This window comes from Acerihabitans arboris, assembly GCF_010131535.1.
In the GTDB taxonomy this organism is placed as follows: Bacteria; Pseudomonadota; Gammaproteobacteria; order Enterobacterales; family Enterobacteriaceae; genus Acerihabitans; species Acerihabitans arboris.
This window is the reverse complement of the sequence record NZ_WUBS01000006.1, coordinates 113,632-228,974: the sequence shown is the minus strand read 5'-3', so window position 1 is coordinate 228,974 and position 115,343 is coordinate 113,632. Positions and strand designations below refer to the sequence as shown.

General features: G+C 55.3%; 100 protein-coding genes, 2 tRNA genes, 1 other RNA gene, 1 pseudogene and 1 other annotated feature (2 of these 105 only partly in view). Of the genes and pseudogenes, 44 read left to right on the top strand and 60 right to left on the bottom strand.

Annotated features, from left to right (window positions below; genetic code table 11):
- On the bottom strand, positions 1–49 hold the 5' end (the start) of the coding sequence (locus GRH90_RS10370) for an NAD(P)-dependent alcohol dehydrogenase (RefSeq protein WP_162365861.1). It extends 992 nt beyond the left edge of the window; 49 of the gene's 1,041 nt are visible here — the first part of the coding sequence; it begins with the start codon at positions 47–49; its stop codon lies off the left edge, out of view.
- A 573-nt stretch (positions 50–622) separates the two neighbouring features.
- Between GRH90_RS10370 and GRH90_RS10365 the strand changes: the two genes are divergently transcribed.
- Positions 623–3,337 carry an autotransporter outer membrane beta-barrel domain-containing protein gene (locus tag GRH90_RS10365; RefSeq protein ID WP_162365860.1) on the top strand — a complete coding sequence of 905 codons (2,715 nt, stop codon included), beginning with the start codon at positions 623–625 and terminating at the stop codon, positions 3,335–3,337.
- 93 nt (positions 3,338–3,430) lie between these two features.
- Here GRH90_RS10365 and xdhC read toward each other — a convergent pair whose 3' ends face one another.
- The 4 genes from xdhC to guaD are packed head-to-tail and all read right to left on the bottom strand — an operon-like array spanning position 3,431 to position 9,515.
- On the bottom strand, positions 3,431–4,249 hold the full coding sequence (gene xdhC, locus GRH90_RS10360; protein ID WP_162365859.1) for a xanthine dehydrogenase accessory protein XdhC: 819 nt from the start codon (positions 4,247–4,249) through the stop codon (positions 3,431–3,433).
- Positions 4,242–6,707 carry a xanthine dehydrogenase molybdopterin binding subunit gene (xdhB, locus tag GRH90_RS10355; protein WP_162365858.1) on the bottom strand — a complete coding sequence of 822 codons (2,466 nt, stop codon included), beginning with the start codon at positions 6,705–6,707 and terminating at the stop codon, positions 4,242–4,244. Before xdhB ends, xdhC begins: the two co-directional genes overlap by 8 nt.
- On the bottom strand, positions 6,700–8,184 hold the full coding sequence (xdhA, locus tag GRH90_RS10350) for a xanthine dehydrogenase small subunit (RefSeq protein ID WP_162365857.1): 1,485 nt from the start codon (positions 8,182–8,184) through the stop codon (positions 6,700–6,702). The genes xdhB and xdhA overlap by 8 nt, the downstream gene beginning before the upstream one ends.
- Entirely contained in the window at positions 8,181–9,515 is a 1,335-nt protein-coding gene (guaD, locus tag GRH90_RS10345; RefSeq protein WP_162365856.1) for a guanine deaminase, read from the bottom strand. The genes xdhA and guaD overlap by 4 nt, the downstream gene beginning before the upstream one ends.
- Before the next feature lie 525 nt (positions 9,516–10,040).
- Between guaD and GRH90_RS10340 the strand changes: the two genes are divergently transcribed.
- On the top strand, positions 10,041–11,099 hold the full coding sequence (locus GRH90_RS10340) for an aldo/keto reductase (protein ID WP_162365855.1): 1,059 nt from the start codon (positions 10,041–10,043) through the stop codon (positions 11,097–11,099).
- A gap of 75 nt (positions 11,100–11,174) precedes the next feature.
- Positions 11,175–11,924: a bifunctional NADP-dependent 3-hydroxy acid dehydrogenase/3-hydroxypropionate dehydrogenase YdfG gene (gene ydfG, locus GRH90_RS10335; protein WP_162365854.1), complete on the top strand. Its 750-nt coding sequence runs from the start codon at positions 11,175–11,177 to the stop codon at positions 11,922–11,924.
- Positions 11,925–11,991: 67 nt separating this feature from the next.
- Here ydfG and GRH90_RS10330 read toward each other — a convergent pair whose 3' ends face one another.
- Positions 11,992–12,321, bottom strand: a complete 330-nt coding sequence (locus GRH90_RS10330) for a YnfA family protein (RefSeq protein ID WP_162365853.1) — start codon at positions 12,319–12,321, stop codon at positions 11,992–11,994.
- A gap of 133 nt (positions 12,322–12,454) precedes the next feature.
- On the opposite strand from GRH90_RS10330, the gene GRH90_RS10325 reads away from it, so the two are divergent.
- Together GRH90_RS10325 and GRH90_RS10320 are read left to right on the top strand one after the other, a co-directional pair.
- Positions 12,455–12,802 (top strand): DUF1283 family protein, encoded by a 348-nt coding sequence (locus tag GRH90_RS10325; RefSeq protein ID WP_162365852.1) that lies wholly within the window; start codon positions 12,455–12,457, stop codon positions 12,800–12,802.
- 74 nt (positions 12,803–12,876) lie between these two features.
- Positions 12,877–13,212 carry a DUF1161 domain-containing protein gene (locus tag GRH90_RS10320; RefSeq protein WP_446678249.1) on the top strand — a complete coding sequence of 112 codons (336 nt, stop codon included), beginning with the start codon at positions 12,877–12,879 and terminating at the stop codon, positions 13,210–13,212.
- A gap of 46 nt (positions 13,213–13,258) precedes the next feature.
- On the opposite strand, the gene GRH90_RS10315 is transcribed toward GRH90_RS10320, so the two are convergent.
- From GRH90_RS10315 to GRH90_RS10275, 9 genes are all read right to left on the bottom strand, one after another.
- Entirely contained in the window at positions 13,259–15,178 is a 1,920-nt protein-coding gene (locus GRH90_RS10315; protein ID WP_162365851.1) for a hypothetical protein, read from the bottom strand.
- The gene (locus GRH90_RS10310; protein ID WP_246235970.1) at positions 15,175–16,062 is read right to left on the bottom strand and encodes a glycosyltransferase family 2 protein; all 888 of its coding nucleotides are present in this window, start codon (positions 16,060–16,062) and stop codon (positions 15,175–15,177) included. Before GRH90_RS10310 ends, GRH90_RS10315 begins: the two co-directional genes overlap by 4 nt.
- Positions 16,016–16,858 (bottom strand): sugar phosphate isomerase/epimerase family protein, encoded by an 843-nt coding sequence (locus GRH90_RS10305; protein WP_162365850.1) that lies wholly within the window; start codon positions 16,856–16,858, stop codon positions 16,016–16,018. Before GRH90_RS10305 ends, GRH90_RS10310 begins: the two co-directional genes overlap by 47 nt.
- The gene (locus tag GRH90_RS10300) at positions 16,855–17,649 is read right to left on the bottom strand and encodes an NAD-dependent epimerase/dehydratase family protein (RefSeq protein WP_162365849.1); all 795 of its coding nucleotides are present in this window, start codon (positions 17,647–17,649) and stop codon (positions 16,855–16,857) included. The genes GRH90_RS10305 and GRH90_RS10300 overlap by 4 nt, the downstream gene beginning before the upstream one ends.
- A 29-nt stretch (positions 17,650–17,678) precedes the next feature.
- Entirely contained in the window at positions 17,679–18,689 is a 1,011-nt protein-coding gene (locus GRH90_RS10295) for a glycosyltransferase family protein (RefSeq protein WP_162365848.1), read from the bottom strand.
- A 19-nt stretch (positions 18,690–18,708) separates the two neighbouring features.
- Positions 18,709–19,827, bottom strand: a complete 1,119-nt coding sequence (locus tag GRH90_RS10290; RefSeq protein WP_162365847.1) for an NAD(P)/FAD-dependent oxidoreductase — start codon at positions 19,825–19,827, stop codon at positions 18,709–18,711.
- A 680-nt stretch (positions 19,828–20,507) separates the two neighbouring features.
- Positions 20,508–21,203, bottom strand: coding sequence for a dethiobiotin synthase (gene bioD, locus GRH90_RS10285; protein ID WP_162365846.1), 696 nt, complete (start codon positions 21,201–21,203; stop codon positions 20,508–20,510).
- Positions 21,204–21,318: 115 nt separating this feature from the next.
- The gene (gene mlc / locus GRH90_RS10280; RefSeq protein WP_162365845.1) at positions 21,319–22,536 is read right to left on the bottom strand and encodes a sugar metabolism global transcriptional regulator Mlc; all 1,218 of its coding nucleotides are present in this window, start codon (positions 22,534–22,536) and stop codon (positions 21,319–21,321) included.
- A gap of 203 nt (positions 22,537–22,739) precedes the next feature.
- Positions 22,740–23,630, bottom strand: coding sequence for a LysR family transcriptional regulator (locus GRH90_RS10275; RefSeq protein ID WP_162365844.1), 891 nt, complete (start codon positions 23,628–23,630; stop codon positions 22,740–22,742).
- Between the two features lie 128 nt (positions 23,631–23,758).
- On the opposite strand from GRH90_RS10275, the gene GRH90_RS10270 reads away from it, so the two are divergent.
- Positions 23,759–25,036 carry an MFS transporter gene (locus GRH90_RS10270; RefSeq protein WP_162365843.1) on the top strand — a complete coding sequence of 426 codons (1,278 nt, stop codon included), beginning with the start codon at positions 23,759–23,761 and terminating at the stop codon, positions 25,034–25,036.
- A gap of 116 nt (positions 25,037–25,152) precedes the next feature.
- Here GRH90_RS10270 and GRH90_RS10265 read toward each other — a convergent pair whose 3' ends face one another.
- Positions 25,153–25,947: an N-acetylmuramoyl-L-alanine amidase gene (locus GRH90_RS10265; protein WP_162365842.1), complete on the bottom strand. Its 795-nt coding sequence runs from the start codon at positions 25,945–25,947 to the stop codon at positions 25,153–25,155.
- Positions 25,948–26,240: 293 nt separating this feature from the next.
- Between GRH90_RS10265 and tus the strand changes: the two genes are divergently transcribed.
- Positions 26,241–27,170: a DNA replication terminus site-binding protein gene (gene tus, locus GRH90_RS10260; RefSeq protein WP_162365841.1), complete on the top strand. Its 930-nt coding sequence runs from the start codon at positions 26,241–26,243 to the stop codon at positions 27,168–27,170.
- A 74-nt stretch (positions 27,171–27,244) separates the two neighbouring features.
- On the opposite strand, the gene fumC is transcribed toward tus, so the two are convergent.
- Complete coding sequence (gene fumC, locus GRH90_RS10255; RefSeq protein WP_162365840.1) at positions 27,245–28,642, bottom strand: class II fumarate hydratase; 1,398 nt, start codon at positions 28,640–28,642, stop codon at positions 27,245–27,247.
- A 241-nt stretch (positions 28,643–28,883) separates the two neighbouring features.
- Here fumC and manA point away from each other — a divergent pair, with 241 nt between their 5' ends.
- From manA to add, 3 genes are all read left to right on the top strand, one after another.
- Complete coding sequence (gene manA, locus GRH90_RS10250) at positions 28,884–30,059, top strand: mannose-6-phosphate isomerase (protein ID WP_162365839.1); 1,176 nt, start codon at positions 28,884–28,886, stop codon at positions 30,057–30,059.
- A 144-nt stretch (positions 30,060–30,203) separates the two neighbouring features.
- Positions 30,204–31,721, top strand: a complete 1,518-nt coding sequence (locus GRH90_RS10245) for a YdgA family protein (protein WP_162365838.1) — start codon at positions 30,204–30,206, stop codon at positions 31,719–31,721.
- Between the two features lie 242 nt (positions 31,722–31,963).
- Positions 31,964–32,971: an adenosine deaminase gene (add, locus tag GRH90_RS10240; RefSeq protein ID WP_162365837.1), complete on the top strand. Its 1,008-nt coding sequence runs from the start codon at positions 31,964–31,966 to the stop codon at positions 32,969–32,971.
- Between the two features lie 32 nt (positions 32,972–33,003).
- On the opposite strand, the gene GRH90_RS10235 is transcribed toward add, so the two are convergent.
- The 6 genes from GRH90_RS10235 to GRH90_RS10210 form a co-directional block, all read right to left on the bottom strand.
- On the bottom strand, positions 33,004–34,017 hold the full coding sequence (locus GRH90_RS10235; protein WP_162365836.1) for a bile acid:sodium symporter family protein: 1,014 nt from the start codon (positions 34,015–34,017) through the stop codon (positions 33,004–33,006).
- A 68-nt stretch (positions 34,018–34,085) separates the two neighbouring features.
- Positions 34,086–35,132 (bottom strand): oxidoreductase, encoded by a 1,047-nt coding sequence (locus tag GRH90_RS10230; RefSeq protein WP_162365835.1) that lies wholly within the window; start codon positions 35,130–35,132, stop codon positions 34,086–34,088.
- A gap of 104 nt (positions 35,133–35,236) precedes the next feature.
- Complete coding sequence (gene araC / locus GRH90_RS10225; RefSeq protein ID WP_162365834.1) at positions 35,237–36,172, bottom strand: arabinose operon transcriptional regulator AraC; 936 nt, start codon at positions 36,170–36,172, stop codon at positions 35,237–35,239.
- A 116-nt stretch (positions 36,173–36,288) separates the two neighbouring features.
- On the bottom strand, positions 36,289–37,284 hold the full coding sequence (gene araH, locus GRH90_RS10220) for an L-arabinose ABC transporter permease AraH (RefSeq protein WP_162365833.1): 996 nt from the start codon (positions 37,282–37,284) through the stop codon (positions 36,289–36,291).
- A 17-nt stretch (positions 37,285–37,301) separates the two neighbouring features.
- A complete protein-coding gene (gene araG / locus GRH90_RS10215; RefSeq protein ID WP_162365832.1) occupies positions 37,302–38,831 on the bottom strand; it encodes an L-arabinose ABC transporter ATP-binding protein AraG in 1,530 nt (509 codons plus the stop codon).
- 156 nt (positions 38,832–38,987) lie between these two features.
- Positions 38,988–39,977, bottom strand: a complete 990-nt coding sequence (locus tag GRH90_RS10210; RefSeq protein ID WP_162365831.1) for an arabinose ABC transporter substrate-binding protein — start codon at positions 39,975–39,977, stop codon at positions 38,988–38,990.
- 377 nt (positions 39,978–40,354) lie between these two features.
- Between GRH90_RS10210 and GRH90_RS10205 the strand changes: the two genes are divergently transcribed.
- From GRH90_RS10205 to gstA, 12 genes and pseudogenes are all read left to right on the top strand, one after another.
- The gene (locus GRH90_RS10205; RefSeq protein WP_162365830.1) at positions 40,355–42,040 is read left to right on the top strand and encodes a ribulokinase; all 1,686 of its coding nucleotides are present in this window, start codon (positions 40,355–40,357) and stop codon (positions 42,038–42,040) included.
- 73 nt (positions 42,041–42,113) lie between these two features.
- The gene (gene araA / locus GRH90_RS10200; protein ID WP_162365829.1) at positions 42,114–43,619 is read left to right on the top strand and encodes an L-arabinose isomerase; all 1,506 of its coding nucleotides are present in this window, start codon (positions 42,114–42,116) and stop codon (positions 43,617–43,619) included.
- Between the two features lie 190 nt (positions 43,620–43,809).
- Positions 43,810–44,025 (top strand): transcription modulator YdgT, encoded by a 216-nt coding sequence (ydgT, locus tag GRH90_RS10195; RefSeq protein WP_162365828.1) that lies wholly within the window; start codon positions 43,810–43,812, stop codon positions 44,023–44,025.
- A 5-nt stretch (positions 44,026–44,030) separates the two neighbouring features.
- Positions 44,031–44,474, top strand: a complete 444-nt coding sequence (locus GRH90_RS10190) for a DUF2569 domain-containing protein (protein ID WP_162365934.1) — start codon at positions 44,031–44,033, stop codon at positions 44,472–44,474.
- 112 nt (positions 44,475–44,586) lie between these two features.
- The gene (gene rsxA, locus GRH90_RS10185; protein WP_162365827.1) at positions 44,587–45,168 is read left to right on the top strand and encodes an electron transport complex subunit RsxA; all 582 of its coding nucleotides are present in this window, start codon (positions 44,587–44,589) and stop codon (positions 45,166–45,168) included.
- Positions 45,168–45,746 carry an electron transport complex subunit RsxB gene (gene rsxB, locus GRH90_RS10180; RefSeq protein ID WP_162365826.1) on the top strand — a complete coding sequence of 193 codons (579 nt, stop codon included), beginning with the start codon at positions 45,168–45,170 and terminating at the stop codon, positions 45,744–45,746. Before rsxA ends, rsxB begins: the two co-directional genes overlap by 1 nt.
- Positions 45,739–47,457, top strand: a pseudogene (gene rsxC, locus GRH90_RS10175) (electron transport complex subunit RsxC); the annotation flags it as partial. The gene rsxB and the pseudogene rsxC, both read left to right, overlap by 8 nt.
- Positions 47,458–47,472: 15 nt before the next feature.
- On the top strand, positions 47,473–48,525 hold the full coding sequence (gene rsxD / locus GRH90_RS10170; RefSeq protein WP_162365824.1) for an electron transport complex subunit RsxD: 1,053 nt from the start codon (positions 47,473–47,475) through the stop codon (positions 48,523–48,525).
- A 10-nt stretch (positions 48,526–48,535) separates the two neighbouring features.
- A complete protein-coding gene (gene rsxG, locus GRH90_RS10165) occupies positions 48,536–49,171 on the top strand; it encodes an electron transport complex subunit RsxG (protein ID WP_162365823.1) in 636 nt (211 codons plus the stop codon).
- On the top strand, positions 49,164–49,856 hold the full coding sequence (locus GRH90_RS10160) for an electron transport complex subunit E (protein ID WP_162365822.1): 693 nt from the start codon (positions 49,164–49,166) through the stop codon (positions 49,854–49,856). The genes rsxG and GRH90_RS10160 overlap by 8 nt, the downstream gene beginning before the upstream one ends.
- Before the next feature lie 4 nt (positions 49,857–49,860).
- Positions 49,861–50,496, top strand: a complete 636-nt coding sequence (nth, locus tag GRH90_RS10155) for an endonuclease III (protein ID WP_162365821.1) — start codon at positions 49,861–49,863, stop codon at positions 50,494–50,496.
- A gap of 108 nt (positions 50,497–50,604) precedes the next feature.
- Complete coding sequence (gstA, locus tag GRH90_RS10150) at positions 50,605–51,210, top strand: glutathione transferase GstA (RefSeq protein WP_162365820.1); 606 nt, start codon at positions 50,605–50,607, stop codon at positions 51,208–51,210.
- Between the two features lie 30 nt (positions 51,211–51,240).
- On the opposite strand, the gene pdxY is transcribed toward gstA, so the two are convergent.
- The 5 genes from pdxY to anmK form a co-directional block, all read right to left on the bottom strand.
- Entirely contained in the window at positions 51,241–52,104 is an 864-nt protein-coding gene (pdxY, locus tag GRH90_RS10145) for a pyridoxal kinase PdxY (RefSeq protein ID WP_162365819.1), read from the bottom strand.
- A gap of 81 nt (positions 52,105–52,185) precedes the next feature.
- On the bottom strand, positions 52,186–53,460 hold the full coding sequence (tyrS, locus tag GRH90_RS10140) for a tyrosine--tRNA ligase (RefSeq protein ID WP_162365818.1): 1,275 nt from the start codon (positions 53,458–53,460) through the stop codon (positions 52,186–52,188).
- Between the two features lie 65 nt (positions 53,461–53,525).
- Positions 53,526–54,176 carry a pyridoxamine 5'-phosphate oxidase gene (pdxH, locus tag GRH90_RS10135; protein WP_162365817.1) on the bottom strand — a complete coding sequence of 217 codons (651 nt, stop codon included), beginning with the start codon at positions 54,174–54,176 and terminating at the stop codon, positions 53,526–53,528.
- A 72-nt stretch (positions 54,177–54,248) separates the two neighbouring features.
- Complete coding sequence (locus GRH90_RS10130) at positions 54,249–54,554, bottom strand: MliC family protein (RefSeq protein WP_162365933.1); 306 nt, start codon at positions 54,552–54,554, stop codon at positions 54,249–54,251.
- 100 nt (positions 54,555–54,654) lie between these two features.
- The gene (anmK, locus tag GRH90_RS10125) at positions 54,655–55,758 is read right to left on the bottom strand and encodes an anhydro-N-acetylmuramic acid kinase (protein WP_162365816.1); all 1,104 of its coding nucleotides are present in this window, start codon (positions 55,756–55,758) and stop codon (positions 54,655–54,657) included.
- A gap of 342 nt (positions 55,759–56,100) precedes the next feature.
- On the opposite strand from anmK, the gene slyB reads away from it, so the two are divergent.
- A complete protein-coding gene (gene slyB / locus GRH90_RS10120) occupies positions 56,101–56,571 on the top strand; it encodes an outer membrane lipoprotein SlyB (RefSeq protein ID WP_162365815.1) in 471 nt (156 codons plus the stop codon).
- Between the two features lie 116 nt (positions 56,572–56,687).
- Here slyB and slyA read toward each other — a convergent pair whose 3' ends face one another.
- Together slyA and GRH90_RS10110 are read right to left on the bottom strand one after the other, a co-directional pair.
- Complete coding sequence (gene slyA, locus GRH90_RS10115) at positions 56,688–57,122, bottom strand: transcriptional regulator SlyA (RefSeq protein ID WP_162365814.1); 435 nt, start codon at positions 57,120–57,122, stop codon at positions 56,688–56,690.
- Between the two features lie 724 nt (positions 57,123–57,846).
- On the bottom strand, positions 57,847–58,092 hold the full coding sequence (locus tag GRH90_RS10110; RefSeq protein WP_162365813.1) for a DUF1289 domain-containing protein: 246 nt from the start codon (positions 58,090–58,092) through the stop codon (positions 57,847–57,849).
- Between the two features lie 248 nt (positions 58,093–58,340).
- Between GRH90_RS10110 and gloA the strand changes: the two genes are divergently transcribed.
- Together gloA and rnt are read left to right on the top strand one after the other, a co-directional pair.
- Positions 58,341–58,748: a lactoylglutathione lyase gene (gloA, locus tag GRH90_RS10105; RefSeq protein WP_162365812.1), complete on the top strand. Its 408-nt coding sequence runs from the start codon at positions 58,341–58,343 to the stop codon at positions 58,746–58,748.
- Positions 58,749–58,883: 135 nt separating this feature from the next.
- On the top strand, positions 58,884–59,549 hold the full coding sequence (rnt, locus tag GRH90_RS10100) for a ribonuclease T (protein WP_162365811.1): 666 nt from the start codon (positions 58,884–58,886) through the stop codon (positions 59,547–59,549).
- 77 nt (positions 59,550–59,626) lie between these two features.
- On the opposite strand, the gene GRH90_RS10095 is transcribed toward rnt, so the two are convergent.
- Positions 59,627–59,974, bottom strand: coding sequence for a Grx4 family monothiol glutaredoxin (locus tag GRH90_RS10095; protein ID WP_162365810.1), 348 nt, complete (start codon positions 59,972–59,974; stop codon positions 59,627–59,629).
- 421 nt (positions 59,975–60,395) lie between these two features.
- On the opposite strand from GRH90_RS10095, the gene GRH90_RS10090 reads away from it, so the two are divergent.
- Positions 60,396–61,262 carry a C40 family peptidase gene (locus GRH90_RS10090; RefSeq protein WP_162365809.1) on the top strand — a complete coding sequence of 289 codons (867 nt, stop codon included), beginning with the start codon at positions 60,396–60,398 and terminating at the stop codon, positions 61,260–61,262.
- Between the two features lie 83 nt (positions 61,263–61,345).
- On the opposite strand, the gene cydH is transcribed toward GRH90_RS10090, so the two are convergent.
- Entirely contained in the window at positions 61,346–61,435 is a 90-nt protein-coding gene (gene cydH, locus GRH90_RS10085; protein WP_162365808.1) for a cytochrome bd-I oxidase subunit CydH, read from the bottom strand.
- Between the two features lie 236 nt (positions 61,436–61,671).
- Between cydH and purR the strand changes: the two genes are divergently transcribed.
- Both purR and cfa read left to right on the top strand, forming a co-directional pair.
- Positions 61,672–62,688, top strand: a complete 1,017-nt coding sequence (gene purR, locus GRH90_RS10080; protein ID WP_162365807.1) for an HTH-type transcriptional repressor PurR — start codon at positions 61,672–61,674, stop codon at positions 62,686–62,688.
- A gap of 443 nt (positions 62,689–63,131) precedes the next feature.
- Complete coding sequence (gene cfa / locus GRH90_RS10075; RefSeq protein WP_162365806.1) at positions 63,132–64,283, top strand: cyclopropane fatty acyl phospholipid synthase; 1,152 nt, start codon at positions 63,132–63,134, stop codon at positions 64,281–64,283.
- Positions 64,284–64,413: 130 nt separating this feature from the next.
- Here cfa and GRH90_RS10070 read toward each other — a convergent pair whose 3' ends face one another.
- Complete coding sequence (locus tag GRH90_RS10070; protein WP_162365805.1) at positions 64,414–65,055, bottom strand: riboflavin synthase subunit alpha; 642 nt, start codon at positions 65,053–65,055, stop codon at positions 64,414–64,416.
- A 204-nt stretch (positions 65,056–65,259) separates the two neighbouring features.
- Between GRH90_RS10070 and GRH90_RS10065 the strand changes: the two genes are divergently transcribed.
- The 5 genes from GRH90_RS10065 (at position 65,260) to GRH90_RS10045 (ending at position 69,510) form a co-directional block, all read left to right on the top strand.
- The gene (locus GRH90_RS10065) at positions 65,260–66,633 is read left to right on the top strand and encodes an MATE family efflux transporter (protein ID WP_162365804.1); all 1,374 of its coding nucleotides are present in this window, start codon (positions 65,260–65,262) and stop codon (positions 66,631–66,633) included.
- A gap of 188 nt (positions 66,634–66,821) precedes the next feature.
- Positions 66,822–66,898: transfer RNA gene (locus tag GRH90_RS10060), tRNA-Val, on the top strand.
- An 8-nt stretch (positions 66,899–66,906) separates the two neighbouring features.
- A tRNA-Val gene (locus GRH90_RS10055) sits at positions 66,907–66,983 on the top strand.
- Between the two features lie 535 nt (positions 66,984–67,518).
- Positions 67,519–68,931, top strand: a complete 1,413-nt coding sequence (gene pykF, locus GRH90_RS10050; RefSeq protein ID WP_162365803.1) for a pyruvate kinase PykF — start codon at positions 67,519–67,521, stop codon at positions 68,929–68,931.
- A gap of 342 nt (positions 68,932–69,273) precedes the next feature.
- A complete protein-coding gene (locus tag GRH90_RS10045) occupies positions 69,274–69,510 on the top strand; it encodes a major outer membrane lipoprotein (protein ID WP_162365802.1) in 237 nt (78 codons plus the stop codon).
- Positions 69,511–69,739: 229 nt separating this feature from the next.
- On the opposite strand, the gene GRH90_RS10040 is transcribed toward GRH90_RS10045, so the two are convergent.
- The 7 genes from GRH90_RS10040 to sufA all read right to left on the bottom strand — a co-directional run bounded on the left by GRH90_RS10040 (position 69,740) and on the right by sufA (position 76,750).
- The gene (locus GRH90_RS10040; protein WP_162365801.1) at positions 69,740–70,798 is read right to left on the bottom strand and encodes a L,D-transpeptidase family protein; all 1,059 of its coding nucleotides are present in this window, start codon (positions 70,796–70,798) and stop codon (positions 69,740–69,742) included.
- A 315-nt stretch (positions 70,799–71,113) separates the two neighbouring features.
- A complete protein-coding gene (gene sufE, locus GRH90_RS10035; RefSeq protein WP_162365800.1) occupies positions 71,114–71,527 on the bottom strand; it encodes a cysteine desulfuration protein SufE in 414 nt (137 codons plus the stop codon).
- 24 nt (positions 71,528–71,551) lie between these two features.
- The gene (gene sufS, locus GRH90_RS10030; RefSeq protein ID WP_162365799.1) at positions 71,552–72,775 is read right to left on the bottom strand and encodes a cysteine desulfurase SufS; all 1,224 of its coding nucleotides are present in this window, start codon (positions 72,773–72,775) and stop codon (positions 71,552–71,554) included.
- Positions 72,759–74,060, bottom strand: a complete 1,302-nt coding sequence (gene sufD / locus GRH90_RS10025) for a Fe-S cluster assembly protein SufD (RefSeq protein ID WP_162365798.1) — start codon at positions 74,058–74,060, stop codon at positions 72,759–72,761. Before sufD ends, sufS begins: the two co-directional genes overlap by 17 nt.
- Complete coding sequence (gene sufC / locus GRH90_RS10020; protein ID WP_162365797.1) at positions 74,035–74,781, bottom strand: Fe-S cluster assembly ATPase SufC; 747 nt, start codon at positions 74,779–74,781, stop codon at positions 74,035–74,037. Before sufC ends, sufD begins: the two co-directional genes overlap by 26 nt.
- A 78-nt stretch (positions 74,782–74,859) precedes the next feature.
- Positions 74,860–76,365 carry a Fe-S cluster assembly protein SufB gene (sufB, locus tag GRH90_RS10015; RefSeq protein WP_162365796.1) on the bottom strand — a complete coding sequence of 502 codons (1,506 nt, stop codon included), beginning with the start codon at positions 76,363–76,365 and terminating at the stop codon, positions 74,860–74,862.
- 13 nt (positions 76,366–76,378) lie between these two features.
- Entirely contained in the window at positions 76,379–76,750 is a 372-nt protein-coding gene (gene sufA / locus GRH90_RS10010; RefSeq protein WP_162365795.1) for a Fe-S cluster assembly scaffold SufA, read from the bottom strand.
- 766 nt (positions 76,751–77,516) lie between these two features.
- Here sufA and GRH90_RS10005 point away from each other — a divergent pair.
- A complete protein-coding gene (locus GRH90_RS10005) occupies positions 77,517–78,722 on the top strand; it encodes an MFS transporter (protein ID WP_162365794.1) in 1,206 nt (401 codons plus the stop codon).
- Positions 78,723–78,725: 3 nt separating this feature from the next.
- Here the strand turns inward: GRH90_RS10005 and GRH90_RS10000 are convergent, their stop codons facing one another.
- Positions 78,726–79,148 (bottom strand): hotdog fold thioesterase, encoded by a 423-nt coding sequence (locus tag GRH90_RS10000; RefSeq protein WP_162365793.1) that lies wholly within the window; start codon positions 79,146–79,148, stop codon positions 78,726–78,728.
- Positions 79,148–82,342: a D-2-hydroxyglutarate dehydrogenase YdiJ gene (ydiJ, locus tag GRH90_RS09990; protein WP_246235968.1), complete on the bottom strand. Its 3,195-nt coding sequence runs from the start codon at positions 82,340–82,342 to the stop codon at positions 79,148–79,150. Before ydiJ ends, GRH90_RS10000 begins: the two co-directional genes overlap by 1 nt.
- Positions 82,343–82,653: 311 nt before the next feature.
- Between ydiJ and ydiK the strand changes: the two genes are divergently transcribed.
- Both ydiK and rprA read left to right on the top strand, forming a co-directional pair.
- On the top strand, positions 82,654–83,760 hold the full coding sequence (ydiK, locus tag GRH90_RS09985) for an AI-2E family transporter YdiK (RefSeq protein ID WP_162365792.1): 1,107 nt from the start codon (positions 82,654–82,656) through the stop codon (positions 83,758–83,760).
- 156 nt (positions 83,761–83,916) lie between these two features.
- Positions 83,917–84,020: antisense sRNA RprA (rprA, locus tag GRH90_RS09980), an RNA gene on the top strand.
- Positions 84,021–84,141: 121 nt separating this feature from the next.
- Here the strand turns inward: rprA and ppsA are convergent.
- Positions 84,142–86,517 carry a phosphoenolpyruvate synthase gene (gene ppsA / locus GRH90_RS09975; RefSeq protein ID WP_162365791.1) on the bottom strand — a complete coding sequence of 792 codons (2,376 nt, stop codon included), beginning with the start codon at positions 86,515–86,517 and terminating at the stop codon, positions 84,142–84,144.
- 169 nt (positions 86,518–86,686) lie between these two features.
- Here ppsA and ppsR point away from each other — a divergent pair, with 169 nt between their 5' ends.
- The 3 genes from ppsR to GRH90_RS09960 all read left to right on the top strand — a co-directional run bounded on the left by ppsR (position 86,687) and on the right by GRH90_RS09960 (position 95,223).
- Positions 86,687–87,508, top strand: coding sequence for a posphoenolpyruvate synthetase regulatory kinase/phosphorylase PpsR (ppsR, locus tag GRH90_RS09970; RefSeq protein ID WP_162365790.1), 822 nt, complete (start codon positions 86,687–86,689; stop codon positions 87,506–87,508).
- A 107-nt stretch (positions 87,509–87,615) separates the two neighbouring features.
- Positions 87,616–88,662 carry a 3-deoxy-7-phosphoheptulonate synthase gene (locus GRH90_RS09965; protein ID WP_162365789.1) on the top strand — a complete coding sequence of 349 codons (1,047 nt, stop codon included), beginning with the start codon at positions 87,616–87,618 and terminating at the stop codon, positions 88,660–88,662.
- 687 nt (positions 88,663–89,349) lie between these two features.
- Entirely contained in the window at positions 89,350–95,223 is a 5,874-nt protein-coding gene (locus GRH90_RS09960) for a hypothetical protein (RefSeq protein WP_162365788.1), read from the top strand.
- Here GRH90_RS09960 and GRH90_RS09955 read toward each other — a convergent pair.
- The 16 genes from GRH90_RS09955 to thrS form a co-directional block, all read right to left on the bottom strand.
- A complete protein-coding gene (locus GRH90_RS09955; RefSeq protein WP_162365787.1) occupies positions 95,215–96,666 on the bottom strand; it encodes a protein adenylyltransferase SelO in 1,452 nt (483 codons plus the stop codon). The two genes, GRH90_RS09960 and GRH90_RS09955, sit on opposite strands and share 9 nt — an antisense overlap.
- 132 nt (positions 96,667–96,798) lie before the next feature.
- The gene (gene lplA / locus GRH90_RS09950; protein WP_162365786.1) at positions 96,799–97,815 is read right to left on the bottom strand and encodes a lipoate--protein ligase; all 1,017 of its coding nucleotides are present in this window, start codon (positions 97,813–97,815) and stop codon (positions 96,799–96,801) included.
- Positions 97,816–97,851: 36 nt separating this feature from the next.
- Positions 97,852–98,310: an NlpC/P60 family protein gene (locus tag GRH90_RS09945; protein ID WP_162365932.1), complete on the bottom strand. Its 459-nt coding sequence runs from the start codon at positions 98,308–98,310 to the stop codon at positions 97,852–97,854.
- Positions 98,311–98,351: 41 nt separating this feature from the next.
- Positions 98,352–99,152: a vitamin B12 ABC transporter ATP-binding protein BtuD gene (btuD, locus tag GRH90_RS09940; protein WP_162365785.1), complete on the bottom strand. Its 801-nt coding sequence runs from the start codon at positions 99,150–99,152 to the stop codon at positions 98,352–98,354.
- Positions 99,153–99,166: 14 nt separating this feature from the next.
- Positions 99,167–99,718 (bottom strand): glutathione peroxidase, encoded by a 552-nt coding sequence (locus GRH90_RS09935; RefSeq protein WP_162365784.1) that lies wholly within the window; start codon positions 99,716–99,718, stop codon positions 99,167–99,169.
- Between the two features lie 56 nt (positions 99,719–99,774).
- Positions 99,775–100,779: a vitamin B12 ABC transporter permease BtuC gene (gene btuC / locus GRH90_RS09930; protein ID WP_162365783.1), complete on the bottom strand. Its 1,005-nt coding sequence runs from the start codon at positions 100,777–100,779 to the stop codon at positions 99,775–99,777.
- Between the two features lie 260 nt (positions 100,780–101,039).
- Complete coding sequence (locus GRH90_RS09925; protein WP_162365782.1) at positions 101,040–101,531, bottom strand: DUF2502 domain-containing protein; 492 nt, start codon at positions 101,529–101,531, stop codon at positions 101,040–101,042.
- A gap of 181 nt (positions 101,532–101,712) precedes the next feature.
- Positions 101,713–102,486 (bottom strand): DUF2502 domain-containing protein, encoded by a 774-nt coding sequence (locus GRH90_RS09920; protein ID WP_162365781.1) that lies wholly within the window; start codon positions 102,484–102,486, stop codon positions 101,713–101,715.
- A 180-nt stretch (positions 102,487–102,666) separates the two neighbouring features.
- The gene (gene ihfA, locus GRH90_RS09915) at positions 102,667–102,963 is read right to left on the bottom strand and encodes an integration host factor subunit alpha (RefSeq protein WP_011411244.1); all 297 of its coding nucleotides are present in this window, start codon (positions 102,961–102,963) and stop codon (positions 102,667–102,669) included.
- 4 nt (positions 102,964–102,967) lie between these two features.
- Complete coding sequence (pheT, locus tag GRH90_RS09910) at positions 102,968–105,355, bottom strand: phenylalanine--tRNA ligase subunit beta (RefSeq protein WP_162365780.1); 2,388 nt, start codon at positions 105,353–105,355, stop codon at positions 102,968–102,970.
- A gap of 14 nt (positions 105,356–105,369) precedes the next feature.
- Entirely contained in the window at positions 105,370–106,353 is a 984-nt protein-coding gene (gene pheS, locus GRH90_RS09905; RefSeq protein WP_162365779.1) for a phenylalanine--tRNA ligase subunit alpha, read from the bottom strand.
- A 47-nt stretch (positions 106,354–106,400) separates the two neighbouring features.
- Positions 106,401–106,523: a sequence feature (Phe leader region), on the bottom strand.
- Positions 106,474–106,518 carry a pheST operon leader peptide PheM gene (gene pheM, locus GRH90_RS09900; RefSeq protein ID WP_001386830.1) on the bottom strand — a complete coding sequence of 15 codons (45 nt, stop codon included), beginning with the start codon at positions 106,516–106,518 and terminating at the stop codon, positions 106,474–106,476. It overlaps the preceding feature by 45 nt.
- Before the next feature lie 108 nt (positions 106,524–106,631).
- Positions 106,632–106,988, bottom strand: a complete 357-nt coding sequence (gene rplT / locus GRH90_RS09895) for a 50S ribosomal protein L20 (RefSeq protein WP_162365778.1) — start codon at positions 106,986–106,988, stop codon at positions 106,632–106,634.
- A gap of 43 nt (positions 106,989–107,031) precedes the next feature.
- Complete coding sequence (rpmI, locus tag GRH90_RS09890; RefSeq protein WP_162365777.1) at positions 107,032–107,229, bottom strand: 50S ribosomal protein L35; 198 nt, start codon at positions 107,227–107,229, stop codon at positions 107,032–107,034.
- 96 nt (positions 107,230–107,325) lie between these two features.
- Positions 107,326–107,868: a translation initiation factor IF-3 gene (gene infC, locus GRH90_RS09885; RefSeq protein ID WP_162365931.1), complete on the bottom strand. Its 543-nt coding sequence runs from the start codon at positions 107,866–107,868 to the stop codon at positions 107,326–107,328.
- A gap of 3 nt (positions 107,869–107,871) precedes the next feature.
- Positions 107,872–109,800 (bottom strand): threonine--tRNA ligase, encoded by a 1,929-nt coding sequence (gene thrS, locus GRH90_RS09880; protein ID WP_162365776.1) that lies wholly within the window; start codon positions 109,798–109,800, stop codon positions 107,872–107,874.
- Between the two features lie 516 nt (positions 109,801–110,316).
- Between thrS and GRH90_RS09875 the strand changes: the two genes are divergently transcribed.
- The 4 genes from GRH90_RS09875 to GRH90_RS09860 all read left to right on the top strand — a co-directional run bounded on the left by GRH90_RS09875 (position 110,317) and on the right by GRH90_RS09860 (position 114,250).
- Positions 110,317–111,234 carry a glycosyltransferase family 2 protein gene (locus tag GRH90_RS09875; RefSeq protein WP_162365775.1) on the top strand — a complete coding sequence of 306 codons (918 nt, stop codon included), beginning with the start codon at positions 110,317–110,319 and terminating at the stop codon, positions 111,232–111,234.
- 68 nt (positions 111,235–111,302) lie between these two features.
- Positions 111,303–111,530: a hypothetical protein gene (locus tag GRH90_RS09870; protein ID WP_162365774.1), complete on the top strand. Its 228-nt coding sequence runs from the start codon at positions 111,303–111,305 to the stop codon at positions 111,528–111,530.
- A gap of 449 nt (positions 111,531–111,979) precedes the next feature.
- Entirely contained in the window at positions 111,980–112,921 is a 942-nt protein-coding gene (gene pfkB / locus GRH90_RS09865) for a 6-phosphofructokinase II (protein WP_162365773.1), read from the top strand.
- 465 nt (positions 112,922–113,386) lie between these two features.
- Positions 113,387–114,250, top strand: a complete 864-nt coding sequence (locus GRH90_RS09860) for a fructosamine kinase family protein (protein ID WP_162365772.1) — start codon at positions 113,387–113,389, stop codon at positions 114,248–114,250.
- Positions 114,251–114,289: 39 nt separating this feature from the next.
- On the opposite strand, the gene GRH90_RS09855 is transcribed toward GRH90_RS09860, so the two are convergent.
- The gene (locus tag GRH90_RS09855; protein WP_162365771.1) at positions 114,290–114,835 is read right to left on the bottom strand and encodes a YniB family protein; all 546 of its coding nucleotides are present in this window, start codon (positions 114,833–114,835) and stop codon (positions 114,290–114,292) included.
- Positions 114,836–115,016: 181 nt separating this feature from the next.
- Here GRH90_RS09855 and hxpB point away from each other — a divergent pair, with 181 nt between their 5' ends.
- Positions 115,017–115,343: the 5' portion of a hexitol phosphatase HxpB gene (hxpB, locus tag GRH90_RS09850; protein ID WP_162365770.1), read on the top strand. The gene runs 339 nt beyond the window's last position; 327 of the gene's 666 nt are visible here — the first part of the coding sequence; its start codon is at positions 115,017–115,019; its stop codon lies beyond the right edge, outside the window.

Genomic DNA, 115,343 nt, shown 5'->3' with positions numbered 1-115,343 from the left:
TTAGGGGGGCCTTGGCGCTGAGCGCGGCGTAACCTTTTGCTTTAGACATATGACAAACTCCGTGTTGCTTGGATAAAGGAGATGGCTCATGTCGCCATGCATCCGACAGATGCCCTATTCTGACAGCAACGCCTTCGCAACGGGTAGACCATTATTCTTGCGTTATTGCCTGATCCTGCAAGCGGAAGCATATATTCGTTAAATGAAAGGCTAAAAGCGCCCTGCGCCTGTCTATCCACGGTGCCAGGCGCCCGGTAAAAACGCCCATTCTTGATGGTCCCCGCCATCCCATCCATTATTGTCCGGTGTAAAAAAATTATCCAGATAGCGGCGGTTTGATAATCAAAACCGGTTGCGATAAACGTTGCCTATTTTAATATTTCTTGGCTTATCGTTTTTATTTTTAATTAAATCTCTCTCCATTAATTATATTTAACTATATTATGCAGCGTTATGCAATATTATGCAATATTATGCAATACAGAGTAAACGAGTCTTTGCTTTTGGCTGTATTTTATTTTTGTCTGGCTAGAATACGCAGCGTTATCTGATCCTTTCATGGATGACGATCAATAAATGCACAGGTATTCTTTCTGAATAAATATTTAAAGTATAGGCGATCATGAAAAAATTTAATAAAACTTTCGTCGGAGTTATGACATTGTTGGGTGGAATAGCCCAAACTTATGCTGGTGCCGGTGACGAGACAGTAGTTCCTCAATCACCGAAAATATCGCCAGTAGCAAGGCTTATGAGCGATGAATTACATCCACCCCAGGTTGAAAAAAATAATTGGACAGATAATGAACAATCTGCCAATAACTACTATGATTTTCAAACAGTAAACGAAAGGCCGGCTATTGTGGCGGGCTATTCAAAAAATAATCCTTTCAAAATTCCCGTTAGGAAGAAGATTTTAGAAATCAGCAAAGCCAAGTCTCACAACTTAAAAGAGTTGGGTGAATGCATCAAAAAAGATAAAATTGATAAATTAAGGATGGCTGAGCCAGGTATATCCGTATTCAAAAAGGAAATGAAAAAAAATCATATAGTTAAAGAAGTTTCTATTGAAAGCGGCAGCCATATGAAACTTGAAAAAGACGCTGTGATACGTGGCAATACCTTCCACATCGCCAAGGATGCGCTCTGTGGTGGTAATGGATGTATCGCGGGTAACGTGCAAAATAAAGGCTCTGTGTATGTCGGTAAAAGTTATGATAAGGTTTTTAGGCCCGCAGACGGCATACTTAAAAAAGAGGCGCTGACACAAACCGAGAAAACAAAAAATTGCCTTTTGATACAGGGTGATTATGAAGGAAAAACAGGCTCTAAACTGTATCTGAACACCAAGCTGGGCGATGATCTATCGAAAACCGATAGCCTCATCATCATGGGTCATGTGGCTGGCGAGACTGAGCTGGTGATCAATAATGTCAGCGGCGTCGGCGCTAGGACAGCCAGCGGCATACCTATTATAACCACCTTAAGCGCTAATGCAGGCTCAGTTTTTAAGCTGTCGCAGAACCTTGTGGTAAATGGATATCAATATTCGTTACTGCCTGACAATAATAACCTGTTGCTGGTCAGCCGGCCGATATCCGTCTTGGGTGACGACGCTTTTAACAACTCGGTAGATTGGTCCTTTGATGAGCCTTCCGACTTTACTGACAGTGAATTTCAACACGTCCTTCTCCCGCGTAAAGACCCTGGCGTTACCCCGATGCCATCATCCCAAGAGATTGACGATATTATTGACGGTATTAATAAACTAGATGCTTCCGCAGAGTTCGCTTCGTTGTTCATGGATGACCCAGGTTCTGCCGATAGCTTAACGAATGCAGAATTAAACAACATGCGCCAAAGACTCGCCCAGATTAAAGACGATAATACGCCTTATACCAATATTATTCCGGATGCGAGCGTCACGGCAACCGAGCCGAAAAGTTCAGCCACTGAAGACTCTGACCACTCGGTCTTGGGCGATGGGGGCCGCCCGCCCATTCCCGATCTGGTTAGTGCGGATTTTAGCGGCGGGCCTAGTTCTGTCTCCGGTGATGTGATGGTGTTGGCCAATGACGATGAGGGCGGATCTGGTGGCGCCATACGGAATCCCGACCTTCAGGATAACTCTGGATCCAGCGGCGGGGCTGAGGACCTATCTGATACAAGTTCTTTGTTTGATGAAGAAAGAGACGAAGAGAATGAAGCCTTAAACGACATAGGGCATTTGTTTGAGGAAAGGCCTGAGGACGGGGAAGCGCTTGAGGATGGCGATGAAGATCGGGGCGATCCCAATCCCTGGCCCGTCATTCCATCGGCAGACCATAGTCCCGCGCCGGCACCCATTGAATTACGCCCCGAAGCCGGCATTTATGCCGCCAATATGGCTACCGCCAATACCCTGTTCGCCACCCGCGTGCACGACCGTATCGGCGCGCCAATGTTCCCTTCCGCCTTTGACGACGCTGACGGCGCGGGCTACCACCCTTCCCTGTGGCTGCGCATCGCCGGTGGCCAAAACAGCGCGCGCATGCTGGACGGCGCCTTGTCTACCCGCACCAATACCCAGAAGGTACAGCTGGGCGGTGAGATGTTTAGCGGCAGTCACAACGGCATCGACGGACTGCATGCGGGAATCATGTTCGGCGCAGGCAAGAGCCGCAGCCACAGCCATGTTGCCAACGGCCAGAGCGTTAAAGGCGGGCTTGAAGGGTACGCCGCCGGGATATACGGCACCTGGTACACCAACGACGGCAGCCACGAAGGACTTTACCTGGACGGCTGGCTGAACTACAACTGGTTCGGCAATCATGTCAACACCGGCCCATCGGACAAAAAATCGGCGGAAACGGAAACCTACCGTTCACACGGATTTGTCGGCGCGATCGAGGCCGGTTACACCTTGAAGCTGTTTACCGGGACGGCCTTTGACGCCTATTTGCAACCGCAGATGCAAGTAACCTGGATGGGGGTCAAGGCGCAGGACCATATGGACCGCAACGGCGGCCGGGTGATCATGCTGGGTAATGACAATATCCAGACCCGTCTTGGCTCGCGCCTGTATCTGCAGGGATACGCCAGCGTTGATGAAGGTAAGCAACGCATGTTCCGGCCCTATATGGAGATGAACTGGATCCATAATACCAAGGACTTCGGGGTACGTGTGGACCAGACGGCCTATGCCCAGCAGGGCGGTAAGGATATCGGCGAGATAAAAATCGGCAACGAAGGGCAGCTAAACGAGCATTTGGCGCTTTGGGGCAGCGTCGGCCAGCAGGTGGGCGGCAAGGGATATCACGATACCGTCGGCACGCTAGGCGTTAAGGTCAATTTCTAAGCGTCCGATCCCATTAACCAGCGGTGAAAAGAGCTAAACCCTACGGGTAAAAGAGGGCGCAATCCCATTTACCCCTCGGGGCCGGGGGCCGGCTTAGCCGGCCCTCTTTTCAAGACAGGCCGCGGTATTATCCGTGGCTAACGCCGCCAGGCGGTTATAACGGCTGATAATCTCCCCCGCTATCGCCACCGCGATTTCCGCCGGCATTTTACCTTTGACCTCCTCCAGGCCGATCGGACAGCGTAACCGCGCCAAAGCGTCCGGGCCTATTCCCCGTTCGCCCAGGCGATAACAAAAGCGCCGGCGTTTGGTGGCCGATCCAATCAAGCCGCAATAGCGATACTCGCCGCGTTTAAGAATTTGTTCAATCAGCTTAAAATCGAGCTGGTGATCGTGGGTCATCACAATAAAATAGCTGTCGGCCGGCACGGCGTCCAGCGCGTCAAGCGGGTCGTCGATTATCACCTTGATGTGCTCGTCAACCTGGGGCGGAAACTGATCGCCACGGCTGTCAACCCAACTGACATCACAAGGCAACCCGGCCAGGATCCTGACCAGCGCCTTGCCTACGTGCCCGGCGCCAAACAGCGCAATGTGCGGTAGCGCAACGATGACCGGCTCAAATAATACCGTGGTCACGCCGCCGCAGCACTGCCCCAGGCGCGCGCCCAGGGAAAACCGCTCGGTACGGCAGCCAGGGCGTGTTTCGCCCAGCATTTCCCGGGCAATTCGCGCGCATTGAAATTCCAAATGGCCGCCGCCGACGGTGCAAAATTGCCGATCGGCGGTAACCACCATTTTGGTGCCGCTGTCGCGCGGCGTCGACCCCCGATCGTCGATAACCGTAGCCAGCACGGATGGGGTTCTGTTCGCCTGCAGCTGTGCCAGCACGAAGATCCAGTTGTCACTCATAAGGCCGCTCCTTTTTGGGGCGCGCCCGGGTTCCGGCGCCGGCCAGCATGGGTTGCGGCTGCGGTGCCGGCGTGCAGGTCCCGAAATGAGTGACGACGTCACCTTCTGCGGCGGCCAGCAGCGCATCCACCGCCGTCAGTACCCGCTCCGGCGTCGCGGGAGCATCAATGGCGGGCAGGCGACGATAGTCCGCTAAGCTGGCCACCGCGTCCCGGATGGCGCACCACACCGAAATCGCCAGCATAAACGGCGGCTCGCCCACCGCCTTGGAATGGAACACCGTTTGTTTGGGGTTGGCGCGGTTAGCCAATAACCGCACATCCAGCCGCGCCGGCGTATCGCCGATGGTTGGAATCTTGTAGGTGGCGGGTCCGTCGGTCAGCAGGCGGCCTTGCGCGTTCCATACCAGCTCCTCGCTGGTCAGCCATCCCATCCCCTGGATAAACCCCCCTTCCACCTGGCCGATGTCAATGGCCGGATTAAGCGAATCGCCAACGTCATGCAGGATATCGGCGCGCAGCAACCGGTACTCGCCGGTTAACGTGTCCACCACCACTTCGGCGCAGGCTACGCCGTAGGCGAAGTAATAAAACGGTTGCCCGGCGGCCTGCGTGCGGTCATAAAACAGGGTCGGCGTGGCGTAATACCCTTGGCTTGCCAGCGATACCTGCTGGAGATGGGCCAGCTCCGCCACCTCGGCCAGGGTAAATATCCGGCCGGCAACCTTTACCATGCCGTTGCGAAAGGAAATCCGCCCGGCCTCGGTATGATAGACCCGGCATAACATCTCCACCAGGCGCTGTTTAAGCGTTTCGGCGGCATGCTGCGCCGCCTTGCCGTTCAGGTCGGCGCCGGAGGACGCGGCGGTAGGCGACGTATTGGGAATTTTGCCGGTATCGGTGGCGGTGATGCGGATCTGCGCGCTGTCGACGCCCAGCACTTGCGCCACCACCTGCAATACCTTGGTATGCAGGCCCTGTCCCATTTCAGTGCCGCCGTGGTTCAGCTGCAGCGTGCCGTCGGTATACATCAGCAGCATGGCGCCGGCCTGGTTAAGGAAGCTGGCGGTAAAGGATATGCCGAACTTAACCGGGGTCAGCGCCAGCCCGCGCTTTAATATCGGACTGGCGGCGTTATAGGCGATGATTTCCCGGCGACGTTGCCGGTAACCGGCGCTTAGTGCCAGCTCATCGGTAAGTTCGTCCAGCGGATTGTCTTCCACCGGCTGCTGGTAATGGGTGATATTGCGGGTGGTCTTGCCATAATAGTTCAGCCGGCGGACCGACAGCGGATCCAGCCCTGTCTCGCGGGCGATATGCTCGATGATGTGTTCGATGGCCAGCATGCCCTGCGGCCCGCCGAAGCCGCGGAACGCGGTATTGGAGGCGGTATTGGTGCGGCAGCGGTAGCCGGTTATCAGCACATCGGCCAGGTAATACGCGTTATCGGCATGGAACATGGCCCGATCGACAATCGAGGCCGACAGATCGGCGGAATAACCGCAGTTGGCCGCCAAATCCAGTTTCAGGCCGAGCATCAGCCCGCGCGCGTCAAAACCGACGTCGTAGCGCACCAGGAACGGATGGCGTTTGCCGGTCATCAGCATATCGTCACGGCGGCTGAGGCGCATTTTGGCCGGTTTGCCGGTAAGCCGTGCGGCCAGGGCGCATAAACAGGCGGGACCCGCCGCCTGGGTCTCCTTGCCGCCGAACCCGCCGCCCATCCTGCGCATATCGACGGTAATATCCTTCATGTCCACGCCCAGCACCGAGGCCACCAGTTTTTGCACCTCGGTCGGATGCTGGGTAGACGAGAATACCTGCATGGCGCCGTCCTCCCCGGGGACCACCGACGCCACCTGGGACTCCAGGTAAAAATGCTCCTGCCCGCCCATCCGCATGCTGCCCTGGACACGAAGCGGCGCGGCGGCCAGCGCCATGTCCGGATCGCCGCGCCGATGATGATGAGGGACGTCCACATACAGCGCCTTTTCCAGGGCTTCCTCAAGGTCCAGCACCGACGGCAAGGGCCGGTATTCGATTATGGCCGCGGCCGCCGCGCGATGCGCGGTAACGGGATCCCGCGCCGCCACCACTAAAATCACCTGTCCCAGGTAGTCAACCCGCTCTTTGGCCAGCAGCGGATCGCCGGCGACCAGCGGACCGATATCCAGTTCGCCGGGCACATCCTGCCAGGTCATGACGCGCTCGACGCCCGGCAGCCGATAACAGGGCGACACGTCGACGCGGGTTATCAGGGCATGGGCATGTTCACTTAAACGCGGCGCCAGATGCAGCTGGTTAGGCGCTTCCGGGCGATCGTCAATATACAGCGCTTCACCGCTGACGTGTTTGGCCGCGCTTTCATGCGGCAAGGGCCGGCCTACGCCGGCGGCTGTGGACTGGTCGAAGCGCTGTTCGCGCTCACCGGCGGTAAAATTTTTTGCCCGATCAGACATAATGGTCAACCTCCAGGCGATGGCGTGGCAACGAAACGGACAGATAAAAACGCCGCAGCAGATTTTGCGCCACCCGCAGCCGGTAAGCGCCGCCGGCGCGCAAATCGCTTAATGGCGTAAAGTCATCGTTAAGCCTCAGGCAGGCGTTTTCTATCGTTTGCCGATCCCAGGATTTACCCAGTAGCTCGGCTTCGGCGCCGGCGGCACGGCGGGGTGTTTCCGCCATGCCGCCGTACGCCAGGCAAGCTTTATGGATAACGCCATGGCGAATCTCGCAGCAAAAAGCGCCAAACACTGCTGAAATATCGTCCTCACGCCGTTTGGCGACTTTATAGATCCGGTATATATGTGACGCTGTCACCTTTGGCACTATTATCCGTTCGATAAACTCGCCCGCCGCCAGCGCGGTTTTGCGATAAGACAGGAAAAATTGATCCAGCGGCAGTTCCCTGGTGTCGTTTCCCCGCCGCAGTATCAGACTGGCGCCCAGCGCCAGGAGCATCGGCGCCCCATCTCCCACGGGCGAGGCGTTGGCGAGATTACCGCCGAGGGTGGCCTGGTTGCGTACCTGGCGTGAGGCAAAGCGCGCCAGCGCCGCGCTGAATTCCGGCAGGTGCCGCGCCAAAAAGGATTCGCAGGCGCTGAGCGAGGCGCCCGCGCCGATCTCCATCTGCCTTTCGGTCACCGCTAAGGTTTTAAGCTCCGGAACATGATTGATATCAATCAGTAACGGCAACGCTTCCCGGCGCAGGGTAATCGCCAGCGCCAGATCGGTGCCGCCCGCCAGCAGCCGCGCGCCCGGATAGCGTAAAAACGCCTCGCCCAATTGTTCCAGGGTGCGGGGACGCAGGCACAAATGCCGCGTCTGGACGCCGGTTTCGCCATTGGTCCAATCGCCCTGCCCGGGCGTTGACGCGGCTAATTCCAGGTCATCCTGCTCACGCAAGCCGGCCAGGCGCGCCAGCGTCAGGTTTTCCTGCGCGGAGAATTGATCGTTGGCCGCCCCGCAGATCTGCCGCGCGGCGTCGATTATCGGGCGGTAGCCGGTACAGCGGCAGAGATTGCCGCCCAGCGATTGCCGGATCAGTTCATCGGTGCCTGTGCTGCCGGACTTCTGCAGGGCAAACAGCGACATCACTATACCCGGCGTGCAAAACCCGCACTGCGAGGCGTGGTTATCCACCATCGCCTGCTGCACCGGATGTAATCGACCCTGCTGGCGTAAATCCTCCACCGTCAGCACCTGTTTGCCGTGCAGCGCGCCGATCAGGGTGATACAGGCGTTAATGCTGTCATAGCGCAGTTTACCCTCTACGGCCTGGGCCAGAACCACGGTGCAGGCGCCGCAGTCGCCGGACGCGCAGCCCTCCTTGGCGCCCTGGCGTCCCTGGTGACGGCGCAGATATTCCAGCACCGTGGTGTTGGCATCCAGCCCGGCCTCGCTGACCAGCGTCTGGTTAAGTAAAAAACGGATCATGCGGCCCCCTGTTTTATCTCATCGTCATCGCGCCGGTAGACCGGTTTGCCCTGGATCCAGGTTTGGTAGATAGTGCGGTCGTCACCCAGGATCATCAGCAGGAACAGGCGCTCGCGCAGCGTGGCGCTGTTGGCCTGGCGCAGCCGCTGCAGTGGGGTCGCACGGGGATCGAGCACCACAAAATCCGCTTCCTTGCCGGGCGCAAAGTTACCTAAAACGCCGTCAAGGGATAACGCATGGGCGGCACCCAGCGTGGCATGGTAAAGCCCCTCGTAAACCGACAGGCGATAGCCTCGCAACTGGCCGACCTTATAGGCTTCCGCCAGGGTTTGCAGCAGGTTGAAGGTGGTGCCGGCCCCCACATCGGTGCCGATGCCCAGTGGAATACGCCAATCCCATTTTTTTTGCAGGTCAAACAGTCCGCTGCCGAGAAACAGATTGGAGGTGGGACAAAACGCAATGGCGGAACGGGAGTGGGCCAGATCGCGCCACTCCTGCTCGTCCAGGTGCAGACAGTGGGCAAAAACGCTTTTGCGGCCCGTGAGGCCATGGTGCCGGTAGACATCAAAATAGTTAACGCGCTCGGGGAACAGCGCCTTTACCCAGGCGACCTCTTGGGTATTTTCGCTCAGGTGGGTTTGCAGATAAAGATCGGGGAACTCCCGGCGCAGCCGCCCCACCACCGCCAATAGCTCGGGCGAGGAAGTCGGCGCGAAACGCGGCGTAAGCGCATAGCTCAGCCGTCCTTTATTGTGCCAGCGCGCTATCAGCCCCCGGGTGGCCTCTTCGCTTTGCCCGGGCGTTTCCAGCAGCGCGTCGGGCGCGTGGCGGTCCATCATTACCTTACCGGCGATAAGACGCATATGGCGTTCAAACGCGGCGGCAAACAGCGCGTCGACCGACTGGGCGTGCACCGTGCCGTACACCATGGCCGTGGTGGTGCCGTTACGTAACAGCTGGTCCAAAAAGAACGACGCCATGCCGGCGGAACGATCCGGGCAATGGTATTGGCTTTCGGTGGGAAAGGTGTAGTGGTCCAGCCAGTCCAGCAATTGCTCGCCGTCGGCGCCAATCATTTCTGTTTGCGGATAATGTATATGGCTGTCGATAAAGCCCGGCATGATGATATTATCCGGCAGATGGAGTATTTCCAGCCGGGGATCCAGGCGCGCTTGCGCTTCGTTCCAGGACTGTAGGGAAATAATTTTCCCCGCCTTCAGTAATAGCAGGCCGTCTTCAATAAAACGCGCGCTCCCCTCCAGTTCGCTGGGATCGGCAACGCTGCGCGTGAAATCAAAAAAACTGCTGCGAATAGCTTTGATATCGTTCATGACGCTGGCCTTAATAACGCATTCGCCCGCCTGATATGCTGGGCCGAAGGATAAATGATCTTTCTTCCCGGGACGTATTGGCTCGTTACCGCCCATTTATATATCTTCCCTTTCTTATTATTTTATTGGCAAGATTTATGCCAATATCCCATGCGGATAAAAATTTAAATAATTACTTATATATCAACATATTATTGCATTTTTTATGCGACATGAACCTATGATTGGGCGGAGGAAACCTAATATGAGTATAAGCAAACGTTTGCTTTGAATCGCAACCGTTTGCCTATACTATTTGAGGTCGAAATAATGCCAGGTCGACCTGGATTTCAGCCTTTTTTTAACCTTAAAGCTCCGGCGAATGTTAACAGTTCGCACAATATTAATCCTTACGCACTAAAATGACGCGCAGGGTCCGCATAACGGGCTGTTGATGGCCAAGACATTAGTTTATGCTCAAAGGTCCGCAGGCTCGCCTGCGGGCGCTTGATATTTCCGACATGTACTACTGCGAGGAGAATTCTTATGGAATATCGTCTACTGGGCCGTTCCGGCCTGAAAGTATCGGTATTGAGTCTCGGCACCATGACCTTCGGCGGCAAGGGGAAATTTGCCAAAGTCGGCGACACCGGCGTGGCGGAAGCGCGCCGCCAGCTGGCCATTTGTATCGACGCGGGCATTAACCTGTTCGACACCGCGGACGTTTACTCCCAGGGGGTTTCGGAAGAGATTTTGGGCGAGGTGCTGAAAGATAAGCGCGATAGCGTCCTGATTGCTTCCAAAGCCCGATTTCCCATGGGGAACGGGCCTAACGATCGCGGATCGTCGCGCCACCATCTGATCCGCGCCTGTGAAGCCAGTTTAAAACGGCTGAATACCGACCATATCGATTTATATCAACTGCACGAATGGGATGGACAGACCCCGCTGGAGGAGACGCTGTACGCCCTCGAACAGCTGGTCGACAGCGGCAAGGTGCGTTACGTCGGCGTGTCGAATTTCTCCGGTTGGCATTTAATGAAAACCCTTGGCGTTGCAGAGCGCCTGAACCTGATCCGCCCGGTGAGCCAGCAAATCCATTATTCCCTGCAAAGCCGTGAAGCGGAGTATGAACTGCTGCCGATCACCCAGGATCAGGGATTGGGCGTGATGGTCTGGAGCCCGCTGGCCGGGGGATTGTTATCCGGCAAATACCGTCGGGACCGCCAGCCTGAAGGCAGCACCCGCCATCTGGAAGAATGGAATGAACCGCCGATTTACAACCAGGACGCCTTGTACAATATCGTTGACGTGCTGGTGGAGATTGCCGGGGAACGGGACGTATCCGCCGCCCAGGTGGCGTTGGCGTGGTTAATCAGCCGGCCGGCCGTCACCTCGGTCATCATCGGCGCGCGCACCGAAGTGCAGTTAAAAGATAACCTGCGCGCGGCGGATCTGGCGCTTAACGCCCAGGAGCTTGCCCGTCTATCCGACGTCAGCCGTCCGCCGCTGATTTATCCTTATTGGCATCAGGCGCAGACGGCCTCCGACAGGCTATCGCCCGCCGACCTGTCTTTGATTGCGCCTTATCTGCGCAAACCCTAGTCTGTTGTTAAGGTAGTCAACATCTGAGTTTATTTTATAAAGTTATATAAATTCAGTCATATAAGGAACCGCTGCATGATTATTTTTGTTACCGGCGCCACCGCCGGCTTTGGCGAAACCATCGCCCGTAAATTTCTCAAGCAGGGCCATAAGGTGATTGCCACCGGTCGCCGCCAGGAGCGTCTTGATCAACTGAAAGCCGAACTGGGGGATGACCTTTATCCCCTGAAGCTTGATGTACGCGATCGCGAAGGCATTACCAGCGCCGTTGCCTCCCTGCCGCCGCAATGGCTGGAAGTGGATGTGCTGGTCAATAACGCCGGCCTGGCGTTGGGCATGGAGCCGGCGCATAAGGCTAACCTTGATGATTGGGAAACCATGATCGATACCAACAACAAGGGACTGGTCTATATGACCCGCGCCCTGTTGCCGGGCATGGTGGAACGCCGGCGCGGCCATGTGGTCAACCTGGGTTCCACCGCCGGGCGCTGGCCTTACGCGGGCGGCAATGTCTATGGCGCCACCAAGGCCTTCACCCGCCAGTTCAGCCTTAACCTGCGCACCGACCTGGTGGGCACCAAGGTGCGGGTCACGGACATCGAGCCAGGACTGGTGGGCGGTACCGAGTTTTCGGCGGTGCGTTTCAAAGGCGATGACAACAAGGTGGAAAATACCTATAAGAACGCCGACCCGTTAATGCCGGAAGATATTGCCGAAGCCGTCTATTGGGTAACCACCCTGCCGGCCCACGTCAATATCAACGTGCTGGAAATGATGCCGGTCAATCAGTCATTCGCCGGTCTTAGCGTGCATCGCGACGAGTAAATCCACCCCGCGCGCGGGCCGCAATCCCCGGCCCGCCATTGTTGACCCTGGGATAAACCGCGCTCGATTACGCCGGTCTAGACCAGCCTGACAACATAATCATCACCCCGGCGAAGATCACCGCCGAACCCACCCAATCCTGCGAGGTTAATTTGACGCCGTCGATGAACCTAAGCCATAACAGCGCGGTCAATATGTACACCCCGCCGTAGGAGGCATAAACGCGCCCGCTGGCGGCGGGATGCAGCATCAGCAGGCTGACAAAGGCGATAAGGCTTGCCGCCGCGGGGATCAGCAGTATTATGCCGCCCTCTTTTTTCACCCAGAGATATGGCAGGTAGCACCCGAGGATTTCCGCCACGGCGGTGGCGATGAAAAGCAGTGTTGTCTTGAACATTCCTGCAACAGTCCTTAATTATCCGTAACGATAACGAGTGGTTTTTAACCATAAGGCAATGTTATTATGCCGGTGCATGGGACGTTGATTTTACCTGCGTTATTATCCACGTAAAGATTAAAAGGAAGACGTTATGAACACCACCTCTTATCAACGGCTGCTGGGCGGGATGCTTTCGGTCGCCCTGCTGGCATTTTCCACCACGGGTTATGCCGCCAGCAATACGCAGCGCCTGATCATCGATTCCGGTGATAACGCCCAATCCCGTGAAGATGCGCGCCAAAGCCAGGAGCAATGGAATGCCACCCATAACCTTCGCAGCAAGGTGAATCAGCGGGATGAAAAGGACTTTGATAAATACGATAAAACTGTCGATTTGCGGGAAAGATGCAACAGCAGCGACAACGTCAACGCCTATTGGGAGGACAATACCGCCCGTTGCCTGGATCGCCGCACCGGCCGCTCGCTGATGGCGCCGTGATCCGAGCTATTACTCCTTTTTGCCAGTCCTGCTATCCTTGTATCGGTACTTCATTCTTAAATAAGGACGGTAATATGAATGATCTGAGCGAGATGAAGCGGCTAAGCCATCAGCAAAGCGGGAAGCCAGGGAAACGCTTTTTTATCCTGGGCGCGGCGCTGGCCGCGATGCTGCCGCTGGCGGCGCAGGCGTCCTGCGAAAGCGTTAAGGCGGATATCACCCAAAAAATCGTCGGCAACGGGGTACCGGAGTCCGGTTTCCGTTTGGATATCGTGCCCAACGATAGCGCCGACCAGGCGGGCGGCCAGGTGGTAGGCCACTGCGAAAACGACACGCAGAAAATTGTCTATATCCGTTCCGCTGAAGGCACGGACGCTGGTGTGGCGGCTAGCGACGCGCCAAGCCCATAATAAGGCCGGGGCGGGGAATGTCTTTCCCGCCCGCTTTAGTATTAAATTAATTGGGTTTTCTTGCGGTGATATTGGGAATATTGATCTTAATTAATTTAGCTGTGAAATGATCTTCAAAATAATTTGTTGTATCTGTTTCAAACATAAATGCAATTACCTCTCTTCCCTCAAAACCGGACGTATTGAACTTGTCCAATAATGGTGAAATCACAATACCGCTCCCAGCATTAAGAATATTTACTCGGTAAAGCTTCTCTTCGCCATCAGAAAATTTATATCTTATTTTTAAGATACTACCTCGGAATAGCATATTTTTTGCATGGCCGAGTAATGTAAATTCAAACGATGGCTTTATTTTTAATAATCCGTCATCTGATTTAGGCACCGAATACCACTGGCCAAATCTCATTTCCTTCTCGAGAATCAGAGCCTCACTGAAATTTTCATCATGCGAATTTTCTTCAAGCAGCATCACCGGTATGCCATTTTTTCCAGCAGAGACGACTACGGGATGATAGTTGGATAAGATTGATGTAGACGTCAAAGGATCCTCATTCAATGAATATTTCATATCAAAGCCATCAAAAGGATTACAATCAGACGACGTGCATCCTATCCCTGCGGTCCACAGGATGAATTTTGGCCGCATTGGTGAATTAAGGAAGTCTTGATTCATCCTATCTAAAGTCGGTGTTAACGTCATATAATTTTGGAATGATGGGCGCTGTAAATAATTAAGTTTATTGGAGAAAATGTATTCATTGTTGTAAGGGTATACATCGACTGTTGAGTTGGCCAACTTATCAAGCACTTCGTTTTTAAGTTTGAAATCAGGGTATATACGGGCCATTCTTTCTTGGAAGCTTTCATCTAAACCAGCAGGTTTGTTAATTAATGTTAACGTTACTGCCCCCGGGTAAGTAGGGATGTGTGCTAATGAATAGAGGTTTATCATAGAAATAACAAACAAGACTCTGCTAAACAAACTCTTATCGAATATCATCACCATGGATAAAACTGTCGCTGGCGCGACAAAAAAACCCAAATAATGATCGGTGCGACTGAAGCCTAATTTAAATAATAATAACCATAAAATATTAATCGTAAGAAACAGTGCTAGTCTTTTTTTTGCTATAAGAAATAAATTCAAAAAAACCAAAACCAATAACACAGACACAAAACTTCGGATGCTATTGTTTACATCATAAGTCATATCAACTGAATTGCCGAAACTTAACTCCATATTTATTATTATATAATTTATTATATTTTGATGGTTGTGAAACACCAGTAAACCCAATAAAACATAAGTTATAGAAAGTGACAATGTAAAATATGACAGAAGCGAAAGTTTTTTATCGCGCAAAAAAAGACTAAACAGATAGGAAAAAATTGTCAGGAAACCAAACAGGCCGTAAAAGAAACGAATAAAAAATGATAAAGCAACTAGCGCTCCGATGAATATAATGAAGTATTTATTAATGATTTTGTTTTTTTGTTCAGAAAAACCCAGATATGCCACTAGTGCAAATGGCCACATAAAAAATGCGGCGTAGAATGATAAATTTCTAAAAAATATAGCGAATATCAGAGCAAAAAATAAATAATTCCTAGCCTTGTGAATTGGAATAAAAAGCAGGGTCCAGAAAAATGAATTAGTTATGCTAATGAATGTCACTGAAAGCCAATAGGTAACGTCGCTGTATTGTGTCGCTGCCCCGCCCGTTAACCAAAAAAGCGGACCATAGCTAAAGAGAAAGTCTTGGTTGCCATAAAACATTTGATTTGTAATATTCAGCCATTGCTCAACACTATTGTGCGTCCCTCTATTACCCAACGTGGTTGACATGAACAGCAGGATGAATATCACCAGGAAAACTAAAATCTCATTTTTGTAATTTTCTAAACGGCGGCATACTAGCGTTCTATTCTTTTCCAGATTACTAAAAAAAAGCGCTAAATTCATTTTTTTTCTCCTGACGGATTGTAGAGTCCCAGACATGTTTTCAGTAGCACTGTTAACACGGATATATTGCCTCTGAAACTGCTGATTTTGGTTGGTACTTCGCCTTTGGGATATCGACGTATTGTCGGTAATTCAAGGCAGCGGAAACCCAATTTAGGTGCTCGGTAAGAAAGATACACCAGCAGTTCATACGTCATGAACACATCGCGAAATAGTGCAATACGGGCATCTAAAAGCATCTTACGGCTGTAAGCGCGGAAGCCCTGAGTGGTGTCGGTCCATTTAAAACCGGATACTAAACTCAGCAACGGCGCATGGATAAAACGGATGGCGACATCGCGCAATTTTGGAGTATTTTCGGCTATGCCACCGTCAAGAAAACGCGAGGCTTGGACAAAATCAACCCCTTGTTTCAATGCGTCAATAAACCGTGGGATTGCTTCAGGATCGTCTTTATCGTTGCCGTCGATGGTGACTACCCCCTGATAACCTTGCTCAAGCACAAACGCGTAAGCGCAGCGCAATTGCGCGCTGAGTTTCCCTGCGCCGGTCTTAAGTATCATCCCCCGCACGCCCAGCTTTTTCAAACCTGGTAACTCAAGCGAACCATCCCTACTCCCTCCATCGACGACGATGATGTCCGCCATGGACGCGATAGACAACGCGGCCATACGTGTAAGCAGGCTTTTAATTCGCTCACCCTCGTTAATGACCGGGATCACCACACAATAATCATGTTGACGCGATTGCCAAAGAGGCACGTCAAATGTCGGAATTTGCCGATCAATGTGCCTTGGGCCGGAAGTTTTCATGATATCGGGTTCTTCACTAAATATGTCATTGGTTTGATTGCGCCGACGACCGGTTACGTCGATAGTAATCAATAGCGATTTCCAGCGCGCGCCGAATAGAAATTTGATGTGGTTCACGTTCAGTCGCGAGCATTTCAATGGTAGCAGTATGGTCCGGTAGCCAATTCTCCAAAATATCGGCAATGTCTGCATGGGGAGTGTTACCATCCCCGATGGGTAGTAAATCAGGCTCGCTGATATGGATATGCCCGATAAGATGGGCGATTTTAGGCAGTATTTCTTTAATATCTTCTTTATGAATAGTTAGCGCGCCTGTATCGAGTTGCATCTTTATCGCCGGATGTCGCACTAACCCGACTATATTTGCTGTTTCAATGGCGGTGGTCATGAAATTAGCGCCGTAACAGGCCGGATTAGGTTCAAGACAGATGATAATCCTGTGGCTTAGCGCAATATCGCCCAGCCGTCCAAAAAATGGGATCGCAATGTCAAGAATTTCCTTATTACTCAACCCGGTACAATCTCTATTGCGGGGTGAACCAAACACTAAGCGGCGGGCGTCCAGTCCGTCCCCAATCCAGCAAAGCGCGTCAAAGTGGGCTAACATCGCGTCTTGAGTATCGGAACAGCCAAACATGTTTAAGTTATTAGTGCCGAACAACAGGGCTTGCATACCGATAATTTCAACCCCATGTTTCCCCCACCATGCTTTGACTCGTGAAATATCCCCGGCTGTCGCCTTGGCTGGGACAGGGAAATATTTTCCTGGGGCAATATCAATTGCGTCAATTGAATAATGTTTTAGAAGCGCGGCAATACTGTCATCTTCCGCAATATCCCAGGCAATGTTCGATATGGCTAACCTCATTTTTGCTTCCTGGAATCAGATGCCAAAGTATGGGGCTCAGACTGCGCATAAGCCCTTATGGCCTGGATAGTCTCGCTAAAGCTATATTGATAATTGCCGCTGGCGCCAAAAAGTGCAGCGTACTGGGTGCGCATATCATATGTCGCAGGCGGCCCGGACAATTCCCGCTCAAAAGCCATGCCGAAGGCCTTCTTGGCGACATCGGCTACGCTAATGGGCGCACCGGCCAGATGTATCAGCTTCAAGCCGGCTTGCTGGGCGGTTTGCAGGTCAAACCAAAGGTTAACCATGGGGTAGAATTGATAAACGCCCCTGCTATCAATTGCCTGAAGGTTATTGTTGTTGAGTAAGTCAAAAATAATATTTTTACGCAGCCCAGGGCCAACCAGGCCGGGCAGACGGACAATTAAATAGTGGGCGAAATGACCTGAGACAAATTTCTCCAGCCGACGGCGATTAAGGCCGTAGGCATGAAGCCCGCATTCATCTACAGCGGTAGACTCATCGACACCTATCGGGTTTTTGAATACATCAATGGTGCTGATTAGAATGCATTTTTCGCATTGCATTGCCTTAAGGTGATTTATTAAATTATCGATATTTCTGCGATCGGCCTCAGGATCATTATTGGCAATCCATTTTTTCGCGGGCGCGCCTGCACATACCACTTCATTGAATACCCTCCCTTCAATATCCGCTATATTGGAAGAACGGTATAATTCATTGAAGACGGCTTGTTTGAGTAACGTACTTCCGACAAAACCTGAAAAACCTATAAGTGCATTATTCATAAGTTATCCGTATCGTTTAAAGTGTGTAGTTAACTGTCTTGCCCTGTATGTTCCGGATTGGTAGTTTTATTCATTGGCTCGCTGAGTACGTTTACCCGATCCTGGTTGACCATCACCGCACTCCTCTTCTCATAGGCAATTGAATAATCTGCCTGTTCACTTCGATCGTCTAGTAAACGGCCCAGGTATTCGCCAAAGAAGGCAAGCATGATAAATTGCAGCATAAATAAAAATGCCATAAAAAGTATTGTTGTTGTCCATCCTTCAACGGTATGACCGCGGATTATATTTACCGCCACGCTATAGACGGTAAAAATAAATGCGGCAAGGCTTCCGGTCATGCCGATACCCGACATCCAGCGAAGCGGACGAGATGAGTTAAAAACCATCAGGCGGACAAGATAACGGAACCCACCCCAAAATGTTTTTTTTGTCGCGGAATTTGCGCGCTGTTGATAAGAGTAGATACCAATAGGGTAACCTGTTTTTTGAATTCTTAAATAAAACTGATGATGAAAACGCCCCGTACTTGTTACCGAGTTCACCGCGCGACGGCTTATACAACGCAGTGTCGTCGCATGTTGCGGTAGATGATAATCTATCGCTTGCAGAACTCTGTCAGAAATCAATCTCAGCAGTTTGTAGGCCGGGGTGGCGGGCTGTTTAGCCACGCCAACGACAACATCCGTGCCTGATCTGCACATATCCACAATGCCTGATATTGCCGATATTGGATCGGCCGCAGGGTCAAATAATACGACAAAATCACCAATCGCATTTTCTAATCCAGCGGCCCAGGCGACATCATGGTGGACGCTGCCTGATAGCTGGATAAAACGTACGCTTGGTATTTGTTGCAATATCGCTTCCGCGCCATTGCTAAACTTCGATATCTTAAAGGGGCCATGGGCCACGATAACAATTTCGTAATCAGAATAGTGCGTATCCAGGGTACGTTGGATCTGGAGCAGTGTTTCATCAAGGCCGGTTATCTGCTGGTCTACATTCAATATGACCGAGACGAATGAATCGTTTTTCATATGGTTGTGCTCCCGGTTATCATTCTACAAGATGCTGGGCGATTATGGCTTCCCGGGCATCGTAGATGTTGTCGATCTTCCCTCCCATAACGCAGTGGAATCCACGTAGGCCATGGTGCGGCCGGAAAAGAATTGGGCGCGAATCATCTGATTCACTGCGCGGGAGCACGGTCTTTACCTCCCATAAAGAACGCTGATATCGACATTCACCTAAAATAGGTAAATAACGCATGGCGTCTTTTCGCATGTAGTTCCAGGCACTGTTTTTTTGGTCCGCATTGAGTTTCACGTAAGGATCGGTATAAGGTGATTCATTTTTGTCAAACCATTCGTAATGGGGGGTGTAGAGCACATGGCTGAAGGAATGCAGTCCAGCGGAAGGAAATGGCATAACAGAGAAAAATGGCCCGCACATCACGGTTAAGCCGATTTTTTTCAGTTCATCGGGCACATCGACCAAGCACATTTCCGTCAGTTCATGCTTTAAAGAAATTAATTCAATATTAGATTTTTTTAACATGTAATTGATATGCGAGTATGTACAATTGAATACATGATCTGCGTAAACTTCTTCCTGTCCTTCCGAAACGACATCTCTGAGCGTAATCAACAGTCCATTTTGATGCTGGCGTACTTTATCGACGGATATACCGGTATGGTAGTCCGCTGATGAGGCATCTAACCGTCCTAGCATCTCATCGCGTAATTTGTGCGCGTCAAAAGCATGTTCGGTGACAGAGAAGCACGCCTCTATCAATGAAGGATTGGTAAGTTTTTGCACGTAAGTAGGCGCGGGCTCGCACGCAGCGCCGATACGGTCACAAAATTTGAGGAATTGATTCGCTGTTACTTTACCTAACTGGTTGCTTATAAGATAATATTGTTCGAATTCGTCATCTATGCAGTTCCTGAATTCGTCAACAAATCGTGGAAACGACATTCGCGACCTCAATGCTGTAAGGATGCTCCGCGGGTAATGATACCCATTGTGGATACGTGCCTGATTATTATACGAAGCCCGCGACATGAAGGTTTTCTCTCTCTCATACACATCAACCGTATGGCCTGACCTTGAAAAAAATTCGGCAATATACATACCGAAAAATCCTCCGCCGACAATTGCTATCTTTTTTTTCATGACGTCATTCCATTATGTTCTCTAATCATGAATGATTAGTCTGTGCGATAGAATTATATGTGTAGATACTCAATCATTCATTTATGGGTGAAAATAAAAAACGTAGCGCGTGTGGCTTGCACCCTGCGCGAAATGCCTTGCATATAAATTTGACTCAATAAAATAATGTATGTTAATTACATTTTTTTAAATTTAATGCAACGAGTATACATGCCAAGTAATGGGATGCAAATCCTTATTATTAATCTACTTAATACTGTTACATAATTTTTACTGATATTATTAAATTAATTTTATTATTAGTTACTATGGTAATATTTATATAAGCATGGTTATTTAGTTTGTTCTGTAATGTGGTAAATGATGCCAGACCCGTGGCGCAGCACGGATACAAGCCTCCCACCGGCTGGGGAAACCAAAACCACATTTCCGCGCCCGGCTATCGTCGCCCGGCCAAGGCCTGGTTAGGCTTTCATAAGAAACACTTTATCTACGGCTAAAATCCAATGCCCGGCGGCTTGCGCATCGCGAATTATTTATCAATCAGGCGTCCGGCGGACACCAGTGAAATACGCGATACGCAGGGGAATAACATCAAGGACGGTTCAGTAAGATTAGAGCGATGCGGTACAGCGGCATGGAAACATGAGAAGATAGCGCCTGGCGCTTCCTCTGCGCTGTTAGATCTCATGTGCAGCAATGGCGTCTTTGGTCAAGATTTTGCTTAAATCTATATACCCGGAAAGATCGCGTTGCTCAGGCCTGGGCAAATAAGGCAGCTCACCCAACTGCGGCGCGGGGATCTTATTGCGTAGTATATCCATGATTTCGGCATAATGCGCCAGTCCCGGATTAATGCGATTTGCCACCCAGCCTAATAATGGTAATCCATCATTGATAATGGCCTCGGCGGTTAACAACGCGTGGTTAATACAGCCGAGCTTGATGCCGATAACCAGCACCACCGGCAACTGCTCCTGCACCACCCAATTGGAATACGGCCGGTAGTCGCTCATAATGGTGCGCCAGCCGCCGCTGCCCTCCACCACCACCATATCCGCTAGGGCGGCCAGGTGCTGTAGCCCCCCCGACATCAGGCCGTAATCAATTTCCTCACCGGAGTAGGCGCTGATTTCCTCTTCACGCAGTGTAATGGGATTTATTTGCTCATAAGGGAGTTGCAGCGTGGAAGAGGCGCTTAACACCAGGGCGTCTTTGTTGCGTAAGCCTTCGGCCGTTTCCTGGCTGCCGCGCGCGATAGGTTTGTATCCGGCAACGCTAAGCTTACGCGCCGCCAGATTTTGCAAAATGGCGCGGGAGACAATAGTCTTGCCGACTGCGGTGTCCGTACCGGCTACGAAAATACGTTTCAACATGACGACTCCAGCCTGGCGTTCATCCATTGGACATGTTTGGATAAGGTGATTGATTAACGTAAAATGTACCCGATATGGCGCCGGCCCGGCTTGCGTTAGCTCAATATTTTCGGCCTTAGCCCTGGACCAGCTTCAATAACAGCGAGCCGTCATAAAGCGCATCCTTAACCAGCGCGGCCCCGGGCATGGTGCCTTGGTTTTTAAACCGGGTCGCCTGCACGGTGATATCCTTACTGTAATCAGGCAGCGATTGTTGCCGTATGTTGGCCAGGATCACCGGGAACAGAATATCGGATGCCGGGTTTAACGGGGAACCCACCAGGATTTTTTCCGGATTAAATAGATTGACCATGATGGCCAGGATCCGCCCTACGCTATTGCCGATGCCGACGATAATATCGCGCGCCAGGGTGTCGCCCGCCATGGCCGCGGTGCAAAGTGATTCTACGCTGACCGCTGAATCATTCATGGTGGAATGGGTATTCAGCGCCAGCCGCTGGCGGGTAAGGTCCAGTATGCTTTCAATGCCCGCAACCGTCTCCAGGCAGCCCCGATTGCCGCAGTAACAGCGTTTGCCATAGGGTTCCACCTGGGTATGGCCAATCTCCACCAGGCTGCGGCTGCTGCCGTGCAGCAAGGTGCCGCCGGTGATAACCCCTGCCCCCACGTTATGATCGATGACGATCTGAATCACGTCATTGCAGCCGCGGGCCGCGCCATAGAGCGCTTCAGCCATGGTCCAGGCGCAGATATCGTGCTGCAGGTAGGCCGGCACGCCGATATGCTCGCTCAGCGCCTGGCCCAGGGCCATGTTATTGACGTTATACCACGGCATGCGATGCACCATGCCCGCGGCGGCGTCGATAATGCCCGGCAGCGTAACGGCGACCGCCGTCAGGCGTTCCAACTGGTGCTGGTGACGGATAAAAAACCGATCGATGGTTTGTATCAGGCGAACCAGCAGCGGCTCCTGAGCTTCAGCTAGCAGGGGCACGGTATCCTCGACGATGAGTTTGCTGCTAAGCTCGCGCAGCGCCAACGTCATGGTGCCGTGGCCGATGCGCACCGAGAGGAAATGCCAGGCCTGGGTGTCGACCACCAGGCCGATGGCCGGCCTGCCGCGCAGTCCGTTTTCCTGATATTCGGTTTCGGTAACCAAATGGGCTTCGACCAGCTCGCGCACAATTTTCGTAATGCTGGCGGGCGCGAGCCTGGCGAGTTTTGACAAGGCGATACGCGAAATGGGGCCGAACGAATCAATCAGGCGATACACCACCCCCGCGTTAGTCTGCTTGATTTGATCGATATGTCCTGGTTGACCATGGCCAATCACTCACCTTGCTCCTGATATTTTCACGCTATGAAATAATATATTGGGGCTATGGTGGAACTTTTAATTTTAGCCGTCAAATATTTGATTAGTTATGTGATTTACCGCACATAATGGTCCGGCTAACCACTTTTCCGCCGCCGCGCTGCCCGTCTAATCCTGATCCACGCAGGCCGGTCTTATCAACTTTGGTTGGGATACTACCATTATTGTTTTAACATTAAATTGATCAGCATCCGTGCAGCGGCGGAAAGCTCCTTTTGTCGATGGGTTACCAACCATACCTCAGTTTTTGCCTGGGGTTCCTCCAGCCCCAGATAGCGCACGCTATCGACCTTGATGCGCGCAAAAGAGGCCGGCAGGATGGAAACGCCCAGCCCGGCCGACACCAGGCCGATAATTGTCATCGCCTCGCCCACCTCCTGGGTGATATAGGGCGTGATGCCGAATTCCTTCAATAACAGCAGCGTTTCGTCATACAGCGCCGTGCCCACCTTGCGATCAAAAAACACAAAGGGTTCGTTGGCCAACTGCCGCACGCTGATACGGCCACCGGCGGCGGCCAGGGGATGATCCTGATGAACCACCGCCACCAGCGATTCCTTGAGCAGTAATTGATACGTTAATGCGTCCGGCAGCGGCGTATTACGCATCACCCCCATATCGAATTTACCGTTTAACAGCGGCTCAATCTGCTGTTTGGTGTTGGTTTCGACCATTTGTATGTGCACGGCGGGATGCTGCTGGCGAAAGGCCAGCAGGCTGGCCGAGATGCGTTGGTTAAACGGCGTCGAGGAGGTAAAGCCGATGGTGATTTCACCGGATTCGCCGCGATGGATCCTGGCGGCCCGGTCGGCCGCCTGGTTAACCTGCTCGATAATTAGCCAGGCCTGCTCCAGAAACTGTTTGCCGGCGGGCGTCAGCCTGACGTTGCGATTATTTCGCTCCAGCAGCCTGGCGCCCACCAATTGCTCCAGCATCTGGATCTGCTGGCTGAGCGGCGGCTGTGAAATATGTAATTTCTCCGCCGCTCTGCCAAAATGCAGCGTTTCCGCCACGGCAATGAAATAACGCAAATGACGCAATTCAATATTCATACTTTAAACATATCAATTGAGATTATTAATATATTAGACAACAAACTGCTTTGTTCCTATTATTTTCATATTGTTATCGAGGACAGCGCCACGCCTGTATCTTTTTTAAGCATTTCCGAGGATTTATTGTGAACACCCTTTCGCGTTCCGGGGCATCCGCCCATGAGACGCCTGCTGTTAAAACGCCCGGCTATTCCGTACCCGCCAGGCAACCCTTTATCAAACGCGGCACCCCGCAGTTTATCCGAGTTACCCTGGCGCTGTTCTCCGCCGGCCTGGCGACATTCGCCCTGTTGTACTGCGTCCAGCCGATACTGCCGGTGCTATCACAGGAATTCGGCGTGTCGCCGGCGACCAGCAGCTTATCCTTATCGGCGGCCACCGGCCTGATGGCCCTGGGTCTGTTGGCAACCGGCCCCCTGTCCGATGCCGTGGGTCGGAAGGCGGTAATGGTGGTGGCCCTGCTGTTGGCGTCGGTATTCACTATTGTCAGCGCTTTTATGACCGGCTGGCAGGGCATATTGATTTTCCGCGCTTTGGTCGGCCTATCGCTGAGCGGGGTGGCCGCCGTGGCCATGACCTACCTCAGCGAGGAGATCCACCCCAGCGTCGTGGCATTTTCCATGGGGCTGTACATCAGCGGTAATTCCATTGGCGGGATGAGCGGCAGGCTTATCAGCGGCGTGCTGACGGATATTTTTAACTGGCGTGTCGCCGTCGGCGCCATCGGCGTGGTGGCGCTGGGCGCGGCGTTGATGTTCTGGCGTATTCTGCCGGCTTCGCGCCATTTCCGCGCCGGGTCGCTCAAACCGCGCACGCTGGCGATCAATTTCCGCCTGCATTTTCGCGATGCCGGTCTGCCGATGCTGTTTATTGAAGGCTTTTTGCTGATGGGGTCATTTATTACCCTGTTTAACTATATTGGCTATCGCCTGCTCGCCGGGCCGTGGTATTTGAGTCAGTCCACGGTCGGACTGCTCTCAGTGGTTTACCTGACAGGCACCTACAGCTCACCCAAAGCCGGCAGCCTGTCAGGCCGCTTTGGTCGTGGCCCGGTGCTGATGGCCTCGATGGCCCTGATGCTGGCCGGGCTTCTGCTGACCTGGTTTTCGTCCCTGATATTAATTCTGGGCGGCATGATGTTGTTTACCGCCGGTTTTTTCGCATCCCACTCCACCGCCAGCGCCTGGATTGGTCGCCGCGCCCGGCGCGCCAAGGGCCAGGCCTCCTCGCTCTATTTATTCTGCTATTACGTCGGTTCAAGCGTGGCCGGTACCGTCGGCGGGTTTTTCTGGCACAGCTTTGCCTGGACCGGTGTCGTGATATTTATTGCCACCATGCTGCTGCTGGGGATTTTTGTTGCCCAGCGCCTGCGCAAACTGCCTGAACTAAGCGCCGTCCGATAACCGAATGCGGCCCTGGATTCACCAGGGCTCTGGTGCCGCCGGATGTTAACCGGCGTTCGTGTCAGGCAGGCCGCGCGTCAGCCTGTCGTAACAACGCTGGAAGGTAGTTTCCACCATCAGCCTTTTGATTCTGAGTTGAGTGACTTCGATGGGAAATATTTTTCTACCAATGCATAGAGTACCGCTGCTGTTTCAGCATCCAGAATGCCATCATAATTTTGTTGACGGAAATGAAGCTGAAATGCCCGGATCAAACCCTGGTATCCGCTTTCGGTGCCTGCAGCTGAGGTGTCGTATCCGTATTGATTCAGTTTAGCCACGACGTCTGCTTTGGCAGGAAGCGTTTTACAGAACCGCGCCTGATATTGCTCCCTTAATGCATCGTCATACCATGCCCCTATACCCGCGGTATAAAGCTCTTTCCACGGGAAAGCGGCACCAGGATCACTTTTTCTTCCAGGGGCAATATCACTGTGGCCGACGACATTGGTTGGCGTAATATCCGGATAACGTTGAAGTATATTCGCTGAGAGTGCTTTAATCGCATCAATTTGAGCTGGGTTATAGGGGGGGAAGGTAAATTTCCCATTATTATCGGTGGCTAAATTGACTGCCTCGATCCCAATGGATGTGTCATTCAGGTTACTGCGTCCAGCCCATGAGCTGATTCCTGCATGCCATGCACGTTCATTTTCATCAACCAGATTAAAAATACGCAGAACCTTGAACCCCGCTTCAATATAGGTTTTCTCCGAAGGATCGGGGACAACGTAGTGGGCACTGACCGTGGGTCCCGTCAGAGCTGTCATCGACGCTCTAAAGTTAGCTGCGGTGTAATGCATTACCAGAAAGCGAACCCGGTTATCAAAACCTTTTACCGAACGATAACTATTATAATCAATTGGCTGCATAGAGAACTCCCTCCTTTTGGCTGAAGCCATTAGTACCACTACGCATCACTACAGAACCTATACAAAACAAGCATCAGTACTATTTTTCCGAGGGTTCCGGCTTATAATCCCGGGTACGAGAGCGGATGGCCGTTCACACGGTAATAGGGCCGACCGTTCGGTTAAGGACATCGAAGCGGTGGGACATTAAGCCCTGGCCGTTGATTGGCTGCGAAGCGAACATAATGTGGTGGTAAAGTTGAGGTTGTGTGGTTATATTAATATGTATGTTGTAACTAATATGGTATGGCCTAATGCCCGCACTTGACCTGATTGAGCGATTGAATCAGCGCTTTAACCAATTACAAAGCCAACTTATCGAATGGCAGCAGTTGCTGGGCGGCTTTCGCCTACTCGCCGGCAGGGTGTTTGAACTGCCTGAAGTGGAAAAAGGCAAGGAGCATGCGGAGATTGCGCTGATCAAGGTGTCCCAGCACGCGGGACCTAAGGCGTTGGCGCTGGGACTGGCGCATTTTCAGCGCATGTTTATCTACCATCAAAAACAGGATACCAGCGCCAAGGCGGCCATACGCCTGCCCGGCGCCCTGTGCTTTGCCGTGGACGACGCGCAATGTCATGCCGCGCAGGCGTTGACCGCCGCGATAAACCAATTGAAGACCGAACTCTCCCATATGATTACGGTGGAGTCGCAACTGCCTCCCGAGCTTCGTTTCGAATTTGTCCATACCCACCTGCGCGGTTTAAAGACCCTCAGCGCCTATCGCGCGCTGCACATCGTTACCGATCCGGCAAGCGTGCGGTTTGGCTGGGCTAATAAACAGATTATCAAGAACCTGACGCGCAAGGAGGTATTGACGATGCTGCAAAAAAGCCTGCGGGCCGGCCGTGCGGTGCCGCCTTTTGATAAAATTCAATGGGCCGAACGGGTACGGCAGGAAATTGACGACGTCAGCAAACTGCCACCCGACGTTAAGCTCAAAATCAAACGGCCGGTAAAAGTCCAGCCCATAGCCAGGGTGTGGTATCGGGAAAATCAGCAGCAGGTCCAATACGCCTGCCCTTCCCCGTTGATAGTACTTTGCCGTCGGTCTACAGGGGCGGTGGCGCCGCAGTTGGGGGAGTTGCTGGATTATGATCGCGAGGCCGTCCGCCATAAATTTATACCGCCCGGGCTGCCAACGCGTTTATTGATCCGGCGGTTGCATCTGTATGTTGCTCGATGAGCCGGCCACCGGCCGTACGCCGCGCCAAAGGTTCAGGCGCGGCGTACGTTTTCGGGATGGGCTAATCATCGGGATTAACTTTTTAGCGAACCCACCATATCTTCCGGCCGTACCCATTGATCAAATTCGTCGGCGGTCAGATAGCCCAGCTTGAGCGCCGACGCCTTCAGCGTCAGCCCCTCTTTGTGCGCTTTCTTGGCGATTTCCGCCGCCTTGTCGTAACCGATATGGGTATTGAGCGCGGTAACCAGCATCAGCGATTCGTTAAGCAGCCGATCGATGCGTTCCCGGTTGGGCTCGATGCCCAAGGCGCAATGATGATTAAAGCTATCCATGCCGTCGGCCAGCAGCCGCACCGACTGCAGGAAGTTATGGATGATCATCGGCCGGTAGACATTTAATTCAAAATTCCCCGACGCGCCGCCGATATTAATCGCCGCGTCATTGCCCAGCACCTGGCAACATAGCATGGTCACGGCTTCACATTGGGTCGGGTTAACCTTGCCCGGCATAATGGAGCTGCCCGGCTCGTTCTCGGGGATGCTGATTTCACCGATGCCGCAGCGCGGGCCGGACGCCAGCCAGCGCACATCGTTGGCGATTTTCATCAGCGACGCGGCCAATCCCTTCAGCGCGCCGTGTCCATGGACCAGCGCGTCGCAGGTTGCCAGCGCTTCAAATTTATTGGGCGCGGTGACAAAAGGCTGGCCGGTCAGTTCCGCCAGCGCCCTGGCGACCCGCACCGCATATTCGGGATGGGTATTGAGGCCGGTGCCCACCGCCGTGCCTCCCAGCGCCAGTTCGCTCAGATGCGGCACGCTGTGCTCGATATGCGTCAGGTTATGTTCCAGCATCGCCGCCCAGCCGGAAATTTCCTGTCCCAACGTCAGGGGCGTGGCGTCCTGCAAATGGGTACGGCCGATTTTAACGATATCGGCAAAGGCGGCGGATTTTTTCGCCAGGGTATCGCGCAGGATGTTCAACCGGGGGATAAGATGCTCGCGCAGCGCGATGACCGCGGCCACATGCATCGCGGTGGGGAACACGTCATTGGAGCTTTGGCTTTTATTCACATCGTCGTTGGGATGCACCAGGCGCTTTTCCCCACGCTGTCCGCCCAGCAGCTCGCTGGCGCGATTCGCCAGCACCTCGTTCATATTCATATTGCTCTGCGTGCCGGATCCGGTCTGCCAGATAGCCAGGGGAAACTCCTCGGGATGGCTGCCGGCCAGCACCTCGTCCGCCGCGCGGATAATCGCGTCGGCGCGCTCTGCGGGCAACAGGCCTAGATCTTTATTCACCTCGGCGGCGGCGCGTTTGGTCTGCGCCAGCGCGTTGATTAACGCGGGCGGCATTTTTTCGCTGGAAATACGGAAATGTTCGAGGGAACGCTGCGTTTGCGCACCCCATAAGCGTTCCGACGGAACATCAACCGGGCCCATGGAATCTTTTTCTACGCGGGTAGCTGCCATTTTTTCCTCCTGGTATTCTTCCTAAAGATCAATGTGCTGCCCGGCTAGCGGTTCCACTCGCGCGCCGGGCATTGATAGTATGACGGTGATAGACTGACGTGGGTAGTATGACGTTGATAGTATTACGTTGGTAGTATTTCGTTGAGGGGATTTCGCTGATGGCATAGCCTTGTAGAAAAGCTTAACATTATGCCAACGGCGCGCGTTATCACATTCAGGACTCAGTAAGGGCAGTAACTTCATGAAAAAAATGATCAATTCCGTTCAGCACTATGCCTGGGGCAGTAAAGACGCCCTCACCCGCCTCTATGGCATCGCCAACCCGGGCGACCAGCCGATGGCCGAACTGTGGATGGGCGCGCACCCAAAAAGCAGTTCACGCATCAGCGACGATCGGGGCAACGATATTTCATTACGCGATTATATTGCCCAACAGCCTGGGGCGACGCTGGGCAAGGCGGTCGCCCGGCGTTTTGGCGAACTGCCGTTTCTGTTTAAGGTGCTGTGCGCGCAAGCGCCGTTGTCGATTCAGGTTCATCCCAGCAAATCCGCCGCTGAACGCGGTTTCGCCCTGGAGAACGACCGTGGCGTGCCCATTGATGCCGCTAATCGTAATTACAAGGATCCCAACCATAAACCCGAACTGGTCTTTGCCCTGACCCCGTTCCAGGCGATGAACGGATTTCGTGAAATTACCGGCATAGTGTCGTTGTTGCAGCCGGTGGCGGGAGCCCATCCCGCCATTGCGCGCTTTTTACAGCATCCGGATCGGACGCATCTGGCGCAGCTGTTCGGTGATTTACTCGGCATGACCGGCGAGGAGAAATCGCTGGCCCTGGATGTGCTGAAAAGCACGCTGGGACATCAGCACGGCGAGCCGTGGGAAACCATTGGCAGAATAGCGGAAGATTATCCGGACGACAGCGGTTTGTTTTCGCCGCTGCTGTTAAACGTGATCACCCTGCAGCCGGGACAGGCGATGTTCCTGTACGCCGAAACGCCCCACGCCTATTTGCGCGGCGAGGCGCTGGAAGTGATGGCCAACTCCGATAATGTCCTGCGCGCCGGCCTTACCCCTAAGTATATCGACGTACCCGAACTGCTGGCCAACGTACAGTTTGTCGCCAAGCCCGAGCATCAGCTGCTGGCGCGTCCGGTGGAGAAAAACGGCGCCCTGCGCTTCGCCATCCCGGTGGAAGACTTCGCCTTTTCACTGCATAACCTGTCTTCCGCCCCCCAGCGGCTGGCCCAGGACAGCGCGGCGATTCTGTTTTGCGTCGACGGACAGGCGGTAATGGAAAAAGACGGGGAACGGCTGACGCTCAAGCCCGGCGAATCCGCGTTTCTCGCGGCCGGCGATTCGCCGGTCAATGTTAGCGGCAACGGCCGGCTGGCCCGTGTATTCAACGAACTGTGATAATCTATGCCACGGATTGGCCGGCAGTTGCTATTATTGGACCAGATATGGGTTCTCGCGGCGATAGTGATACGTTTATTTTGCCTGCGCCTGCGGGCGGTCAGTCAATGTGGATCAGGAATTTATAATAAGGATGAGCAGACAATGAAAAAAACACTCGTAGCGGTTGGCGTGATTATCGTCCTCGGCGCGGCCTGGACCGGAGCCGCCTGGTATACCGGCAAACAGTTTGAACAGCGACTGCCCTCGGTGGTGGACGACGCCAACGCCCGTATCAAGACGGCATTCCCTGAAGCCGGCGTTACGCTGGCTATCGAAGACTACCATCGCCGCCTGTTCTCCAGCCGGGTTAATCTGGTGCTGATGTCGGACGGTTCCACCGGAGACAATAAGCCGCTTAAACCAGGCGACCGCCTGATTGTCAACGAATCCATCGATCACGGCCCGTTTCCATTTACCCAATTGAAAAAAGGCGTGCTGATCCCCAGCATGGCCTCGGTGCACAGCCAATTGGCGTCCACGCCGCTGGTTAAACCGCTGCTTGACGCCGGCAAGGGACAATCGCCGGTCAAGGCCCTGACCCGCGTGGCATACAATGGCGATACGGTATCGGTTATCGATCTCCTGGCCCTCGACCTTAACAGCGGCGCTACCCTGTTTCGCACCAGCGGCGGGACATTTAACGCCGCCATCGACCATGACATGAACAACATGTCGGTTGACGGCAGCATCGCCAGCCTGTTAATCGGCGGCCTGAACCAGTGGCAACAGCACGAACAGGTCACCGTGCAGGACTTCAGCCTTGAAAGCAACACCCATAAAGGCAAGCTCGACTACAGCATCGGCGACAATACCATAAAGGCCAAGACGCTGGTTTACAATTTCGACGGCAAGGATATGCTCAGCGCCGATAACCTGACCCAGGTCACCAAGATCAGCGAAGATGGCGACCGGCTCAACGCGCAGGTGGACTATAATCTGGATGCGCTGCACGTGCAGGGACAAAACTTTGGTTCAGGCAGGCTGGTCATCAAGCTTTCTAATCTCGATCCTAAGGCCATTGCGGATTTCAGCGAAAAATACCATGCCCAGGTGCAGCAGGTTATGCAGCAGACCGGGCAGGCCGATCCGGTTGTCCAGCAGCAGTTGATCAGCCAGGCGCTGTTCCAGAACCTGCCGCTGGCGTTAAAAGGCAACCCGTACCTGACCATCGCGCCGTTTAGCTGGAAAAACAGCAAAGGCGAAAGCGCCTTTAACCTGACGCTTAACCTTAACGACCCGTCCCAGGTCCCCGCAACCCCGGCCACGCCCGATCGGCAGTGGGCGCGGTGGGTTAACAAGCTGGATGCCAAGCTGACCGTGCCGCTGGACATGGCCACCGAAACCACCACCCAATTTGCCCGGATCCAGGGCTACAACGACGAGGATGCACAGAAACTGGCCAAGCAGCAAGTGCAGGGACTGGCGGCCATGGGGCAGATGTTCAAACTGACCACCCTCACCGACAATACCCTGAGCAGCAGTTTTCAGTATGCCGATAACCAGGTTATCCTGAACGGTCAGAAAATGTCCCTGCAGAACTTTATGGGCCTGTTCGGCCTGTTCGGTTTACCGGAAGGTGAAACACAGCCGGCCCAGCCGCAGGCGACGCCCCAGCCTTAATACCCATTATTGAGGCCTGACGCGACGGCTCCGGACATCTTGCCGGGGCTGTCATCAGCACCTCCAGCAGCAAAATCCCCCTGCCGTCTCCCTTCAATAAGGGTGCCGGTCGGCGCCATCCGGCGCACGGGCGTATCCTTTGCCGCGTTCGTCGGCCGGTCCATGGCGCCATTACCTGCAAACAAACCACAAAACACGTTATAATCAAACGATATTCCGTCCTACCCTATGAGTTATTGCCGATGATTGATAAACACCTCCCCCTGACCGACATCCATCGTCATCTTGACGGTAATATCCGCGCGCAAACCATTCTCGAACTGGGACGTGAGTTCGGCATGGCGTTGCCGGCCGACAATCTCGCGGATTTGCGTGAGCACGTGCAGGTCACCCGAACCGAGCCGGATCTGGTCAGTTTCCTGCAAAAGCTGGACTGGGGCGTGGCGGTGCTGGGTTCGCTGGAGTCCTGCCGCCGCGTGGCCTATGAAAACGTTGAGGATGCGGCCACGGTGGGTTTGGATTATACCGAGCTGCGTTTCTCCCCTTATTATATGGCCATGAAACATCAGCTGCCGTTACAGGGCGTGGTGGAAGCGGTTATCGCGGGAGTCAGCGACGGCTGCCGTGATTTCGGCACCCAGGCCAAACTTATCGGCATCATGAGCCGCACGTTTGGCGAGGACGCCTGCCTGCAGGAGCTGGAGGCCATCCTGGCCTGCCGCGACGGCATCATCGCGCTGGATTTGGCGGGGGATGAGCTGGGTTTTCCCGGCAGCCTGTTCCTAAACCATTTTACCCGCGCCCGCGACGCCGGACTGCATATCACCGTACATGCCGGCGAGGCCGCCGGCCCGGAGAGCATTTGGCAGGCGATCCATGAGCTGGGCGCGGAACGTATCGGCCACGGCGTCAAGGCCATTGAGGATCGGGCATTGATGGATTTCCTGGCGCTGCATCGCATCGGCGTTGAAAGTTGCCTGACCTCCAATGTGCAGACCAGCACCGTGCGCTCGCTAGGGGAACATCCGTTAAAACGGTTCCTTGAGCATGGCATCCCGGCCTCGATTAATTCGGACGATCCGGCGGTCCAGGGCATTGATATCGATTATGAATATAGGGTGGCCGCGCCGCAGGCCGGGCTGACCGCCCAGCACATGCGGGACGCGCAGCGCAACGGGCTGGAAACCGCATTCCTGAGCGCGGCGGAAAAACAGGCTATCCGGGAAAAACGATCCTCCGGCGCCGGCTAATAGAGATGCCGTGGGCGATGACGCCGTCCCTGTTATGGGTTTGGTTTTACGCCCGTGGGGGCAGACGCGTTCTGTTGCGCCTGCCGGCGGGCATAACGCGCCGCCAGCACCGCGCACACCATCAGCTGCACCTGGTGGAAGATCATCAGCGGCAGCACCATGGTGCCCACCATGGCGGCGGGAAACAGCACGTTGGCCATCGGAATGCCGTTGGCCAGGCTCTTTTTGGAGCCGCAGAAAACGATGGTCACCTCGTCGGCGGTGTTGAAACCCAGCCAGCGGGCGGTCCAGGTATTAATTACCAGGACGATGGCCAGCAGCAGCAGCGAAAACACCAGGATGGAGACCAGCGACCACCCGGTGATCTGATGCCATATCCCGCCCACCACCGCCTCGCTGAAGGCGGTGTAGACCACCAGCAATATTGATGACCGGTCAGTAATATTCACCAGCTTTTTATGCCGCGCCACCCATTTGCCGATCAGCGGCCGCGCCAGGTGGCCCAGTACGAAGGGTACCATCAGTTGCAGGATAATGGACCCGATGGCATGCAGCGTATTGGACGCGCCGCCCTCCTGGGTATGCATCAGCACGCCCACCAGCACCGGCGACAGGAATACGCCCAGGATACTGGAGGCCGACGCGCTGCAAATGGCGGCGGCCACGTTGCCGCCGGCAACCGACGTAAAGGCGATGGCCGACTGGACCGTGGCCGGCAGCGCGCACAGATACAGAAAACCCATATACACCGGCGATGAAAGCAGTGAGGGCACAAACACCTTCATGGCGATGCCCAGCAGCGGAAACAGCGCAAAAGTGCTGAGGAATACCACCAGGTGCAGCCGCCAGTGGCTCATGCCGCCCACTATCGCCTCGCGCGACAACTTGGCGCCGTGCATAAAAAACAGCAGCGCTATCGCCGCGGTGGTGAGATATTCAAAGAAAACCTTGATGATTCCCCGGCAGGGAAAGAACGACGCCAGAACCACTACGGTGACCAAAACCAGCAGAAATTTGTCAATTCTTAAACGTTGCAACCACGACATGTCACTACCCTTACCACTGTCAAAACCAAAGGCGCCACGCCGGGCGCCCGTAAAATCCCACCTTGGCATTATCCGTTCTTGACCGCCAACGTTTTTTTCTGCTCCGACGACAGCACGCCCAGCTCGATCAGCTCCATCACCTGGATGGCCGCAGCCGCCGTCACCGGGTTTTCACCCACGCCCAGAATGGCGTCACGGATCGCGGCGTAATAGGCGGGGTAATTGCCCGGTTGGGTGCGCACCTGGTGTTCAGTCATTTCATCGCCCTTGGCCAGCGTCAGGATACCGTCAAGGGTATCGATGCCCCAGTCCGGCTGCGGCGGGTAAACGCCGGCTTTCAACCGGGCTTCCTGCGGGTCCAGCCCGAACTTGACAAAGCTGCCCTTGGTGCCGTGCACGGTAAAACGCGGCGTGGCCGCCGCCGCCAGCATGCCGCCGTGCAGCACCACGCGCCGCTGCGGGTAGATAAGCGTGGCGTGGAAATAATCATCGGTGAGCGCGCCGGGGCGCAGCAGCGCCAGATCGACGTTAACGGCCACCGGCATGCCGAACAGCTGGATTGCCTGATCGATCAGGTGCGGCGCCAGATCATACCAGATGCCGCTGCCGGCGCCGGGCTGCTCGCGCCAGCGCGGCATCACCTGGGGGCGGAACCGGTCGTATTGCGAGGACATATAGACCACATCGCCCAGGATGCCGTCGTTGATCAATTGACGCACGGTGAGGAAATCGCTGTCCCAGCGGCGGTTATGGAACACCGACAGCAGCAGCCCACGGTTCTCGGCCAGCTGTTTCAGCTCATGCGCCTGTGACAGCGTCACGGTGAAAGGTTTATCGACGACGACATGCTTGCCCGCCGCCAGCGCCTGTTTGGCCAGGGGATAGTGGGTTTCATTCGGCGTGGGGATAATCACCACATCAACGGAGGGATCGTTAATCACCGCGCCCGGATCGGCGGTGACCTTGACGCCAGGCAAGTCCGCATGGACTTTGCCCGCATCGCTTGAGGATACCGCAGCCAGCGTCAGGCCGGCGGTGGCGTTAATCAACGGCGCGTGCAGCGTTTTGCCCGCGAAACCGTAACCAATTAGTCCGATACCGATATTTTCAGCCATTGTGGTTCCTCTTTTCTCTTTTATTGGCTAACACATCGATGCCCCCCGCGTCCTGGTCACAGGCACGGGGGCATCTTCACCGGACTCACCTTAGCAATAAATTATTAGCCTCCGATAGCCTTTTCGCTTTGCAGTTGCCAATTATGGGAGGCCTGGATGCTGCGGCCGGGGTAGTTAATCTCGCTGCTGCGGCGGCGGAAGTCGCTGGGGCTAACCCCGACGCGTTTGCGGAATACCCGTGAAAAATAGAGCTGATCGTCATATCCCACCACCCGGCCGATGGTGGCGATGGATTCCTGGGTGGTCTGGAGCAGCAGTTTGGCGCGGATCACCCGCTGGTCCTCGCGCCAGCGCAGGATATTGATGCCCACCTGCTCGCGGAACAAATGCGCCAGCCTGGAGGGGGATAAACAGACGTGGCGCGCCACCTCGTCGATACGCAGTTCACCGGACAGGTTGCCGGTAATAAACTGGCAGGCTTCAATAATGCGCGGATCCATGATTTTGCTGGGGCTTTGCGGATCCTCCTCCATGGCGCGCAGCAGCATCCGCTCCAGCAGGTTCATGCCGAGCTCCTCGGAGAACCGGCGTCCGGAGCGCTGGGTTTGTTCGATATTCGCCAACAGCCGGTCGAATTCGGTCAGCAGGTTATCGTTGCCAAGCCGCAGGCGGCCGACGTCATGGATTTTGCTGTGCCACTCCAGCCAATCGGCCCAGTAGGCGCGCGGCCGAAAATAGACCCAGCGATGATACCAGCAGTCGCTGTCCGGCGAACGGCCGTAATAATGGGCGGATTTGGGTGGAAACAACAGCAGATCGCCCGGGTTGCACACGAAGGATTTATCCCCTTCAAAAACCTTGCCCTGGCCCTTGATGGTCAGGTTGAGGATATATCCTTTCATCCCGTCGGGCCGGTCGATAAAAAAGTCCAGCGGACCGCCGGCGATAATCGGCGTCAGGCCGGCAACCAGGTAGGCATTAAACATATAGCCCGGCAATAAGGGATTGGATTGTGTCTCATGAGTCATTCGATGATACATCTCACCTCCGGACAGGTTGTCGTCTGATTGAGAATATCCTATAGCGCGGACAATAGCGTGCCATGGTCCTGAAACTGTGAGCGGACCGACCGGTCTCGGGGCGGCCCGCCGGTTTTTTACACCGTCCGTTTGGCTTTTTGTTTGTAGCGGTCGAATATCACCGCCGCCAGCAGGATCACGCCGCGCACCACGTATTGCGAGAACGGGGAAATATTCAGCAGGTTCATCGCGTTTTCCACCGTGCCCAGTATCAGTACCCCGGCCACCACATAGGAAATTTTACCGATGCCGCCCTTCATCGATACCCCGCCCAGCACGCAGGCGGAGATGACGATCAGCTCATAGCCGAGCGAGGTCATCGGCTGGCCGCTGGTCATGCGCGAGGCCAATATAATCCCCGCTACGGCCGATACCAGGCCGGACAGGATAAAGATAATGATTTTGGTGCGCACCACGGGAACACCCGCCAGGCGGGCGGCTTCCTCGTTACCGCCGATGGCCAGCGTATTGCGCCCGAAGGTGGTTTTGTTGAGCAGGAACCCGAAGATCAGCATGCACAGGGCCATGATCCAAATCGGCGCCGGCAGGCCCAGCCAGTTGGCATACCCCAACACAAAAAAGCGTTCGTCCTCGATACCGACCGCTTTACCGTCGGAAATAATATAGGCCAGTCCGCGCACGATCTGCATGGTGGCAAGCGTGGTGATCAGGGCGTTAATCTTCAGCTTGGCGATAACAAACCCATTGACCAGGCCGCACAGCACGCCGAGCACCAACCCCGCCGCCACGCCCAGCCACAGGCTCTCGGTCGAGTTGATCACCACCGCGGTGGTCACGCCTGCGCAGGCGATAACCGAGGCGACCGATAAATCGAAATCGCCGGAAGCCAGGCAGAACAGCATGCCGCAGGCGACGATGCCGGACATGGAAATGGCCAGTCCCAGGCCTTTCATATTGATAAAGCTGGCAAAGTTAGGCACAAAAATCGAGCAGGCGATAAACAGCACGACAAAAACCACCAGCATGCCGAAATTATCCCAGACGCGGCCTAAGCCCAGCGTTTTATTCGCTTTCGGGGAGGGTGCAGTAGAGCGTGTAGAAACTGTCGACATCGTAGACTCCTTCACAATCAGGCAACCGCGTCAGCGGGGCTGGTATCGGTTGTATGCAACATTGCCAGGCTTAACGCTTTCTGTTCAGTGGCATCGTTATGGGCGAGCTCGCCGGAAATAGCGCCTTCGCGCATCACCACGATCCTGTCGGCCAGACCCAATACTTCCGGCAGATCGCTTGAGGCGAACAGAACGGCGATACCGCGTTTGGCCAACTCATAAATCACATGGTAAATCTCATGCTTGGCGCCGACGTCGATACCGCGCGTCGGTTCGTCGAGCATGATGACTTTCATGTCTTCGGACAGCCAGCGGCCGAGAATGGCTTTTTGCTGGTTGCCGCCGGAAAGATTCATGATCAGCTGTTCGGCGGAAGGTGTCTTGATATTCAGGGCGCGAATATGCTCCTCGGCGTTGTTTTTTTCCCAACGGTCGTTAATCAGGAAACCGGCCTTGATGGTTTTGCGCCGGGCGCTGATATTGATATTTTCCCGCACCGAATGCACCGGGATCAGGCCGTCGGCCTTGCGATCTTCCGGACACAGCAGCAGGCCCTCGCGTATGGCGTCGATAGGCGAGCGGATATTCAGCTGCTTGCCGTCAAGCAGCAGTTGTCCGCCGGTAATCAGGGTGCCGCCGAACAAACCCTTCATCAGTTCGCTGCGCCCCGCGCCCACCAGGCCGAACAGCCCGACGATTTCGCCGGCGTGAACCGACAGCGTAATCGGCGTTTTCACGCCAATCGCCTTGATGTTGTCAAGCCGCAGCCTGACCTCGCCGTGATCGCGTGGCTGATAGCCGTAGATATCGCCGAGATTGCGGCCCACCATCGCCTGTACCAGCTTGGTGTGGTCGACCTGGGCCATATCGTCGAAGGTGCGGACGAATTTACCGTCCTTGAATACCGTAATGGCGTCGCCGAGGGTGAAAATTTCCTCCATGCGATGCGAAACGTATAAAATCACCCTTCCCTCGGCCCGCAGTTCGCGGATCACCCGGAAAAGCTGCTCGATTTCACGCGCCGACAGCGAACTGGTCGGCTCGTCAAAGGCAATAATCTTGGCATTGCGGGTCAATGCCTTGGCAATCTCCACCATCTGCCATTGGGCGATGGACAAATATTTCAGCGGCGTATCCGGCGCGATGTCCAGCCCCAGATGCTCCAGCTGGAGTTTGGTTTCATAATGCAAAATGGCACGGTTAACCATGCCGAACTTATTGGGCAACTGGCCGAGGTAGATATTTTCCGCCACGGTCATTTCCGGCACCAAATGCAATTCCTGGTAGATAATGGCTACCCCGGCATCCAGCGCGTCGGCGGTGGCGTTAAAATGAACCGGCCGGCCTTTGATTAGAATCTCACCCTGGGTCGGCGTATAGCTGCCGCTGAGGATTTTCAGCAAGGTGGACTTACCGGCGCCGTTCTCGCCCATCAGGGCGTGGATCTGGCCCTGGTAGCAATCGAAACTGATATCATCCAGCGCCTTGACGCCGGGGAACGTTTTACCGATGCCGCGAAACGATAGATAGGGTGTCTGAATCGTCATGAACACATCCTCGCGTTAACTGATACGAACGGTGCGCCGGCAATCCCGCCACGGTAACCATCAGGGGTTTTGGCTGACACGTACACATCCTCTTGATGAATGACATCGTCATGGACAGGGACGGCGCCTGGCCGTCCCGGGAAACAGGCGCCGCGGTTATTTACCGCCCAGCCCTTTTTTCGCCAATTCTTCTTTAAAGTTGTCGCGGGTAATGACCACCACGTCGGTCACTTCGGTGAACTTAGGCGGTTCCACGCCTTTGGTTACCCAGTCATTCAGCATCTGGATGCTTTTGTAGCCGTGCACATCGGGGCTTGGCAGCAGCGAACCGTAGAAACCGGTGGCATTGGCTTTGGAGAGTTCGCTTACCGCGTCCACGCCGTTGATGCCGATACCGATAACGTTAGGCGCCTTGAAGCCCTGGCCTTCGGTGGCGCGCACGCCGCCGAGCACGGTATTGTCGTTCATGCCGATGATCAGCCAGTTTTTCACGCCGGAATGCTGTACCAGCAACGAGTTGGCGGCGTCAAAGGCGCCGGGGATATCATTGGATTTGGTCGGTACTTTATAGATTTGTTTTTCCGGGAAGCCGGCGGCCTTCAAGGCGTCCATCGAGCCGGTGGTACGACGGCGCGCGGTATCGAGTTCATCGGCGGTGATGGCCATGACGCCGGTGTCGGCGACATTCCAGCCGCGTTTGTTCATTTCCTTCCACAGTTCCTGGCCCTGGCGTTCGCCTATTTTCGTGGCCGCCATCATCACCAGGGGAACGGTGTCCATAGGTTTGCCTTTGGCGGTGACGAACTGGTCGTCCACGGCGATGACCTTCATATCATAGCTACGGGCTTTGGCGACAATGGCCGAGCCCAGTTTCGGATCCGGGGTACAGATAACAAAGCCTTTGGCGCCGCTTGCCGCCAGGCTGTCGATGGCGTTAAGGGTTTTTTCGCCATCGGGCACGGCAATTTTAATCACATCAAATCCCAGGTCCTTGCCGGCTTTATCGGCAAAACGCCATTCGGTCTGGAACCAGGGTTCCTCCGGCTGTTTGACCAGAAAACCCAGTTTCAGGTTTTCCGCCATAGCCGATTGAGACATAACGGCAGCCAATCCGATTGCCGCCAGTGCCTTAGTGAATTTATGCATGTAACTCTCCGGTATTTTTTATCGCCCCGCCTCGAAATGCTGAAGCGTGTAAGCGTTATCAGTCGGGAAGATGATTCCGCTCTGTTCGGCTAAGCGGCGGATTTATCGCCGTTCATTCGACCAGGCCCTTTGGACGGGAGTAGTTTTAGCGTTAATGTGTTACTAAAATGTAGAGCGTTATCACAGTTCTCAATTACAGCTGTTTTGTGCATAGATACAGCAAATTTCACCTCCCTGTAACTTTTTGAGCACCATCACATTTCAGTCATCCGCGACAGGAATGTGCATACTTCCAGCCAACCGCTCCTCACGGCCCGCCGAAATCCACCTTATGGTTGTGCTCATCATCCGTTTTCGGGTTAACAGGAGAGAACAGCATGACTGAAGAGGCCATCAGCCTCGGGCTTGATTTCGGCAGCGACTCGGTACGCGCCCTGGCGGTTGGATGCCAAAGCGGTAAAGAGCTGGCGACCGAGGTGGTCTGGTACCCGCGGTGGCGCGAGGGCCAGTACTGCAAACCCGCGCACAATCAATTCCGCCATCATCCCAATGATTATCTCGAATCCATGGAACAGGCGATCCGCGCCGTGGTTGCCGCGCTGTCCCCGGCCCAGCGCCGGCAAATCGCCGGCATCGGCGTCGACACCACGGGCAGCACCCCCGCCCCTATCGATGATGAAGGCCGGGTGCTGGCGCTGCGGCCGGAATTTGCCGATAATCCGAACGCCATGTTTATCCTGTGGAAAGACCATACCTCCATAGAGGAAGCCGAGGCCATCAACCAACTGTGCCATGACGGCGCCCACCCGGATTACACGCGCTATATCGGCGGCGTCTATTCATCGGAATGGTTCTGGGCCAAAATCCTGCATATAACCCGCCAGGATGTCCAGGTGCGGCAACAGGCGGTTTCCTGGATAGAGCTTTGCGACTGGATCCCCGCCGTGATGTCCGGCACGACCCGACCACGGGATATCAAACGGGGGCGCTGCGCCGCCGGCCACAAGTCCCTGTGGCATCCCGACTGGGGCGGCGTACCGCCAAAAGACTTTCTCCACGCCCTCGATCCGGTGCTGACCGAGCATTTACAATACCCGTTATTTACCGATACCTATACCGCCGAAGTACCGGTCGGCCGCATCACGGCCGAATGGGCGCGCAAGCTCGGCCTGCCGGAGACCGTCACCATCGCCGGCGGCGCCTTTGACTGCCATATCGGCGCGGTGGGCGCCGGCGCGCAGCCCTATACCTTGGTGAAAGTCATCGGCACCTCCACCTGCGACATCCTGATTGCCGACGAACAGCGGGTGGGCGCACGCACCATTGCCGGCATTTGCGGCCAGGTGGACGGCAGCGTGGTGCCGGGCTTTACCGGCCTGGAAGCCGGCCAATCCGCCTTTGGCGATATCTACGCCTGGTTCGGCCGCCTGCTGGGCTGGCCGCTGAAACAGGCGGTGCAACAAAACCCGGCGCTGAAACCCGCGCTTGACGCTATCCAGGACCAGATGCTCACCGCGCTGGCGCAAGCCTGGGTCAAAGAACCGTCGCTTGAGCACCTGCCGGTGGTGCTGGACTGGTTCAACGGCAGACGTACCCCCTATGCCAATCAGCGGCTGCAGGGCGTGATCTCCGGCCTCAATTTGGGCACCGACGCGCCCGCGCTGTTCGGCGGCCTGATAGCGGCCACCGCCTTCGGCGCGCGCGCCATTATGGAATGTTTTGAAACGCAGGGCATCCCGGTGGAAAACGTACTGGTGCTCGGCGGCATCGCCCGCAAATCGCCGGTGATCATGCAGGTCTGCGCGGACGTGATGAATCGTCCGCTGCAGTTGGTGGCATCCGATCAGTGCTGTGCGCTGGGCGCGGCCATTTTCGGCGCCGTGGCCGCCGGGGTTCATGCGGATATTGCCGGCGCGCAACGGTCCATGGCCAGCCGGATCGAACGCACCCTGCAGCCGGACCCGGCCAGGGTGGAACAGTTCCAGCGGCTTTATCAACGCTACCAACAGTGGGGCACGCTTGCCGAACCGGCCTACGCCGCGGCAACGCCCGCCGGCTTATAGTCAACAAACCGCCGGGCGGCGCGTCCAGCGCCTGCCCGGCACCTCCCTTTGACGGAGACGCACAGGAGTCATCATGGATAATTTTCAGCAGCACGAAGTCTGGTTTGTCATCGGCAGTCAGCATCTCTACGGCCCGGAAACCCTGCGCCAGGTAGCCGACCATGCCCAAACGGTGGTCAATGGCCTGAACGGCGAAGCCGGCCTGCCGGTAAAACTGGTGCTTAAACCTTTGGTCAAATCTCCCGATGAGATTCTCGCGCTGTGTCGTGAAGCCAATTACAACACCCGCTGTATCGGCCTGTTGACCTGGCTGCATACGTTTTCACCCGCCAAGATGTGGATTGGCGGCCTGAGCATCCTTAACAAGCCCCTGCTGCAGTTCCATACCCAATATAATGCGCAAATCCCATGGGAAACCATGGATATGGACTTTATGAACCTTAACCAGACCGCCCACGGCGGCCGTGAGTTCGGTTTCATCGGCGCGCGCATGCACCTGAATCACCAGGTGGTGGTCGGCCACTGGCAGGACAAGAAGGCGCACCACACCATCGCCAAATGGATGCGCGCCGCGGCCGCTAAACAGGAAAGCCAGCAGCTGATCGTCGCTCGTTTCGGCGACAACATGCGTGAAGTGGCGGTCACCGAAGGCAACAAGGTCGGCGCCCAGATCCAGTTTGGTTACTCAGTGGCGGCTTACGGCCTGGGCGATCTGGTCAGCGTGGTGAACGAGGTGTCCAAAGGGGATATCGATACCCTGGTGGAAGAATATGAAGCCTCCTATATCCTGACCGATAAAATCAAGGTCAACGGCGAAAAGCGCGAAAACCTACTGGACGCCGCGCGCATAGAACTGGGGCTGAAACGTTTCCTTGAACAGGTCGGCGCCAAGGCCTTTACCTCCAATTTTGAAAATCTGCACGGACTGAAACAGCTGCCGGGCCTGGCGGTACAGCGCCTGATGCAGCAGGGTTATGGATTTGGCGGCGAAGGCGACTGGAAAACCGCCGCGCTGCTGCGCATCCTGAAGGTCATGGCCAGCGGCCTGCCGGGCGGCACCTCTTTTATGGAAGATTACACCTACAACTTCCAGCCGGATAACAACCTGGCCCTCGGCTCGCATATGCTGGAAGTGTGCCCGAGCATCGCCAGGGAAGAAAAACCGACGCTGGACGTGCAATTCCTGGGCATCGGCGGCAAGGCCGATCCGGCCCGCCTGCTGTTCTCCACCCCGGCCGGCCAGGCGGTAAACGCGTCGGTTATCGATATGGGCGATCGTTTCCGCATGCTGGTCAACGTCGTGGACACCATCGAACAACCGCAGCCGTTGCCTAAACTGCCGGTCGCCCGCGCGGTGTGGAAAGCGCAGCCTTCGCTTGAAGTGGCGGCCGAAGCCTGGATCCTGGCGGGCGGCGCGCACCACACGGTGTTTAGCCAGGCGCTGGATCTCGACCATATCCGGCTGTATGCCGAAATGCATAATATCGAACTGCTGGTGATCGACAACGACACCCGCATCCCGGCATTCAAGGAGGCATTGCGCTGGAACGAACTGTATTACAAGCTCTGCGCTAAATAACCCGCATGCGGGCAAGGCGCGCATTAAAAGCGCGCCAGCGCTGAAGCAAAAGCCGGCCGAGGTTTAACAAAAAACGTAACAATGGCGCCTTCCCGTTACGTTTTTTCGTTTTTAACCAAGGAATATCTAGACACCCCCACGGCACTGAATATACTACTTTGCTATAATTTCATTCCCTGAACGCCCAATCATGACGACATACGAGTATTTATTAACATTTCGCCGGGTCAATACGCCGGAAAGCCTGGAAAAATTGTTCGATCACCTGAATTATTCGCTGGCCGACGACGCCGAAATCGTCAACATGTACCGCGCGGCGGATCACCGCCGGGCAGAACTGGTCTCCGGCGGACGTTTGTTTGATTTGGGCCAGGTGCCGAAGTCGGTCTGGCGGTACGTCGTTTGAGCCATATCAACGCCGCGCCCAACCCGGCCCCGCGCATCGGCGGCTGGCTATGGCTCCCGGCGGCCTACCTGATCCTGGCCCTGCTCGGCGCCAGCATGATGACCGTGATCTTCCTGCTGGCCCTGCTGCAACGCCCCTCGGCCGACAGCGCCACGATCGAATCGATCTTTACCCTGCAATGGTACGCGTCGATGGCCACCACGCTGGCGATGTGGTGCTTCACCTTCTGGACGCTGCGTTTACTGCTCAGGCGCTCGGTCCGTTTTCCCAAGGTGTTTATCCTCTGGCTGCTGGCGGGCATACTGCTGGCGCTCAAGGCCTTCGCCTTTTCGCCGGTCACCGACGAACTGGCCCTGCGCATCCTGTTTTGGCCGCTGCTGGCCGCGGCCACGATGGTGCCCTATATCAAGCGCTCGCGCCGGGTTAAAAGTACCTTTATCCAGCCCTGATATTGCCGCGATTGACGGTATCGGCCCGCCGCTAATAACCCTACAATTACTATGTTGTTGAATCGCACCCGATGCCGGATAATACGTCGCTTCTTTTTATATAGGTATGGCAATGAATGGTTACCTGTTACTGTTTATCGGCACCATGCTGGTAAATAATTTCGTCCTGGTTAAATTTCTCGGGCTTTGCCCTTTTATGGGTGTGTCCAAAAAACTGGAAACGGCGATGGGTATGGGCATGGCAACCACCTTCGTCATGACGCTCGCGTCGATTTTTTCCTGGCTGATCAACGATTTTATCCTGCTGCCGCTCGATCTTACCTATCTGCGCACCTTATCGTTTATCTTCATCATCGCGGTGGTGGTGCAGTTCACCGAAGTAGTGGTGCGTAAAACCAGCCCTTCGCTGTATCGCCTGCTGGGGATTTTCCTGCCGCTTATCACCACCAACTGCGCGGTGCTGGGCGTCGCGCTGCTTAACGTCAATCTCAACCACAATTTCCTGCAGTCCGCCGTCTACGGTTTCAGCGCGGCGGCGGGGTTTTCGCTGGTCATGGTCCTGTTTGCCGCCATCCGCGAACGCCTGGCGGTGGCCGATGTGCCGGCGCCCTTTAAAGGATCATCCATCGCCCTGGTCACCGCCGGGCTGATGTCGCTGGCTTTTATGGGCTTTACCGGACTGGTAAAATTCTGATGCTGTCTTTATGGTGGGCTATCGGTTCCCTGAGCGCCATGGCATTAGTGGCGGGCGCGCTGCTGGGTTACGCCGCGCGCCGCTTCAAGGTGGAAGGCGACCCGCTGGCCGGGCAAATCGACGCCCTGCTGCCGCAAAGCCAATGCGCCCAGTGTGGTTATCCCGGTTGCCGCCCTTACGCCGAGGCGGTGGCGGGCCAGGGCGAAAAAATCAATAAATGCGTGCCGGGCGGCGAGCAGGCCATGCTCAAGATTGCCGCCCTGATGAATATCGACCCCCAGCCCCTGGGCGACGACGGGGCCGCGGCCCAGCCGGTGGCCACGGTGGCCTGGATTGATGAAGGCAACTGCATCGGCTGCACCAAGTGTATCCAGGCCTGCCCGGTGGACGCTATTATCGGCGCGACCCGGGCGGTGCATACCGTGGTTAGCGATCTGTGCACCGGCTGCGATCTCTGCGTCGCCCCGTGCCCGACCAATTGTATCGAAATGCGGCCGGTAGCGATGTCCACCGAGAACTGGAAGTGGGATCTTAATACCATACCGGTGCGGCTGATCCCGATGGAGCAACATGTTTAAGTTATTCGCCTCCCGGCGCTCAGGCCGCATCTGGGATTTCAGCGGCGGCATCTATCCGCCTGAAATGAAAACCCGGTCAAACGGCGTGCCGCTGCGCCGTCCGCCCCTGGCGGAAAAATTCATCATCCCGCTCAAGCAGCACCTGGGCCCCGAGGGCGAACTGTGCGTCACCGCGGGCGATCGCGTGCTGCGCGGGCAACCCCTTACCGAAGGACGCGGCCGCACCCTCCCGGTACACGCGCCGACCTCGGGGACAGTACAGGCGATTGCGCCCCATATCACCGCCCATCCGTCGGCGCTGGCGGAACTGAGCGTCATACTCCTGCCCGACGGCGAGGACCGTTGGTGCCAGCGCCAGCCCGAGTCGGATTACCGGCAACGGGATGCCGGCTATTTACTTAACCGCATCCACCAGGCCGGCATTGCCGGACTGGGGGGCGCCGGTTTTCCCACCGCAGCTAAACTCCAGGGCGGACTCGGCGCGATCAACACCCTGATTATCAACGCCGCCGAATGCGAACCCTATATCACCGCCGACGATCGGCTGATGCAGGAGCAGGCGCGGCAGATAGTCGACGGCATTGATGTGCTGGTCCATATCCTGCGCCCCGACCGGGTAATCATCGGCATCGAGGACAATAAGCCGGCCGCCGCAAAGGCGCTGGCCGCGGCCATCGATGCCGGCACCGGGTACCAGCTGCGCGTGGTCCCGACCAAATACCCTTCCGGGGGCGCCAAACAGTTAACCAAAATACTGACCGGCCGGGAAGTGCCGTTCGGCCGCCATTCCGCCGCCATCGGCATTGTCATGCTCAATGTCGGCACCGTATTCGCCATCAAACGGGCCATCATCGACGGCGAGCCGCTCACCGAGCGGGTGGTGACGCTGACCGGCGACGCGCTCTCGCGACCGGGCAACGTTTGGGGTCGCCTGGGCACCCCGGTCAGCCATCTGCTGCGCGACGCCGGTTTCACCCCGGAGCCGGAGCAATTGGTGATCATGGGCGGGCCGCTGATGGGATTTACCCTGCCGGCGCTGGATGTGCCGATCGTCAAGATCAGCAACTGCGTCATGGCCCCCTCCGGCGCGGAGGTGGGCAAGCCGGCGCCGGAGCAATCCTGCATCCGCTGCAGCCTGTGCGCGGATGCCTGTCCGGCCGGCCTGCTGCCCCAGCAGCTCTATTGGTTCAGCCGGGGACAAGAACACGAAAAAGCCCGCGGCCATCATCTGGCGGACTGCATCGAATGCGGTGCCTGCGCCTACGTCTGTCCCAGCAATATTCCGCTGGTGCGTTATTACCGACAGGAAAAGGCCGAGATCCGCGCATTGGATCTGGATGCGGCGCGCGCGCAGGCGGCCAAGGCGCGCTTCGAGGCCAAGCAGGCGCGGCGCGAACGGGAAAAACTGGCCCGGGAAGCCCGTCACAGCCAGGCGGCGGTCCGGCTAGACGCGCGGGATGAGCCGATGATCAAGGCTGCGCTTGGCGCGTTGCCTGTTACCGATGCCGGTCATGCTGCTCCGGCCCCGGCGTCAGTGGCGGCGACGCCAGACCCCCTCGCCATGGCCGCCTTGCCCGCGTTGGGTTCGCCGGCGACGCCGCTGGAATCCCTTGCCGATGACAGGGAAGCGCCGGATCCGCGCAAAGCCGCCGTGGCTGCCGCCATTGCCAGGGTCAAGGCCCGCAAGGCCGTCGCCGGGGCAACCACAGAGTTACACGAGGAATAAATGGCTTTCAGGATCGCAAGTTCCCCCTTTACCCACAACCGGCAAAGCACCCGGCACATTATGCTGCAGGTGATTGCGGCCTGCCTGCCGGGGCTGCTGGCCCTGGTCTACTTCTTCGGCTATGGCACCCTGATCCAGATTGGACTTGCGGCGCTTACCGCCCTGCTTGCCGAGGCGGCAATCGTCAGACTGCGCCGCCAGCCGGTAGCGCCCAGGCTCGCCGACAACTCCGCGCTGCTCACCGCGCTGCTGCTGGGGCTGAGCCTGCCGCCGCTGGCGCCCTGGTGGATGATCGTGCTGGCGACGGCGTTTGCCATCATCATCGCCAAGCAGTTATATGGCGGGCTGGGGCAAAATCCGTTTAACCCGGCCATGGTGGGGTATGTGGTACTGCTGATTTCTTTCCCGGTGCAAATGACCAGTTGGCTGCCGGACGCGGCGCTGCGGCTGCATCCGGCCTCGTTGACGGATACCCTGTGGCTGATATTTTCCGGCCACGCCCAGGGCGGTTTGGATCCGCAGCAGCTGCGCGCCGGGTTCGACGGCCTGACCCAGGCGACGCCGCTGGATAATTTTAAAACCGGACTACGCGGCGGAATGGACGCGGATACGCTGTTTAGCCAACCGCTGTATAACGGTTTAATGGCCGGATTGGGCTGGCAGTGGGTTAACCTTGGCTTTCTGGCCGGCGGCCTCTACCTGCTGTGGCGCAAGGTGATCAACTGGCATATTCCCGTCAGTTTCCTGGCGGTGTTAATCCTGTGCGCCACCCTTGGGTGGCTGCTGGATCCGCGCACCTGCGCCCCGCCGCCACTGCACCTGTTTTCCGGGGCCACCATGCTCGGCGCTTTTTTTATCGCCACCGATCCGGTTACCGCCTCCACGACCGACAAAGGCCGGTTGATCTTCGGCGCCCTGATTGGCCTGTTAACCTGGCTTATCCGCACCTATGGCGGTTATCCTGAAGGAATGGCCTTTGCGGTATTGCTGGCCAATATCTGCGTGCCGCTGATCGATTATTTTACGCAGCCCCGCGTCTACGGCCATCATTGAGGAGCGACCGATGTTCAGGATGATGCGAAAGCACGGCATTACCTTGGCGCTGTTCGCCGCCCTCACCACCGGCCTGACGGCGCTGGTGCACGCGCTGACCGAACCTACCATCGCACGGCAGGCGGTGTTCCAGCAACAGCAGTTATTGGACCAGGTGGTACCGCCGGAGCTGCATGACAATGATATGCTGGGCGAATGCTATCTGGTGGTTGACGCGTCGCTGGGCAACGCGCATCCGCACCGCGTGTACGTGGCGCGCAAGAACGGCCGCCCGGTGGCCGCCGCCATCGAAGCCACCGCGCCCGACGGCTACTCCGGCTCCATACAACTTTTGATCGGCGCCGACTTTGCCGGCAATGTCCTGGGCACGCGCGTCACCGAACATCATGAAACGCCGGGACTGGGAGATAAAATCGAACTGCGTATTTCCGATTGGATCACCCATTTCAGCGGCAAGACGCTGGAATCGCCGGATGATAAAAACTGGGCGGTAAAAAAAGACGGCGGACAGTTTGATCAGTTTACCGGCGCCACCATTACCCCGCGCGCCGTGGTAAACGCGGTGAAACGCACCGCCGGTTACCTGAAGATGATGCCGGGTGAAATCGACAACCTGCCCCGCTGCGGAGATAACGCCGATGAGTGAAGCCAAACGATTACTGCGCCAGGGGCTGTGGACCAATAACTCCGCCCTGGTACAATTATTGGGGCTGTGCCCCCTGCTGGCGGTGTCCAATACCCTGACCAACGCGCTGGGGCTGGGACTGGCCACCACCCTGGTGCTGGCCTGCACCAACGCCTGGATTTCCGCGTTCCGCCGCTGGGTGCCGGCGGAAATCCGCATCCCAATCTATGTGATGATCATCGCCGCCGTGGTGTCCATCGTGCAGATGCTGATGAATGCCTACGCCTTCGGCCTGTACCAGTCCCTGGGGATATTTATTCCGTTAATCGTCACCAACTGTATCGTGGTCGGCCGGGCGGAAGCCTACGCCTCGCGCAATCCGGTGGTTCTGTCGGCGCTGGACGGCGCGGCCATGGGGCTGGGCGCGACCTGCGCACTGCTGGTGCTTGGCGCCGCCCGCGAGGTCCTGGGCAACGGCACATTGTTCGACGGCGCGGATCAGCTGCTGGGCGGCTGGGCCAAATCACTGCGCATCGAAGTATTCCATCCGGACAGTCCTTTTTTACTGGCGATGCTGCCGCCGGGCGCGTTTATCGGCCTGGGTTTTATGCTGGCCGGCAAGCACCTAATTGACCAGCGGATAACAACCCGACAACGGCAACGGGCAACTGACGGGTTAATCACCACCGGCGAAGGACAGGCTTAACATCATGAATAAAACCCGGCGATTGGCGATTCTCAGCCGCCTGCGCGCAAACGATCCCAATCCGACCACCGAGCTGGTTTATACCACACCGTTTGAACTGTTAATCGCGGTGCTGCTGTCGGCGCAGGCAACCGACGTCAGCGTTAACAAGGCCACGGTAAAACTGTTCCCGGTGGCCAATACCCCAGCAGCCATGCTGTCGCTCGGGGTGGAAGGCGTCAAAGGTTATATAAAATCCATCGGCTTGTTCAACAGCAAAGCGGAAAACATCATCAAGACCTGCCGGATGCTGCTGGACCATCACCACGGCGAGGTGCCGCAAGACCGGGCAGCCCTGGAAGCCTTGCCCGGCGTCGGCCGCAAAACCGCCAATGTAGTGCTCAACACCGCCTTCGGCTGGCCGACCATTGCGGTCGATACCCATATCTTCCGCGTGTGCAACCGGACCCATTTCGCCCCCGGCAAGAACGTCGAGGCGGTAGAGCAGAAATTACTGCAGGTGGTGCCGAAGGAATTTGCCGTTAACTGCCACCACTGGCTGATCCTGCACGGCAGGTATACCTGTATCGCCCGCAAACCCCGCTGCGGCTCTTGCCTGATTGAAGACCTGTGCGAATATAAAGAGAAGGTGTACGGCTAACATGCCTAAATCACCCGGAAGCTATCTTGCCGTCATGGTTAAACGTATCCTGTCATGATGAAATGTCATCGTTCATCACACCCGGCCTTTCCCGTTAAGGAGTGTCCCATGAAACTTTTTTACAAGCCCGGCGCCAGTTCGCTCACCGTGCATATCGCACTACGTGAGGCGGGACTGGACTTTACGATTGAAAAAGTAGATTTGGCGAGCCAAAAGACCGAACATGGGCAGGATTACCGCGTCATCAACCCCAAGGGACAGGTGCCGGCGCTGCTGCTCGATGACGGCACGGTGCTTACCGAAGTGGTGGCCATCGTCCAATACCTGGCGGATTTGGTGCCGGATCGCCATCTGATCCCCGCCGCGGGCACCCTTTCCCGTTACCAGGCGATGGAGTGGCTTAACTATGTCGGCAGCGAGATGCATAAGAGCCTGGGCCCGTTGCTGGAACCCGCTACGCCTGAGGATTACAAAGTCCAGCTGCGCGAACAGATGGAAACCAAATTACGCTATCTGGACCGGGAGCTGGCCGATGGGGATTACCTGCTCGGTACCCGCTTCACGGTGGCGGATGCCTACCTGTTCACCATGCTGACCTGGGCGTACGCGCTGAAGTTCGATTTACCGGCGACGCCGGCGGTAGCGCGCTATTTGAAACGGGTGGCGGCGCGCCCCACGGTGGATGCGGCGCTGGCGGCGGAAGGATTGAAATAAGCCCTGCGCCGCGCCGCCGGCCCGCATGGGCTATTTGATCTCCTTGGCCGGGAAATGATGCTGCGGCAGGGCTATCTGATCCTGCGCCGCCACCACCTGCAGTTCATATTCATCCATCTCTTTGGTCAGCTTCATGACTTCGTACACCGCGGCGGTAACGTGCTCCAGCGCCTTGGCCGGCGATAGCCCCTTGAGCAAATTAACCAACAGCAGCCCGCTGGTTAAATCACCGACGCCGACCGGCTGGCGATCGCCAAAATCCACCAGAGGACGGCTGGTGTGCCAGGCCTGGTCCTTGGTCACCAGCAGCATTTCAAAATTATTCCTATCATAACCGGCGTAGCTCAGGTATTTCACCAGCACCATTTTCGGCCCCTGGGCGCACAGCTCGCGGGCGGTGGCGATGGCTTCATCGATGGAATTGACCGCGTGGCCGCCGAGCTGCTCCAGCTCCAGCAGGTTGGGCGCAATGATATCGGCGCTGGGCAGCCCGCGCTTGCAATGGAATTCCGCCACGCCCGGGGCCACGATACAGCCCTTTTCCGGATGCCCCATTACCGGGTCGAGAAAATACCAGGCGTCGGGATTAGCCGCTTTCACCTGGCGCACAATCTCCAGGATATGCTCGCCCTGCTCGGGCGCGCCGATATAACCGCTCAGCACCGCGTCGCAATTTTTCAGCTGATCCACGGCGGCGATACCTTTTACGATCTCGGTTAAATGCGCGGCGGGCATCACGCATCCGGTCCAGTGACCGTACTGCGTATGATTGGAAAACTGGACGGTATTCAGCGGCCAGACATTGACCCCCATGCGGCGCATGGGGAAAACCGCCGCGCTATTACCCGCATGCCCGAAAACCACGTGGGATTGGATAGACAGAATATTCTTCATCAGGATTGCCTTAAAGCCCTTGGCCTGGCGGCCGCATCGACATAAAGCAGAAGGCCGGCGGCCTTCTGTAGCATTAAAAAATCATTTCCAGCAAATCAGGCAATAGTTCTTCTTGCCGCGACGCAGCAAGGTATAGCGTTCAAACAGCCGATCGGCGTCGTTGAAGACATATTCCGCCGAGGCCTGCTTTTCGCCGTTCACCGCAATGGCGTTTGAGCCGATCATGGTCCTGGCCTGTCCCCGGGACGGCACCAGACCCGCGTCCACCAGCGCCTGCTGCAGATCCGCGCCGTCGCCCAGGGCGATGCTCGGCATGCCGTCCTGCGCCAGCTGCGCCAGATCGTTGGCGGTCAGGTCCTGTAGTGAACCCGAAAACAGGCTCTCGGTAATGCGCACCGCCGCCGCCAGCCCGGCCTCGCCGTGCACCAGCCGGGTAACGGCCTGGGCCAGCACGTACTGCGCGCGCGGCGAGCCGTCGGTGTGGCGGTCTTCCTCTTCCAGCGCGTTGATGTCTTCAACGGGCATAAAGGTGAAGAACTTCAGGAAACGGTATACGTCCGCGTCGGCGGTGTTAATCCAGAACTGGTAGAATTTATACGGACTGGTCTTGGCCGGATCCAGCCATATCGCCCCGCCCTCGGTTTTGCCGAATTTGGTGCCGTCCGCCTTGGTGATCAGCGGAACCGTCAGGCCGTAGACCTGTTTCTGGTGCATGCGGCGCGTGAGGTCGATGCCGGAGGTGATGTTGCCCCACTGATCCGAACCGCCTATCTGCAGCTCGACGCCATACTGTTCGTTCAGCGACGCAAAGTCATAACCCTGCAACAGGTTATAGGAAAACTCGGTAAAGGAGATGCCGCTGTCGTCGCGATTAAGCCGCTGTTTAACCGCTTCCTTGTTAATCATCTGGTTAACGGAAAAATGCTTGCCGATATCGCGCAGGAAGGTCAGCACGTTCATATTGCCGAACCAGTCATAGTTATTGGCGGCAACGGCGCTGTTCTCGCCGCAGTCAAAATCAAGGAACGGCGATACCTGGCGCCTGATCTTATCCACCCATTCCTGCACCGTCTCGGCGGTATTCAATTTACGCTCGGTGGCCTTGAAACTCGGGTCGCCAATCAGTCCGGTGGCGCCGCCCACCAGCGCCACCGGACGGTGACCGGCCAGTTGAAAACGCTTCAGGCATAATAGCGGCACCAGATGTCCCAAGTGCAAGCTATCGGCGGTCGGATCGAAACCGCAATACAACGACAGCGGCCCCTGCGCCAGACGCTCGGCGAGCGCGGCCTCATCCGTTACCTGGGCAATAAGGCCCCGCTCTTGCAATTGTTGTATCAGGTTGCTGCTTGCCATCAAAAAAACTCCATTATTGCTGTCGGTTTCGGTGCGCGAACACCATAAATAAAACGCCGCCGGTCTCAGGGGGCCAGGCGGTCTATTGCCCATCCGCCGTCCTGGCGCTGGTAGATGAACCGGTCATGCAACCGATGCTCACCGCCCTGCCAGAACTCCATTGTATCAATAACCACACGATATCCCCCCCAGAAACTGGGTAAAGGCACTTCGCCATGCAGGAATTTTTGTTTCAGCTCGAGAAATTTGCCCTCAAGCACCCCGCGGGCGGATATGCGGCTGGATTGACGGGAGACCCAGGCGCCGATTTGGCTGTCCTTGGGCCGGCTGTGGAAATACTTCATCACCTCGACCACCGATAGCCGTTCCGCCCGTCCCAGCACCATCACCTGGCGCTCGAGGGAGTGCCAGGGAAAGTGCAGGCTGATGCGGGCGTTATGCGCCAGGTGTTCGGCCTTGCGGCTGCCCAGGTTGGTGTAGAACACCATGCCCGCGCCATCGAAGTGCTTGAGCAGCACCATGCGTTGATAGGGCTGGCCGTGCTGATCCACCGTTGCCACGCACATGGCGGTGGGATCGGCGAGCCGCGCCTCGCAGGCCTGCTCCAGCCAGCGTTCAAACAACGCCAAGGGTTCCGGCGTAAGATCTGCGCGCCGCAGGCCGCCGCGGGTATATTCGCGGCGCAGGTCGGCAATATCGATTTTTGGCTCAGTCATAGGGGTATTCTGCGTCGGGTCATGGCTTTATTGTGCGCCGCGCGGCTAAAAATCTCAATCATTTAGCGCCGTTTAACCGGCGATAATACAGTCGTTTATGATGATTTTGCCCTCACGCTCGATAAAGGCGTTGGGGCCTTTCGACCAGAAAGTATAGTGTCCGTCGCTGTAACGCACCCCGGAAGCGGACACCACCTGCGCCAGGGTCAGCTGTTTACCGTCAAGGATAAAACTGACCTGCGCCGGTTGCCGGCTTTGCGTTACCGTCAGCGGCGTGGTGCCGCACTGATAACGCAGCGTTTCTTCCTGCGGGCCGCGCTTGAACTGGCTGCACGCTGAGACGGTAAGCACGCAGGCGACGATAATAAAACGTTTCATCATGATTTCCCCTTGGTTGGCGTTCCCATACCATAATCAAGCCAGGCAAATCACTGAAGCGGACCTGTCTGAAAAGCGCGCCGGCGGGAACGCAAAAACCTCACACCGGATAAATCGCGCCCAGCAGCGTTTCCCTGCTGGCGCCGGTTACCGACGGCAGGTTGCCCGGCAGGCCGGATAACGTGCGAAACGCCAGCCAGGCAAAGGCCAGGGCTTCCATATCGTCACCGCTGACGCCGTACTTGTCGGTGGGTCCCACCTCCATGCCGGGCAGCAGCGCGGACAGCCGGGCCATCAGCAGGGGATTGCGCGCCCCGCCGCCGCACACCAGCAAATGTTCGCAGCCGCCCGACAGCTGCACCTGCTCGGCGATGCTCATGGCGGTTAATTCCAGTAGCGTCGCCTGTACATCCCGGGGCGGGATCGGCACAAAATGGGTTAGCTGATACGACAGCCAGCTGAGATTGAAATATTCCCGGCCGGTGCTCTTCGGCGCCGGCAAGGCAAAATAGCCGTCCGCCAGCATATGCTGCAGCAGCGCCGGATGAACCGTGCCGCCCAGCGCCCAGGCCGCGTCCTTATCATAGGGCTTAGCCTGGTGTCGCCAGACCCAGGCATCCATCAATATATTGCCCGGGCCGGTGTCAAAGCCGCGAATCGGCTGCCCGGGCAACAGCAGCGACAGGTTGGCGATGCCGCCGACATTAAGCACCATGCGGCGCTCGCCGGGATGCGCCAGCAGCGCGTGATGGAATCCGGGCACCAGCGGCGCGCCCTGGCCGCCGAACGCCATGTCGCGACGACGGAAATCACCCACGGTGGTAATGCCGGTCATAGCGGCGATACGATTATTATCGCCGATTTGCAGCGTACAGGGCGCCGGGCCGTCCGGCTGGTGCCAGACGGTTTGCCCATGATTGCCGATGGCGGTGACCTCATGGGCGGCGACGCCCGCGCCGCGCAGCATTTCCCGCACCGCCTCGCCGAATAAAATGCCGAGCCGGGTATCCAGTTGCCCCACCTGCGCCAGCGTCACGGCCTGTCCCTGGCACATGGATAAAATCTGCTGCTTGACCTCATGGGGTATCGGATGGCTGTAGCTGAACTGCTGCGCCACCGTATGCCCGTCAATGGCGGCCAGCACCACGTCCACGCCGTCAAGGCTGGTGCCGGACATCACGCCCACATAACGACCTGTTCTCATTGGCCCGCCTTTTTCCCTTCGCAAAAGTTTCGCTTACCCATACCGGGTCTGCATATAGGGTCTACGTTAAACAGGTTTGTTGAATGAGGCTATGAAAAGCCGCCAAATTTTGAAAGTTGTTACAATAAAAGAATCCGTCGGGTGAAACCTTAGCGGAAAAATCATTGCTATAATGATAAAAAAGCGTCTGTTGATTCACAGTTTATGTATTTTACCAAATTATCAACTACAGTATGCTGTCGTTGTCGCGCCTGGAAACAGATGCCATTGACGTTCGCAACAACATTCGCATGTGTTCTGTCTCGGTTTTCCCTGACGGACGGCGTATAACAGGAGTTCTTAATGATGAAACGTTTGCTCGTGATCACCCTTGCGGGTTTAACGCTGACTGGTTGTGCCAGCAACAACAGCTTATCCGGTGATGTCTATTCCGCCTCCGAGGCTAAACAAGTCCAAAACGTTACCTACGGTACTCTGGTGGGCGTGCGGCCGGTGCAAATCCAGGGCGGCGAAGAGGGGACAAACGTTATCGGCGCCATCGGCGGCGCGGTACTGGGCGGCTTCCTAGGGAACACCATCGGCGGTGGCTCCGGCCGTAGCCTGGCCACAGCGGCGGGCGCGGTGGCGGGCGGCGTGGCCGGCCAGGGCGTAACCAGCGCGGCCAGCCGCTCCCAGGGCGTGGAGCTGGAAGTGCGCAAGGACGACGGCAACACCATCATGGTGGTGCAGAAACAAGGCAACACCCGCTACAGCGTGGGACAGCGCGTGGTCATTGCCAGCAACGGCCGCAATGTAACGGTGTCGCCGCGTTAATCAATCCACCATTGCCCAACGCCGCCGCTGGCGGCGTTATTATCCGTTATCCATTAAAAAACCGGCGATATACGCCGGTTTTTTTATAGAAAACATGCAGTTTGAACCAAAACATGTTAGGACTTATTATAGAGTTCGAGGATATTTTTCTCTAACCGGGCGATCATATTACTGAGGAAGTGGATTTCCTGTTCTGAAATACCGGTCAGGATTTCATCCCGGGTACTATTAATGACATGGTTCACTTCTTTGATGATGGGCTCCGCGGACTCCGTCAATTTAATACGTTTCGCCCGCCGATCGTTCGCGCAAGTATGCCGGGTGATAAGTTTTTTCTCTTCGAGCTGGTCGAGCGTTCGAACCAATGAGGGCTGCTCTATGCCGATAGCCTTTGCTAGCTGGATTTGCGACTGCTCCGGAGGTAGCTGGCAAATATTATGCAACGTAATCCAATGCGTTTGTGTCAGCTCTAACGGTTTTAAGCGATGGTCAATCAAAGCGCGCCAAACACGAACAAGTCGCGCCAAATCAGATCCTAATGGCGATTCCAATTCTCTCTCCTTATAATTAAGCTGATTAAGCTTGTTCCCTGGATTCCCATCCATTCTAATGGGTGGAATGGCAAATTACAAATATATATATATGAATAAGGTTGAAGTTAAGTTGAGATAGATGTAATACGCATGTTATTCCCTTGAAATAATGGACGTTACCGAAGAGCGCATTTCTCTTTGCCATGCATCCGCCGTGGCGGATGGAACAGCCCTCCATTCCTTGAAACTTTCCGCTTAGTATAGGGTAAGCATTGGAAACGTCGTATAATCCGTTCCTGTTCTGGCTACACCGGCATTCTCACATCAGTGCCGATCGTATGCCAAGCGGATTATTCATAACTGTATCACTATTATTGCCATCCATCGTGATTTATTGTTAATTTAAGTTAAATGAAGACATAACAAATATCATTATGTCATGTATTCGAACGGATAATGTAATCATAATATATAAATAGCCAGCTATTATCATGCGAACTAATAGCCTTGAATGTTAATTAGCGCATAAAATTATTTTGATTTGTCGCTATTGAGATGAGTTACCAAGATAGGTTATCAAGATGAGCCAAGAGATCGGTTATGAAGCGCCGCAAACAATCGTCATCGTGAAATCCCGTCATGAATCGCCGTTATCTATTTTCATGATCAAATGGCGTGTCGACCAGGCCTGTCCCCGCGTGGGCCAATTCCATTCCCCTAGCCTGACGTCCGTCCCTACAGCTTAAAACAACGAGGGCTGTTCCGGGCCGGCGGAATCGGGCGCCGCACTCTTGCCGGCGCGAAGCAGACGCAGGTATCGTTGATGACACAGCCGCAGCACATCGCGCTTTTGACCATCGTTCATGTTACCCCAGTCAAACCGCTCCTGGCGGGAACGCAGGCAGCCACGGCAAAATCCGCGGTCATCGGACTGACAAACGCCCCGGCAAGGGCTGGCGATGGTGAAAAACTCTAGCTGTTCCGGCACAGGCCCCCCTTTTCCTCTAATTGAAGACGTTATTGCCGGCGCTGGCAAGCCCCGGCGCTAAAAACCCTTAACAAAGAAAATACTTTCAGGCTAAGTTTCTCCCCCCGCGCCGTTCCGTCCAGCCCCACGGGGGCGCGCGGCTGCGCCGGATGAAGGCATTGAACATGGCGATCCCACGCGGTTATACTGTGAAATCATGATTCAAAAAGGCAACGGATTATCCGTCGTCATTGTCAATAGAGGATACTATGCGCCTGCTACATACCATGCTCCGCGTCAGCGATTTGCAGCAATCCATCGATTTTTATACCCAAATCCTGGGTATGCGCCTGCTGCGCACCAGCGAGAACACAGAATATAAATATACCCTGGCGTTTGTCGGCTATACCGAGGAAACCGAAGGCGCGGTCATCGAATTGACCTACAACTGGGGCGTCGACCATTATGAACTGGGTACCGCCTATGGCCACATCGCGCTCGGGGTCGACGACGTGGCCGCCACCTGCGAACGCATCCGTCAGGCCGGCGGCAAGGTCACCCGCGAAGCCGGTCCGGTAAAGGGAGGCACGACGGTAATTGCATTTATCGACGATCCCGATGGTTATAAAATCGAGCTGATCGAACAAAAGCATGCCGGCAAGGGCCTGGGTAAATAATCCCATCCTCCCGACGCCGTCCCTACCCTTCTCCATGCATCCGATCCCACCGCCGGCGCGGGATCGGATTCGTCATGCATCATGCGGCAAAATTTGCCATAATGCGGGCTGTTTTCCTGAATATTAAGAACAGGCATGGCTGAACTTGACGATGTAAACACCCTTCGCGGCCGTTTTCGCGGTTTTTATCCGGTAGTCATTGATATAGAATCCGCCGGTTTTAACGCCGCAACCGACGCCTTGCTCGAAATTGCCGCCGTCACGGTCAATATGGACGATCAGGGCTGGCTGGTACCCGACCAATGCCTGCATTTCCATGTTGAACCCTTCCCCGGCGCGCAGCTGCAGCCCGAAGCGCTGGCGTTTAACGGCATCGATCCGACCAACCCGTTGCGCGGCGCGGTGAGCGAATACGAGGCGCTGCATGAAATTTTTAAAATGGTGCGTAAAGGAATCAAGGACCGGGGATGCAACCGGGCCATCATCGTCGCGCACAATGCCGGATTCGATCACGGCTTCTTGATGGCGGCGGCCGGACGGGCGGCGCTGAAACGCAATCCGTTCCATCCGTTTGCCACCTTTGACACCGCCGCGCTCAGCGGCCTGGTACTGGGCCAGACCGTTTTAGCCAAGGCCTGCGCCACCGGGGGGATAGAATTTGACGGCGGCCAGGCGCACTCGGCGCTATATGACACCGAACGCACCGCCGAACTGTTCTGCGAGCTGGTAAATCGCTGGAAGCGCCTGGGCGGCTGGCCGGTTCCACCGGTTGACCAACCCGCGGACGGCGGGCAAGGCTAACGCTTGGGCGGATAAAAAAAGCCCCCCCGGAGGCAAGGCCGGGGGGGCTTTTTCATCGCCAGCGATGACGAACGCCATCAGGAAGGCGTTTGATTTTCCTGGGAATTATATTTTACCGCAGTTTCTTTGATCAGCGGTTGCAGCTCGCCCTGCTGATACATCTCGATGATGATGTCGCAGCCGCCGACCAGTTCACCGTCAACCCACAGCTGTGGAAAAGTCGGCCAGTTGGCGAATTTAGGCAACTCGGCGCGAATATCCGGATTCTGCAGGACATCCACGTAAGCGAAACGCTCACCACAGGCGGAAAGCGCCTGCACCGCCTGAGCGGAAAAACCGCAGCCGGGCAACTTGGGCGAGCCTTTCATATAAAGAAGAATCGGGTTCTCAGCTATCTGCTGCTGGATTTTTTCAATCGTCGTCATTGTCTCGCTTCCTCAAGCCAGCATCTGGCCTTATCTGCTTACTCTGCACTGTGCGGGATTACACGCAGTATCTTCATTCTAGCCACTACCGGGTAAACAAATAAACGTTTTTTTTCCGGCGGGCGCGTTTCAAGAACATCATTGGCCGCTCATATTTCCCCCACATGAGGGGCGATGATATCACTTAAGCGGTAATTTACCCGTCCGGCCTGGCAAAACGAGCTTAAACATTCGTTTAAAATCCGAAAATTGTGTTGAATATTGCGCCGGTGAACGCTGAAAAATGCAGCAAAATCGAGTTTATTCACGTTTATTCACAATAAGGAGTGAATTCATGATGCAATGACCGGGTAAATAGCTTAAATTCCTGTGAGGTGTTGATAACCCCCTAATATTGGGCTACATAAGGATAGCGTTTATCATGCGTTTGTGCTTTACGCTTTTTGTGTTGCTTTTTACCCAGCTGTTTTTGAACCTGGCACACGCCGCGCCCAGCGCCGGCGTTAACGCGGAGCAGCGTAAGTCCCAGACGGCGGCGGCCAAAACCGGCGACCGGCGCAAACGCAAACCGGTCAAGATGGCCAAGAAAACCAAACCCGTGGCCGCCGAGACCGTCGTTACCGAGACCGCCACCAGGGGCGAGCGCGTCAAAAAGCCCGGCGAGCCGGCTACGGTTAAAGCCGGCGGTAAAAAAGCCAAAGAGACGCCGGTCGCCAAGGCGCCCAAGACCGCTATGGTCAAAAAAATAGCCCGATTTACCCCGCCGAAAAAAGGGTATAAAAAAGGCTACGGCAGGCATCGGATGGTCAAGGAGCAGGCGGCGGTTGAACTGGTGGCCAACGATCGGCCCATGAAAATGAGCGAGAGCCATAAAAAACGTTACCAGACCGCCAAGCTCACCGCCATGAACAAATTGTTGTCGCAGATGGGTAAACCCTACCGCTGGGGCGGTATGTCGCCCAATACCGGCTTTGACTGCAGCGGGCTGATTTATTACGCGTATAAGGACGTGGTGCGCATCCATATGCCGCGCACCGCCAATGAGATGTATCATTTGCGCGATGCCGCGCCGGTGAAAAAAGACGAGCTGGAAAGCGGGGATTTGGTTTTTTTCCATATTTCCAACCGCGGCGCGGCCGACCATGTCGGGGTCTACCTGGGCAACGGGCGTTTTATCCAGTCACCCCGCACCGGTCGCGATATTCGCATCAGCTACCTGAATGAAGATTATTGGCAAGATCACTACGTCGGCGCCCGCCGTGTGGTAACGCCTAAAAACATTCGCTGATTGCCCACACACCCGACCCCGGGCACTGTTTTACCCATAAAAAAGGGGAGCCTTGGCTCCTCTTTTTTATGGGTCGCGCGCGTTCAGTTCATTACGGCGGTAAAGCTGAAGACGATAATCACCAGCAGTGAAAACACCGTGGTGAGTAAAGACATTTTCAAATCGCTGTCCATCCTATCTCCTTATGCGCAAGCTGGGACGCCGGTGTTGGCCACCGGCCCGTGGTTTTTAATGATCCCAGTTTGTCATATCGGCGGTGAAAAAGCTTGCTGTTCACCCGGCCGCGCCACATTTAACGCTTTCACTTTGGCGCTGGATCAAGGAAAATTCACGGTTATTTCCCAAAGCGTCGTAAAGTGCTTGCGCCTTCGACAGGTAATTCATCCAGGGCGTCCAGGAGTATTAAGGCATGGCAACCATTAAAGATGTGGCGAAACGCGCTAACGTATCGACAACCACCGTGTCCCACGTCATCAACAAAACCCGTTTTGTAGCGGAAGAAACCAAAATCGCCGTGCTGGACGCCATCAAACAGCTGCATTATTCACCCAGCGCCGTGGCGCGCAGCCTGAAGGTCAATCGCACCAAATCCATCGGATTGCTGGCCAGCACCAGCGAAGCGCCCTATTTCGCCGAGATTATAGAAGCGATTGAACATCACTGCTTTGACCGCGGTTACACGCTGATACTGTGCAACTCGCACAACGACCTGGACAAACAGCGCGCCTACCTGGCAATGCTGGCGCAAAAGCGTGTCGACGGCCTGCTGGTGATGTGCGCCGAATATCCCGAAGCGCTGCTGGATATGCTGGAGGAGTATCGGCATATCCCCATGGCGGTCATGGATTGGGGCGAGGCCCGCCGCGATTTTACCGATACCATTATCGATAACGCCTTCGCCGGCGGCTACATGGCGACGCAATACCTGCTTAAACGCGGCCATCGCGCCATCGGCGCCATACCCGGCCAACTGGCCCGCAATACCGGCGGCGGCCGTCACCGCGGTTACCTGCAGGCTATGGCGGAAGCCGGTATTCCATTAAACGAGCGCTGGATTGTGCAAGGTAATTTCGAGCCTGAGTCCGGCTACCTGGCGATGAAGCAAATCCTGGCGCAGCCGCAGCGTCCCACCGCGGTATTCTGCGGCGGCGACATCATGGCCATGGGAGCCCTGTGCGCCATTAACGAAATGGGGCTGAGCGTGCCTGAGGACATTTCTATTATCGGCTACGACAATGTGCGCAATTCGTGCTTTTTCAGCCCGGCGCTGACCACAATCCACCAGCCTAAAGATGATTTGGGCGAGGCGGCGCTCACCATGCTGCTTGATAGGATCGCCAGCAAACGCCAGGATGCCAGAACCATTGAAGTGCATCCCTCGCTTATCGAGCGGCAATCGGTCGCAGACGGCCCCTTCCCCGCGTAAGTCCCGGCGCCGGACTTCCCGGGCCGGCCCGCCCATCTTTACCTTTATTGACAGCCGCCGCCGTTCGCGGACACAACATATTGCGGTCAGGCATCTCTGTGCAAACAGTTATTGTTTCGGATAGAAATCATTAAGTTATCCTATGAAATACATTAGCGCGTTAGCTATTGTCTAAATACAGATGCAGGCTTATACTCAATATCGTTAACAATTATAACGAGTTGTCTAATAAAATTGTTTAAAAGTATGTCGTGTCTTTTCACATGGCATCACCCTTTTTATAAAGCGCCCGGCTAAGTTGCAGTCACAGGTTTACTTTATATTCCTCTGTTGATGGTGTTTTTCAGACACCACGGTTAAACCGTGGATTCTTATAAAAGCCCGCAGGCATGGTCTTGGCTTTTCCTGACGGGGCATTGCAGAAGAAAGGTGATGGAGAAGCTATGAGTTCCTCGTGCGTTGAAGATCTGAGCTTTCATGATAATGATTGGTACCGTATCGTCCATGAATTGCTCTCTGAAGCCGGTATTGAACTCAATGGTTCAAGACCATTTGATATCCGAATCAAGAATCCGGGATTTTTTAAACGTGTGTTGCAAGACGGGTCCTTGGGATTGGGTGAAAGTTACATGGACGGCTGGTGGGAATGCGATCGGCTGGACATATTTTTCCAGCGGGTTCTCAAGGCGGGACTGGAAAATAAACTTCCCCATCATTTAAAGGATACCTTGCGTATTGCCGCCGCCCGGCTGATGAACCTGCAGTCGCGCAAGCGGGCCTGGATCGTGGGTAAAGAGCACTACGATTTGGGCAACGACCTGTTTGAAATGATGCTTGACCCTTATATGCAATATTCCTGCGGCTACTGGCACCGGGCAACCACCCTGGAACAGGCGCAGCAGGATAAGCTGAAGATGATCTGCGAAAAACTGCAGCTGCGCCCGGGAATGACGCTGCTGGACGTCGGCTGTGGCTGGGGCGGGCTTGCCGCCTATGCCGCGAAAAACTATGGTGTTTCGGTACAGGGCGTCACCATTTCCGCCGAGCAGCAAAAGCTGGCGCAGAAACGTTGTGAAGGCCTGGATGTCACCATCCTGCTGCAGGACTACCGCGATCTGGACATGCAGTTCGACCGCATCGTATCGGTGGGCATGTTCGAGCACGTCGGTCCCAAAAACTACGCCACCTACTTCGACGTCATCGATCGCAACCTGAAACGAGACGGCCTGTTCCTGCTGCACACCATCGGCTCCAACATCACCGATATGAATGTCGACCCCTGGATAGATAAATATATCTTCCCCAACGGTTGCCTGCCGTCGGTGCAGCAAATAGCCCATGCCAGCGAAAAACATTTTGTAATGGAGGATTGGCATAACTTCGGCACCGATTATGATAAGACGCTGATGGCGTGGTATGAACGTTTTATCGCCGCCTGGCCGTCGTTGTCCGGAAAGTACTCCGATCGGTTCTATCGCATGTTCAGTTATTACCTGAACGCCTGCGCCGGTGCGTTCCGCGCCCGCAATATCCATTTATGGCAGGTATTGTTCAGCCCGGAAGGCGTGGAAGGCGGAATACGCGTGCCGCGCTAGGCTCGCCAACACCGGATTCAAACCCGGTGTGTCAAAGGGAGAGCATGCGGGTGGGATCGGGGCGGGCGTGACGTTCTGCGCGTCCGAGCGCCCCCTAGCGCGATAGGCCCGTCAACGCCGGGCAGCCCTGTCAGAGGGTATTTATCGACGCGGTCATCACCGCCTCCCGCTGCGCCAGCACGCGTTCTACCGTATCCACCACCGCCTGGGTCTGGGGATCGATTTCAATATTGATCCGCTGGCCCAATCTTTTTTTACCCAGCGTCGTTCGCAGCAGGGTTTCCGGTATCAGATGCACGCAAAATTTATCCTGCGCCACCTCGCCGATGGTCAGGCTGATGCCGTCGATGCCGATATAGCCTTTGTACAAAACATATTTCATCAGATTTTTGTCCGGCATCCTGAACCAGATTTGCCGGTTATTTTCCGAGGTGACGATTTTCACGATCTCGGCGGTGCACATGATATGTCCGGACATCACGTGCCCGCCAATCTCGGCGTTAAAGGTGGCGGCGCGCTCCACGTTCACCTCGTCCCCCACCTGCAGCTCGCCCAGATTGGTCACGCGCAGCGTTTCTTTCATTAAATCAAACGCCGCCACATCGCCGTTGATGCCGCTCACCGTCAGGCAACAGCCGTTGTGCGCGACGGAGGCGCCCTCCTCAAGCCCCGGCAGCATCGCCGCCGGCAGGGTGATGAAATGGGTGCGGAAATTCGCTTTTTCTTCAATAGCCACAATGGGCGCGGTACCCTGAACAATACCCGTAAACATAACCTAGGCCTCTGTAAACCACCGCTGGAATAAGTAAGGCTAGTGTGCCCGATTTTCAGGGGAAATCCAAATCGACCGCCGCGCGTATTTGTGCTGGCCCGCACTGGTATAACCGAGCAAATGCTTTACACTATGCCGCAGATTTTTAACCTTTATGTTAATTTTCGCCTGCTGACTTCAAACTCATAAATCATAGGTGCCTACGTGCAGAAGTACTTCCTGGAAGCGCGTACATTAATGTTCTTGGCAATACCGGTTATTCTCGCGCAAATAGCCCAAACGTCGATGGGGGTGGTCGATACCATCATGTCCGGCTCCGTCAGCGCTACCGATATGGCCGCCGTCGCCGTCGGCACGTCCATCTGGCTGCCCGCCATCCTGTTCGGCCACGGCCTTATCCTGGCGCTGACCCCGGTTATCGCGCAGCTTAACGGCTCGGGGCGCCGCGATCGCATTGCCCATCAGGTGCGCCAGGGGTTTTGGCTGGCCACGGGCGCGGCGATACTGGTGATGGCGGTGTTGTACAACAGCCGCCTGGTGATCGAAAGAATGCAGCATGTGGACCCGGTGCTGGCGCAAAAAGCGGTGGCTTACCTGCACTACCTGCTGTGGGGCGTGCCCGGCTATCTGTTTTTCCAGGTATTGCGCTGCCAGTGCGAGGGGCTGTCCAAAACCAAACCCGGCATGGCGATCGGTTTTCTCGGCCTGCTGGCCAATGTCCCCATCAACTATATTTTCATCTACGGTAAATTCGGCATCCCGGCCATGGGCGGCGTGGGGTGCGGCATCGCCACCGCGTCGGTTTACTGGATAATGTACCTGCTGATGTGGTGCTACATGCGCCGGGCCGGCAGTTTCCAGGATCTGCGCCTGCCGGGGGCGCGGGTCATGCCCGACTGGCGGACGCTGCGCAGGCTGGCCGGGCTTGGATTGCCGGTGGCCCTGTCGCTGTTCTTCGAGGTCACGCTGTTCGCCGTGGTGGCCCTGCTGGTGACGCCGCTGGGCATCGTCTCGGTGGCCGGACACCAGATAGCCCTGAACTTCAGCGCCCTGATGTTTGTACTGCCATTGTCGATGGGCGTCGCCGCGACGATACGCGTGGGATTCCGCCTGGGGGAAAACGATGTGGAGCAGGCACGGGTCGCCGCCTGGACCAGCCTGGGCATGGGTATCATGCTGGCCTGCGTGACGGCTGTCTTTACCCTGATGTATCGCGTGCAGATAGCCAGGCTGTATAACGATTCGCCGGCGGTGGTGGCGATGGCCTCTCATCTGATGGCGCTGGCGGCGATATACCAGATCTCCGACTCCATCCAGGTGATCGGCAACGGCGTGCTGCGCGGGTATAAAGACACCCGATCCATTTTTTTCATCACCTTCACCGCCTACTGGCTGCTGGGCCTGCCCTGCGGCTATGTCCTGGCGCTCACGGATTATGTGACGCCCGCCATGGGGCCCAGCGGTTTCTGGTTCGGCTTTATCATCGGCCTGACGTCGGCGGCGATATTGATGATGATGCGCATGCTGTGGCTCCAGCGCCAGCCATCCAGGCTTATCCTTAACCGGGCGGCGCGCTGACGGCGCCGCTACCGGATGGAGCGCCGCGGCGGTGCCGCCACACCCATGCCGGTCAAAAAACCGGCACGCTGTGTATTAGATGGGCAGTTGTTCACGCCAGGCGGGAAAAAACGCTTTTTCCTCTTGCATGCGGTGATATAGCCCGCTAATATTCGTCCCGCTGTCAGGCAGACGGCGTTTTGCAGTATGCGTTCTTAGCTCAGTTGGTTAGAGCACCACCTTGACATGGTGGGGGTCGATGGTTCGAGTCCATTAGAACGCACCACCTCTTGTGCGTCCGTAGCTCAGTTGGTTAGAGCACCACCTTGACATGGTGGGGGTCGGTGGTTCGAGTCCACTCGGACGCACCAAATAAATCCTTTCCTTGTAGTCGCCCTTTACCCTTTTTTTCCCGATGTTTACCAAGGCGCGTTTATGACGTCTATGCCGCGCCTAAAAAGACGCTTTGCCGTTATTCAAATCCCTTGCCCGCTTTTAACCCCATTGTTGCATACTGGTTACTGATTTTGTTGTGCATCTGCGCAACACTTGATACTAAAAATTTGCAAAAATTCCACAAATGCACTTTTTTTCACGGCTTACGCATTATTTGTGCTGTTTTTATCTTGTTTCCGCCGGCTCAATAACTATAATACAAAACGTTATTTCAATTGAATGGCTTTAGCCCATTGATTAGCCAAATACTAATTAAAACAGACCTATCCACTACCGCTTGCCGGAACGTCCGGCCAGAGAGTTTAGATTTATTTTCATCATTTTCTCACTTTTGTCTCCTATCCTTGAACATGGGGAACAGGCTCGCAAGGCTGCACAATTTTTCGTCGTCGACGCTCACCGGCGATATATCAGATTTATCATCCAACACAACTTGCAGATACCATTGTTATGAAAAAGACGAAAATCGTTTGTACCATCGGTCCAAAAACTGAATCGAAAGAAATGCTGTCCAAACTGCTGAACGCAGGCATGAACGTCATGCGTCTCAACTTCTCCCACGGCGACTTTGAAGAACACGGCAACCGCATTACCAACCTGCGCGCCATCCTGCAGGAGACCGGCAAGAAAGCGGCCATCCTGCTTGATACCAAAGGCCCGGAAATCCGCACCATGAAACTGGAAAACGGCAATGACGTATCATTGACCGCCGGCCAGACCTTCACCTTCACCACCGACCAAACGGTCGTCGGCACCAGGGACCGCGTCGCGGTAACCTATTCGGGCTTTGCCAGGGACCTGTCGGTCGGCAATACCGTGCTGGTCGATGACGGCCTGCTGGGCATGGAAGTTATCGACGTTACCGACGGCACCGTGGTCTGCAAAGTATTGAACAACGGCGACCTGGGCGAAAACAAAGGCGTTAACCTGCCGGGCGTTTCCATCGCGCTGCCGGCGCTGGCCGAAAAAGACAAGGGCGACCTGATTTTCGGCTGCGAACAAGGCGTGGACTTCATTGCCGCTTCCTTCATCCGTAAACGCTCCGATGTGTTGGAAATTCGCGAACATCTGAAACAACACGGCGGCGAGCATATCCAGATCATCTCCAAAATTGAAAACCAGGAAGGCCTGAACAATTTTGACGAAATCCTGGAAGCGTCCGACGGCATCATGGTTGCCCGTGGCGACCTGGGCGTGGAAATTCCGGTGGAAGAAGTGATCTTCGCCCAGAAGATGATGATCGAGAAATGTAATCGCGCGCGCAAAGTGGTCATTACCGCCACCCAGATGCTTGATTCCATGATCAAGAACCCCCGTCCGACCCGTGCGGAAGCCGGCGACGTGGCCAATGCCATCATCGACGGCACCGATGCGGTAATGCTGTCCGGTGAAAGCGCCAAAGGGAAATATCCTTTGGAAGCGGTGACCATCATGGCCACCATCTGCGATCGTACCGACCGCGTTATGCCGAGCCGTATCGACAGCATTAACGACAGCCGTAAGCTGCGCATCACCGAAGCCGTATGCCGCGGCGCGGTGGAAACCGCCGAAAAACTGGAAGCGCCGCTGATTGTCGTGGCGACCGAAGGCGGGAAATCCGCCAAAGCGGTACGCAAATATTTCCCTAAAGCGGAAATCCTGGCGTTGACCACCAACGCCATTACCGCGCGTCAGCTGCTGCTGTCCAAAGGCGTTACCTGCCAGCTGGTGGACGAAATCGCCTCTACCGATGATTTTTACCGCATCGGCAAAGCCATGGCCATCGAAACCGGCCTGGCCAAGAAAGGCGAAATCATCGTGATGGTTTCCGGTGCCCTGGTTCCAAGCGGAACCACCAACACCGCGTCCGTTCATCTGCTGTAATCCGGGTTTTATCACCTGCGCCTCCGGCTTGCCGGGGGCTTTTTTTTTGCCTGTTAAAACCCCGGACCGGGTAATTTCCGCTCGTTAATGCAAAACCCGGCAATAAAAAAGCGGTAATAGCACAAAAACACCCTGCCATTTTACCCGACCTTAATCAGAGTTTTCTTATGGAAGGTGGCTGATAAGCCCTTTTTTTTTAACCTCTCTGTAAAACAAGATGTTTCTTTGAGCACTCAATCGAATTTAATCGTTTTATTGCTAAAAATTGTTCTCCTTCGAAAATACTTTGTGTAATACTTGTAATGCTACATGGAGATTAACTCAATCTAGAGGGTATTAATAATGAATCGTACTAAACTGGTACTGGGCGCGGTAATTTTGGGTTCCACTCTGCTTGCTGGCTGTTCAAGCAACGCTAAAATCGATCAGCTGTCCTCTGACGTTCAAACTCTGAACGCGAAAGTTGACCAGCTCAGCAACGATGTAACCGCTATTCGTGCGGACACACAGGCTGCTAAAGAAGACGCTGCCCGTGCTAACCAACGTTTAGATAACCAAGCTCACTCTTATCGTAAATAAGAGTCATAGACTTGTTTAGAAAATGGCGCACTTGGTGCGCCATTTTTTTTCCCGCCTAACTCCGGCCCTGTGCTGCGGATTCGACCTTCCCCCGCCGTAATTTGCCTAAGCTTTTCCCAACCGTGCCCAGACAATGCCTTGCGACACCACCCCACGCAGGCGGCACCGCTGAAATTGCGTCTGCAACGCGCCTGACGGGCCGCTAACGGCCGGTGCGCAGGAATAAAGGTTATTGCGCCGAAACCCCGGCAGCATCCCGGGCAGGGCTATTATTGGTGACGCTGGTGACCGGCGTCGCCGTCACCGGCGTTTTGACGCTTTGTACCGCCGGCGCGTCCGCCGGCAGGCGGTCCACCGCCTCGCCGGTGGAGATCAGCACCGGCATGCCGGAACGGCGCACGATAGCCTGGTCGGCCACGGCGCGATCGGTGGCCGGGTCGTTCAGGAACGTCTTCACCTTGGCGCTATAGGCGATGCGCATGGTCTGCGGATCGTCGCGATCGTTGCGTGACAGCGGTTGGTGAACCTCGATATAGCGCTTGCCGTCCGGCTCTAGGGATACCTTCACCGCATCGTTTACTACCTGGACCCTGGTCCCCACCGGCACCTGGTCGAATAACGCCTTGATATCCTCGGGCCGCAGGCGCATGCAGCCGGAGCTGACGCGCATGCCGATACCGAAGTTGGCGTTGGTGCCATGTATCAGGTAAGTGCCCTTGCCGGCCGCCAGGCGCATGGCAAACAGCCCCATGGGGTTGTCCGGCCCCGCCGGGACCACCGCCGGCAGTGTGATGCCCTGCTCCACCAGGTAATGCTTACGAATGTTGGGCGTCGGCGTCCAGGTCGGGTTGGGGATTTTCTGGGTAATGGCAGTCGTCATCACCGGGGTGTTGCGGCCAAGCTGGCCGATGCCGATGGGGTAGACGATCACTTTGTTTTCACCTTTGGGGTAATAATAGAGCCGCAGCTCGGCCAGGTTGATGACAATGCCCTGGCGGGGGGTATCGGGCAACAGCATCTGGGTCGGTATGGTCAGGATCGAACCCGCCTGGGGTAGATAGGGATCCGTGCCAGGATTGGCCTCAAGCATGGCCAGCAGGCCGATTTTGTAGGTCGCGGCGATGGATTCCAGCGAACCGCCGTCGCTGGCGACGGTGGCGGTGACATTTTCACCGATTAAACGGCTGTTTTCCGCCGGCAACGCATATTCGGTGGCGCCCGCGGCGGATATTCCCCCGGCAAGGCAGGTAGCGAAGGCGATACATTTCAGGGTCCACGCATGTTTCATAATCATATCCCGCTAAGTTTTAATCCCGAATTGTTGTTATCGTTGGTTCCAGGCTTCCCGTTGCCGTATCGACGACAAGCGCGGGCCCGGCTACACGAATAACAGCCAAACCCATCGCTCGCCATCGGATAACGCTGATAATGTGAGTTTAGCCAATGAGCAGGCGAATGCCGGGTAAACGCAGCGGGAAAACTGGGAGAGTTGCGTTGCGTGCCGGGCGGCGGGACAGCGCCCGATGCCGCCAGGGGCGCGGCCATGCGCGTGGACGGGCGGCCGGGGGAAGCTCCGCCCGCGGAGGGCGGACGGTACGTGGACCTACAGGTTGGCGGCCTTGGCCCTGATGCCGCGCACCATGGCTTCAAGACCCTGGGACCGGGACGGGGTCAAATGTTGTCCCAACGCCAACTCGTTGAAAAAGGACCGCACATCCAGTTCAACAATCTGCCGCGGCGTTAATCCCTGGTAGAGGATAAACACCGTGGCGATCAGGCCCTTGACGATGGCCGCGTCGCTGTCGCCAAACAGCCGGACGTTGCCCGCTTCATCGGTGGAGATCACAATCCACACCTGGCTCTGGCAGCCGGCAATCAGGTTATCGGCGCTGCGCGCGTCATCCGGCAACGGCGGCAGCTGGCCGCCAAGCTCGATAATATACATATACCGCTCTTCCCAATTGCCGCAGCGGGAAAAGTTGCGTAATAGTTTTTCTTTATCCGGTAAACCTGCCATTGATGTTCTCCCTGGCTATCAGAATTAACCCAGCAACTGCCGCACGCGGATCAAACCGGCCACCAGCCGATCGATGTCTTCCCGGGTGGTATAGAGCGCCAGGGAAGCGCGGCACATGCTAGGCACCTGATAATACGCCATCAGCGGCATGGCGCAATGATGTCCGGTGCGGATGGCGATGCCGTACTGATCGAGGAAACTGCCCACGTCATAGGCATGGTGCTTGCCCAGGTTAAAGGCGATTGCCCCGGCGCGATCGGCGGGGCCATAGAGGATCAGATCGGGCACCTGCTGCAGCGCCTCCAGGGCATAACGCATCAGCTCCCGCTCGTAGGCATGGATATGGTCGATGCCCAGGGCCTCCACATAGCTCAGCGCGGCGCCCAGCCCCATCATCCCGGCGGTATTGGGCGAACCCGCCTCAAAGCGCCATGGCGCGTCCAGGAAGGTGGTGCCTTCGCTCAGGCTGACGGTGCGGATCATCGAACCGCCCCCTTCCCACGGCGGCATGCCGTCGAGCAGCTGTTTTTTGCCGTACAGAATGCCGATGCCGGTCGGGCCGTAGATTTTATGGCCGGAGAACACGTAGAAATCGCAATCCAGCGCCTGCACGTCCACCTTCTGGTGCATGATGCCCTGGGCGCCATCCACCAGCACCACCAGCGGGGCCAAGGCGCGCGCGCGCGCTATCAGCCGGTCGAGCGGATTGACCGTGCCCAGGACATTGGATACCTGGGTGATTGCCAGCAGGCGGGTACGCGAATCCACCAGCGCGTCAAGGCGCGACTCATCCAGCCGCCCGTCGGGCAGCAGCGGCAATACGCGGATTTCAACCCGTTTTTCCAGGGCGATCATCTGCCAGGGAACGATATTGGAGTGATGCTCCATTTCGGTAATAATCAGGTTGTCGCCGGGCTGGAAAAAATGCCGGCCATAGCTGTTGGCCACCAGGTTGATGCCTTCGGTGGTGCCTTTGACAAAGACGATTTCATCCACCGAGGCCGCGTTGATAAAACGCGCGGCCTGGGCGCGGACGTCTTCCATCCGGCCGGTGGCTTCGGCGCTCAGGGTATGGATGCCGCGATGTACGGCGGCATATCCCTGGCGATAATAGTCGCTTTCACTGTCGATAACGACGTTGGGCTTCTGGGAGCTGGCGGCGCTGTCCAGATAGGCTAGCGGATGCCCGTTAACCTGCCGTGCCAGTATCGGGAAATCCGACCGGACGCGCTCAATGGGATAAGACATTCACTCCCCCCTGTAAAGAATCGGCGATGCGGGCCAGAACCGTTTCCCGTACCGTCTCGTTACCAATCGCCTCGGTGATTTCAGCGGCGAAGGCATGGATAATCATTTTTTCCGCATCCTCGTGGCGAATGCCGCGCGATCGCAGGTAGAACATCTGCTCTTCGTCGATACGCCCCACGGTGGCGCCATGGCCGCATTTCACGTCGTCGGCGTAAATCTCCAACTGCGGTTTGGTATCGACTTCGGCCAGGCGATCCATCAACAGATTGTTATTGGTCATCTGCCCATCGGTCTTGATGGCGTGCTTAGCGACTTTGATCAGCCCGTTAAACACACCTTTGCCGCGCTCGCGCGCAATGACCTTATGCAGCTGACGGCTTAGGCAATACCCTTTATTATGCTCAAGATACGTCCGGGTATCCGTTACGTCGTTGCCCGACGGCAGCAGCAGGCTGTTGATAGCCAGATCCGAGCCTTCCCCGTCGAGCCGGGCGCTGGTCTGGTGGCGGGTCAGCCCCGCGCCCAGCAGGAAACTGCTGCTGCGCACCACCGCATCGCGGCCGATATGAATATCGTTATGGGCAAAGTGGTAACTGGCGCGGTTTTCGAACGCCAGCTTAATATGCGCCACCTGGGCGTTATCGCCAACCATCAGCGTCAGGCGCGAGCCGGTAAAATGCGCCTGGCCGTCGTCGATGCTGACAAAATGTTCGATAATCTGCGCCTGCGCCCCGCTCGCCACCTCGATATGGTGACGGTAATGCAGCGTATTCAGCGCTTCCCCGTTCGCCCCGCCGCTGCTGATATGCAGCAGGTAGAGCGGTTTTTCCGCCGCCTTACCGGCCGGCAGGCGCACGCGGGTGGTTTCGCGGCTCAGGCTTTCGGTCAGGTGCAGGAAAATCTCCGGCTGGATAGGCTCGGGCAACGTCAGGCGCTCGGCGCCCCGCTCGACGCTGACCTGCCAGAAGCCGGTATCGACATCGCTCAGCCTTGGCTCGAAACGGCCGTCGACAAATACCAGGCGCACGGCCTCCAGACCCAGGCTCAGTTGGTCGCGCCGCTGCGGGCTGACGCTTTTGGCTTCCATAAAGGCGAAGCTGTGCGACAGCAGGCCGTCCAGCGGGGTATATTTCCAGTTTTCGTGTTTACGCGTCGGCAGGCCGAGGCGTTCGACGCTATGCCAGTGTTCATAGGCCTGGGCGGAGCGGCTCAGGCTCTGTCCCTCGAACAGATGGTGCCATTGTTGCAACGCCTGGGCATTATTGTTGTTCGGTAAGCCAGCCATAGCCTTGCTCCTCAAGCTGTTTCACCAGGGAAAAATCACCGGATTTAACAATGCGCCCCTGGTAAAGCACGTGTACGTGATCCGGTTTGACATAATCCAGAATACGTTGGTAATGGGTCACGATAATAAACGAGCGGCGCTCGTTGCGCAGCGAATTGACCCCGTGCGCCACCACTTTCAGCGCATCGATATCCAGGCCGGAATCGGTCTCGTCGAGGATGCAGAGTTCCGGCTCCAGCGCCGCCATTTGCAGAATATCGTTACGTTTTTTTTCACCGCCCGAGAAACCGACGTTTACCGAGCGGGTCAGCAGATCGGGCGGCATCTTCAGCAAGGCGATTTTTTCTTCGATAAAATCGGCAAAATCAAAGCGGTCCAGGGGTTCCTGGTTACGGTACTTACGCACCGCGTTAACCGCGGTCTGCAAAAAGAACTGATTGCTGACGCCGGGAATTTCCACCGGATACTGAAACGCCATGAAGATGCCTTCGCCAGCCCGTTCTTCCGGTTCCAGCGCCAGCAAATCCTTGCCTTTGAACAGCACTTCGCCGTCGGTGACCTGATAATCATCCCGACCGGCAAGCGTGGCGGACAGGGTGCTTTTACCGGACCCGTTCGGCCCCATGATCGCATGCACCTCGCCGGGCCTGACTTCCAGGTTCACTCCTTTGAGAATGGCATTATCTTCCACACTGACGTTTAAATTGCGAACTGTTAACATATTTTTTCCTTTACCCGACTTTCTGTGCGCCCGTACTGGGAGCCAATGCTGGTGCGCGGTCGGCAACTAAAAGCAGGATTAACCCACGCTGTGTTCAAGGCTGATGGCCAAAAGTTTTTGCGCCTCGACGGCAAATTCCAGCGGCAGCTCCGAGAACACGTCCTTACAGAACCCGTTAACGATCATCGAGATGGCGTCGTCCTCGCTGATACCACGCTGGCGGCAATAAAATAGCTGGTCTTCGCCAATGCGCGAGGTCGTCGCCTCATGCTCCAGCTGGGCGGTATTGTTGCGCACTTCCACATAAGGGAAGGTATGCGCGCCGCTTTCGCTGCCAATCAGCATTGAGTCGCATTGGGTAAAGTTTCGCGCGTTGGTGGCGCTGGGCATGATTTTTACCAGGCCGCGATAGGTATTCTCGCTGTTGCCGGCCGAAATGCCCTTGGAAATAATGGTTGAACGGGTATTCTTGCCGATATGAATCATCTTGGTGCCGGTATCGGCCTGCTGGCGCCCGTTGGTCAGGGCCACCGAGAAGAACTCGCCCACCGAATTATCGCCGCGCAGGATAACGCTCGGATATTTCCAGGTAATGGCCGAACCCGTTTCCGACTGCGTCCATGACATCTTGGAATTTTCACCTGCGCATAATGCGCGCTTGGTCACGAAGTTCAGGATGCCGCCTTCGGTTTCGCTGCCGGCGAACCAGTTCTGCACCGTGGAATATTTCACCTCGGCGTTTTTGTGGGCAATGACCTCCACCACCGCGGCGTGCAACTGGTAGCTGTCGCGCACCGGCGCGGAGCAGCCTTCGATATAGCTGACATAGCTGCCTTCATCGGCAATCAGGATGGTGCGTTCGAACTGGCCGGTTTTCGCGGCGTTAATCCGGAAATACGTGGACAGCTCCATCGGGCAGCGCACCCCTTTCGGGATATACACGAAGGTGCCGTCGGAGGCGACGGCGGAGTTCAGCGCCGCGAAGAAATTATCATTCGGCGGCACGACGCTGCCCAGGTACTGGCGCACCAGATCCGAGTGCTCGTGGATGGCTTCGCCAAATGAGCAAAAAATGATGCCTTCTTTCGCCAGCTTATCGCGATAAGTGGTCGAGACGGACACCGAGTCAAAAATAGCGTCAACCGCCACTTCCGCGCCTTCACGCACCGGCACGCCCAGCTGATTGAACGCCTTTTCCACTTCGTCGGTCAGGTAGTTTTTGGCCGCGTCCGGGCCTGACTGCTGCATCGCCCCCGGCTGGGAACCGCAGTTGTCATCGCAGCTGCCGCACGACGGCGCGGAGTAATAGCTGTAATCGTTATAATCCAGCTTTTTATAATGCGCTTTCAACCAGTGGGGTTCTTCCATGTCCAACCAGGCGCGGTAGGCATTAAGACGAAACTCCAGCATCCATTCCGGTTCATTACGTTTAGCCGAGATCGCCCGCACCACGTCTTCACTGATGCCGTGAGCCAATTCGTCGGTAACCAACTGGGTAAAGAAGCCCTCTTTATAACGTTCGCTCTTAATCCAGGGCTGCGCGGCGTCAATCGCCTCAGGAGTTTCTATATTGCTTCGTGCCATAATGGTTCATCGCTCAAAGACCAAAACTTTCGCCACACCCGCAGGCATGCTGAGCTTTGGGATTGTTGAATTTAAATACGTGATTCAGGCCTTCCTGCACGAAATCCACCTCGGTGCCGTCGATAAAAGGCATGGCTTTCAGCGGGACAAAAAGACGCGCGCCGTCACGTTCATAGACCAGCTCGTTTTCACCCGCTTCGGCCGCCACGTCCATCACGTAACCGAAACCGGCGCAGCCGGACTGCTTGACGCCGAGCCGTAGTCCCCGCATAGCGGAATTGTTCTCCATCAGATGACGGATTTGCCTGGCGGCGGCCTCGCTCAGGGTCAGCCCTTGCCAGATGTTTTCTTCCAATGAAAACGTTGCAACAGTGTCCATTTGCATAAAACTTACCTCTCAATGTTTCAAGCCGATAAACAGCAATCTCTCTATGTTAGTGATATGAATTATCACTGCAACCTTGCACTTTGCAGGGGAATAGGTAAAAGTAGCGTTCAAAACGGCTCTATGGTTAATTATAGCCGCTATATTAGATGCCGCTTCGCTGCCCCGCCCACGTGTTTTTTTTATAATATACTGATATGAAAGATATTTTTATCAACATAACCCTATTAAAAATACCAGAACTTTTACGCCGGCGAATATAAAAATAATCATCGAAAAAAACTATTTTTATGGAAGGTTTAATCAAAAATAACATTAGCATGGCGTGACCACGCATTTGCTACCCGTTTTTTAATAAGCCCCGGCCGTCAATCACCCGGCTATTAGCACAAATCAGCGCCGCGCTAATTGATAATGATTACCATCCCTATTTTAATTAGCATTAATTACGCATAAATATTCATGTTAATACTTTTTGTGCGCCGGATAAATCCCGGCCGGCGTCGGTATGCGCATCCATTTACCTTACCCCCGCCATCGGGTGGCTGCACAAGCAATATGTGCGGTTGGTCACACATGGCCAGCAGCGGTTCGTTCACATTTATTATACAATTATATCACAGTTACTGGCAAAACCGCGGGCGCTAATTGCCGCGCTGGCGGCCGCATCAGCCGGAAGTCACGATTTTTTGCATTTTTTATCGCGCCGTCCGGCCACACGGACGGTATGCTAACGCTTCCCTCTCTGCCCGGATAACCTGTCCTTATGCCCTTGCCAGCCGTTTCCCCACCGGTGCTGAACACGCCTCAGTTAAACCGCCGGATCTTCCCCATCGTTTTTTTTACCTTTATCTGCTACCTGACCATCGGCATCCCGTTGGCGATAATCCCGGGATTTACCCACAATACCCTGGGTTACAACCAGGTAATCGCCGGTTTTGCCATCAGCATACAATATGCGGCAACCTTGCTCAGCCGTCCCCATGCCGGACGTTACGCCGACCTGCTGGGACCGAAAAAAGTGGTGCTGATAGGGCTGGCCTGTTGCAGCCTGAGCGGGTTATTTTGCCTGCTGGCCAAAGGGACGGCGGGCCTGCCGTGGGCCAGTCTCGGGTTGCTGTTCGCCGGACGACTGGTCCTTGGGGTGGGTGAGAGTTTCGCCAGTACCGGCTCGATACTTTGGGGCATGGCAAGCGTGGGCCAACGGCATACCGCACGCGTCATTTCCTGGAACGGCGTGGCCACCTACGGCGCCATCGCCATCGGCGCGCCGCTGGGAGTGTGGTTAAACGACGTTGGCGGCTTCGGCGCCATCGGCGCGTTTATCCTGGTTGCCGCCCTGCTCGCCTGGCTGCTGGCGCTGCGCAAAACCCCGATATCGATTACCCCCGGCAAACGCATTGCCTTCAGCATCGTGGTCGGCAAAATCTGGCTGTATGGGCTGGGCCTGGGATTAGGCACCATCGGATTCGGCGTAATTGTCAGTTTTATCACCCTGTATTACGCCGAACATGCCTGGGGCGGCGCCGCCTTCGCGCTGACCCTGATGAGCAGCGCCTTTGTCGGGGTGCGCCTGGTGCTGGGCAATTCCATCCATAAATACGGCGGGTTGAACGTTTCACTGCTGTCGTTTATCGGTGAAACCCTGGGGTTGCTGTTAATCTGGGCGGCGCCCAATCCGGTAGTGGCGGGCCTGGGTGCCTTGCTGACCGGGGCCGGTTTTTCGCTGGTCTTCCCGGCGCTGGGAGTGGAGGCGGTTAAACAGGTCGCGCCGCAAAACCAGGGCACCGCGCTCGGCACCTTTTCGGCCTTTCTGGACCTGGGCCTTAGCCTGGCCGGACCGGCGGCGGGACTGGTAATGTCCCATCTGGGCATGTCGAGTATCTATTTGTGCGCGGCGGCGATGGCCGCCCTGGCGGCGCTGCTGATGCTGCGCCTGAAATCGCGCTTTACGCCGCGGCAGACGGAGTGATGGTTACGCCGCCGGCCTGAGCACCACCGTGGTCAGGCGGCAAATGCAGCTGATCTTGCCGCGCCCGTCATAAATGCGGATATCCCACACCTGGTGCGTGTTACCCAGATGGATCGACCGGCAAACGGCCCGCACTTCGCCGTCGGTGACCGGTCGAAGATGGTTGGCGTTGATGTCCAGGCCGACCACCATTTCCTCATTTTTAGTGCACAGGTAGCCGGCCACCGACCCGAGGGTTTCGGCCAATGCCACCGACGCGCCGCCGTGCAGCAGGCCGAACGGCTGGCGGGTACGTTCATCCACCGGCATCACCGCCTCCAGTTCGTCGTCGCCTATGCGGGTATAGACCATGCCCAGGTGGGCGGCCAGGGTGCCTTCGCTTTGTCGGTTAAGGGCGTCTAATGACGTCGGGCGGTTCCATATCATTAAATAATCTCCAGCAATGCCTGCAAGGGATGGCGGATGCCTTCTCCTTCGATACGTTTGACCTGGCTGCGGCATGAATAGCCGGTGGCCAGGCAGCGGGCGCGCGGCAGGCGCCGCAGGGCCTGTTGCCATGACAACGCGTAGATACCCAGGGAATTCTCGACATTGGCGCTTTCATGACCGTAGGTGCCGGCCATGCCGCAGCAGCCGACGCTGACGGTCTCAAGGCTGGCGCCGAAACGGGCAAAAATCGACGCCCACTGCTGCCCGCTGGCCGGCAGCTCGGTGGATTCAGTACAGTGTCCGAATAGATACCATCCCCGATCGGGCTCGCGCGCCGGCGTGCGCGCGAGATCCGCGCCCACCGCCGCGCCGCTGTTGCTGCTCGCCGCGCCCGCCGTTGCGCCACGGGCGTCGCTATTATTACCCCCGGCGGGGCCAACGGCCGCAGGTTGTTGTGACGTTGTCACTTTCGTCTGGTATGGGGTCGCCGGCCGCAGCGCCAGCAGCCATTCATGCACCAGCAATACCTGGAAATCACCGCGCCGATCGCCGAGGATTTCACGATATTCATCCCGGTAGCAGAGCACCAGCGCCGGATCTACGCCCACCATCGGCAGCCCCAGGCGCGCGGTGCGGTTAAGGAAATCGGCGGTTTTAGCGGCGGTTTTAGCAAAACGCTGCAAAAAGCCCTTGATATGCTGTGCTTTGCCGTTGGGAGAAAACGGCAGCATGACCGGCGTGCAGCCCAGCTTTTCCACCAGCCGGACAAAATCCGCCACCACCGCGGCGTCGTAATAACTGGTAAAGGGATCCTGCACAATCAACACATGTCCCTGGCGCTGCGCGGGCGTCATCGCCTCAAGCTGCTCCAGGGTGATGCCGGCCGCGCGATGCCCGCTAAGACGGGCGCGCAGGGATGGCGCCGAAAGCAGCGGCAAATCCACCATGCCGATATGCGCGCGGCTCAGCTCCCGCAGCCACGGCTGCCGCAGGAAAAAGTTAAACACCCGCGGCGCGCGCGCCATCAGCGGCGCGTAGCCCTCGACGCCCGCCACCAAGTGGTCGCGCGCCGGCCGGAGATAACGGCTGTGATAGAGCTGGAGGAAACGGGAACGGAAGCCCGGCACGTCTATTTTTATCGGACATTGGGTCGAGCAGGCTTTACAGGCCAGGCAACCGGCCATCGCCGCTTTGACCTCATGGGAAAAATCATACTCGCCCCGTCTCGCCCGCCGGCTGTTGCGCGCACGGGCGGCCAAATCGCGCAGGGTGGCGATGCCGGTGGGCAGGTTTTTTTCCAGCAATAACGGATCGACCCCCTGCCCGGCCAGCAGGCGCAGCCACTCCCGCACCAGAGTGGCGCGGCCCTTCGGCGAATGGATGCGATCGCCGGTGATTTTCATCGACGGACACATGGGGCTGCGCGCGTCAAAATTAAAGCACAGGCCGTTGCCGTTACACTCCAGGGCGCCGCGAAAGGATCCGCGCACCGCCACCGGTATTTGCCGATCGTAGGTGCCGCGCTTGATCGCGTCGATTTGTTTCATTGGCGCATCGCTATCCACCGGCGCGCAAATCTTGCCGGGATTGAGCCGGTTGCCGGGGTCGAAGGCCGATTTAATCCGCCGCAGCTCATGGTAAAGCGCGGCGCCGAAAAAGTCCGGACTGTACTGGGCGCGGAAGCCCTTGCCGTGCTCGCCCCACAGCAGGCCGCCATATTTTGCCGTAAGCTGCACGATGCTGTCCGACAATTGTTTCATTAACACTTCCTGGGCCGGATCGCACATATCCAGCGCCGGGCGCACGTGCAGCACGCCGGCGTCCACATGGCCGAACATGCCGTAGCTGAGGTGATGCCCGTCAAGCAACTGGCGGAACTCAACGATATAGTCGGCCAGATGTTCCGGCGGGACGCAGGTATCCTCGGCGAAGGGAATCGGCTTGGCCGCGCCCTTGCTGTTGCCAAGCAGGCCCACCGCTTTTTTGCGCATGGCATAGATACGTTCGATATCGGCCAGCCGCTCGCAGATTTGATAACCGATGACGCCGTCCCGCCCTTCGCGCATCAACGTGTCCAGGCCCCGGCACAGCGAGGACAGCCTTGCGTCGATTAGCGACTGGTCGTCGCCGGCGAATTCGACGATATTCAGACCGAGCATCTCCCGTCCGGGCACATCCTGGATCTGGTCGCGCACCGAATGCCAAACGATATCCTCCCGCGCCAGGTTCAATACCGTCGAGTCCACCGTCTCCACCGACAACGCATGGGCCCGCAGCATAAACGGCGCGTTGCGCAACGCGGAGTTAAACGAGTCATATTTTACGTTTACCAGCCGGCGGACCTGCGGCAAAGGGGTAATATCCAGCCGCGCCTCGGTGATGAACGCCAGCGTCCCCTCGGAACCGGTAAGGATGCGCGTCAGGTCAAAGGTTTGCAGGTCGTCGCTAAACACATGGCGCAAATCATAACCGGTGAGGAAGCGATTCAGTTTAGGGAACTTTTCCAGGATAAGCTGGCGCTGCTCGCGGCAACGCCCAAGCACCGTACGATAGATCCGCCCCGCCGCGCCGTCTTCTTCGGCAAGCCTTTCCGCCTCGGCGGTGGGCATGGCGCGGGTATCGAGCAGTTCTCCGCCCATCAGCACCGCCCTGATGCCCAGGACATGATCGGAGGTTTTGCCATAGACCAGCGAACCCTGGCCCGATGCGTCGGTATTGATCATGCCGCCCAGGGTGGCGCGGTTGCTGGTGGACAGCTCAGGGGCAAAAAAGTAGCCCAGCGGACGGAGATACTGATTGAGCTGATCCTTGATGACGCCGGCTTCAACCCTGACCCACCCCTGCTCGGGATTAACCTCGAGGATATGGTTCATGTAGCGCGACATATCCACCACGATGCCAGTATTCAGCGCCTGGCCGTTGGTCCCGGTGCCGCCGCCGCGCGGGGTAAAGGTCAGCGCGGCAAAGCGCGGGTCCTGCGCCAGGCGGCTGATGATCAGCACATCGTCGGTGGAGCGCGGGAACAACACCGCATCGGGCAACAACTGGTAAATGCTGTTATCGGTCGCCATGGTGAGGCGGTCCGCGTAGGTCGTGGCGCTGTCGCCGGTAAAGCCGTTGAGCTGCAGCGCGTTGATAAAATCGATCGTCGGTTGGGCAAGTCCCGGCGCCTGGGAGATCTGTGGGATCATTGACTGTGAGCCTGCTTTTTAAATGTGAATGGGGTCGGCATAATGGTTCTTTTGAGGGGGCGTCCCGATTGTTTTATCATATTTTTTTTTAGCGCGCGCCGTTGCCGGCGAAAAAACTTCCGTTGGCATGATTTCCCGCCGCCGCCATAAATGCCGGTTTGCGGTGATAAAGCGTTAAATATTTAGTTACGGCCTGTCAAAAAACGGTGAAATAACGCATCATTAAGCTGGTTGCTGATGAACGGATCCCGTTTCTCCGATCGCTGTCATACCGTATTGACCAGCCCGCTTATTGAGGTGAAAACTTTTTCATGGATTACCCGCGTCAACTGCTTGATCTGCCAAGGATGCTGTTTAGCGTTACCTTTATCGCGCTGATGACCCTGGCGTGTTTTTGGGTGGTACAACCTTTTATCCTGGGGTTTGCCTGGGCCAGCATGGTGGTGATAGCCACCTGGCCGTTATTGATTAAAATACAAGGCTTACTCTGGGGTCGGCGGTCGCTGGCAGTGGTCGTCATGACCCTGTTGCTGGTGCTGCTGTTTGTGTTGCCGGTATCCATCCTTATCAGCAGCGTCATTGACAACAGCGCGCCGCTGGTGGCCTGGGCGACCCAGCCGAACCGGCTGACCCTGCCGACGTTGCATTGGCTGCGCGACGTGCCGTTGGTCGGCCATAAGCTCTATTCCGGCTGGCAAACCATGATTTCCGGCGGCGGCGGCCCGCTGGTGACTAAAATACAGCCTTATATCGGCCAGTCGGCCACCTGGCTGTTATCGCAGGTGGCGCAGGTGGGCAGTTTCCTGATCCATTGCGGCCTGATGATCCTGTTTAGCGTGCTGCTGTATATCCGCGGCGAGCGCGTGGCCCTGGCGGTGCGCCATTTCGCCATTCGCCTGGGCGCCGAACGCGGCGACGCGTCGGTCCTGCTGGCCGCGCAGGCCATTCGGGCGGTGGCGCTGGGCGTGGTGTTGACCGCCATCGTGCAGGCGGTATTGGGCGGCATCGGCCTGGCGGTGTCCGGCATCCCCCTGGCCACCATCCTCACCATCGTCATGTTTATCATGTGCATTGCCCAATTGGGCCCGCTGCCCATCCTGATCCCTGCCATGATCTGGCTTTACTGGAGCGGCGATACCACCTGGGGCACGGTGCTGCTGATATGGAGCTGCGTGGTCGGCACGCTCGACAATATCCTGCGGCCGATTTTTATTCGCATGGGCGCGGATTTGCCGATACTTCTGGTATTGTGCGGCGTCATCGGCGGATTGCTGGCGTTCGGCATGATCGGCCTGTTTATCGGTCCGGTGGTGCTGGCGGTATCCTACCGGCTGATCTTTGCCTGGGTCCATGAGGCGCCTTCGCCAAGCGAAATGCACGATCCGGAAAAACACCTGAGCGACCTGTCTGAACTGTAGGCCTTAATGGTTAGGTATATAACGTTGCCAGATGGGGTAATACTCATCTGGGTATTAATATGTCACCGGTATTAGCCGTCAGTTTTATTAACCTTTTGTTTACTTATTCGGAGGATTCTTAATGACTCTCCGGCGCGTAATTAATATGATTACACCATCAATTAACTCAACTTACTGATTTTTAAATCAAGGTTTCCCCTGAGTTAAACGAATTGCTGTGTGTAGTCTTTGCCCGTCTCATAGGATGGGCTTTTTTTTCGTTTTTTTTCCGTCATCCGCGAATATCATCAAATTAATATCTATCCGGCTATTTCTTTGCCATTCTAAACAAATAAGCCGGGTTGCCCCGGCTTATTTGTTTACCTCTCGACGTGCAACTATTCAAAGCTCAGCCAGGCTCAGCCAGGTTTTCACCACGGTATCCGGATTAAGCGACAAGCTGTCGATGCCCTGCTCCATCAGCCAGGCGGCGAAATCCTCATGATCCGATGGTCCCTGGCCGCATATGCCGACGTATTTACCCTGCTGCTTGGCCGCCTTGATGGCCATCGACAGCAGCGCTTTCACCGCCTCGTCGCGTTCGTCAAACAATTCGGATACCAGCCCCGAGTCGCGGTCCAGGCCCAGCGCCAGCTGGGTCATATCGTTCGAGCCGATGGAAAAACCGTCAAAATGCGCTAAAAATTGATCCGCCAGCAGGGCGTTGGACGGGATTTCGCACATCATGATGATCTTCAGCCCCTGCTCGCCGCGCTTAAGCCCCTGGCGCGCCAGCTCATCCACCACCGCCTTGCCCTGCGCCACGGTGCGCACAAACGGCACCATGATTTCGACATTGGTCAGGCCCATATCGTTACGCACCCGTTTAATGGCGTCGCACTCCAAGGCAAAACAGGCTTTGAAGTTCTCGGAAACATAACGGCCCGCGCCGCGAAAACCCAGCATCGGGTTTTCCTCGTCCGGCTCGTAGCGCTCGCCCCCCACCAGGTTGGCGTACTCGTTCGACTTGAAATCGGACAGGCGCACGATGACCCGTTTTGGCCAGAACGCGGCGGCAAGCGTCGAGACCCCTTCGGTAAGGCGGGCAATATAGTACTCTTTCGGGCTGTCATAGCCCTGGATCAGATCGTTGATTTCCTGTTTCAGCTTAGGCGTCTGATCGTCAAACTCAAGCAAGGCCCGGGGATGGACGCCAATCATACGGTTGATGATAAATTCCAGTCGCGCCAGGCCCACGCCGTCGTTGGGCAGACCGGCAAAATCAAACGCCCGGTCGGGATTGCCGACGTTCATCATGATCTTCAGCGGCAACACAGGCATCTTGTCGATGGTAGAGCTGTTAACGGCAAAATCCAGCAGCTCCTGGTAGACATAACCGGTATCGCCTTCCGCGCAGGACACCGTGACTTCCAGGCCCTCGGCCAGGCGTTCGGTGGCATCGCCGCAGCCCACCACCGCCGGAATGCCCAGTTCACGGGCGATAATCGCCGCATGACAGGTACGCCCGCCGCGATTGGTGACAATGGCCGAGGCCTTTTTCATAATCGGTTCCCAATCCGGGTCGGTCATGTCGGTCACCAACACGTCCCCGGCCTCGACCCGGTCCATTTCGCTGATATCATGGATCACCTTGACCGGCCCGGCGCCGATGCGATGGCCGATTGCCCGGCCCTCAATCAGCACCTCGCCACGCGATTTAAGCTGGTAGCGTTCCATCACCTGGCCGCGCGAGCGCACGGTTTCCGGGCGGGCCTGGACAATAAACAGCTGGCCGGTGTGCCCGTCCTTGGCCCACTCGATATCCATCGGCCGTTGGTAATGTTGCTCAATTTGCAGCGCCTGGCGGGCCAGATCCTGTATTTCCCCATCGGTCAGGGCAAAACGGCGGCGCTCGCGTTCCGGCACATCCTCGATGCGCACCTGTTTGCTGTGTTCCTGGCTGTCGGCATACACCATGCGAATTTTTTTTGAACCGATATTGCGCCGGACGATAGCCGGTTTCCCCGCCGTCAGCGTGGGTTTATGCACATAAAATTCATCGGGATTGACCGCGCCCTGCACCACCATTTCGCCCAGGCCGTAAGCGGCGGTAATAAAGACCACCTGGTCAAAGCCGGACTCGGTATCAATGGTAAACATCACGCCCGCGGCCGCCAGGTCCGATCGCACCATGCGCTGCACGCCCGCGGACAACGCCACGCCGCGATGGTCATAACCCTGGTGCACCCGGTAGGAAATGGCGCGATCGTTGAACAGCGAGGCATAGACGTGCTTGATGGCCGTCATGACGGCGTCGATGCCCTGTACATTAAGGAAGGTTTCCTGCTGGCCGGCAAACGAGGCGTCGGGCATATCCTCGGCGGTGGCGGAGGAACGCACCGCGAATGACGCCTCGCCGTCATCCGCCGACAGCTGGTCGTAGGCGTCGCTGATAGCGCGTTCAAGCTCCGGTTGGAACGGCGTATCGATGATCCATTGCCGAATTTGCTTGCCGGCCTGGGACAATTCACCAATATCGTCGATATCGGTGTGATCCAGTAAGTCATAGATACGCTGGTTGATGCCGCTTTGATTAAGGAAATCGTTAAAGGCTTTGGCCGTGGTGGCAAAACCGTTGGGCACTGAAACCCCCAGGGCGGATAAATGCGTGATCATTTCGCCCAGGGAAGCATTCTTACCGCCAACGCGGTCTACGTCATGCATTCCGAGCTGGTTGTACCATAATACGCTATCTGAATCATTGTCAGCTTGAGACATCTGAGTCATCCTTTCATAACTTATAATGAAATAGGGTGTTGCCAGTGATAATGCCGGGTGTTGACGACTTACTGAGCGTAGCATAAAGCGTATTGCATCTGCCTAAGATGAATCGTGCCAGCGCCAAAAATCAGAGTTTGCCTTAACAAAACCAGCCCAGGAGAGCACCATGGAACGCAGCGTATTCTTTATTTCCGACGGCACGGCCATCACCGCTGAAGTGGTCGGCCACGCGGTGCTGTCGCAATTTCCGGTGTCGACCACCAGCTATACCCTGCCGTTTGTCGAAAGCGAGGCCCGGGCGATTGCGGTCAGCGAGCAGATCAACGCGCTGTATAAACAAAGCGGCGCGCGCCCCCTGGTGTTTTATTCCATCGTGTCGCCGGTGGTCCGCGCCATCGTGGAAAACAGCGCCGGCTTTTGCCAGGACGTGGTCCAGGCCCTGGTGGCGCCATTGCAGCAGGAACTGGGCCTGGCGCCGGACCCGGTGGCGCATCGTACCCATGGCCTGACCGCCACCAACCTGACCAAATACGATGCCCGTATCGCCGCCATCGATTACACCCTGGCCCATGATGACGGCATCTCGTTGCGTAACCTGGATCAGGCGCAGATTATCCTGCTGGGCGTGTCGCGCTGCGGCAAAACGCCCACCAGTATTTACCTGGCCATGCAGTACGGCATCCGGGCCGCCAACTATCCGTTTATCGCCGATGATATGGATAACCTGCGCCTGCCCGCGGCGCTCAAACCCTATCACGATAAGCTGTTCGGCCTGACCATCGACCCCGAGCGGCTGGCGGCCATTCGCGACGAACGCTTGAATAACAGCCAGTATGCCTCGCTGCGCCAGTGCCGGCTGGAGATCAATGAAGTGCAGTCGCTGTTTCGCAACCATCAAATCCCTTTTCTCAATTCAACCAATCATTCCGTGGAAGAGATGGCGACCAAAATAATGGATTTGCTGGGATTAAACCGGCGCATGTACTAATTCAAATTGTATTATTATTTTTGAATTCATGTGCTTTTAGTTTATTGTGACAGGCATCACTTCCCGGTATTTCCACCGTTGCGAAGAAGCCATTTTAGAGATTGTCCATGTTTAACACAGATGAATTGCGCACCAGGCGCATAGGTCGTCTTATCGAGCCGGCGAAACTCGCCGAATTATTGCCTCTTACCCCGCAGGTCGCGCAACATGTCACCGCCGCCCGCCAACGCATCGAGAACATCCTGCACGGACGGGACGCGCGTTTGCTGGTGGTGGTGGGCCCCTGCTCCATCCATGATACCGACGCCGCCATCGACTATGCCCGGCAGTTGAATACCCTGCGCGTTCGTTACCAGGATCGCCTGGAAATCGTGATGCGCGCCTATTTCGAAAAACCACGCACCGTCGTCGGCTGGAAAGGCATGATCTCCGATCCGGGCCTGGACGGCAGCTACCGGGTTAACGACGGTCTGGAAGCCGCGCGGCGCCTGCTGCTGGCGATAAACGAAATGGGCATGCCCACCGCCACGGAATTCCTGGATATGGTGATCGGGCAGTATATCGCCGATTTAATCAGCTGGGGCGCCATCGGCGCCCGCACCACCGAGAGCCAGATTCACCGGGAGATGGCCTCGGCGCTGTCCTGCCCGGTCGGGTTTAAAAATGGCACCGACGGCAATACGCAGATTGCCATCGACGCCATTCGCGCCGCCCGCGCGTCCCATATGTTCCTGTCGCCGGATAAACAGGGCCAGATGACCATTTACCAAACGGCGGGCAATCCCTACGGCCATATCATCATGCGCGGCGGCCGCGCTCCCAACTATCACGTGGCGGATGTGCAGCAGGCCTGCGCGCAATTGCAGCAATTTGAGCTACCGCCGCATCTGCTGGTGGATTTCAGCCACGGCAATAGCCAGAAACAGTATCGGCGCCAACTCGACGTGGCAGAATCGGTGTGCGGGCAGATCGGCGACGGGTCGCGGCTTGTGGTCGGCATCATGGCCGAGAGCTTTTTGGTGGAAGGCAGCCAGGCCCTGATCCCCGGCCAGGCGTTGACCTACGGCCAATCCATTACCGACGGCTGCCTGGGGTGGGAAGACAGCGAGCGGCTGCTGGCCATGCTGGCCGCTGCCGCGGACAGCCGCTTCTGATAACATAACGCTATCCTATCCGCGGCCGGTCATCGGCCGTCTTAAAGGTTGCGCGACGGCGGCCTTTGAGACAGCCGAGTGCTTGGCAAAATGCAAATTAACCGGACAATGGCCGGCTCACGCTGAATTTAAACGATTTCCGATCTTATTGTACGTTGTATGCCTGCCCCCCTTAGTGATAATCAAGACAGCCCAAATAGCCGAGGTGAAGCATTATCGGAGGGGCATCCTCAATAGTATTCTGCCGGCGAGCAATGATCATAAGGAATCGGCGCATGCTAAGGATAGAATGCTATAGGTATTTTTTAACTTAATTGATCTTTTCTTATTACCAGGATAATGACACCGTGAACGTTTCACCGCCTCCGCTGGAGCAGGATATCTCCAGGTGCCCGCCCCACTCTGGCGGCGCCAGTTCATTTGCGGCCGGGCCGACGCCCAAAGCCGGCTTTTTTTATGCTAATAATAATCACGTAATAAGGTTACGGCGCTAAAATATCATTTTTTTCTAAACCAAAAACAAAGCGTGAAGTTTATTTTTAAAACAGGGTGATATAGTGTTACCTGCCAGCAGATATTCCCATTAATAACCCGTAAAAGTAAATGAAATAACGATTAGCGACGATAATTTTCCCTTATGACAACGTTATCATTCATTGGCGTAGCCTAGGGTATAAGGAAATATTTATGAATAATGTATATAAATCATCAAATAATGTTTTTTCAAGCCAGACTCAACATTTCCGGCCTAATACAACATCAACGGTTTTTTTGCACCACTATGCTGAATCAATTATTAATGTCAAAAATATTTACACTGGAAAAAAAACCAGCCACATCCCAAAAAAACGGCAAATCGATATCTGCCTAAATAAAAAACGGGCAAGGGATATTAATGATAAAAAAGTTGATCATTTATTTTGTTGCGTCAAAGAACTTAGAAGTAACTTGGACTGTTTATTAAATCCGGGTAATGAAAAATATATTAATATTGAATTGGACTACGGAAAATTTTCTATTTTGACTAAATGCATTTCACTGCCCAGCGGCAGGTCGATTTATGCAGGATGTTTTGAGAAAAACCTGATCATATCAGACGGTAGTAATTATTATATCGAATGCCCCCGGCAAAACAAACCAACGCTTGTGGCAACGTTATCAAGCCTGATTGCGCACCTCACGCAGGGTAGCGGTTGGCCCGACGCAAACGGCCGGCCCGGCTGGATGCAAAGCGCCTTTAACTGGTTTAGCGACATGCGCGACCCGCTGGTTTTTCCCCAGGCCGGCGCCAAGATGATTTATCCCGCCAATTTCAGCTCACAATCCGTCCTCTATAGCGCAAAGGCTGAATTTTCCGCGCAGTTGGCACCCGGTGGTCCGACGGAACGCGATATAGACTTTACCCAGCTAGCTACCCTATCGCCCCTGGCGACGCCGGCCTCAGCGTATTTACCCAGTGCCACCAATACAACGGCCGACATTTCCAGTCAATTAATATTTAATATCGATGGGCATGAATTTAAAATTTTACCCGCCAATCTCGAGGCCGAAACTCAGCTACAAAGCATTATGCAAGATTTTTTGCAGCACAAAACCTATGCAGCAGCTAATTCATTGGCAATGTTGCTCGAATTTGACGCGTATATAGGGCGAAAAATGGCGATAATATTTCATCAAGGTCTCTATCTCAAAGATAAAAATCAATCGTTGAATGTTATCGTTTTCAAGATGTGTTCTGAAAATATTATTTTGACCATGGGGATATTAGCGGCGGAAAATTCAGACACGGCTAAACTCATAGTAAAACATGCCGTTAATCAAATTAGGATAAGCGATTACATTCTCGATATTGAAAAGAAAGTCACCAAAGGCTCACGCCGTGTTGATATGGATATTATCAATGATATTGTTTCTCACCTAAAGAATAAAAGCTTCGCCATGGCAAAAGAGAAAATAATTGAAAAAATAATGGATGCAGAGCATGATGACAAAATTCATCTCGAAAAAAAATTACATTACCTTTCGTTGTGCCAGGAGGCTTTTGATGAATATCGCCTCCAGTTGACCTTAGATAATTTCCCTCCATTGGCACGGATGTTATATTTAAACACTCAACAGATTTATAGCGCATTGATTGGGGGTGAGCCTAGACACTTGGCAGACTGTTTAGTGAAATTAAAATTTTATCATATATTTGAATATACACGTCTAAATGGCATTAGCATATTTAGCTTAAATTTCATTTTGCCAGGAGAAATAACAAATTTATGGCGTATTTTTATTGAAGATGAGCATGAATTCGACAAAGATAGAATGGACAAAATATTCACTGAAGATCTGTTAAGCTTTATTTACCAACGAAAACCCGCACATTTGTACCTGGATAAGCTATTGGATTTAATCAATTTGTCCCGCCTGGATGAAAGAAACGCCGGCGACAGTGTGAACTGGTATGAAAAAAATCTAAAGCCATTCAATCATGCCCATCAAATTTTATCGAAGCTCATAGAAAATAATTATATTGAACAAGTTAAATTTCATGAGCACCGTGCTTGGCATGATGAATTTACGAGAATTATACACAGTGATAAAACGATTTACATTTTATTGACGTATTTAACCAACCTGCAAAAATTATTTATTGATATTACCGTCGAATATTTGGTTGATAAAATACGCTTAACAGCGGCAACACAAGAGCAACGTATAATAGCGGCTAAAATCGAAGCGGTGCGGGACGAGTTTGGAACGTGGGCGCGAGATAAAGATGATTTTAGTATATTGACAAAATATCTGGATCTTGAAAAGGACGGTCATCTAGTTATTTTGATCAAAGCGGCGGTATTATGGTATTTTTCTCAACAAGATAACATCAACGATGAATCCCTAAACACGATTAATGTGCTTGCTGTTCTTAAGCAGTTTATATCCGCTCAGCAGAGAATAATGCTTGAGTATAATTCTCGTCATCAACAAAATTTTACCAGTATTTTCCAGCTTAAGACTTCATCACAAATACATGACCTAGATGAATATTATCTACAATTCAAACATTATAAATTGCATGATTCTTTTTCAGAAGCACAAAAATTCACCATGCGTGCTTTAGACAACTCGGCCATAAATTACATAGACATTATATACCCCTCAGAATATATATTATGTTTTAAGGTATTTTCCCGCAATTATGTTCCTAACTATTTGAGCCCATTTACCTCAACCTACCTGCCTGGAGAAAATATTGGGTATATAATGCTTGTAAAATTATATAGCAACCGCATCATATTGGCATCCACGCTAAACGGTTTACCTTTTATTACTGATATCGATAACCATGAAAAAAATGACGTCATCAACCAGCTAAAAGTGTATTGGACTGATTGTAAAACCAGTTTAAATTTAAAAAATAGACCTTATTTTCCAATGAATGAAACCACATTGTTAACGCTGATCCCCAGCGTTGATGCCAATAGCCACCGGTCAACGTCCATGTTAGATATACTCCTGCATCCCCCGGAGGAACAATCGCTAGACATTGCCGCACCTGAATATACATTGGTTGCCGTAAAAAACAACGATATTGATTCAATTTTATCAGATTACACGCCTAATCGTAATGATTTTTTTCAACCATTAAGCATCAATAATTCATTAATGACTAATTTCGACTATTTATATCAGGCAACCTTAATATCAATTACCGACGTATTAAAAGACAGCTTGCGCGAATATACTTGGCTGGAACATGTTGTTTCTTTTATTCCGTTTTTTACTACGTTGTTCCGTCACTGGCATGATGAAGAGCATAAATTCGAATTTCAGGAAGTTATTTTTGATATCTATGATCTGATATCAACATTGGTATCTCTTGCCGGACAATTCAAAAATCTATCCGAAAAAACATTAAAACAGGCCTTACATAAAGCCATCGCCCAGAAAGTTAGCCATAGCCATATCAAAAGCTTTATCATCGATGAGCTCATTAATTCATCTTCTGGAATAGGGGTAAAAATGACAAAATCTGTATTTAATGAAATATCTTCTTTTTATAACATCATTCATCCTTCAGGAAAAGCATTAACAGTTTTTATTGAGAACATACAATTTAAAGTCCTGGAAACCATATCTCTAGCCAATCAATTAATAAAATCCGAGAGCTTGCAAAAAAAAATGCTACGCCAGCCTTGGAAATCGGATGTCGATGAAAAAACCTTAAAAACATTAACTACCGGTGTTTTCACGGAAAATTCAACAGCCTCAGAGAATTTTTTTGTCATCAATGATAATGACTACTTCCCGGTTTTTTGGGATAAATATTACGGCGAGTGGAGAATTATTAACTCATATGGCCCTGACTATAAGAATTTAGCCATTCCGGTTGCCCGGAGCCATTCTGGTAACTGGGTAGCCAGTGTTGGTCAACTGGTCGACCTTAAATTTTCATCATTTAGCTTCAGCCCTGTGCATCCCAAGTGGTTTGACAGTGCGAAGATAATTATCATCGAGCCGGCCAGAATTATCACTAATGTAAAACCCCCTGACAATGACTTGATACGTTTTCATAAAAAAATACTTAACTTTTATCTGCAAAGGCATTATTTTTCGCAGCGGGTCATAGGTAGGAAAGTTGAATATGATCTCTTCCTTGATAAATCTTTTCACTCTTTTTCCATCAAACATGAAATCCTGGCATTACAGGAGTTTGATGGGTTTTCCCATGATAAGAAGGCCGCGGAACTGGCGATTAAAACGATGAACGAGCAGGATGTTAGCATAGTGCATTTGCGCGCCATATGCGGTTGGCGCAGTAAGCATGACATTATGGCCAAGACGTACTTCGCTTTGCTCATTGAGCTAAAAAATTTAAAATATGTTATTGATTTAGAAGATATTCGTTCCTCTTTAGGCATCATTGACAAAGGAGATGTCTTTATGGAAGACGAGTGGATTATGATGATGAACAATTCGCCCTCTATATTTGAATTGATCAAATTCAAAAATTTTTATTATATTACAGATGCCAAATATTTCAGCTATCGAGAGGCCACTGCGCCTTATGCTTATATAAAAAACGGTTTTCTACTGAAAGAACCCATTTGGTACAAGCCTTTAATGATTAGCAAAACCAATATCTCTAAGAAAACAAATATTTCATATGGACATGCCGATAAACATGATCTTCTGCTTGCAGCAAGGGCATTGCGTAACAAACCAGGTGGTTACGTAGATAAAGAAAAATTCCTCTTAGATGTTTTGTGGCATGCTGGATTACTTGACAATACGGGTGCTGCGAACTTACTGCGCATGATAAAACTCGCTAAAACCGACCACGTGATGAGTCAGGCGATTTTAGGTAATATGCAAAAAGCATCTTCTTTGGTAACACTATTAAAGGTAAATAAAGGTAAACTTGTCGCCTTTTATGATTCTTCAAATCACCTTAAGCATTTATCATTATGCTTAGGTAATGGCCGTTTTATAGGATTGGGGAATGATTTTTTTGGTTTAACGCCTCAGTCAAGATCCTCGCTAATCATTGTTGAGCAAATGGGCGTTTTTATCCATGGCATACTGAAACCATATCACTGTGAAAAAAAATTTTCTGTCTTTGCCGGTGATGCTTTCGGCGCAACCGATGATACCCAGGTGATACTGGACGATCCTCCTAAAAAAAAGATACCTCAATATTCAAGCGATGGCCGTATTAAAGGGTACCTTGAACAACTGATACCTCGGGAACAGGTTCTGCTGGGCAAAAAATGCCATATCGCCGTCATTGGCAGTGACAAACCGCGTTTGTCTATTAAATTTCATGGCGCGCCGTTTAATGTTAATAATCTGGATGCCATTGAATTCTCGGATATCATTAAGGGGCTTGCCTATCTTGATGGCGCAAAATTCGCACTAAAAAATATTACAGGCATCGACCTGGGTTCCTGCTTTTCTGGCTATGGACGCCGCTACTCCACCGCGCAGATACTTGCCGATGAGCTCGGCATGAAAATCCGCACCGCGCCGCATTATATTACTGACGCGGTACGGCGAAGAAGACCGGAATGGTTTCATGATTTTGAGCCATGCGACGTTCGCATAACTAACAGGGGCAACCTCAGCCTCAGCCAAGCGTCCTCTTGGCATAACGACCAAGAGTTTATAGACGTGCAGGTTACACATCGCGCAATGCATGATGTTATGCATGAAGTTCGCGAGGTTATTCGCAGGCTGGGCTCTGTTCGGCGTAGGCGAGATATTGAACAAAGCCCATTACTTGGTGTAGCCAAGCACGTCCCGTTTATTTATATCGATATATTGCAAATATTTTTTACGCCAAATCGTCATCATCCCCGCACCGTGGGTAATATTACCTTAAATTCCAACTCACTTTTATTGCTTGATAAAATATTGATGGATTACGCTATTATTGGTGACGAGGAAGATTTCATTATCGAACAGGCTTTTATGGATATTATTTTATCGATCGATGAGTTTAAATATTTATCTGACCGGTTTAACCACCTTGCGCCCCAGAGCGAACCAGGCCGGCAAAGGGTCTCAGCTTGAGCAGGATATCTCCAGATGCCTGCCCCACTCCGGCGGCGGCGCCGCCAGGTCGTCAAGCGCCGGATTATCCTCGAATGGCCGGCGCAGGGCCTGATGGAGACGGCTTAAAAACGCGGTATCGTTATGTTCGGCGCCTTCGATGGCCCGCTGGGCCAGGTAATTGCGCAGGATAAATTTGGGATTTTTAGCCAGCATCGCCTGCCTGCGACTATCGGTATCCTTTCCTTCCTGCAGCAGCCGCCGGCGGTAAACCTGATACCAGTTGTCAAACCCCGCCAGGTCCTTCATTTCATCGCGCAGCAGCGAGCGGGGATTATCAGCCTCGCTTTCGCTTAACAGCCGGAATACCCGCGTATAGTCGCTGCCTTCACGCGCCATCAGGCCAAGCAGGCCGGTAAGGATGGCGTTATCTTGTTTATCGCGCGTGGCAAAACCCAGCTTGGCCCGCATTTCTTCCCCATAGGCGTCCATCAGCGCCGGCTCATAGCGATCAAGCGCCTGCTCCAGGTCGCTTACCGGCATCAGCCCGGACAGCGCCTGCGCCAAGCGGTGCAGATTCCATAACCCTACCGCCGGCTGGTTATCGAAGGCATATCGCCCCTGATGATCGGAGTGATTGCAAATATAACCAGGTTGATAGGCATCGAGAAAACCGAACGGCCCATAGTCGATGGTGATGCCCAGGATCGACATATTATCGGTATTCATGACGCCATGGGCAAACCCCGCCGCCTGCCATTGGGCGATGGTGCGCGCCGTCCGTTCCACCACGTCGGCCAGCCATAAACGGTAGCCGTCCTCCAGACCCGCCAACTGCGGCCAGTGACGGCTGATAGCATAATCCGCCAGCTGTCGTACCTTATCCGGCTCGCGTCGATAGTAAAAATGTTCAAAATGGCCGAACCGCACATGGCTTTCCGCCACCCGCAGCAGCATGGCCCCCGGCTCCGGCTTTTCCCGCCAGACCGGCTCGTCGCTGGTCACGATAGTCAGCGCCCTGGTGGTGCCGATGCCCAGATGGTGCAGCGCTTCGGATGCCAGGAACTCACGCACCACCGAGCGCAGCACAGCGCGGCCGTCGCCCATACGTGAATAGGGCGTCAGACCGGCCCCTTTCAGGTGCCAGTCCATGGCCCGTCCGTTCGCCAGTTGCTGTTCGCCGAGCAGGATGCCGCGCCCATCCCCTAATTGGCCGGCCCAGGCGCCGAACTGATGGCCGCTGTAGACCTGCGCCAGCGGCTGCATGCCGGGCAGCAGTTGCTCACCTGACCACCAGGCCGCATGCCGGGCAGCGAACAGCTCGTCGGCCAGTCCCAGCTCATCGGCCAAATCCGCGCTGTGATAGAGCAGCCGCGCGCCGCGCAGCGGGGTCGGCTCAAGGGCGGTATAAAAGCCGGGCAATTGCTGAAAATAGCTATTATTGAATACCGGGGTTGATGCCATGGTTGCCTCCTTATACAAGTGTAGAACGTCCGGCGGCATATATGGCGACGGCCTGGATTGATTTGGCGCGAAGTTTGCCCGGCCTTGCGCCGCGCGGGCCGGTTTGTCCCTGAGCACCCGCCCGAGGCCCCGCTAGCGCACGGTGGCGGTCAGCCAGGCGGTAAATTCCGCGAGCGACGCCCGTTCCTGCGGGAAATCGGCCATTATCCGATGGCAAACCAGCGCCATATCTGCGGGCCGGTAGGCCACGCCCGGCAGCGCCTGGGCCAGCGCTTCCAGGGGGGTAGGATTAAGACTGTCGGTAAATAACCGGGCGCGGGCGATCGCGCCGTGCTCCACGTCGACATGCAGTTCCACTCCGCCCCAGCTAAACCGGGTATCCAGGACCTGGCTGAACGCAGGGGCCTGGCCAAAGTTCCACTCCCAGCTGCTTTGCCTGGCAAACAGCGCGGCAAAACCCGGCAGGTCCGGGACGCTTTGCGGTGAAATGACCTCTGGCTCCACCGGCTCGCCATACCATTGGCTGAATGCGGCCTGGAGATGGCGGCACAGCAGATGGTGCTCGACGGCGGGCATCACCTCGACCAGATTGGCTACCCTTGCGCGTACTGACGTGATCCCTTTGGCCTGCAGTTTTTTCGGGTCGGGATTAAGATACAACGCCAGGCGGTCGAGATCGGCGTCCAGCAGCAGCGTGCCATGGTGAAATCCGCGGTCCGCCGTTTCGCGATACGCGGAGCCGGAGAATTTACGTTCGCCGTCCGGGGTCGCCAGCACCAGATCGTTGCGCCCCGAGGCGGTGGCCGCGATGCCCATATCCCGCAGGCCGTTAAGGATGATTTGGGTCGAAATGGATTTGTCGTAACCGGGCTTGCCGGCCATAAAGGTAAAGCAGGTATTGCCCAAATCATGAAATACCGCGCCGCCGCCGCTGCTGCGCCGCGCCAGTTTGACGTTATCCTGCGCCATACGCCGGGTATTGCACTCTTTCCAGGGGTTCTGCGCGCGGCCAATCACCACGGTATCGGCGTTGCGCCATAAAAACAGCACCCGCTGGGTAGCCGGCATTTGGCGAAAGATGCACTCTTCCACCGCCAGATTGAACCAGGGATCGTAGGAATCAGACAGCAATAAACGCAAGGTTGACATATTCTTCTCCGATCGCGAAGACGTCCGGCCCGCCGATCAAATGCGCCGCGCCTGCCAATAGGCTTTACGCCAATAGACATTGTTCAGCGATGAACGGACGACGCCGCGGCTGGTCGAGGCATGGATAAAAAGGTCGTCGGTATCGTAGATGCCCACATGCAGCCCGTTGCTGCCGCTGCCGGTTTTGAAAAAGACCAGATCGCCCGGCAGCAGATCATCCCGCGAAATACGCGTGCCGATGTCGGCCTGCGCCTCGGTGGTGCGCGGCAAGATGATGGCGAAACGATCCCTGAAGGTGCGGAAGACAAAACCGGAGCAGTCCACCCCGCCCTGGTCCAGTCCGCCATAGCGATAGGGTACGCCGTGCCATTGGCGCAGCTGTGCGTGGAGGCGCGATTTCACCTCGCCGGCATCGGCCAGCCGCGGATCCGGGCTTGGCGCATGGTGGCTACAGCCGGTAATCAGTAACGTCGCGGCCAATAGCCAGAAGGACATCCGTCTCATTGTATGCTCATGACTTGATAGGTTAACCATGCTTAGCAAAAAGCACCCGAGACGACCTGCGACGGCGCGCCTGATGCCACCAGCCAGCGGCGCCCGCCGGCCTGGAGCAGGGTGAAATCCACGCCGAACACCGGCGACAGGACGTCGGGGCGCATCACCTGCCCCACGCTGCCCTGCGCCGCCAGGTTGCCCGACGACATCAGCCATACCCGGCTGGCATGATGCAGGGTATGGTTAAGGTCGTGCGCGCAGGCCAGCACGGCGATACCGGCGTCCGTTAACTCCGCCAGCAGGGCATCGAGCGCCACGCGCTGGGCGATATCCAGGCTGGCGGCGGGTTCATCGAGCAGCAGCAGGGTCGCCAGGGGATTAACGGCCGGCCAGATTTGCAATAACGCCGCCGTGAGCCTGGCCCGTTGCCATTCACCGCCTGACAACTGGTTTAGCGGGCGATTGAGCTTGTCCCCCAGGGACAACGCCGCGGCCAGATAGCCGACTGTCCGATCGACCGCCGCCTCGTCGGCATTGTGCGGCTGGTGCAGCATCAGGTACTGGAATACCGGCATGGCGGCATAAGGCAACGCCTGCTGGCACAGATAGCCCCGCCGCAGGGCTAAATCAGCGCCATGCCACTGGGCCACCGGCCTGCCGAGCAGGCTGATGTCGCCCGCCGCCGGCATCAGGCCGCCGATACAGGCCAGCAGCGTGCTTTTGCCCGCGCCGTTAGGTCCGATGATATGAATCAGGCTGCCGGGCGAGACCTGGGCCGATATGGTCGCAAGACGGCGCGGCACTGAGACCTGGCGCAGAGTTAAACACGACGACGGCCGCATCGACGGGACGCCGTTTATTTGGCCAAGGCCCGTTTGATGGCATCGAGGATAATGGGATCCCGCGGTGTCATATCCGGCGCGAAGCGCTCGATAACGGTACCGTCACGCCCCACCAGGAATTTTTCGAAATTCCATAAAATATCCTGTGGCTGTTTTGGCGCGCGGCCTTTTCCCGCCAGGCGGTCGTAGAATGCGCTGCCTTCAGGTTTTATCGCCGTGGCTTTCGCGGCAATCAGCGCCCGGTACAGCGGGTGGCGGTGCGCGCCGTTGACTTCGATTTTACTGAACATGGGAAATTCGACGCCAAAGGTGCCGCGGCAAAACGCCAAAATTTCGTCGTCGCTGCCGGGCTCCTGGCCGGCAAATTCATTGGAGGGAAATCCCAATACTTCCAGTCCCTGCGCATGCCAGGACTTATACAGGCTTTCAAGCCCCTCGTATTGATCGGTCAGGCCGCATTTCGAGGCGACGTTGACAATCAGCAGTACCGAGCCTTTATAATTTTCCAGGGTGGTGGTCTCCCCGGTAATGGTTTTCAGCGGCAGGGTAAAAATAGTATCAGTCATCTGAATCTCCTACAGGTTACAGGTAAAATCAGCAGCTTAACCTCTTGGGCACAAGCTTATCCCCTTATCCGGATTAATAGCCAGATAAATATCGGCGAGCCGAGGGTGGCGGTGACCACGCCTATCGGCAGCTCGGCGGAATACAATGCGATGCGGGCAATCACGTCCGCCAGCAGTAGTACGCCGGCGCCGGCCAGCGCGCAGCCGGGCAGCAGCCGGCGATGATCGGTCAATCCCCACAAGCGCAAAATATGCGGCACCACCAGGCCGATAAAACCGATCACCCCGGCCAGGGCCACGCTGATGCCCACCATCCAGCCAAAGGCCAGTACAAACAGATTACGCCAGATAAACACCGACAGGCCCAACTGCATCGCCTGCTGCTCGCCCAGCGCCAGCAGGTTCATGACCCGGCCCTGCAGGCATAGCCAGATGATAAACGGCAGCAGGGACAGGACCAACCATTTGTCGCGCCAGTCCACGCCGCCAAAGCCCCCCATCATCCAGTACAATAATTGGCGCAGATCCAGGCTGGTACTGAAATAGACCGCCCAGGTCATCACCGCGCTGCACACGATGCCGAGCGCGACGCCGACCAGCAGTAGCCGGGCGTTGGAGGCGCGGCGCCTGGCGAACCACAGCAGCAATAGCGTGACCGCCAGCGCGCCGCCCACGGCGCACAGGCCTAGCCCCCATACCGGTATCAGCCCCCGGCCAAGCAGCACGCCGAGGGTCAGCGCCACGCCGGCGCCGTTGGCCACGCCCAGCAGCCCCGGTTCGGCCAGCGGATTTTCAAAAATATTCTGCATCGCGGCGCCGGCAAGCGCCAGGGCGGCGCCGACGGCCATCACCGCCAGGGCGCGCGGCAGCCGCAATTGCCAGATAAAAACCCTGGCCGTATCGTCAAGCCACCGGGTCGGCCAGTACCAGACTTCCCCGGCGCACAGGCTTATCAGCAGGGCGATAAGCAAGAACAGCGCTAGCGCGCGTATGCGTACGGTATCGTGGCGATATTGCCGATATTTAAGATCGCTGAACAGAGAATCGTTTGACGGCGTCATCGCTTGAGGTCCGGTAATATAAGGTAATCAAAAGCATGGCGAAACGGCCTTTATCCTACCGGGATTAACGGCAAAGCGGTAGCGCGAAAAATGGGGGGAAACCATCGGTACGGCTCAGGCGGCGCCAGCCTAGCCGGATCCCGCGCCGCTGGAATACCGGGTTCTGGGGCGCATCGGGTAAAAAAACGGCGCCCGAACAGGGGGAGACCTGAAGGCGCCGGCGTAAAAGACCAAAAAGGTCAATACTCTTTCTGCTGTTATTATTGTTGCGGCGGTTTTATCGGTTCGCCGGCGGTTCCCTGATTCTTGCCATCCTGGCTTTTATTATCCTGGTTTTTGCCGTCATGTCCGGCCCGCGCCTGCCCTTGCTTACCGTTGCCGCCATTCTGCTGGAGATTGGCATTAGGCCCGCCGCCGGTGTTATGGGATGAAGTTTTATGAGCGGCAGGCTGTTGGCGCGTCTTGTCGCGGTTACCGTGCCCGGCGGGCGGTTTTGGCGACCAGCGGCCGCCGTCCCAGTATTCGCCGTGCTTGTTGCGTTCACCTAAATGCTTGCCCTGATGGCCGCGCCACCAGGCAGGCGTGCGCCAGTCATAGCCGTCCCAATAGTAGCCGCGGTCATTCCGCTCGCCGATCCGTACCGAAACGCCCGGCGCGTTGATATTGACCGACACCCCGGCGATTGCGCCAAGGGGTAGCGCACTAGGCGTTACCAACAGGGCCATCGCCAATAATGCTGCTTTTTGCTTCATATTCTGTTTCCCTGAATTCGTTTGCTAATGGTTATAGCAGTCGTCGAAAAGCATCACTATCAGGCATGGGTGGATTTGCATTACCCTTACGCTAACCAGACGGAATACTTACACTTAATCCTGGCTGCTCACGGCGATCGGCAAAAAAAAACCCGGCTGCCGGGCCGGGCGCAATGCTATGTTAATGCGGCTTGGGCTTGATAATTTCATGGCCGCCCTGCTGCGGCTGGCCGCCGCCGTTCTGCCGCGGACGATTGTCATGGCCGCCCTGCTGTGGCTGGCCGCCGCCGTTTTGCCGCGGACGATTGTCATGGCCGCCCTGCTGTGGCTGGCCGCCGCCGTTCTGCCGCGGTCGATTGTCATGGCCGCCCTGCTGCGGCTGGCCGCCGCCGTTCTGCCGCGGTCGATTGTCATGGCCGCCCTGCTGCGGCTGGCCGCCGCCGTTCTGCCGCGGACGGTTATCGCGCCGGTTGTCATGATCCCATGTGGAAAAGACCTGCTGGCGGCGCGGCCCAGGCCCAGGGTAGCCACGAACGCGCCGGCCATAGCCGGGAGGCGGCGCAATCGTCCAGATGCCGTTATACCAATACTGGCCCCGTTCGTTTCGCATGCCTTCAGGCATATCTTCTATCCAGCGTCCGCCGTCCCAATACCAGCCGAAATCGTTGCGATCGCCGATATCATCATCCTCGTGATCGTACCACCACTGCGGCGTACGCCATTGGTAACCGTCCCAATACCAGCCGCGCACGTTACGCTCGCCGACGTGCCGGCCGCGGTGATCGTACCACCAATGCGGCGGACGCCACTCGTCGCCATCCCAGAAATAACCGCGCTGATCTTGGCTGCCGAGGTTAATCACCATGCCTGGACCATTGGTGCTGATATACACATCCGCCAGCGCGCCGCAGGGCATTAGCAGCGCCAGCGCACATAATAAAGTGGCCTTTTTCATCATCTCAACCTGTGGCACAGATACGATTTGCTGCCGTTATAGCAGTGGGCATCAGGCCCCACTATCAGACAACGCCGCCTTTACGATAAACACGCCATTACCTTACGAAAAACTGACGGCGCCGGCGCGCGACGAAAAAAAAGGCCGCCCATGGCGGCCTTTCTGATGACTGACAATACATCACTCTTTAGGTGAGGCATTCTCGACACGGCTTTTCAACTTTTGCCCCGGACGAAAGGTCACCACCCGACGGGCAGTGATAGGGATATCTTCACCGGTTTTCGGATTACGCCCTGGACGTTGATTTTTGTCGCGCAGGTCAAAATTACCAAAACCAGATAATTTCACCTGCTCGCCATTTTCCAGCGCTCGCCGGACTTCTTCAAAAAACAGTTCCACTATCTCTTTGGCATCCCGTTTGCTCAGCCCGAGCTTTTCAAACAGGTATTCTGACATTTCAGCTTTAGTAAGCGCCATAGGTTCAATCCCTCAAGGATGCTTGGAATCGCTGTTTTAGTGCCGCCACGCATCTAGCCACGGTCGCGGCAATAGCCTCTTCTTCCAGTGTACGAGCGGTATCCTGTAATATCAGGCTGATAGCCAGGCTCTTAAAACCTTCCGCTACACCCTTCCCCCGGTACACATCAAACAAGTTTACGCCAACTACCTGATTTGCGCCAACTTTCTTACACTCTGCCATAATATCTGCTGCAGGGACGCTTTCAGCCACCACGATAGCGATATCGCGGCGGTTTGCCGGGAAGCGCGAAATGTCGCTGGCTTCAGGTACTTTGCGCGCTGCAACCTTATCCCAGAGTAGTTCAAACACCAGGGTACGGCCATTTAAATCCAGCTTTGATTCCAGTTCTGGATGTATAACACCAATAAATCCAATATGTTCCCCAGCCAGATACAATGCCGCGCTCTGGCCTGGGTGTAAAGCGGGATTATGTTCGGGCCTGAATTCAATATCGGCAACTTTGCCGGTAAGTTCAAGTAATGATTCAAGATCCCCTTTTAAATCGTAAAAGTCCACCGGTTGGCGCGCGAGGTCCCAATGTTCGTCAAAACGCGGGCCGGTAATCACACCCGCCAGCATAAGATCCTGACGAATACCGAGGTCCGCTGTTTTATCAGGAACAAAGCGCAGCCCGCTCTCGAACAGACGAACCCGATTTTGCTGGCGGTTCTGATTGTAAACCACCGCGCCGACCAGTCCGCTCCACAGGGACAACCGCATGGCGGACATCTCAACCGAGATTGGGCTTGGCAACAATAACGCCTCCTGGCCGGGGTGCAGCAGGGATTGTATCTTCGGATCGACAAAGCTGTAAGTGATCGCCTCCTGATAACCCCGATCCACCAGCAGCGTTTTCACCCGGTCAAGCGGCAGCGCCGCTTCCTGGTGCCGGGTCATTTCCAGGTTGGCGCGGATCGGCACATTGGGAATGTTATTGTAGCCAAAGACCCGGGCAACCTCCTCCACCAGGTCTTCCTCAATCTCCATATCGAAACGCCAGGTCGGCGCCACCGCTTGCCAGCTGTCTAGCCCGGCGGTCACGCCGCACCCCAGGCGCGCCAGGATGTCACTGACATCCGCATCCTCAATCCGATGGCCAATCAGGCGATCGAGCTTCTCGCGACGCAGGGTGATGGTGGCCTGACGCGGCAGCGCGGATGGCGCGGTTACATCGATAACCGGTCCCGGCCGGCCGCCGCAGATAGCGATCAGCAACCCGGTCGCGCGTTCAATCGCCCGATGCTGCAGCGCCGGGTCCACGCCACGCTCATAACGATGGGAGGCGTCGGTATGCAGGCCGTAGCGGCGCGCGCGGCCTGCGATGGCCAGCGGATTAAAAAAGGCGCATTCCAGTACCACATCCTGGGTATCGGTGCCGATGCCGGAGAATTCACCCCCGAAAATACCGGCCAGCGCCAGCGCCTTCTGCCGATCGGCAATCACCAGGGTGTCGCTGCGCAGGGCGGTCTTGGTGCCGTCCAGCAGGGTCAGGGATTCGCCCTCTTCCGCCATGCGTACCACGATACCACCTTCGATGCGCTGCAGATCAAACGCATGCATCGGCTGTCCCAATTCCAGCAGCACAAAGTTGGTGATATCCACCACCGCATCCACCGAACGCAGGCCGCAGCGGCGCAGTTTTTCCTTCATCCACAGCGGGGTCGGCGCGGCGACGTTGATGCCCTTGACCACGCGGCCCAAATAGCGCGGGCAGGCTTCGGGGGCGTCGACGCGGATCTCCAGCCGGTCCGGGATCTCCGCCGCCACGGCGTCAATCTGCGGTATGTCCAGCGGCAGGCGGTTAACCACGGCCACGTCGCGGGCGATACCCAGCAGGCCCAGGCAATCGGCACGGTTAGGTGTGACGCTGATATCAATAATACGGTCGTCAAGCTTCAGGTAATCACGGATATCGGCGCCGACCGGGGCATCCGCCGGCAGTTCGATAATACCGGCGTGGTCATCGACCAGGCCCAGTTCGGCAAAGGAGCACAGCATGCCTTCGGACGGTTCGCCGCGCAGCCTGGCGGCCTTGATTTTAAAATCACCGGGCAGCGCGGCGCCAATGGTCGCCACCGCCACCGTCAGTCCTGCGCGGCAGTTGGGCGCGCCGCAGACGATATCAAGTAATGCCTCGCCGCCGACATCAACCTTGGTCACCCGCAGTTTATCGGCATTCGGATGCTGCCTGCATTCCGCCACCCGTCCCACCACGACCCCGGCGAACGCGGGCGCGGCGTCACTCACGCCGTCCACTTCCAGCCCGGACATGGTGATTTGTTCCGCCAGCTCGTCGCTGGTGATGGCCGGATTCACCCATTCACGCAGCCAAAGTTCACTGAATTTCATGTGCTTGTCCCGCTCTATTTAAACTGTTTAAGAAAACGCAGATCGTTTTCGAAGAATGCCCGCAAATCAGTGACACCGTAACGCAACATAGTCAATCGTTCCATGCCCATGCCGAAAGCAAAACCGGAGTAGATTTCCGGGTCGATGCCGACATTACGCAATACGTTCGGATGCACCATGCCGCAGCCCAGCACTTCCAGCCATTTGCCGTTCTTGCCCATCACATCGACTTCGGCGGAGGGTTCGGTAAACGGAAAATAGGATGGACGAAAACGCACCTGCAAATCTTCTTCAAAGAAGTTGCGCAAGAAATCATGCAATGTGCCCTTCAGATTGGTAAAGCTGATATTGGTATCGATGATCAGCCCCTCCATCTGGTGGAACATCGGGGTATGGGTCTGATCGTAGTCGTTACGGTAAACGCGCCCCGGGGCAATAATGCGAATCGGCGGCTGCTTGCTTTTCATGGTGCGGATCTGCACGCCGGAGGTCTGGGTACGCAATAACCTGGTGGCATCGAACCAAAAGGTATCATGGTCGGCGCGGGCCGGGTGGTGGGCGGGAATATTCAGGGCGTCGAAGTTGTGGTAATCATCTTCGATTTCCGGGCCGGTGGCGACGGAAAAACCCAGCTCGCCGAAGAAATGCTCGATGCGTGAAATGGTGCGGGTCACCGGATGCAGTCCGCCATTTTCCATACGTCGGCCCGGCAGCGACACATCGAGGGTTTCCTGCGCCAGGCGGGCATTTAACGCGTGCGACTCCAGGCTGTCTTTACGTTCGTTCAGCGCTTGTTGCACTTCCAGTTTTACCTGGTTGATCACCGCCCCCGCCGCGGGACGCTGTTCCACCGGCAAGTCGCGCAAGGTGGTCATTTGCAGGGTTAAATGCCCTTTCTTACCAAGATATTCGACGCGCACGTTATCCAGCGCCGCAATATCCTGGGCCTGTGCGATGGCTGCTTTGGCTTGCACAACCAAATCTGCGAGATGTGGCATTGCTTTCCTCTTTTTCCGGCCTGAATGGCTTAATCGTTAATGGCAAGCAAAAAAAAACCTCCACACCGGGAGGCTTTAGCGCTATTTTTCGTTTCTTTTCTTACGCGCAAGCCCCCGGATTCAGGTGCTAAAGTAAAAGAAGAAACGGAAAATAGCAGCATTCATGCTTGCATTACCTTAAAAGTTGTACGACACGTATCGGTTAGGTAATTGATAGTAGTGTAATAAATAAATCCAGATAATAAAAGAGGGAGTTAAACTCCCTCGCTACTATCGTGTTACGCCAGCGCGCCTTTCGCTTTTTCGGCAAGGGCGGTAAAGGCCACTTTGTCGAATACAGCGATGTCTGCCAGGATTTTACGGTCGATTTCAATAGAGGCTTTTTTCAGGCCATTAATGAAGCGGCTGTAAGATATGCCGTTCTGACGGGCCGCGGCGTTGATACGCGCGATCCACAGTTGACGGAACTGACGTTTCTTCTGACGACGGTCACGGTAGGCATATTGGCCTGCTTTGATAACCGCCTGGAAGGCAACACGGTACACACGAGAACGGGCACCGTAGTAACCTTTCGCTTTTTTCAGAATCTTTTTGTGACGTGCGCGAGCTGTCACACCACGTTTTACGCGAGCCATATGCTCTCTCCTAAAGTCTTATTCGAACCAGTTAAAATGACGCTTATGCGTACGGCAGGCATGCGATGACCAAACCCAGATCGCCTTTGGAGACCATGGATTTAGGACGCAGGTGACGTTTACGCTTAGTGGCTTTTTTGGTCAGAATATGACGCAGGTTAGCATGCTTGCGCTTAAAGCCGCCGGAAGCGGTTTTCTTGAAGCGCTTGGCAGCACCGCGTACTGTCTTGATTTTTGGCATTTTTCATTTCTCTACTGCGCATTGTTAATAATATGAATCAATGAGGCGAAGGCAGCTTGCCGCCGTTTGGCGCCAGGCCGCCCTACTTGTCAGGCCTTATTGTTTCTTCTTGGGTGCGAGCACCATGATCATCTGGCGTCCCTCGATTTTACTCGGGAAAGACTCAACTACCGCCAGTTCACTCAAATCGTCACGAACGCGGTTAAGCACTTCGATACCAATTTGCTGGTGCGCCATTTCACGTCCACGAAACCGCAGCGTGATTTTGGCTTTATCGCCGTCTTCCAGAAAACGAATCAGGTTGCGTAGTTTTACCTGATAGTCGCCTTCATCGGTACCAGGCCGGAACTTGATTTCCTTAACCTGAATAACTTTTTGTTTCTTTTTCTGCTCTTTGGTGGACTTGCTCTTCTCGTAGAGGAACTTGCCGTAATCCATGATTCGGCAAACCGGCGGTTCGGCATTAGGGCTGATTTCAACTAAATCTACGCCCGATTCCTCGGCTTTTTCAAGCGCTTCATTGAGGCTGACTATACCGATCTGCTCGCCGTCGATACCCGTCAGGCGAACCTCTGCCGCGCGAATTTCTCGGTTTATACGATTGGGACGCGCCGGTTGAACTCGTTTTCCGCCTTTAATACTTTATACCTCCAGTTGATGAAGATTACGGCTGCGAATCTCAAGCTGCAGCTTTTCGATAATCTCGTTAACGTCGATGCTGCCCAAGTCGATGCCGCGGCGTGTACGCACGGCAACTTTGCCCGCTTCGGTTTCTTTATCACCGCAGACCAGCATGTAGGGCACCCGACGCAAAGTATGCTCGCGGATTTTAAAGCCTATTTTCTCATTTCTCAAGTCTGCTTTTACACGAATGCCGGCCGCGGACAATCTTTCTGTCACTTTTGCGACGTATTCCGACTGATTGTCGGTGATATTCATCACCACAACCTGCGTCGGGGCCAGCCAGGTCGGATAAAAACCCGCGTACTCTTCGGTTAATATACCGATAAACCGTTCCATCGAACCCAGGATGGCGCGGTGGATCATCACCGGTACTAAACGTTCGTTGTTCTCGCCTATATAAGAGGCGCTCAGGCGACCCGGCAACGAAAAGTCCAGCTGCACCGTGCCGCACTGCCAGGCGCGATCCAGGCAATCGAGCAGGGTGAATTCAATCTTGGGACCGTAAAACGCCCCTTCTCCCGGCTGGAATTCAAATGCGATGCCGTTTTCAGTCAAAGCGGCCGCCAGGTCTTTTTCCGCACGATCCCAGGTTTCATCGGAACCAATGCGCTTAACGGGACGAGTGGAAAGTTTAACCAGGATATTGTCGAAGCCAAACGTGCTGTAAATATCATACACCATTTTGATGCAATTGTTTACTTCATCCCGCACCTGGTCCTCAGTACAAAATATGTGGGCGTCATCCTGGGTAAAGCCGCGCACGCGCATCAGCCCGTGCAGGGAGCCGGACGGCTCGTTGCGATGGCAACTGCCGAACTCGGCCATGCGCAGCGGCAAATCGCGGTAGGATTTTAATCCCTGGTTGAAAATCTGCACGTGGCCGGGGCAATTCATCGGTTTAATGCAATATTCGCGGTTTTCCGAGGACGTGGTAAACATATGCTCGGCATAGTTTTCCCAATGGCCGGTTTTTTCCCACAGCACACGGTCCATCATGAACGGACCCTTTACTTCCTGGTAGTGATAGGCTTTCAGCTTCATGCGCACGAACGCTTCCAGTTCGCGGAAGATGGTCCAGCCGTCGTTGTGCCAGAACACCATGCCGGGCGCGTCTTCCTGCATATGGTACAGATCGAGCTGCTTGCCGATTTTGCGGTGATCGCGCTTGGCGGCTTCTTCCAGATGCTGCAAATAGGTGTTCAGCTGCTTCTTATCGCCCCAGGCGGTACCGTAGATGCGCTGCAGCATCTTGTTTTTACTGTCGCCGCGCCAGTATGCGCCGGAGGTCTTCTGCAACTTGAAGTGATGGCAAAAGCGCATGTTCGGCACGTGCGGCCCGCGGCACATATCGACATATTCTTCATGGTGATACAGGCCCGGGCGGTCGTCATGGCTGATATTTTCATCGAGGATCGCCACTTTATACTGTTCGCCACGGGCGACGAACGCGTCGCGCGCCTGCTGCCAGCTGACTTTTTCCTTGATGACGTCGTAATCTTTGTCGGCCAGCTCGTGCATACGCTTTTCCAGCAGGTCGATATCTTCCTGGGTCAGCGTGCGATCCAGATCCACGTCGTAATAAAAGCCCTTGTCGATCACCGGGCCGATGGCCATTTTGGTGGCGGGCCACAGCTGTTTGATGGCATGTCCCAGTAAATGCGCGCAGGAGTGGCGGATAATGTCCAGGCCGGCTTCGTCTTTGGCGGTAATGATGGCCAGTTGCGCATCATCGGTAATCATATCGACGGCGTCGACCAACTCACCGTTTACGCGTCCGGCAATGCAGGCTTTCGCCAGGCCAGGACCGATATCTCGGGCCACATCCAGGGGTGAAACGGGGTGGTCGAACTGACGCTGGCTTCCATCAGGAAGAGTAATAACAGGCATGGTGGTTTCCTTGATTTGCAGTGGTGATCCACACGCAAGATCACATACAAATTTAATTTATGTTATAAAATCAGCAGGTTGATTATGCTATCTCGTTATACCTTACGAAATATGAACACAAAGATGTCTTAGCTTGCCAAATCATCCCGATATTACATAAACAACTAGGGCCAGATAGTAACACTATGAACTTATTGGCATCTACAAAAAAATGCCTGGGCACTCCGCACCCTTGATTTCACCGGCGCCTTGACGGCTTTGGCGCGGGCGAGAACCAGGCGCGTGGCCTTAGCGTCAGGCCAGGCGCTGGTTAACACCTAAAAACCATAATAATTGTGTCCACTTACTACCGGCATGGTGCTAAGCTCTTTTGCGCCGCGATCGTTCCAGCATGCCGGTCTATATAAAAAACCAGTTTCCCGAAGCCGTATACATTGAGATACCAACCGGGCTATCTGGCCGGAAAGAAATAACCCAAAGTCTATTCAACAGACGCTGTTTCGATGGAAATAACACATGAAAATATCGCTGGTCGTTCCCGTCTTTAATGAAGCTGAGACCATACCGCTATTCTATCAAGAGGTGCGGGGTTTTGAACTCCTGCGGCAATATGACGTGGAGATCGTGTTTATCAATGACGGCAGCAAGGACAAAACCGCTGATATTATCGCGGCGCTGGCATTGGCCGACAGCCTGGTGGTGGCGGTGGACTTCACCCGCAATTTCGGCAAGGAGCCAGCGCTGTTCGCCGGTCTGCGCTACGCCAGCGGCGAGGCTGTGATCCCTATCGACGTCGATCTGCAAGACCCGATTGCGGTGATTCCCCTGCTGATCCAAAAATGGCGGGACGGCGCTGAAATCGTGCTGGCTAAACGCTCGGACCGCTTGACCGACAGCCGGATGAAACGTAAAACCGCCGAATGGTTCTATAAGCTGCATAATAAAATCAGCTCGCCGAAAATCGAGGAAAACGTCGGTGACTTTCGCTTAATGTCGCGCCAGGTGGTGGATAATATCCTTACGCTGCCGGAGCGGAACCTGTTTATGAAAGGCATACTTTCCTGGGTGGGCGGCCGCACCGCGGTGGTGGAGTATTCGCGCGCCAGCCGGGTGGCCGGCGAGTCTAAATTCAACGGCTGGAAGTTATGGAACCTGGCCATCGAGGGAATCACCAGTTTTTCCACCGTCCCTTTGCGTATCTGGTCCTATATCGGCCTGAGCGTCGCCCTGTCCTCTTTTTTCTACGCCATCTGGATGATTATCGATAAATTAGTCTGGGGCAATAACGTGCCCGGTTATCCTTCCCTGATGACGGCGATTCTGTTTTTGGGCGGCGTCCAGCTTATCGGCATCGGCGTGCTCGGCGAATATATCGGACGAATCTATATGGAAACCAAGAACAGACCGAGGTATATAATCAAGAAGGACGGCTAACTATCCCGGGAGATGCCGTTAAGCCCATCGAGGATGGCGGCAATCGGGTCGGAAGCGAGGATGGAATTTTGCTACAAATTGAAAACATCTTAATAATGGGCACCCAACAGAACATTATCACGGCGTATAAAGTGTCAAGTAAAAAAAATTGCTTTGCACCAAAAAGCAGCAAACCCGCCGAAGCGGGTTTGCATGAATCAGCATGTCATCATGAGGTAAATTATACCAAAGCAGTAACGACAGCGACCCAAAAAGCCATGCATATCAATACTATGCTGGGCAACGTTAAACGATAGAACTGATCCATAACAACCTCACATTTACCTGACATCTTTTAAGAATAATCCTACACCTTTTCTTGTATCAAAAACAGGATCTGGATCATTCTTTAATAAATATTATCTATCCAAAACGCTCGCTGGATCACGTTACGCACCGGGTATTCTCCCCGGACGACGGGTAATTGCGGCGACAGGTTCCCGCTCGTCACATCTGGCCGTTGATCTGCACCAAAACACCGGATAAACCGGCTAGTACCGCCAGCAAAAGCAGGCTAATCCACTTCCAACGCTGTTCTGATTTGCTACTCATCTTGTTCTCCCCTAATCCGTCAATGGCTATATCGACCGGGTCGGTAAAAACTTGAGCGAAAAAAATAAAATAATTACGCCAACCCTTGTTGCGTCATCGGGACCGGGCGTGGTTGGTGCTATGCTGGTGGTCGTTTCGTTGCAAGGAGAATGTTATGACACAAATAACGACCCTTACCCTGGCGCCTTCTCTGGATAGCGCCACCACCACCGACCGTATGTATGCCGAAGGGAAACTGCGCTGCTCCGCACCGCAGTTCGAGCCCGGCGGCGGCGGCATCAACGTGGCGCGGGCGATAGTGCATCTCGGCGGCAAGGCTTCCGCGCTGTTTCCCATCGGCGGTCCCACCGGACGGCATCTGGCCGACCTGTTGACCGAGGAAGGCGTAACCGCCGTCGCGTTGGAAACCCATGACTGGACGCGGCAGAACCTGCATGTCCATGTGGAAAGCACCGGCGAGCAATATCGTTTTGTCATGCCGGGCGCACGACTGACGGTTGATGAATTCCAGCTTTTCGAACGGCACCTGGCGGGCTTGCCGCAGGGTTCCCTGCTGGTGATAAGCGGTAGCCTGCCGCCGGGCGTCGGCGTGGAGAACCTGCGGCATTTATTACGCGAGGCGCAACGCCAGGGCCTGCAGTGTATCGTCGACACTTCCGGGCCCGCGCTGAGAGCCTGCCTGGAGGTCGGCAACCTGGCGCTGGTCAAGCCCAATCAAAAAGAGCTGGCCGAACTGGTCAATCGCGACTTAATCGATCCCGACGCGGTACGGCAGGCGGCCCTGGAAATCATCAGGCAGGGTAAAACGCAGCGCGTGGTGGTGTCGCTCGGTCCCCAGGGCGCGCTGGCGGTAGATAAGGATAATGTGTTCCAGGTCGTGCCGCCGCCGGTAAAAAAAATGAGCACCGTCGGCGCGGGCGACAGCATGGTGGGCGCAATGACGCAAAAGCTTGCCGATGGCGCGGATCTGCTGGATATGGTGCGTTACGGGGTGGCGGCGGGCAGTGCCGCCACGTTGCATAAAGGTACGCGCTTATGCACATTAAAGGATACGCGGCGCATTTATGATTACCTGCGCCAGGACGACGTTATCTGACCCGATGATCATCATCACGGACAGGTCATATATTGCCGGAGTAAACCAGGCGCAGGTTACCGGCCGACCCACGGCCGGTTGAAATCAGTCAATTTTCTTTTCCGTGCAAACCGACGTTGTTTGCGCGGGATCGTTTTTACTATCCCACTGTTTTAACTTCCCAAGATCCATAATTATCAGTTGACATACGCGGCGTTCACAACAACACTCTCTCAACGCTTACCAGAAGTCTTCCCGCGCTAACGCCGTGCCGCGCATCCGGCTTCTTCGGCAAGTCCTTTCATTTGAATCCGGTACGCGCCGTTGATTTTTTTAAGGCCGTGCAGTTGCCGGTTCGCTCCAACGGCCCATCGTCGTCGCACCGCCGGCGGATGCGCCGGACCGGCTGTTTTTGCAAAGTTGTCACCGAGTTCTCATCGAAATGATTCAGACCTTATCGGCAAAGCGACTGTGGGGGAAATGACGATGTGGCACGCCATTAGCACGATGTTGGCAGAAAAATTTACCAGGGACGAAATCAGCGCACGACGTGAATTGCCCGGCGGAGAGTTACATTCCGCCTGGTATATCCGCTACGGCGCACACGAAGTATTTGTAAAATCCGATACGCGTGAGCTGCTGCAAAAATTCACCAACGAAGCCGACCAGCTGGCGATGCTGGCGCGCAGCCGTACGGTCCGGGTGCCGGAGGTGTATGGCGTCGGCAGTTCCCGCGATGAAAGTTTTTTGTTGCTGGAATTCCTGGTGGAACGGCCTTTCGATGCCCATGGCGCCTATTGCCTCGGCCAGCAGCTTGCCCGGCTGCACCGGTGGAGCGAACAGCCTCAGTTCGGCCTCGATTTTGATAACGACCTCTCCACGGTAACGCAGCCCAACGCCTGGCAGCGCCGCTGGGCGGTATTCTACGCCGAACAGCGCATCGGCTGGCAACTGCAGTTGGCGGCGGAAAAAGGCCTGTATTATGGTGATATCGATATGATTATCGACCAGATCGCCACACGCCTGCACGAACGCCAGCCCCAGCCCTCGCTGCTGCACGGTGATTTATGGCCGGATAATTGCGCCAACAGCAGTAACGGCGGCTTTTTATACGATCCGGCCTGCTACTGGGGCGATCGTGAATGCGACCTGGCCATGCTGCCTTTATACGACCAGCTGCTGCCGCAAATCTACGACGGTTACCAAAGCGTCTGGCCGTTGGATAAAGGTTTTATCGATCGCCAGCCGATTTATCAGCTCTATTACCTGTTAAACCGGGCGAGCCTGTTTGGTGGTGAACATATCGCCATCGCCAGCGAAGCCCTGGATAAGCTGTTAAGCGCCGAATAGGACGGGATATCGGGGCAGCAGGCCGCCGCCCCAGCGTATTCAGATCATGCCGAGCAGTTTGAGGACAAAATAGCCCACGACCACGATAATGATAGGCAGGATGTACAGCGGGAAAAACTGCAGCAGGATGGTATGGCGCGGCATGACGATTTTTTCCTCCATTTGCGCCCTGCTCAGGCCGTCGGTTCCCCGGGCCCGTTCCAGCACCATCTGGTCCTCCACGCCTTCGCGCACATGCCGTACCTGGCGGGACATGCGCGCGCCGGAGGCGGTCAGCGCCAGCCCGACGAAGATCAGGATATAGACAAGCCAAAACAGCAGGTTAGAGCTGAACCCCTGGCCGGAGAATACCGGCTGCGGTGAGTTATACCAAAATACATTCAGAAATGAGGTGTTAAACCGCAGCATGTCGATCATGACATGAAAAAAATCGGCCATTACCGCATTTATTCCCTTATTTTGTTCACTATGTCGGTAGAGAAATTTCAGAATAGAGATCAATGTAGAGAGTAAAGCCGGTATAAAGATAATCCATCCCGCGAGCCGTTTGATCACGGCCAGGCGGCCAGCTTGTTGATACGTCATGTGCTCCCCTTGTTAAACGACGCCAACCATAGCCCTTAAGTTTATCTATAATTTACCTTTTCTGCTTTGTTTTATGCCGGGTAGTTTTTTGCCTATCGATTTTTCCGCGCCGGCATCCCGTTATACGCCGATTGGTGCTACCCTCAACGCTCATCCTTTTTTGCAACCAGGAGCGCAGGGCATGGCGTTAAATCTTCCCCAGCAAGCCGTTATTTTTGATATGGATGGACTGATTATCGATTCTGAGCCGCTGTGGCATCAGGCGGAGCTGGATATATTCGCCGCCATGGGCCTGGACTCGTCGGCGCACGACAGGATACCGGACACATTGGGCATGCGCATCGATCAGGTGGTAAAAGTCTGGTATCAGTTAAGCCCGTGGCAGGGAGCCACGCTGGAAGAAGTCACCAACGGCATCATCCAGCGCGCCGTGACGTTGATAGACCAACGCCGTCCACTGCTGCCGGGGGTCGGTCACGCGCTGGAAACGGCCAGGTCATGTGGCTTG

Coding starts and splice junctions, on each gene's coding strand:
- lplA (WP_162365786.1), bottom strand. CDS start 97,815: ATGTCAACCTTGCGTTTATTGCTGTCTGATTCCTACGATCCCTGGTTC.
- araG (WP_162365832.1), bottom strand. CDS start 38,831: ATGACGATTCAGACACCCTATCTATCGTTTCGCGGCATCGGTAAAACG.
- rsxD (WP_162365824.1), top strand. CDS start 47,473: ATGGCTTTCAGGATCGCAAGTTCCCCCTTTACCCACAACCGGCAAAGC.
- pdxY (WP_162365819.1), bottom strand. CDS start 52,104: ATGAAGAATATTCTGTCTATCCAATCCCACGTGGTTTTCGGGCATGCG.
- GRH90_RS10325 (WP_162365852.1), top strand. CDS start 12,455: ATGAACACCACCTCTTATCAACGGCTGCTGGGCGGGATGCTTTCGGTC.
- pfkB (WP_162365773.1), top strand. CDS start 111,980: ATGACACAAATAACGACCCTTACCCTGGCGCCTTCTCTGGATAGCGCC.
- GRH90_RS09925 (WP_162365782.1), bottom strand. CDS start 101,531: ATGAAGCAAAAAGCAGCATTATTGGCGATGGCCCTGTTGGTAACGCCT.
- sufB (WP_162365796.1), bottom strand. CDS start 76,365: ATGGCACGAAGCAATATAGAAACTCCTGAGGCGATTGACGCCGCGCAG.
- fumC (WP_162365840.1), bottom strand. CDS start 28,642: ATGGCAGCTACCCGCGTAGAAAAAGATTCCATGGGCCCGGTTGATGTT.
- add (WP_162365837.1), top strand. CDS start 31,964: ATGATTGATAAACACCTCCCCCTGACCGACATCCATCGTCATCTTGAC.
- GRH90_RS10235 (WP_162365836.1), bottom strand. CDS start 34,017: ATGTCGTGGTTGCAACGTTTAAGAATTGACAAATTTCTGCTGGTTTTG.
- ydfG (WP_162365854.1), top strand. CDS start 11,175: ATGATTATTTTTGTTACCGGCGCCACCGCCGGCTTTGGCGAAACCATC.
- pheT (WP_162365780.1), bottom strand. CDS start 105,355: ATGAAATTCAGTGAACTTTGGCTGCGTGAATGGGTGAATCCGGCCATC.
- rpmI (WP_162365777.1), bottom strand. CDS start 107,229: ATGCCAAAAATCAAGACAGTACGCGGTGCTGCCAAGCGCTTCAAGAAA.
- rplT (WP_162365778.1), bottom strand. CDS start 106,988: ATGGCTCGCGTAAAACGTGGTGTGACAGCTCGCGCACGTCACAAAAAG.
- GRH90_RS10305 (WP_162365850.1), bottom strand. CDS start 16,858: ATGAGGTTAGCCATATCGAACATTGCCTGGGATATTGCGGAAGATGAC.
- gstA (WP_162365820.1), top strand. CDS start 50,605: ATGAAACTTTTTTACAAGCCCGGCGCCAGTTCGCTCACCGTGCATATC.
- btuC (WP_162365783.1), bottom strand. CDS start 100,779: ATGACGCCGTCAAACGATTCTCTGTTCAGCGATCTTAAATATCGGCAA.
- xdhB (WP_162365858.1), bottom strand. CDS start 6,707: ATGTCTGATCGGGCAAAAAATTTTACCGCCGGTGAGCGCGAACAGCGC.
- GRH90_RS09955 (WP_162365787.1), bottom strand. CDS start 96,666: ATGGCATCAACCCCGGTATTCAATAATAGCTATTTTCAGCAATTGCCC.
- pdxH (WP_162365817.1), bottom strand. CDS start 54,176: ATGACTGAGCCAAAAATCGATATTGCCGACCTGCGCCGCGAATATACC.
- sufD (WP_162365798.1), bottom strand. CDS start 74,060: ATGGCTGGCTTACCGAACAACAATAATGCCCAGGCGTTGCAACAATGG.
- ydgT (WP_162365828.1), top strand. CDS start 43,810: ATGACGACATACGAGTATTTATTAACATTTCGCCGGGTCAATACGCCG.
- slyB (WP_162365815.1), top strand. CDS start 56,101: ATGATGAAACGTTTGCTCGTGATCACCCTTGCGGGTTTAACGCTGACT.
- xdhC (WP_162365859.1), bottom strand. CDS start 4,249: ATGAGTGACAACTGGATCTTCGTGCTGGCACAGCTGCAGGCGAACAGA.
- pykF (WP_162365803.1), top strand. CDS start 67,519: ATGAAAAAGACGAAAATCGTTTGTACCATCGGTCCAAAAACTGAATCG.
- GRH90_RS10365 (WP_162365860.1), top strand. CDS start 623: ATGAAAAAATTTAATAAAACTTTCGTCGGAGTTATGACATTGTTGGGT.
- sufE (WP_162365800.1), bottom strand. CDS start 71,527: ATGGCAGGTTTACCGGATAAAGAAAAACTATTACGCAACTTTTCCCGC.
- GRH90_RS10330 (WP_162365853.1), bottom strand. CDS start 12,321: ATGTTCAAGACAACACTGCTTTTCATCGCCACCGCCGTGGCGGAAATC.
- GRH90_RS09960 (WP_162365788.1), top strand. CDS start 89,350: ATGAATAATGTATATAAATCATCAAATAATGTTTTTTCAAGCCAGACT.
- GRH90_RS09945 (WP_162365932.1), bottom strand. CDS start 98,310: ATGTCCTTCTGGCTATTGGCCGCGACGTTACTGATTACCGGCTGTAGC.
- GRH90_RS09935 (WP_162365784.1), bottom strand. CDS start 99,718: ATGACTGATACTATTTTTACCCTGCCGCTGAAAACCATTACCGGGGAG.
- GRH90_RS10245 (WP_162365838.1), top strand. CDS start 30,204: ATGAAAAAAACACTCGTAGCGGTTGGCGTGATTATCGTCCTCGGCGCG.
- bioD (WP_162365846.1), bottom strand. CDS start 21,203: ATGTTGAAACGTATTTTCGTAGCCGGTACGGACACCGCAGTCGGCAAG.
- ppsA (WP_162365791.1), bottom strand. CDS start 86,517: ATGTCTCAAGCTGACAATGATTCAGATAGCGTATTATGGTACAACCAG.
- GRH90_RS10045 (WP_162365802.1), top strand. CDS start 69,274: ATGAATCGTACTAAACTGGTACTGGGCGCGGTAATTTTGGGTTCCACT.
- GRH90_RS10005 (WP_162365794.1), top strand. CDS start 77,517: ATGCCCTTGCCAGCCGTTTCCCCACCGGTGCTGAACACGCCTCAGTTA.
- GRH90_RS10300 (WP_162365849.1), bottom strand. CDS start 17,649: ATGAATAATGCACTTATAGGTTTTTCAGGTTTTGTCGGAAGTACGTTA.
- GRH90_RS10315 (WP_162365851.1), bottom strand. CDS start 15,178: ATGAATTTAGCGCTTTTTTTTAGTAATCTGGAAAAGAATAGAACGCTA.
- GRH90_RS10320 (WP_446678249.1), top strand. CDS start 12,877: ATGAATGATCTGAGCGAGATGAAGCGGCTAAGCCATCAGCAAAGCGGG.
- btuD (WP_162365785.1), bottom strand. CDS start 99,152: ATGCGGCCGTCGTCGTGTTTAACTCTGCGCCAGGTCTCAGTGCCGCGC.
- GRH90_RS10090 (WP_162365809.1), top strand. CDS start 60,396: ATGCGTTTGTGCTTTACGCTTTTTGTGTTGCTTTTTACCCAGCTGTTT.
- araH (WP_162365833.1), bottom strand. CDS start 37,284: ATGTCGACAGTTTCTACACGCTCTACTGCACCCTCCCCGAAAGCGAAT.
- GRH90_RS09855 (WP_162365771.1), bottom strand. CDS start 114,835: ATGACGTATCAACAAGCTGGCCGCCTGGCCGTGATCAAACGGCTCGCG.
- GRH90_RS10265 (WP_162365842.1), bottom strand. CDS start 25,947: ATGCAGCCAATTGATTATAATAGTTATCGTTCGGTAAAAGGTTTTGAT.
- GRH90_RS10130 (WP_162365933.1), bottom strand. CDS start 54,554: ATGAAACGTTTTATTATCGTCGCCTGCGTGCTTACCGTCTCAGCGTGC.
- cydH (WP_162365808.1), bottom strand. CDS start 61,435: ATGGACAGCGATTTGAAAATGTCTTTACTCACCACGGTGTTTTCACTG.
- rnt (WP_162365811.1), top strand. CDS start 58,884: ATGGCTGAACTTGACGATGTAAACACCCTTCGCGGCCGTTTTCGCGGT.
- GRH90_RS10290 (WP_162365847.1), bottom strand. CDS start 19,827: ATGAAAAAAAAGATAGCAATTGTCGGCGGAGGATTTTTCGGTATGTAT.
- sufC (WP_162365797.1), bottom strand. CDS start 74,781: ATGTTAACAGTTCGCAATTTAAACGTCAGTGTGGAAGATAATGCCATT.
- GRH90_RS10295 (WP_162365848.1), bottom strand. CDS start 18,689: ATGAAAAACGATTCATTCGTCTCGGTCATATTGAATGTAGACCAGCAG.
- araA (WP_162365829.1), top strand. CDS start 42,114: ATGGATAATTTTCAGCAGCACGAAGTCTGGTTTGTCATCGGCAGTCAG.
- pheS (WP_162365779.1), bottom strand. CDS start 106,353: ATGCCACATCTCGCAGATTTGGTTGTGCAAGCCAAAGCAGCCATCGCA.
- araC (WP_162365834.1), bottom strand. CDS start 36,172: ATGTATCATCGAATGACTCATGAGACACAATCCAATCCCTTATTGCCG.
- ydiJ (WP_246235968.1), bottom strand. CDS start 82,342: ATGATCCCACAGATCTCCCAGGCGCCGGGACTTGCCCAACCGACGATC.
- purR (WP_162365807.1), top strand. CDS start 61,672: ATGGCAACCATTAAAGATGTGGCGAAACGCGCTAACGTATCGACAACC.
- rsxG (WP_162365823.1), top strand. CDS start 48,536: ATGTTCAGGATGATGCGAAAGCACGGCATTACCTTGGCGCTGTTCGCC.
- cfa (WP_162365806.1), top strand. CDS start 63,132: ATGAGTTCCTCGTGCGTTGAAGATCTGAGCTTTCATGATAATGATTGG.
- xdhA (WP_162365857.1), bottom strand. CDS start 8,184: ATGATCCGTTTTTTACTTAACCAGACGCTGGTCAGCGAGGCCGGGCTG.
- manA (WP_162365839.1), top strand. CDS start 28,884: ATGAAAAAAATGATCAATTCCGTTCAGCACTATGCCTGGGGCAGTAAA.
- GRH90_RS10210 (WP_162365831.1), bottom strand. CDS start 39,977: ATGCATAAATTCACTAAGGCACTGGCGGCAATCGGATTGGCTGCCGTT.
- ihfA (WP_011411244.1), bottom strand. CDS start 102,963: ATGGCGCTTACTAAAGCTGAAATGTCAGAATACCTGTTTGAAAAGCTC.
- GRH90_RS10340 (WP_162365855.1), top strand. CDS start 10,041: ATGGAATATCGTCTACTGGGCCGTTCCGGCCTGAAAGTATCGGTATTG.
- nth (WP_162365821.1), top strand. CDS start 49,861: ATGAATAAAACCCGGCGATTGGCGATTCTCAGCCGCCTGCGCGCAAAC.
- GRH90_RS09875 (WP_162365775.1), top strand. CDS start 110,317: ATGAAAATATCGCTGGTCGTTCCCGTCTTTAATGAAGCTGAGACCATA.
- tus (WP_162365841.1), top strand. CDS start 26,241: ATGCCCGCACTTGACCTGATTGAGCGATTGAATCAGCGCTTTAACCAA.
- thrS (WP_162365776.1), bottom strand. CDS start 109,800: ATGCCTGTTATTACTCTTCCTGATGGAAGCCAGCGTCAGTTCGACCAC.
- ydiK (WP_162365792.1), top strand. CDS start 82,654: ATGGATTACCCGCGTCAACTGCTTGATCTGCCAAGGATGCTGTTTAGC.
- GRH90_RS10275 (WP_162365844.1), bottom strand. CDS start 23,630: ATGAATATTGAATTGCGTCATTTGCGTTATTTCATTGCCGTGGCGGAA.
- GRH90_RS10000 (WP_162365793.1), bottom strand. CDS start 79,148: ATGATATGGAACCGCCCGACGTCATTAGACGCCCTTAACCGACAAAGC.
- GRH90_RS09920 (WP_162365781.1), bottom strand. CDS start 102,486: ATGAAAAAGGCCACTTTATTATGTGCGCTGGCGCTGCTAATGCCCTGC.
- GRH90_RS10160 (WP_162365822.1), top strand. CDS start 49,164: ATGAGTGAAGCCAAACGATTACTGCGCCAGGGGCTGTGGACCAATAAC.
- GRH90_RS09860 (WP_162365772.1), top strand. CDS start 113,387: ATGTGGCACGCCATTAGCACGATGTTGGCAGAAAAATTTACCAGGGAC.
- rsxB (WP_162365826.1), top strand. CDS start 45,168: ATGCTGTCTTTATGGTGGGCTATCGGTTCCCTGAGCGCCATGGCATTA.
- tyrS (WP_162365818.1), bottom strand. CDS start 53,460: ATGGCAAGCAGCAACCTGATACAACAATTGCAAGAGCGGGGCCTTATT.
- sufS (WP_162365799.1), bottom strand. CDS start 72,775: ATGTCTTATCCCATTGAGCGCGTCCGGTCGGATTTCCCGATACTGGCA.
- GRH90_RS10205 (WP_162365830.1), top strand. CDS start 40,355: ATGACTGAAGAGGCCATCAGCCTCGGGCTTGATTTCGGCAGCGACTCG.
- rsxA (WP_162365827.1), top strand. CDS start 44,587: ATGAATGGTTACCTGTTACTGTTTATCGGCACCATGCTGGTAAATAAT.
- ppsR (WP_162365790.1), top strand. CDS start 86,687: ATGGAACGCAGCGTATTCTTTATTTCCGACGGCACGGCCATCACCGCT.
- guaD (WP_162365856.1), bottom strand. CDS start 9,515: ATGAACGATATCAAAGCTATTCGCAGCAGTTTTTTTGATTTCACGCGC.
- sufA (WP_162365795.1), bottom strand. CDS start 76,750: ATGCAAATGGACACTGTTGCAACGTTTTCATTGGAAGAAAACATCTGG.
- anmK (WP_162365816.1), bottom strand. CDS start 55,758: ATGAGAACAGGTCGTTATGTGGGCGTGATGTCCGGCACCAGCCTTGAC.
- gloA (WP_162365812.1), top strand. CDS start 58,341: ATGCGCCTGCTACATACCATGCTCCGCGTCAGCGATTTGCAGCAATCC.
- GRH90_RS09965 (WP_162365789.1), top strand. CDS start 87,616: ATGTTTAACACAGATGAATTGCGCACCAGGCGCATAGGTCGTCTTATC.
- GRH90_RS10040 (WP_162365801.1), bottom strand. CDS start 70,798: ATGAAACATGCGTGGACCCTGAAATGTATCGCCTTCGCTACCTGCCTT.
- GRH90_RS10230 (WP_162365835.1), bottom strand. CDS start 35,132: ATGGCTGAAAATATCGGTATCGGACTAATTGGTTACGGTTTCGCGGGC.
- GRH90_RS10070 (WP_162365805.1), bottom strand. CDS start 65,055: ATGTTTACGGGTATTGTTCAGGGTACCGCGCCCATTGTGGCTATTGAA.
- GRH90_RS10095 (WP_162365810.1), bottom strand. CDS start 59,974: ATGACGACGATTGAAAAAATCCAGCAGCAGATAGCTGAGAACCCGATT.